At 72.3% G+C, this 111,268-nt stretch carries 118 protein-coding genes, 1 tRNA gene, 1 pseudogene and 1 riboswitch (2 of these 121 cut by a window edge); of the genes and pseudogenes, 54 read left to right on the top strand and 66 right to left on the bottom strand.

Going from position 1 to position 111,268, the window contains the following annotated elements:
• Positions 1–190, bottom strand: the 5' end (the start) of a protein-coding gene (locus BLV05_RS08760; RefSeq protein ID WP_152691010.1) for an LCP family protein. The gene continues 1,433 nt to the left of window position 1, outside the view; only the first 190 of its 1,623 coding nucleotides appear in the window; the start codon lies at positions 188–190; its stop codon lies beyond the left edge, outside the window.
• 151 nt (positions 191–341) lie between these two features.
• Positions 342–848, bottom strand: a complete 507-nt coding sequence (locus BLV05_RS08755; RefSeq protein WP_046771820.1) for a GNAT family N-acetyltransferase — start codon at positions 846–848, stop codon at positions 342–344.
• A 173-nt stretch (positions 849–1,021) separates the two neighbouring features.
• Here BLV05_RS08755 and BLV05_RS08750 point away from each other — a divergent pair, with 173 nt between their 5' ends.
• From BLV05_RS08750 to BLV05_RS08725, 6 genes are all read left to right on the top strand, one after another.
• Positions 1,022–2,668: a DNA repair helicase XPB gene (locus tag BLV05_RS08750; protein WP_046771821.1), complete on the top strand. Its 1,647-nt coding sequence runs from the start codon at positions 1,022–1,024 to the stop codon at positions 2,666–2,668.
• 56 nt (positions 2,669–2,724) lie between these two features.
• Positions 2,725–4,836 (top strand): HelD family protein, encoded by a 2,112-nt coding sequence (locus BLV05_RS08745; RefSeq protein WP_152691011.1) that lies wholly within the window; start codon positions 2,725–2,727, stop codon positions 4,834–4,836.
• A 234-nt stretch (positions 4,837–5,070) separates the two neighbouring features.
• A complete protein-coding gene (locus tag BLV05_RS08740; protein WP_197683589.1) occupies positions 5,071–7,365 on the top strand; it encodes an HAD-IB family hydrolase in 2,295 nt (764 codons plus the stop codon).
• Positions 7,362–8,147, top strand: coding sequence for an SDR family NAD(P)-dependent oxidoreductase (locus tag BLV05_RS08735; RefSeq protein WP_046771823.1), 786 nt, complete (start codon positions 7,362–7,364; stop codon positions 8,145–8,147). The genes BLV05_RS08740 and BLV05_RS08735 overlap by 4 nt, the downstream gene beginning before the upstream one ends.
• Positions 8,148–8,203: 56 nt before the next feature.
• Complete coding sequence (locus tag BLV05_RS08730; RefSeq protein WP_160312811.1) at positions 8,204–8,914, top strand: lysophospholipid acyltransferase family protein; 711 nt, start codon at positions 8,204–8,206, stop codon at positions 8,912–8,914.
• Entirely contained in the window at positions 8,911–10,599 is a 1,689-nt protein-coding gene (locus tag BLV05_RS08725) for an FAD-binding oxidoreductase (RefSeq protein ID WP_046771824.1), read from the top strand. Before BLV05_RS08730 ends, BLV05_RS08725 begins: the two co-directional genes overlap by 4 nt.
• Here BLV05_RS08725 and BLV05_RS08720 read toward each other — a convergent pair.
• Entirely contained in the window at positions 10,559–11,812 is a 1,254-nt protein-coding gene (locus tag BLV05_RS08720; protein ID WP_046771825.1) for an MFS transporter, read from the bottom strand. The genes BLV05_RS08725 and BLV05_RS08720 overlap by 41 nt on opposite strands.
• 91 nt (positions 11,813–11,903) lie before the next feature.
• On the opposite strand from BLV05_RS08720, the gene BLV05_RS08715 reads away from it, so the two are divergent.
• Positions 11,904–12,530: an HD domain-containing protein gene (locus tag BLV05_RS08715; protein ID WP_046771826.1), complete on the top strand. Its 627-nt coding sequence runs from the start codon at positions 11,904–11,906 to the stop codon at positions 12,528–12,530.
• Entirely contained in the window at positions 12,527–13,402 is an 876-nt protein-coding gene (locus BLV05_RS36925; RefSeq protein ID WP_197683588.1) for a hypothetical protein, read from the top strand. Before BLV05_RS08715 ends, BLV05_RS36925 begins: the two co-directional genes overlap by 4 nt.
• On the opposite strand, the gene BLV05_RS08705 is transcribed toward BLV05_RS36925, so the two are convergent.
• Together BLV05_RS08705 and BLV05_RS08700 are read right to left on the bottom strand one after the other, a co-directional pair.
• A complete protein-coding gene (locus BLV05_RS08705) occupies positions 13,396–13,653 on the bottom strand; it encodes a DUF4031 domain-containing protein (RefSeq protein ID WP_046771827.1) in 258 nt (85 codons plus the stop codon). The two genes, BLV05_RS36925 and BLV05_RS08705, sit on opposite strands and share 7 nt — an antisense overlap.
• Positions 13,654–13,726: 73 nt before the next feature.
• A complete protein-coding gene (locus tag BLV05_RS08700; protein WP_046771828.1) occupies positions 13,727–14,431 on the bottom strand; it encodes a copper homeostasis protein CutC in 705 nt (234 codons plus the stop codon).
• A gap of 19 nt (positions 14,432–14,450) precedes the next feature.
• On the opposite strand from BLV05_RS08700, the gene BLV05_RS08695 reads away from it, so the two are divergent.
• The gene (locus BLV05_RS08695) at positions 14,451–14,828 is read left to right on the top strand and encodes a hypothetical protein (RefSeq protein WP_046771829.1); all 378 of its coding nucleotides are present in this window, start codon (positions 14,451–14,453) and stop codon (positions 14,826–14,828) included.
• 4 nt (positions 14,829–14,832) lie between these two features.
• Here the strand turns inward: BLV05_RS08695 and BLV05_RS35675 are convergent, their stop codons facing one another.
• Entirely contained in the window at positions 14,833–14,973 is a 141-nt protein-coding gene (locus BLV05_RS35675) for a hypothetical protein (RefSeq protein WP_157524224.1), read from the bottom strand.
• Positions 14,974–15,139: 166 nt separating this feature from the next.
• Between BLV05_RS35675 and mftD the strand changes: the two genes are divergently transcribed.
• The gene (gene mftD / locus BLV05_RS08690) at positions 15,140–16,318 is read left to right on the top strand and encodes a pre-mycofactocin synthase MftD (protein ID WP_046771856.1); all 1,179 of its coding nucleotides are present in this window, start codon (positions 15,140–15,142) and stop codon (positions 16,316–16,318) included.
• Between the two features lie 82 nt (positions 16,319–16,400).
• On the opposite strand, the gene mftF (BLV05_RS35670) is transcribed toward mftD, so the two are convergent.
• From mftF (BLV05_RS35670) to mftA, 12 genes are all read right to left on the bottom strand, one after another.
• The gene (mftF, locus tag BLV05_RS35670; protein WP_046771830.1) at positions 16,401–17,858 is read right to left on the bottom strand and encodes a mycofactocin biosynthesis glycosyltransferase MftF; all 1,458 of its coding nucleotides are present in this window, start codon (positions 17,856–17,858) and stop codon (positions 16,401–16,403) included.
• Positions 17,855–18,529, bottom strand: a complete 675-nt coding sequence (mftE, locus tag BLV05_RS35665) for a mycofactocin biosynthesis peptidyl-dipeptidase MftE (RefSeq protein ID WP_046771831.1) — start codon at positions 18,527–18,529, stop codon at positions 17,855–17,857. Before mftE ends, mftF (BLV05_RS35670) begins: the two co-directional genes overlap by 4 nt.
• The gene (locus BLV05_RS35660; protein WP_197683587.1) at positions 18,526–19,485 is read right to left on the bottom strand and encodes a vWA domain-containing protein; all 960 of its coding nucleotides are present in this window, start codon (positions 19,483–19,485) and stop codon (positions 18,526–18,528) included. Before BLV05_RS35660 ends, mftE begins: the two co-directional genes overlap by 4 nt.
• A 24-nt stretch (positions 19,486–19,509) precedes the next feature.
• Positions 19,510–20,424 (bottom strand): AAA family ATPase, encoded by a 915-nt coding sequence (locus tag BLV05_RS08680; protein WP_046771832.1) that lies wholly within the window; start codon positions 20,422–20,424, stop codon positions 19,510–19,512.
• 8 nt (positions 20,425–20,432) lie between these two features.
• Entirely contained in the window at positions 20,433–21,275 is an 843-nt protein-coding gene (locus tag BLV05_RS08675) for a mycofactocin-coupled SDR family oxidoreductase (RefSeq protein WP_046771833.1), read from the bottom strand.
• 21 nt (positions 21,276–21,296) lie between these two features.
• Positions 21,297–22,133: a mycofactocin-coupled SDR family oxidoreductase gene (locus tag BLV05_RS08670; RefSeq protein ID WP_046771834.1), complete on the bottom strand. Its 837-nt coding sequence runs from the start codon at positions 22,131–22,133 to the stop codon at positions 21,297–21,299.
• Positions 22,134–22,143: 10 nt separating this feature from the next.
• On the bottom strand, positions 22,144–22,956 hold the full coding sequence (locus BLV05_RS08665; RefSeq protein ID WP_046771835.1) for a mycofactocin-coupled SDR family oxidoreductase: 813 nt from the start codon (positions 22,954–22,956) through the stop codon (positions 22,144–22,146).
• Between the two features lie 11 nt (positions 22,957–22,967).
• A complete protein-coding gene (locus BLV05_RS08660; protein WP_046771836.1) occupies positions 22,968–23,798 on the bottom strand; it encodes a mycofactocin-coupled SDR family oxidoreductase in 831 nt (276 codons plus the stop codon).
• Positions 23,799–23,869: 71 nt separating this feature from the next.
• A complete protein-coding gene (locus BLV05_RS08655; protein WP_046771837.1) occupies positions 23,870–24,682 on the bottom strand; it encodes a mycofactocin-coupled SDR family oxidoreductase in 813 nt (270 codons plus the stop codon).
• Between the two features lie 21 nt (positions 24,683–24,703).
• On the bottom strand, positions 24,704–25,948 hold the full coding sequence (mftC, locus tag BLV05_RS08650; protein ID WP_046771838.1) for a mycofactocin radical SAM maturase: 1,245 nt from the start codon (positions 25,946–25,948) through the stop codon (positions 24,704–24,706).
• Positions 25,945–26,220 carry a mycofactocin biosynthesis chaperone MftB gene (gene mftB / locus BLV05_RS08645; protein ID WP_046771858.1) on the bottom strand — a complete coding sequence of 92 codons (276 nt, stop codon included), beginning with the start codon at positions 26,218–26,220 and terminating at the stop codon, positions 25,945–25,947. The genes mftC and mftB overlap by 4 nt, the downstream gene beginning before the upstream one ends.
• An 8-nt stretch (positions 26,221–26,228) precedes the next feature.
• Positions 26,229–26,333, bottom strand: coding sequence for a mycofactocin precursor MftA (gene mftA, locus BLV05_RS08640; RefSeq protein ID WP_046771839.1), 105 nt, complete (start codon positions 26,331–26,333; stop codon positions 26,229–26,231).
• Positions 26,334–26,414: 81 nt separating this feature from the next.
• On the opposite strand from mftA, the gene mftR reads away from it, so the two are divergent.
• Positions 26,415–27,032, top strand: coding sequence for a mycofactocin system transcriptional regulator (gene mftR / locus BLV05_RS08635; protein ID WP_046771840.1), 618 nt, complete (start codon positions 26,415–26,417; stop codon positions 27,030–27,032).
• Positions 27,029–28,561: a mycofactocin biosynthesis glycosyltransferase MftF gene (mftF, locus tag BLV05_RS08630; protein WP_052762990.1), complete on the top strand. Its 1,533-nt coding sequence runs from the start codon at positions 27,029–27,031 to the stop codon at positions 28,559–28,561. Before mftR ends, mftF (BLV05_RS08630) begins: the two co-directional genes overlap by 4 nt.
• A 45-nt stretch (positions 28,562–28,606) precedes the next feature.
• Here mftF (BLV05_RS08630) and BLV05_RS08625 read toward each other — a convergent pair whose 3' ends face one another.
• Both BLV05_RS08625 and BLV05_RS08620 read right to left on the bottom strand, forming a co-directional pair.
• Complete coding sequence (locus BLV05_RS08625; RefSeq protein WP_046771841.1) at positions 28,607–29,752, bottom strand: epoxide hydrolase family protein; 1,146 nt, start codon at positions 29,750–29,752, stop codon at positions 28,607–28,609.
• A 12-nt stretch (positions 29,753–29,764) separates the two neighbouring features.
• Positions 29,765–30,895: an epoxide hydrolase family protein gene (locus BLV05_RS08620; RefSeq protein ID WP_046771842.1), complete on the bottom strand. Its 1,131-nt coding sequence runs from the start codon at positions 30,893–30,895 to the stop codon at positions 29,765–29,767.
• Between the two features lie 62 nt (positions 30,896–30,957).
• Here BLV05_RS08620 and BLV05_RS08615 point away from each other — a divergent pair, with 62 nt between their 5' ends.
• Positions 30,958–31,917, top strand: a complete 960-nt coding sequence (locus BLV05_RS08615; RefSeq protein WP_046771843.1) for a helix-turn-helix transcriptional regulator — start codon at positions 30,958–30,960, stop codon at positions 31,915–31,917.
• Positions 31,918–31,919: 2 nt separating this feature from the next.
• On the opposite strand, the gene BLV05_RS08610 is transcribed toward BLV05_RS08615, so the two are convergent.
• Together BLV05_RS08610 and groL are read right to left on the bottom strand one after the other, a co-directional pair.
• A complete protein-coding gene (locus BLV05_RS08610) occupies positions 31,920–32,348 on the bottom strand; it encodes a pyridoxamine 5'-phosphate oxidase family protein (protein ID WP_046771844.1) in 429 nt (142 codons plus the stop codon).
• An 88-nt stretch (positions 32,349–32,436) separates the two neighbouring features.
• A complete protein-coding gene (groL, locus tag BLV05_RS08605) occupies positions 32,437–34,065 on the bottom strand; it encodes a chaperonin GroEL (RefSeq protein ID WP_046771845.1) in 1,629 nt (542 codons plus the stop codon).
• Between the two features lie 207 nt (positions 34,066–34,272).
• Here groL and BLV05_RS08600 point away from each other — a divergent pair, with 207 nt between their 5' ends.
• Entirely contained in the window at positions 34,273–34,737 is a 465-nt protein-coding gene (locus BLV05_RS08600) for a hypothetical protein (protein ID WP_052762991.1), read from the top strand.
• Positions 34,734–35,621 carry a hypothetical protein gene (locus BLV05_RS08595; protein ID WP_046771846.1) on the top strand — a complete coding sequence of 296 codons (888 nt, stop codon included), beginning with the start codon at positions 34,734–34,736 and terminating at the stop codon, positions 35,619–35,621. Before BLV05_RS08600 ends, BLV05_RS08595 begins: the two co-directional genes overlap by 4 nt.
• 173 nt (positions 35,622–35,794) lie before the next feature.
• On the opposite strand, the gene BLV05_RS08590 is transcribed toward BLV05_RS08595, so the two are convergent.
• The 4 genes from BLV05_RS08590 to BLV05_RS08575 all read right to left on the bottom strand — a co-directional run bounded on the left by BLV05_RS08590 (position 35,795) and on the right by BLV05_RS08575 (position 42,161).
• Positions 35,795–37,024 (bottom strand): IS256 family transposase, encoded by a 1,230-nt coding sequence (locus BLV05_RS08590; RefSeq protein ID WP_083421479.1) that lies wholly within the window; start codon positions 37,022–37,024, stop codon positions 35,795–35,797.
• Between the two features lie 767 nt (positions 37,025–37,791).
• Positions 37,792–39,255 carry a phytoene desaturase family protein gene (locus tag BLV05_RS08585; protein WP_046771160.1) on the bottom strand — a complete coding sequence of 488 codons (1,464 nt, stop codon included), beginning with the start codon at positions 39,253–39,255 and terminating at the stop codon, positions 37,792–37,794.
• A 22-nt stretch (positions 39,256–39,277) separates the two neighbouring features.
• The gene (locus BLV05_RS08580) at positions 39,278–39,697 is read right to left on the bottom strand and encodes a lipase chaperone (RefSeq protein WP_083421294.1); all 420 of its coding nucleotides are present in this window, start codon (positions 39,695–39,697) and stop codon (positions 39,278–39,280) included.
• 115 nt (positions 39,698–39,812) lie between these two features.
• Positions 39,813–42,161 (bottom strand): Ig-like domain-containing protein, encoded by a 2,349-nt coding sequence (locus tag BLV05_RS08575; RefSeq protein WP_083421293.1) that lies wholly within the window; start codon positions 42,159–42,161, stop codon positions 39,813–39,815.
• 137 nt (positions 42,162–42,298) lie between these two features.
• Here BLV05_RS08575 and BLV05_RS08570 point away from each other — a divergent pair, with 137 nt between their 5' ends.
• Positions 42,299–43,024 carry a class E sortase gene (locus tag BLV05_RS08570; RefSeq protein WP_082155604.1) on the top strand — a complete coding sequence of 242 codons (726 nt, stop codon included), beginning with the start codon at positions 42,299–42,301 and terminating at the stop codon, positions 43,022–43,024.
• A 4-nt stretch (positions 43,025–43,028) separates the two neighbouring features.
• Positions 43,029–43,193 (top strand): hypothetical protein, encoded by a 165-nt coding sequence (locus BLV05_RS36490; protein WP_046771164.1) that lies wholly within the window; start codon positions 43,029–43,031, stop codon positions 43,191–43,193.
• 4 nt (positions 43,194–43,197) lie between these two features.
• Here BLV05_RS36490 and BLV05_RS08565 read toward each other — a convergent pair whose 3' ends face one another.
• The 7 genes from BLV05_RS08565 to BLV05_RS08535 all read right to left on the bottom strand — a co-directional run bounded on the left by BLV05_RS08565 (position 43,198) and on the right by BLV05_RS08535 (position 47,267).
• Positions 43,198–43,482 (bottom strand): ubiquitin-like small modifier protein 1, encoded by a 285-nt coding sequence (locus BLV05_RS08565; RefSeq protein WP_046771165.1) that lies wholly within the window; start codon positions 43,480–43,482, stop codon positions 43,198–43,200.
• 2 nt (positions 43,483–43,484) lie between these two features.
• Entirely contained in the window at positions 43,485–44,732 is a 1,248-nt protein-coding gene (gene thrC, locus BLV05_RS08560) for a threonine synthase (RefSeq protein WP_046771166.1), read from the bottom strand.
• 15 nt (positions 44,733–44,747) lie between these two features.
• A riboswitch (SAM riboswitch) is annotated at positions 44,748–44,863 on the bottom strand.
• An 88-nt stretch (positions 44,864–44,951) separates the two neighbouring features.
• Positions 44,952–45,332 (bottom strand): type II toxin-antitoxin system death-on-curing family toxin, encoded by a 381-nt coding sequence (locus tag BLV05_RS08555; RefSeq protein WP_046771167.1) that lies wholly within the window; start codon positions 45,330–45,332, stop codon positions 44,952–44,954.
• Entirely contained in the window at positions 45,329–45,532 is a 204-nt protein-coding gene (locus BLV05_RS08550; RefSeq protein ID WP_172860627.1) for a hypothetical protein, read from the bottom strand. Before BLV05_RS08550 ends, BLV05_RS08555 begins: the two co-directional genes overlap by 4 nt.
• A 28-nt stretch (positions 45,533–45,560) precedes the next feature.
• Positions 45,561–46,340 carry a trehalose-phosphatase gene (otsB, locus tag BLV05_RS08545; protein ID WP_046771168.1) on the bottom strand — a complete coding sequence of 260 codons (780 nt, stop codon included), beginning with the start codon at positions 46,338–46,340 and terminating at the stop codon, positions 45,561–45,563.
• Positions 46,337–46,891 carry a LytR C-terminal domain-containing protein gene (locus tag BLV05_RS08540; RefSeq protein ID WP_046771169.1) on the bottom strand — a complete coding sequence of 185 codons (555 nt, stop codon included), beginning with the start codon at positions 46,889–46,891 and terminating at the stop codon, positions 46,337–46,339. Before BLV05_RS08540 ends, otsB begins: the two co-directional genes overlap by 4 nt.
• A 121-nt stretch (positions 46,892–47,012) precedes the next feature.
• Complete coding sequence (locus tag BLV05_RS08535; protein WP_046771170.1) at positions 47,013–47,267, bottom strand: DUF3263 domain-containing protein; 255 nt, start codon at positions 47,265–47,267, stop codon at positions 47,013–47,015.
• 68 nt (positions 47,268–47,335) lie between these two features.
• Here BLV05_RS08535 and BLV05_RS08530 point away from each other — a divergent pair, with 68 nt between their 5' ends.
• Positions 47,336–48,736, top strand: a complete 1,401-nt coding sequence (locus BLV05_RS08530) for an alpha,alpha-trehalose-phosphate synthase (UDP-forming) (RefSeq protein WP_046771171.1) — start codon at positions 47,336–47,338, stop codon at positions 48,734–48,736.
• 17 nt (positions 48,737–48,753) lie between these two features.
• On the opposite strand, the gene BLV05_RS08525 is transcribed toward BLV05_RS08530, so the two are convergent.
• Positions 48,754–48,987 carry a hypothetical protein gene (locus tag BLV05_RS08525; protein WP_046771172.1) on the bottom strand — a complete coding sequence of 78 codons (234 nt, stop codon included), beginning with the start codon at positions 48,985–48,987 and terminating at the stop codon, positions 48,754–48,756.
• Positions 48,988–49,370: 383 nt separating this feature from the next.
• Between BLV05_RS08525 and BLV05_RS36920 the strand changes: the two genes are divergently transcribed.
• From BLV05_RS36920 to BLV05_RS08510, 3 genes are read left to right on the top strand one after another with little or no spacing between them, the layout of a single operon-like run.
• Complete coding sequence (locus BLV05_RS36920) at positions 49,371–50,228, top strand: hypothetical protein (protein WP_052762870.1); 858 nt, start codon at positions 49,371–49,373, stop codon at positions 50,226–50,228.
• Positions 50,225–50,611, top strand: a complete 387-nt coding sequence (locus BLV05_RS08515) for a YidH family protein (protein ID WP_046771173.1) — start codon at positions 50,225–50,227, stop codon at positions 50,609–50,611. Before BLV05_RS36920 ends, BLV05_RS08515 begins: the two co-directional genes overlap by 4 nt.
• 3 nt (positions 50,612–50,614) lie before the next feature.
• A complete protein-coding gene (locus tag BLV05_RS08510; RefSeq protein ID WP_046771174.1) occupies positions 50,615–50,935 on the top strand; it encodes a DUF202 domain-containing protein in 321 nt (106 codons plus the stop codon).
• Here BLV05_RS08510 and murQ read toward each other — a convergent pair.
• Both murQ and BLV05_RS08500 read right to left on the bottom strand, forming a co-directional pair.
• On the bottom strand, positions 50,920–51,846 hold the full coding sequence (gene murQ / locus BLV05_RS08505; RefSeq protein WP_046771175.1) for an N-acetylmuramic acid 6-phosphate etherase: 927 nt from the start codon (positions 51,844–51,846) through the stop codon (positions 50,920–50,922). The two genes, BLV05_RS08510 and murQ, sit on opposite strands and share 16 nt — an antisense overlap.
• Positions 51,843–52,565 carry a GntR family transcriptional regulator gene (locus BLV05_RS08500; RefSeq protein WP_046771176.1) on the bottom strand — a complete coding sequence of 241 codons (723 nt, stop codon included), beginning with the start codon at positions 52,563–52,565 and terminating at the stop codon, positions 51,843–51,845. The genes murQ and BLV05_RS08500 overlap by 4 nt, the downstream gene beginning before the upstream one ends.
• 82 nt (positions 52,566–52,647) lie before the next feature.
• Between BLV05_RS08500 and BLV05_RS08495 the strand changes: the two genes are divergently transcribed.
• The 4 genes from BLV05_RS08495 to BLV05_RS36915 are packed head-to-tail and all read left to right on the top strand — an operon-like array spanning position 52,648 to position 60,056.
• Positions 52,648–54,216 (top strand): family 10 glycosylhydrolase, encoded by a 1,569-nt coding sequence (locus BLV05_RS08495; protein ID WP_046771177.1) that lies wholly within the window; start codon positions 52,648–52,650, stop codon positions 54,214–54,216.
• A 9-nt stretch (positions 54,217–54,225) separates the two neighbouring features.
• A complete protein-coding gene (locus tag BLV05_RS08490) occupies positions 54,226–54,786 on the top strand; it encodes a class I SAM-dependent methyltransferase (protein ID WP_052762871.1) in 561 nt (186 codons plus the stop codon).
• Positions 54,787–54,819: 33 nt separating this feature from the next.
• Positions 54,820–57,258, top strand: coding sequence for a GH116 family glycosyl-hydrolase (locus BLV05_RS08485; RefSeq protein WP_052762872.1), 2,439 nt, complete (start codon positions 54,820–54,822; stop codon positions 57,256–57,258).
• A gap of 5 nt (positions 57,259–57,263) precedes the next feature.
• Complete coding sequence (locus BLV05_RS36915) at positions 57,264–60,056, top strand: AfsR/SARP family transcriptional regulator (protein WP_052762873.1); 2,793 nt, start codon at positions 57,264–57,266, stop codon at positions 60,054–60,056.
• Here BLV05_RS36915 and BLV05_RS08475 read toward each other — a convergent pair.
• Positions 60,019–63,099: an alpha-L-rhamnosidase gene (locus BLV05_RS08475; protein ID WP_197683586.1), complete on the bottom strand. Its 3,081-nt coding sequence runs from the start codon at positions 63,097–63,099 to the stop codon at positions 60,019–60,021. The genes BLV05_RS36915 and BLV05_RS08475 overlap by 38 nt on opposite strands.
• Before the next feature lie 129 nt (positions 63,100–63,228).
• A complete protein-coding gene (locus tag BLV05_RS08470) occupies positions 63,229–63,537 on the bottom strand; it encodes a twin-arginine translocase TatA/TatE family subunit (RefSeq protein WP_046771179.1) in 309 nt (102 codons plus the stop codon).
• A 119-nt stretch (positions 63,538–63,656) separates the two neighbouring features.
• Here BLV05_RS08470 and BLV05_RS08465 point away from each other — a divergent pair, with 119 nt between their 5' ends.
• From BLV05_RS08465 to BLV05_RS08455, 3 genes are all read left to right on the top strand, one after another.
• Positions 63,657–64,061: a hypothetical protein gene (locus BLV05_RS08465; protein ID WP_046771180.1), complete on the top strand. Its 405-nt coding sequence runs from the start codon at positions 63,657–63,659 to the stop codon at positions 64,059–64,061.
• Between the two features lie 204 nt (positions 64,062–64,265).
• Positions 64,266–66,710, top strand: coding sequence for a protein translocase subunit SecD (secD, locus tag BLV05_RS08460; protein ID WP_046771263.1), 2,445 nt, complete (start codon positions 64,266–64,268; stop codon positions 66,708–66,710).
• Between the two features lie 62 nt (positions 66,711–66,772).
• A tRNA-Thr gene (locus BLV05_RS08455) sits at positions 66,773–66,846 on the top strand.
• Positions 66,847–66,848: 2 nt separating this feature from the next.
• Here BLV05_RS08455 and BLV05_RS08450 read toward each other — a convergent pair.
• Complete coding sequence (locus BLV05_RS08450; protein ID WP_052762874.1) at positions 66,849–67,325, bottom strand: GNAT family N-acetyltransferase; 477 nt, start codon at positions 67,323–67,325, stop codon at positions 66,849–66,851.
• Positions 67,326–67,386: 61 nt separating this feature from the next.
• Here BLV05_RS08450 and BLV05_RS08445 point away from each other — a divergent pair, with 61 nt between their 5' ends.
• Together BLV05_RS08445 and BLV05_RS08440 are read left to right on the top strand one after the other, a co-directional pair.
• Positions 67,387–68,172, top strand: coding sequence for a class I SAM-dependent methyltransferase (locus BLV05_RS08445; protein WP_046771181.1), 786 nt, complete (start codon positions 67,387–67,389; stop codon positions 68,170–68,172).
• Positions 68,173–68,339: 167 nt separating this feature from the next.
• The gene (locus tag BLV05_RS08440) at positions 68,340–69,152 is read left to right on the top strand and encodes a type IV toxin-antitoxin system AbiEi family antitoxin domain-containing protein (protein WP_046771265.1); all 813 of its coding nucleotides are present in this window, start codon (positions 68,340–68,342) and stop codon (positions 69,150–69,152) included.
• A 79-nt stretch (positions 69,153–69,231) separates the two neighbouring features.
• On the opposite strand, the gene BLV05_RS08435 is transcribed toward BLV05_RS08440, so the two are convergent.
• The 3 genes from BLV05_RS08435 to BLV05_RS08425 form a co-directional block, all read right to left on the bottom strand.
• Positions 69,232–70,548, bottom strand: a complete 1,317-nt coding sequence (locus BLV05_RS08435) for an MFS transporter (protein ID WP_046771182.1) — start codon at positions 70,546–70,548, stop codon at positions 69,232–69,234.
• Between the two features lie 404 nt (positions 70,549–70,952).
• The gene (locus BLV05_RS08430; RefSeq protein ID WP_046771183.1) at positions 70,953–71,390 is read right to left on the bottom strand and encodes a CBS domain-containing protein; all 438 of its coding nucleotides are present in this window, start codon (positions 71,388–71,390) and stop codon (positions 70,953–70,955) included.
• Positions 71,391–71,486: 96 nt separating this feature from the next.
• Positions 71,487–72,515, bottom strand: coding sequence for a LacI family DNA-binding transcriptional regulator (locus tag BLV05_RS08425; RefSeq protein WP_052762876.1), 1,029 nt, complete (start codon positions 72,513–72,515; stop codon positions 71,487–71,489).
• Positions 72,516–72,845: 330 nt separating this feature from the next.
• Here BLV05_RS08425 and BLV05_RS08420 point away from each other — a divergent pair, with 330 nt between their 5' ends.
• From BLV05_RS08420 to BLV05_RS08405, 4 genes are all read left to right on the top strand, one after another.
• Positions 72,846–73,967 carry an ABC transporter ATP-binding protein gene (locus BLV05_RS08420; protein ID WP_046771185.1) on the top strand — a complete coding sequence of 374 codons (1,122 nt, stop codon included), beginning with the start codon at positions 72,846–72,848 and terminating at the stop codon, positions 73,965–73,967.
• A 55-nt stretch (positions 73,968–74,022) separates the two neighbouring features.
• Positions 74,023–75,291: a DUF4032 domain-containing protein gene (locus BLV05_RS08415; RefSeq protein ID WP_046771186.1), complete on the top strand. Its 1,269-nt coding sequence runs from the start codon at positions 74,023–74,025 to the stop codon at positions 75,289–75,291.
• Positions 75,292–75,433: 142 nt separating this feature from the next.
• A complete protein-coding gene (locus tag BLV05_RS08410; protein WP_052762877.1) occupies positions 75,434–76,741 on the top strand; it encodes an LPXTG cell wall anchor domain-containing protein in 1,308 nt (435 codons plus the stop codon).
• Between the two features lie 34 nt (positions 76,742–76,775).
• Entirely contained in the window at positions 76,776–77,708 is a 933-nt protein-coding gene (locus BLV05_RS08405; protein ID WP_052762878.1) for a GNAT family N-acetyltransferase, read from the top strand.
• On the opposite strand, the gene BLV05_RS08400 is transcribed toward BLV05_RS08405, so the two are convergent.
• Positions 77,696–78,079: a YciI family protein gene (locus BLV05_RS08400; protein ID WP_046771187.1), complete on the bottom strand. Its 384-nt coding sequence runs from the start codon at positions 78,077–78,079 to the stop codon at positions 77,696–77,698. The two genes, BLV05_RS08405 and BLV05_RS08400, sit on opposite strands and share 13 nt — an antisense overlap.
• A gap of 127 nt (positions 78,080–78,206) precedes the next feature.
• Here BLV05_RS08400 and BLV05_RS08395 point away from each other — a divergent pair, with 127 nt between their 5' ends.
• The 4 genes from BLV05_RS08395 to BLV05_RS08380 all read left to right on the top strand — a co-directional run bounded on the left by BLV05_RS08395 (position 78,207) and on the right by BLV05_RS08380 (position 80,641).
• Positions 78,207–79,796 (top strand): MFS transporter, encoded by a 1,590-nt coding sequence (locus tag BLV05_RS08395; protein ID WP_407717046.1) that lies wholly within the window; start codon positions 78,207–78,209, stop codon positions 79,794–79,796.
• Positions 79,797–79,883: 87 nt separating this feature from the next.
• Entirely contained in the window at positions 79,884–80,105 is a 222-nt protein-coding gene (locus tag BLV05_RS08390) for a hypothetical protein (RefSeq protein ID WP_046771188.1), read from the top strand.
• Between the two features lie 18 nt (positions 80,106–80,123).
• A complete protein-coding gene (locus BLV05_RS08385; protein WP_046771189.1) occupies positions 80,124–80,468 on the top strand; it encodes a hypothetical protein in 345 nt (114 codons plus the stop codon).
• Positions 80,465–80,641 carry a hypothetical protein gene (locus BLV05_RS08380; RefSeq protein WP_157524222.1) on the top strand — a complete coding sequence of 59 codons (177 nt, stop codon included), beginning with the start codon at positions 80,465–80,467 and terminating at the stop codon, positions 80,639–80,641. Before BLV05_RS08385 ends, BLV05_RS08380 begins: the two co-directional genes overlap by 4 nt.
• Positions 80,642–80,703: 62 nt before the next feature.
• On the opposite strand, the gene BLV05_RS08375 is transcribed toward BLV05_RS08380, so the two are convergent.
• The 5 genes from BLV05_RS08375 to cysS form a co-directional block, all read right to left on the bottom strand.
• Positions 80,704–81,996, bottom strand: coding sequence for a Fic family protein (locus tag BLV05_RS08375; RefSeq protein ID WP_046771191.1), 1,293 nt, complete (start codon positions 81,994–81,996; stop codon positions 80,704–80,706).
• Positions 81,997–82,079: 83 nt separating this feature from the next.
• Positions 82,080–82,865 carry a TrmH family RNA methyltransferase gene (locus BLV05_RS08370; protein WP_046771192.1) on the bottom strand — a complete coding sequence of 262 codons (786 nt, stop codon included), beginning with the start codon at positions 82,863–82,865 and terminating at the stop codon, positions 82,080–82,082.
• A 2-nt stretch (positions 82,866–82,867) separates the two neighbouring features.
• Entirely contained in the window at positions 82,868–84,016 is a 1,149-nt protein-coding gene (locus BLV05_RS08365; protein ID WP_082155607.1) for an acyl-CoA dehydrogenase family protein, read from the bottom strand.
• 73 nt (positions 84,017–84,089) lie between these two features.
• Entirely contained in the window at positions 84,090–85,070 is a 981-nt protein-coding gene (gene rlmB, locus BLV05_RS08360; RefSeq protein WP_046771193.1) for a 23S rRNA (guanosine(2251)-2'-O)-methyltransferase RlmB, read from the bottom strand.
• Entirely contained in the window at positions 85,070–86,518 is a 1,449-nt protein-coding gene (gene cysS, locus BLV05_RS08355) for a cysteine--tRNA ligase (protein WP_046771194.1), read from the bottom strand. The genes rlmB and cysS overlap by 1 nt, the downstream gene beginning before the upstream one ends.
• Positions 86,519–86,618: 100 nt before the next feature.
• Here cysS and BLV05_RS08350 point away from each other — a divergent pair, with 100 nt between their 5' ends.
• Positions 86,619–87,323, top strand: coding sequence for a phosphatase PAP2 family protein (locus BLV05_RS08350; protein WP_160312793.1), 705 nt, complete (start codon positions 86,619–86,621; stop codon positions 87,321–87,323).
• On the opposite strand, the gene BLV05_RS08345 is transcribed toward BLV05_RS08350, so the two are convergent.
• Both BLV05_RS08345 and BLV05_RS08340 read right to left on the bottom strand, forming a co-directional pair.
• The gene (locus BLV05_RS08345; RefSeq protein WP_046771195.1) at positions 87,283–88,254 is read right to left on the bottom strand and encodes an aldo/keto reductase; all 972 of its coding nucleotides are present in this window, start codon (positions 88,252–88,254) and stop codon (positions 87,283–87,285) included. The two genes, BLV05_RS08350 and BLV05_RS08345, sit on opposite strands and share 41 nt — an antisense overlap.
• On the bottom strand, positions 88,245–89,537 hold the full coding sequence (locus BLV05_RS08340) for an L-fuconate dehydratase (protein ID WP_046771196.1): 1,293 nt from the start codon (positions 89,535–89,537) through the stop codon (positions 88,245–88,247). The genes BLV05_RS08345 and BLV05_RS08340 overlap by 10 nt, the downstream gene beginning before the upstream one ends.
• Before the next feature lie 149 nt (positions 89,538–89,686).
• On the opposite strand from BLV05_RS08340, the gene BLV05_RS08335 reads away from it, so the two are divergent.
• Complete coding sequence (locus BLV05_RS08335) at positions 89,687–90,433, top strand: SDR family NAD(P)-dependent oxidoreductase (protein ID WP_046771197.1); 747 nt, start codon at positions 89,687–89,689, stop codon at positions 90,431–90,433.
• Positions 90,434–90,491: 58 nt separating this feature from the next.
• Here the strand turns inward: BLV05_RS08335 and ispF are convergent, their stop codons facing one another.
• The 3 genes from ispF to BLV05_RS08320 are packed head-to-tail and all read right to left on the bottom strand — an operon-like array spanning position 90,492 to position 92,163.
• On the bottom strand, positions 90,492–90,971 hold the full coding sequence (gene ispF, locus BLV05_RS08330) for a 2-C-methyl-D-erythritol 2,4-cyclodiphosphate synthase (protein WP_046771198.1): 480 nt from the start codon (positions 90,969–90,971) through the stop codon (positions 90,492–90,494).
• On the bottom strand, positions 90,968–91,648 hold the full coding sequence (ispD, locus tag BLV05_RS08325; protein WP_197683584.1) for a 2-C-methyl-D-erythritol 4-phosphate cytidylyltransferase: 681 nt from the start codon (positions 91,646–91,648) through the stop codon (positions 90,968–90,970). Before ispD ends, ispF begins: the two co-directional genes overlap by 4 nt.
• A gap of 32 nt (positions 91,649–91,680) precedes the next feature.
• On the bottom strand, positions 91,681–92,163 hold the full coding sequence (locus BLV05_RS08320; protein WP_046771200.1) for a CarD family transcriptional regulator: 483 nt from the start codon (positions 92,161–92,163) through the stop codon (positions 91,681–91,683).
• 294 nt (positions 92,164–92,457) lie between these two features.
• Here BLV05_RS08320 and BLV05_RS08315 point away from each other — a divergent pair, with 294 nt between their 5' ends.
• The 4 genes from BLV05_RS08315 to BLV05_RS08300 all read left to right on the top strand — a co-directional run bounded on the left by BLV05_RS08315 (position 92,458) and on the right by BLV05_RS08300 (position 94,246).
• Complete coding sequence (locus BLV05_RS08315; RefSeq protein WP_152690948.1) at positions 92,458–93,036, top strand: PT domain-containing protein; 579 nt, start codon at positions 92,458–92,460, stop codon at positions 93,034–93,036.
• 81 nt (positions 93,037–93,117) lie between these two features.
• The gene (locus BLV05_RS08310) at positions 93,118–93,441 is read left to right on the top strand and encodes an ArsR/SmtB family transcription factor (RefSeq protein WP_046771202.1); all 324 of its coding nucleotides are present in this window, start codon (positions 93,118–93,120) and stop codon (positions 93,439–93,441) included.
• The gene (locus BLV05_RS08305) at positions 93,438–93,890 is read left to right on the top strand and encodes an SRPBCC family protein (protein ID WP_046771203.1); all 453 of its coding nucleotides are present in this window, start codon (positions 93,438–93,440) and stop codon (positions 93,888–93,890) included. The genes BLV05_RS08310 and BLV05_RS08305 overlap by 4 nt, the downstream gene beginning before the upstream one ends.
• A complete protein-coding gene (locus BLV05_RS08300) occupies positions 93,887–94,246 on the top strand; it encodes a nuclear transport factor 2 family protein (RefSeq protein ID WP_046771204.1) in 360 nt (119 codons plus the stop codon). Before BLV05_RS08305 ends, BLV05_RS08300 begins: the two co-directional genes overlap by 4 nt.
• Here BLV05_RS08300 and BLV05_RS08295 read toward each other — a convergent pair.
• Positions 94,243–94,923 (bottom strand): response regulator transcription factor, encoded by a 681-nt coding sequence (locus tag BLV05_RS08295; RefSeq protein WP_046771205.1) that lies wholly within the window; start codon positions 94,921–94,923, stop codon positions 94,243–94,245. The two genes, BLV05_RS08300 and BLV05_RS08295, sit on opposite strands and share 4 nt — an antisense overlap.
• A complete protein-coding gene (locus BLV05_RS08290) occupies positions 94,920–96,101 on the bottom strand; it encodes a sensor histidine kinase (protein WP_082155608.1) in 1,182 nt (393 codons plus the stop codon). Before BLV05_RS08290 ends, BLV05_RS08295 begins: the two co-directional genes overlap by 4 nt.
• 175 nt (positions 96,102–96,276) lie before the next feature.
• Here BLV05_RS08290 and phoU point away from each other — a divergent pair, with 175 nt between their 5' ends.
• Positions 96,277–96,954, top strand: coding sequence for a phosphate signaling complex protein PhoU (phoU, locus tag BLV05_RS08285; RefSeq protein ID WP_231948779.1), 678 nt, complete (start codon positions 96,277–96,279; stop codon positions 96,952–96,954).
• Positions 96,955–96,967: 13 nt separating this feature from the next.
• On the opposite strand, the gene BLV05_RS08280 is transcribed toward phoU, so the two are convergent.
• From BLV05_RS08280 to mshA, 8 genes are all read right to left on the bottom strand, one after another.
• Entirely contained in the window at positions 96,968–97,669 is a 702-nt protein-coding gene (locus BLV05_RS08280; RefSeq protein WP_046771207.1) for a FadR/GntR family transcriptional regulator, read from the bottom strand.
• 42 nt (positions 97,670–97,711) lie between these two features.
• Complete coding sequence (locus tag BLV05_RS08275) at positions 97,712–99,904, bottom strand: alpha-L-fucosidase (protein ID WP_052762880.1); 2,193 nt, start codon at positions 99,902–99,904, stop codon at positions 97,712–97,714.
• 100 nt (positions 99,905–100,004) lie between these two features.
• Entirely contained in the window at positions 100,005–101,033 is a 1,029-nt protein-coding gene (locus BLV05_RS08270) for an ABC transporter permease (protein WP_197683583.1), read from the bottom strand.
• Complete coding sequence (locus tag BLV05_RS08265; protein WP_046771208.1) at positions 101,030–102,535, bottom strand: sugar ABC transporter ATP-binding protein; 1,506 nt, start codon at positions 102,533–102,535, stop codon at positions 101,030–101,032. The genes BLV05_RS08270 and BLV05_RS08265 overlap by 4 nt, the downstream gene beginning before the upstream one ends.
• Positions 102,532–103,593, bottom strand: a complete 1,062-nt coding sequence (locus tag BLV05_RS08260) for a sugar ABC transporter substrate-binding protein (protein WP_046771209.1) — start codon at positions 103,591–103,593, stop codon at positions 102,532–102,534. Before BLV05_RS08260 ends, BLV05_RS08265 begins: the two co-directional genes overlap by 4 nt.
• Positions 103,594–103,809: 216 nt before the next feature.
• Positions 103,810–104,556 carry a phosphoglyceromutase gene (locus BLV05_RS08255; protein ID WP_046771210.1) on the bottom strand — a complete coding sequence of 249 codons (747 nt, stop codon included), beginning with the start codon at positions 104,554–104,556 and terminating at the stop codon, positions 103,810–103,812.
• Between the two features lie 10 nt (positions 104,557–104,566).
• Entirely contained in the window at positions 104,567–105,061 is a 495-nt protein-coding gene (locus tag BLV05_RS08250; protein WP_046771211.1) for a type III secretion system chaperone family protein, read from the bottom strand.
• Entirely contained in the window at positions 105,058–106,326 is a 1,269-nt protein-coding gene (mshA, locus tag BLV05_RS08245) for a D-inositol-3-phosphate glycosyltransferase (protein ID WP_052762881.1), read from the bottom strand. Before mshA ends, BLV05_RS08250 begins: the two co-directional genes overlap by 4 nt.
• Positions 106,327–106,476: 150 nt before the next feature.
• On the opposite strand from mshA, the gene BLV05_RS35640 reads away from it, so the two are divergent.
• The 7 genes from BLV05_RS35640 to BLV05_RS38160 all read left to right on the top strand — a co-directional run bounded on the left by BLV05_RS35640 (position 106,477) and on the right by BLV05_RS38160 (position 109,828).
• Entirely contained in the window at positions 106,477–106,653 is a 177-nt protein-coding gene (locus tag BLV05_RS35640; protein WP_157524220.1) for a hypothetical protein, read from the top strand.
• A 65-nt stretch (positions 106,654–106,718) separates the two neighbouring features.
• Positions 106,719–107,657, top strand: coding sequence for a tyrosine-type recombinase/integrase (locus BLV05_RS08240; RefSeq protein ID WP_046771213.1), 939 nt, complete (start codon positions 106,719–106,721; stop codon positions 107,655–107,657).
• A gap of 63 nt (positions 107,658–107,720) precedes the next feature.
• The gene (locus tag BLV05_RS36485) at positions 107,721–107,873 is read left to right on the top strand and encodes a hypothetical protein (RefSeq protein ID WP_169790510.1); all 153 of its coding nucleotides are present in this window, start codon (positions 107,721–107,723) and stop codon (positions 107,871–107,873) included.
• Positions 107,860–109,158 carry a glycosyltransferase family 2 protein gene (locus BLV05_RS08235; RefSeq protein WP_046771214.1) on the top strand — a complete coding sequence of 433 codons (1,299 nt, stop codon included), beginning with the start codon at positions 107,860–107,862 and terminating at the stop codon, positions 109,156–109,158. Before BLV05_RS36485 ends, BLV05_RS08235 begins: the two co-directional genes overlap by 14 nt.
• Positions 109,155–109,526 (top strand): hypothetical protein, encoded by a 372-nt coding sequence (locus BLV05_RS08230; protein ID WP_046771215.1) that lies wholly within the window; start codon positions 109,155–109,157, stop codon positions 109,524–109,526. The genes BLV05_RS08235 and BLV05_RS08230 overlap by 4 nt, the downstream gene beginning before the upstream one ends.
• 39 nt (positions 109,527–109,565) lie before the next feature.
• Entirely contained in the window at positions 109,566–109,700 is a 135-nt protein-coding gene (locus tag BLV05_RS38165; RefSeq protein ID WP_267884902.1) for a hypothetical protein, read from the top strand.
• On the top strand, positions 109,697–109,828 hold the full coding sequence (locus BLV05_RS38160; protein WP_267884903.1) for a hypothetical protein: 132 nt from the start codon (positions 109,697–109,699) through the stop codon (positions 109,826–109,828). The genes BLV05_RS38165 and BLV05_RS38160 overlap by 4 nt, the downstream gene beginning before the upstream one ends.
• Before the next feature lie 54 nt (positions 109,829–109,882).
• On the opposite strand, the pseudogene BLV05_RS38535 reads toward BLV05_RS38160, so the two are convergent.
• Positions 109,883–110,050, bottom strand: a pseudogene (locus BLV05_RS38535) (helix-turn-helix domain-containing protein); the annotation flags it as partial.
• 96 nt (positions 110,051–110,146) lie between these two features.
• On the opposite strand from BLV05_RS38535, the gene BLV05_RS08220 reads away from it, so the two are divergent.
• Both BLV05_RS08220 and BLV05_RS08215 read left to right on the top strand, forming a co-directional pair.
• Positions 110,147–110,365 (top strand): DUF7848 domain-containing protein, encoded by a 219-nt coding sequence (locus BLV05_RS08220; protein ID WP_046771216.1) that lies wholly within the window; start codon positions 110,147–110,149, stop codon positions 110,363–110,365.
• Between the two features lie 75 nt (positions 110,366–110,440).
• A complete protein-coding gene (locus BLV05_RS08215; RefSeq protein ID WP_083421289.1) occupies positions 110,441–110,686 on the top strand; it encodes a hypothetical protein in 246 nt (81 codons plus the stop codon).
• A gap of 297 nt (positions 110,687–110,983) precedes the next feature.
• On the opposite strand, the gene BLV05_RS08210 is transcribed toward BLV05_RS08215, so the two are convergent.
• Complete coding sequence (locus tag BLV05_RS08210; RefSeq protein WP_046771218.1) at positions 110,984–111,166, bottom strand: hypothetical protein; 183 nt, start codon at positions 111,164–111,166, stop codon at positions 110,984–110,986.
• Positions 111,163–111,268, bottom strand: partial view of a hypothetical protein gene (locus tag BLV05_RS08205; RefSeq protein ID WP_052762882.1) — the 3' end only. 314 nt of this gene lie beyond the right edge of the window; the window shows 106 of its 420 coding nt (coding positions 315–420); its start codon lies beyond the right edge, outside the window; the stop codon is at positions 111,163–111,165. The genes BLV05_RS08210 and BLV05_RS08205 overlap by 4 nt, the downstream gene beginning before the upstream one ends.

Here is a 111,268-nt window from a genome sequence, read left to right as displayed (position 1 = left end):
CGCCCGCGGCCAGCAGGAGGAACAGCGTCAGGACAGTCCAGCCCAGCTTCTTGCGCCCGGCCGAGATCAGCCCGACACCGGGGACCAGTGCACCGACGCCGACCTGGCGCAGAAAACGGCGATACTCGGCCGGGCTGACGCTGTTGCGCCGCCCCCGAGCTCGTCGGCCGACCGTCTCGTCGCTGCTCATCGATGCCGCCGCCGCGCGCGTGCCCCTGCGCGGGCCTGCCTCCTTCACCGGATTCGGGACGTGCTGCCGATGGGTCGCCGGACATTGTGCCTCACGAGTCGAACTCCCGCCGAGGCACCCGCGGTTCCCGGCGCGTCCGGCATGTCTGGATTCACAGCTTCCGCTGCATGAGCACGCTGTCGCGGTCGTCACCCGGCGCGACCCGGATCGAGCCGGGGTTGCGGCCCACCTCGACGTAGCCGCAGGACTCGTAGAACCGGCCCAGCCCGAGCCCGTCGCGGTACGTGAGGTGCAGGAACTCCAGGCCGTCGGCGCGGGCGAGGTCGGCCACGCCGTCGAGCAGCGCCCGGCCGGCGCCGCGGCCCTGGAACCGCGGATGGACCTGCAGCCGCAGCACCGTCGCCCAGTGCCGGAACAGCGGCCGGGTGGAACCGATGACGAACGCGAACCCGGCCCGCTCGCCGTCGACCCGCAGCACGGCGAGGAATCCGGCGCCGCCGGCGAGCTCGGCGAGGTGGTCGTCCAGCGCCGGCCGCACCTCGTCCGCGTCGACCGGCGGCAGGAAGCCGACGGCGCCGCCCGCGTTCGACACGTCGACCCAGCAGGTCAGCAGCCACGACACCAGCTCGTCGTCGATCTCGGTGACGCGTTCCACCATTTCGCTCACCATCACACCCCTACGTCTCGCCCCGTGCATGCGCCGCTCGCACACGCGCAGACCCCGCGCCTCGGCCGTCCATAGCCGACCGACAACTCGTGGGAGCCTCCGGCCCCCAGTCGTCGTCGGTATGCACGGTTCTCGACAGGCCGACCGTACGGGACAATGGTGCGGTGAACGACGGACCCCTGATCGTCCAGAGTGACAAGACCCTGCTCCTCGAGGTCGACCACGACCTCGCCGACGACTGCCGCCGCACCATCGCGCCGTTCGCCGAGCTGGAGCGGGCACCCGAACACGTCCACACCTACCGTCTGACGCCGCTCGGCCTGTGGAACGCCCGGGCCGCCGGTCACGACGCCGAGCAGGTCGTCGACACCCTGCTCAAGTACTCCCGCTACCCCGTGCCCCACGCGCTGCTGGTCGACGTCGCCGAGACGATGGCCCGGTACGGCCGGCTCCGGCTCGAGAGCCACCCGGTGCACGGGCTGGTACTGGTCACCACCGACCGCGCCGTGCTCGAGGAGGTGCTGCGGTCCAAGCGTGTCGCCCCGCTGGTCGGCAACCGGCTCGACCCCGACACCGTCGTCGTCCACGCGTCCGAGCGCGGCAACCTCAAGCAGGCGCTGGTCAAGCTGGGCTGGCCGGCCGAGGACACCGCCGGCTACGTCGACGGCGAGGCGCACGCCATCGCGCTGGCCGAGGACGGCTGGACGCTGCGGCCGTACCAGCGCGACGCCGTCGACGGCTTCTGGCACGGCGGCTCCGGCGTGGTCGTGCTGCCCTGCGGCGCTGGCAAGACCCTGGTCGGCGCGGCCGCCATGGCGCGGGCCGGCGCCACCACGCTGATCCTGGTGACGAACACCGTCGCGGCCCGGCAGTGGAAGGACGAGCTGGTCAAGCGCACCAGCCTCACCGAGGACGAGATCGGCGAGTACTCCGGCGCGAAGAAGGAGGTCCGCCCGGTCACCATCGCGACGTACCAGGTGCTGACCACCCGGCGGAAGGGCGTCTACCCGCATCTCGAGCTGCTCGACGCCCGCGACTGGGGCCTCGTCGTCTACGACGAGGTGCACCTGCTACCGGCGCCGATCTTCCGCATGACGGCGAACCTGCAGGCGCGCCGCCGGCTCGGGCTGACGGCCACGCTGGTGCGCGAGGACGGCCGCGAGGACGACGTCTTCACGCTGATCGGCCCGAAGCGCTACGACGCGCCCTGGAAGGAGATCGAGAACCAGGGCTGGATCGCCCCCGCCGACTGCGTCGAGGTGCGCGTCACCCTGTCCGACGGCGAGCGGCTCGCCTACGCCACCGCCGAGCCCGACGAGCGCTACCGGCTGGCGTCGTGCACCAACGCCAAGACCCGCGTCGTCGAGGGCCTGGTGAAGCGGCATGCCGGCGAGCCGACGCTGGTCATCGGCCAGTACATCGAGCAGCTCGACGAGCTCGGCGAGCGCCTCGGCGCCCCCGTGGTCAAGGGCGAGACGACGGTGCGCGAGCGGCAGCGGCTGTTCGACGGCTTCCGCACCGGCGAGATCCGCACGCTGGTGGTCAGCAAGGTGGCGAACTTCTCCATCGACCTGCCCGAGGCGAGCGTCGCCATCCAGGTGTCCGGCACGTTCGGCTCGCGGCAGGAGGAGGCGCAGCGGCTCGGCCGCATCCTGCGGCCCAAGTCCGACGGCCGCACGGCCCGGTTCTACTCGGTGATCGTCCGCGACACCGTCGACCAGGACTACGCCCAGCACCGCCAGCGCTTCCTCGCCGAGCAGGGCTACGCCTACCAGATCGCCGACGCCGAGGACGTCCTCCGCGACAGCTGACGCCCGGCGCGACCGCATTCGAGTGGACACGCCCGGGCAGTCTGGGCTAAGCTCCCATGCCCTTCGCGACCGGACCGGACCACCGGGCCGTCGGAAAGCGCCATCTTCCGCCGAGCCCTGGGAGGCCACCCGTGTCCGTCGACCCCGTCCTGCAGACCGAGCGGGACCATCTGAGCCGCTCGCGCGCCGATCTCAACTCGATGCGCGAGCACACCCTGTCGCTGACGGCGCAGGGCGGCGACCACGTCTCGACGGAATACCTCAAGGCCGCGCTGTACCGGCGGGCGAAGGCGCTGGAGGACGACCCGTCGCTGCCGCTGTTCTTCGGCCGCATCGACCGCACCGACGACGACCACGCCGAGACCTTTCACATCGGGCGGCGCCACGTCATGGACGGCGACGGCGACCCCATGGTGGTCGACTGGCGGGCGGACGTGTCGCGGGCGTTCTACCGGGCCACCCGCGACGACCCGCATGGCGTCACGCTGCGCCGCCGCTACGGGTTCGCCGGCGGCGAGTTGACCTCGTACGAGGACGAGCACCTGCTCGACCCGGGCGAGACCGACATCACCAGCCGCATCCTCACCGAGGAGATCGAGCGGCCGCGCGTCGGGCCGATGCGCGACATCGTCGCCACCATCCAGCCTGAGCAGGACGAGGTGGTCCGCGCCTCGCTCGACCGGACGGTGTGCGTGCAGGGCGCGCCAGGCACCGGCAAGACCGCCGTCGGGCTGCACCGGGCGGCGTTCCTGCTGCACGCCTACCGCGACCGGCTGTCGCGCACCGGCGTGCTGGTCATCGGGCCGAACCAGGCGTTCCTGCACTACATCGCCCAGGTGCTGCCGACGCTCGGCGAGGTCGACGTCCGCCAGGTCACCGTCGCCGAGCTGGTCGAGACGGTCCCGATCAGGGGCACCGACGACCCGGAGACGGCGACGCTCAAGGGCGACGCCCGCCTGGCCGAGGTCGTCCGCAACGCGATCTGGTCGCACGTCCAGGAGCCCGCCGACACGCTCTACGTGCCCCGCGGCACCCGGCGCTGGCGGGTCCCGGTGCACGAGGTCGCCGACGCGATCCGGACGCTGCGCGAGCGCGGCGACGGCTACACGACGGCCCGATCGCTGCTCGGCCAGCGGCTGGCGCACCGGATCCTGCTGCGCATGGAGGCGGCCGGCGAGATCACCGACGACCGCGTCCAGAACGCCGTCGCCCGGTCCCGGCCGGTCAAGGCGCACGTCGACGAGCTGTGGCCGGCGCTGGACCCGGTCAAGCTGGTCATGCGGCTGCTCAGCGAGCCGGACCTGCTCGCCACCGCGGCGGCTGGCATCCTGGACGACGACGAGCAGCGCCGCCTGCTGTGGCGCAAGCCCGCCCGCGGCCCGAAGACCGCGCCGTGGTCGCACGCTGACGCCGTCCTGGTCGACGAGGCCGCCGCGGCGCTGGAGCGGGTCCCCGGCGTCGGGCACGTGGTGCTGGACGAGGCGCAGGACCTCTCCCCCATGGAGTTGCGCGCCGTCGGCCGCCGCGCCGGCACCGGCTCGCTCACCGTCCTCGGCGACATCGCCCAGGGCACCACGCCGTGGGCGACGCCGTCCTGGCCGGAGGCGCTGCGCCACCTCGCCCACGACGACGCCCACCTTGAGGTGCTGCGCAAGGGCTACCGCGTGCCCGCGGCCGTGGTGGAGTTCGCCGGGCGGCTGCTGCCGGTCATCGCACCGGGAATCGCGCCACCGGAGCCGGTCCGGTCCAACCCCGGCCGGCTCGACCTGGTCGACGCGGCCGGAGACCTGCGGGAAGCCGTCGCCGTCGCCGCTGTCGATGTCGCGTCCCGCGAGGGGTCACTCGGCGTCATCGTCGCCGACGCCGCCGTCCCGGACATGGAGGCCGCGCTCGACGCCGCCGGCCTCGACTACGGCCACCTCGCCGACGACGCCCGGATCACGCTGGTGCCGGCCACCCTGGCGAAGGGCCTCGAGTACGACCACGTGGTCGTCGTCGAGCCGGCCGCCATCGTCGCGGCCGAGCCGGCCGGGCTGCGCCGCCTCTACGTCGTGCTCACCCGCGCGGTGTCGTCGCTGACCGTCGTGCACCGCGAGCCGCTGCCCGGCGCGCTCGCCTCGCCGACCGCGAGGTCCAAGACAGCGGGGAGTCCCACAAGGGAAAGGTGACCAGCTCACCAGTAGCGATACGATGGCCATGCCCGCGAAGGGCTACATTCTGTGTATTGTCTGCACGGCGTATGGGGTCATCGGCACCCCCTGGACTTCGACAAGGGCCGCCGGCCGACGGCACGGGTAACTAAAAATGCAGCTCGACCGAGCGGCGGCACCTGCCTGGGGAGGGCGCATGGCATCTGACTTCGACCTGGCACGGGCCGGACGCGATGCCCTGGGATCCCGCCGGTGAGCGCCGCCACGGCCACCGGAGGAACCTCGACCTTGCACGGCGCACACGTTCTCCTCACCGGCGCGACCGGCTTCGTCGGCCAGGCCCTGCTCGAGAAGCTGCTGTCGACCTACCCCGACACCCGGATGAGCCTGATCGTCCGCCCGCGCGGGGCGCTCAGCGCGCAGGACCGCATCGACCGGCTGTTCCGCAAGCCGGTCTTCGGCACCTGGCGCGCGGCCGTCGGTGAAGAAGAGGCCGAGCGGCAGTACCGCGCGCGGGTCACCGTCCTCGAGGGCGACCTCGGCGCGCTGCCGCCGCTGCCCGACGGTGTCGACGTCGTCATCCACTCCGCCTCGACGGTGTCGTTCGACCTGCCCATCGACGAGGCGTTCGCCTCCAACGTCTCCGGCCCCGAGTCGCTGTACCGCGCGCTGCTGGCCGCCGGCTCCGACCCGCACGTCGTCCACATCTCCACCGGCTACGTCGCCGGGCTGCGCAAGGGCATCGCCGAAGAGCGCAGCCTCGAGCACGACGTCGACCGCACGGCCGAACTCGCCTACGCGCAGGCCGCCCGGCCCGACGTCGAGCGCATGTCGCGCAGCCCCCGGCTGCTGCGCCGGTTGCTCACCGAGGCGCAGGACGAGCACGGCCGAGCCGGCGCGCGGGTCGTCACCGACACCGCCGAGCAGGCCCGGCAGGAGTGGGTCCGCGTCGAGCTGGTCGAGGCCGGCCGCACCCGGGCGCAGAGCCTGGGCTGGCCCGACGTCTACACATTCACCAAGGCGCTGGGCGAGCGGGTCGCCGAGGACCTCTGGGCCGGCAACGGGCACCGGCTCACGGTCGTCCGGCCGACCATCATCGAGTCGTCGCTCAAGCACCCGTTCCCCGGCTGGATCGACGGCTTCAAGGTCGCCGACCCGCTGATAGCGGCGTACGGGCGCGGCCTGCTGCCCGAGTTCCCCGCGCTGGCCGACACCGTGCTCGACGTCATCCCCGTCGACTTCGTCGTCAACGCCGCTCTGGCCGCGGCCGCCGTGCCGCCACCGTCCGGCGAGGCGCAGTACTTCCAGGTCAGCTCCGGCATCACCAACCCGCTGCCGTTCGGCCGGCTGCTCCGGCTCGTGCACGAGTACTTCGAGGCCAACCCGCTCAAGGACGCCAAGGGCCACGTCGCCGTCCCGTCATGGTCGTTCCCGCACCGCGGCGTGGTCGAGCGGGCGCTGCGCCGCCGCGAGCGCGTCGTCGACCTCGCCGACAAGGCCGTCGACCGGCTGCCGCCGGGCCAGCGGTCGCGCAAGTGGATCTCCACCATCTACCGGGCCCGCCGCGACCTCGACACGCTGCGCAAGTTCACCTCGCTGTACCAGCCGTACACCGAGACCGAGGTCATCTTCGACGACGCCAAGCTGCGGGCGCTGCACGCGGCGCTGCCCGACGACCGCAAGGCCGAGCACGGCTTCGACGTCACCGAGATCGACTGGGCGCACTACCTGCAGAAGATCCACATCCCCGGCGTGCCCGGCCTGACCCGGGGCGCCAGCGGCGACGGCGCCGCCGCCGGTTCTGCGCCGCTGGAGCTGCCGCGGCGCACCGACGTCGTCGCCGTCTTCGACCTGCAGAAGACCGTCGCCGCGGCCACGCTGGTCGAGCACTACGTGTGGATCGAGCTGGCCGCCAAGCCACTGTCGCGGTGGCCGGTCGTGCTGAGCAACCTGGTCGCCCTGGGCCCGCGCTACCTGCAGGCCGAGCGGCGCGACCGCGGCGACTTCATCCGCACGTTCATGCGCCGCTACGAGGGCGTCAACGAGAACGAGCTGCGCAAGGTCATCGCCGACGAGGTGACGGTGTCGCTGCACCGCGGCCTGTTCGAGGACGCGCTCGAGCGCATCAAGGCGCACCGCGCGGCCGGGCACCGCACCGTCCTGCTCACCGGCGAGATCGACGTGTTCGTCGAGCCGCTGGCGCCGCTGTTCGACGTCATGGTCGCCGGCAAGATGGAGTCCGACGAGTCCGGCCGCTGGACGGGGCACCTGGCCACGCCGCCGCTGGTCGGCGAGGCACGGGCCACCTGGCTGCGCCGCTACGCCCGCTCCGAGGGTCTCGACCTCACCGGCTCGTACGCCTACGGCGACAGCTACACCGACCGCTCCTGGCTGGAGGTCGTCGGCCACCCGAACGCCGTCAACCCCGACGCCAGCCTCTACCGGTACGCGAAGTCCAAGCGCTGGCCGGTGCACAGCTGGACCACCACCGCCGAGGGCCGCCTGTCGCCGGTGCTACGCAGCGTGCGAGGAGCACGACGGGCATGACCGGGCCGCTGCTCACCGGCCGGGCGCTGGTCACCGGCGGGACGTCCGGCATCGGTCTCGCCTTCGCCAACGCGCTGGCCGCCCGCGGCTGCGACCTCGTGCTGGTGGCCCGCGACGAGGATCGGCTCAAGAGCACCGCCGACGACCTGCGCCGGCGACACGGCGTCGACGTCGAGCTGCTGACGGCCAACCTCGCCGACCGCGCCCAGGTGGACACCGTCGCCGCCCGGCTGACCGACCCGGACTCCCCCGTCGAGGTGTTCGTCAACAACGCCGGCAAGGGCGTCCACTCGCGCCTCGCCACCGACGACACCAGCGAGCACGAGCACGCCATCGACCTGATGATCACCGCGGTCGTCGTGCTCGGCGCGGCCGCCGCCTGCACCATGCGCGAGCGCGGGCACGGCGTCATCGTCAACGTGTCGTCGGTCGCCGGCTTCAACCCGCAGGGCGGCTACGCGGCGATCAAGTCGTTCGTCCGCATCTACTCCGAGAGTCTGTCGCTCGAGCTGGCCGGCACCGGGGTGCAGGTCACGGCGCTGCTGCCGGGCTGGGTGCGCACCGAGTTCCACGAGCGGGCCGGCATCCGGACCAGCTCGATCCCGTCGTCGCTGTGGCTCGACGCCGACCGCGTCGTGGCCGATTGTCTGGCCGATGTCGAGAAGAGGCGGGTCCGTTCGGTACCGTCAGCACGGTTCAAGGTCCTGGCCTGGCTGGCCGAGCACGCTCCACGGGCGGCGGTGCGCAAGGTCACGGCGCGACTGGTGAGCGGACGACGATGAGCGAACAGGCGAGTACGAAGAGGTACCACGCGGCCTGGCACAGATTCGCCAGGTTCGTGGCACAGCGCCTGCTCCTGCGTCCGGTGGTGCACCTGACGACGAAGGTGTCGGTGCGCGGCGCCGAGAACCTCGACGGGCTGGCCGTCCCGTTCATCGTCGTGGCCAACCACAGCAGCCACCTCGACGCGCCGCTGCTGGTCACCGAGCTGCCGCGGCGCTACACCCGCACCATGGCCGTCAACGCCGCCGCCGACTACTTCTACCGCTGGTGGTGGATGAAGGCGACCACGTCGGTCTTCTTCAACACCTACCCGGTGAGCCGCACCAACGCCGACATGGGCAAGGGCCGCGGCCTGGCCAACCGGCTGCTGAGCGAGAACGTCCCCGTCGTCGTGTTCCCCGAGGGCACCCGGCGCAACACCGAGGGCGGCGTCAAGCGGTTCAAGCCGGGTGCGGCGGCGCTGAGCATCGCGCAGGGCGTGCCGTGCGTGCCGGTGGCGATCATCGGCACCGACGCCGCCATGCCGGTCGGGCACTTCTGGCCGAAGCCGGGCCGGCCGCCGGTGACGCTGGTCATCGGCGCACCGATCAGCCCGCAGCCCGGGGAACGGACCCGCGAACTGACTGAACGGCTCGAGGCGAAGGTGGCCGCCATGGTGGCCACCGGCGACCCCGACGCCGAGGGGAAACCGCGGCGCGACGCCGCCCGGCCGGACCAGCCGGCTGAGCAGGCGAGCGATCACGCCCAGAAGGAGGAGGCGTCGTGACCGGTGTCAAGCACCAGAAGTGGTGGGGCTGGGGGGTCGAGGGCATCGCCTTCACCCACGACGACAAGCCGAGGATGGCGCCGTTCGTCATGGAGAAGATCGGCATCGACCTCAACCGGCCCGGCACGCCGCCGCCGGCGTTCGATGACCTCGAGGTGCCGGCCTCCCGGATGGGCGACGACCTCGGCGGGAAGCTGCGCGACGCACTGGGCGAGCAGTACGTCGACACCGGCGATCTCAACCGGGTCGTGCACACCTACGGCAAGGGGCTGGTCGACCTCGTGCGCGTCCGCGCCGGCGACCTCCCGCGCGTCCCCGACGTCGTGGTCTACCCGGGCGACGAGGACCAGGTGCGCCAGGTGGTCGACGCCGTGGTCGCGGCCGACGGCGTCGTCATCCCGTTCGGCGGCGGCTCGAACATCTCCGGCTCGCTGACCCCGCAGCCGGCCGAGCATCGCGTCGTCGTCTCGCTCGACCTCGGCCGGCTGAACCGGGTGCTCGAGGTCGACGAGGCCGCGGGGCTGGCCCGCATCCAGGCCGGCGGGCTCGGACCGGACCTCGAGGACCAGCTCAACGCCCGCGGCTGGACCATGGGCCACCAGCCCGACAGCTTCAAGCACTCGACACTGGGCGGCTGGATCGCGACGCGCAGCTCGGGCATGCAGTCGGACAAGTATGGGGATATCGCCGACATCACCCGCGGCCTGCGGGTCGTGCTGCCGGGCAAGGTGATCGCCCTCCGGCCGCTGCCGAGCACGTCGTCGGGACCGAGCGTCCGCGAGATGATCCTCGGCTCCGAGGGCCGCCTGGGTGTCATCACCGAGGCGTGGGTCAACGTGCACCGGGTCCCCGAGAACCGCGAGATCATCGCCTACCTCTACCCGACCTGGGCCGCGGCCATCGCCGCCATGCACGAGATCTCCGAGTCCGACGCGGCGCCGACGGTCACCCGCGTCTCCGACGCGAACGAGACCGCGTTCTCGCTGGCGATGCAGAAGCCGTCGAAGGGGCTGGCGGCGAAGGCCGGGCCGATCCTGTTCAACGTGCTGGAGCGGCGCGGCTGGGACCTGTCCGCGGCGTGCCTGTCCTACATCGGCTATGAGGGCGAGGCCTCTCACCTGAAGTACCAGAAGGGCCTCGTCGGCAAGATCGTCAAGAAGCACGGCGGCATCAAGCTGGGCAAGGGCCCGGGCGCGCTGTACGACCAGAAGAAGTTCGACACCCCGTACATCCGCGACTTCCTGCTCGACATCGGCGCGCTCGGCGACGTGTCCGAGACCGCGGCGCCGTGGTCGAAACTGATGAACCTGTACGCCAACACGATCCGGGCGGCCAACGACGCCTACGACGAGCTGGGCGTCAAGGGCTTCGCGATGTGCCACCTGTCGCACAGCTACCACTCCGGCGCGTGCCTGTACTTCACCTTCGCGTTCCCGCCCAGCACCGATGTGCCGGCCGAGCAGATCGAGCAGTACTGGGTGGTGAAGAAGGCGATCCAGCAGTCGTTCATCGACAACGAGGCCACCATCTCCCACCACCACGGCGTCGGCACCGACCACGCGTACTGGCTCGAGGACGACATCTCGCCGGCCGGCACCGACGTCATGGTCGGCCTGCTGAAGTCGGTCGACCCTGGCCGGAACCTCAACCCGGGGACGTTGCTGCCAGCTCACCGGGAGTGGTGACGCCGTCCGCTTCCTGCCGCCGCTGGGTGCGCAGGCGGACGACGGCCAGCACCACCGCGAGCGCCGCCGCGGTCACCGTCACGGCGAACGCGGGCCGGTGCCCGCCGAGGTCGGCCAGCCGGCCGGCGACGCCGGACCCGATGGCGTAGCCGATGCCGGTGGCGCCGGCCAGCAGCGTCATCGCCGCGCCCACCCGGGTGGCCGGCACCTGCCGCTCGGCGGCGGCGAACACGCTGATCATGTATGGCGCGACGGCCAGGCCGAGCACCAGCACGACCGGCACCAGCGCGGCCAGCGAGCCGGTCAGCAGCAGCGGCGACGACAGCACGACCAGCCCGATCGCGAACACCAGGATGCGCCGGTCGTAACCGAACCGGGCCGGCAGCGCCGCGGTCGCCAGGCCGGCCAGCACGCTGCCCGCACCGAGCAGCGAGTGCACCAGCCCGGCCATCCCGGGAGTGCCCTCGGCCGTGGCCAGCGCCGTCGTGCCGGTCTGGGTGGCGCCGAAGATCACCCCGATGAGCAGCTGTGCGAGGCACAGCGTCAGGAACGCGACGGTGACGAACGACCCGCCGTGCGCGGCCGCGGACGCACGCAGTGCGTGGGTCAGCCGGGCGGTCGAGTGCAGTGCGAACCATGAGCCGAACACCACCAGCAGCGCGGCGGCGGCCAGCAGCGCGCCGCTGGGGCTCAGCGCCACCGCGCCCAGGCCGACCAGCGCCGGGCCGAGCACGAACGAGGCCTCGTCGGCGGCGCCCTCGTAGGAGAACGCGGCGTCGACCAGCCGCGGCTGCGCGCTGCCGGTGCGGTGCGTGATGGGCCGCCAGCGCACCCGGGCCAGCGGGCCGACCTGCGGCATCGTGAACCCGGCGACGGCGGCCGCACCGATCAGCGCCGGAGTGCACGCATCGGCGTGGACGGCCGCGACCAGCGCGGCGAGCGCGACGCCCGCCGTCAATGACTGCGCCAGCACGACCGGCCGCTGCCCGACGCGGTCGGCGATGCTACCGGCGAGCGGGGCGCCGACGGCGTTCGCGACGGCCAGCGCGCCGGCGGCCAGGCCACCGGCGGCGTAGCGGCCGGTCGCGTCGGACACCAACAGCAGCGTGCCGAGCTGGCTCATGGCCAGCGGCAACCGGCCGAGGAAGGCGACGACGACGTAGCCGAGACCGGCGAGGGAGAGGAGGCGGCGGTACGAGGCGATGGGCGACACGGGAACTCCGGAATGCTCGGCCGGCGCGTCTCCCGCCACCAGACGCGCGCTGTTCCCTGTGCTGTTCACATTCTACAACGAGAATGTCCATATGAACGATCTCGAACGGCGCTGGGCCGCGCTCGCCGGCGACTCCCCCGCCGCGGCAGAGGCCGGCGCAGGCCTGCTGTCCCGCTGGCGCGAGCCGCACCGTCACTACCACGCGATCACGCACCTGGCCGCCGTGCTGGAGGCTCTGGATCAGCTGGACGACGCGGCCAGCGACCCCGACGCCGTCCGGTTCGCCGCCTGGTTCCACGACGCCGTCTACGACGGCCGGCCGGGCGAGGACGAGGCGGCCAGCGCGCGGCTGGCCCGCGAGGTGCTGACGACGCTCGACCGGCCGGCGGCGCAGGTCGACGAGGTCGAGCGGCTGGTGCTGCTGACCGCAGGCCACGACCCCGAGCCCGGCGACGGCAACGGCGCCGTGCTCTGCGACGCCGACCTCGCCGTCCTGGCCGGTTCGCCGTCGGACTACGCAGCCTACGCGTCCGCCGTCCGCGAGGACTACGCGCACGTGTCCGACGCCGACTTCGCCGCGGGGCGGGCCGCCGTGCTCACCGGCCTGCTGGACCGGCCAGCGCTGTTCCGCACCGAGGCCGGCCACCGTCGCTGGGAGGACCCGGCCCGGCACAACCTGGAGACGGAGCTCGTCCTGCTCCGTGCCTTCGCCCCGTGACGTCCGCAGTGGGCAAAGCCGGACAGCAGGAGCAGCTCGACCGCGTCGTACGCCGGTTCGCCGAGGTGGCGCCGGCGGGGTGGGTGCGGCTGGTCGGCAACTGGGAGGCGTACGCCGAGCCCGCCGGCGAGCTCACCCTCGACTACCTCACCCTCGCCGTCGTCGACGCCGGCGACCGGTGGCAGTACGGCCAGGTCGGCTACGACGAGCCGCTCTACGACCTGGTCGCCGAGCTCAACCGCCTGGCCGCCGCCGACGCACCCGGCCACGCCTGGACCGTCCTGGACCTCGAGGTCGACCAGGACCACACGTTCCGCGCCGAGCTCGGCTACGACCCGCCCAAGCGCGCCCGCGGCATCCACGACGAGGAGTCGATGGGCCGGTTCGAGACCTACCTCGACCGCTGGGTCGCCGAGCACGGATCCCGTCCACCGGGACGGCAGGGTCGCGACGTGACGCCGGAGCAGCAGAGCACTCTCGACGAGATCGTCACGGTCTACCGCGACGCCGCGCCGGACGGCTGGCTGCGCATCGTCTGCCGGTGGGAGTGCGAGCTCGCGCCCGACGGCCTGGCCGACAGCGCGCGGACGCATGTCGTCATCGTCGTCGAGGGCGGCGAGCTGGCGCAGGTGCAGTTCCCGTCGCCCGACGGGCTCACGTTCGTGCGCGGCGACTGGCACGAGGAATTGACCCGGGCGACGGCGGGCGGCGCGCTCAGCGTCGATCTCCTGATCGACCGCGACGACTATGTCCTCACGTTCACCGAGGAGCCGTCGAAGATGCTGCACGGCGACTGGGCCGACTCCGACCGGCGGGTGCACGAGTACCTCGACCGGCACCGCGACGAGCTGGCGGCGCTGGCGGGTCAGTGACGCTTGCGGCGGCGCAGGCCGGCGGCGAGCAGCCGGGCTACGAGGTCGCGGCTGCGCACCGGCACCGCCCCGGCGTCGATGGCGCGCTGGTAGTCCGCGGCCGCCAGGTCGTAGTGGTCGCCGTCGAAGCCGCGCGCGGGCAGCCCCAGCCGGGCGGCGAACGCGTGCAGCTCCTCGAACGACTCGTCCGAGGCAAGATGCGACCAGAGCCGTCCGTGACCGGCCCACGCCGGCGGATCCACAAGAATCACAGTGACACCTCGATGTTCGGGCCGGGCAACGGCATCTCCTTCCCTCCAGTCGCCTGCTGGCCCGGACCGGCCCTCACAGGGCCGCTGCCACCGCGTCGTCGATGAGGATGCGCCACGACCGCACCAGCCCGGCGTCGATGTAGGCCTTCCACGACCCGCCCGGACGGACCCGGCTGCCGACGTGGAACTGACGGACGCCGGCCCGGGCCAACCACGGCACGTGGTCCGGTTCGAGGCCGCCGCCGGCCATCATGACCTCCGCCGCCCGCGCCGAGCCGGTCGCCCGGGTGCACAGCTCGTCCAGGCCGGAGCCGACGCCGCGGGCGGAGCCTGCGGTCAGCACGGCGTCGAGGCCGGGCAGCCCGGGCACGACCTCCCACGCCTCGTTCAGGTCGAGGCAGTGGTCGATGGCGCGGTGGAACGTCCACGGTCGGCCGCCCAGCTCGTCGGCCAGAGCCAGCGTCGCCTCGACGTCGATCTCGGCGTTGAGGCCCAGGAAGCCCAGGACGAACCCGTCGGCGCCGGCGTTCGCGAGCTGGTAGGCGGCGATGCGCAGCCGGGCCAGCTCGGACCCGCTGGTCGAGAAGCCGTCGTTGGTCCGCAGCATGACCCGCAGCGGCAGGTCGCAGGCGCGTTTGAGGTCGCGGACGGTGTCCAGCGACGGCGTCAGGCCGTCGGCGTCCATGTCGGCGACGACTTCGAGGCGGTCGGCGCCGCCCTCGACCGCGCCGGGCACGTCGCCGGGACCCAGGGCGATGACCTCCAGCAGCGGACGCACGTGGATCAGTGTGCCAGCTATGGGGTGTCTGCACCCCGCATGGCACGATCGACATGTGGTCGACGACGTGATGCTCGTGGCGCGGGCGCTGGTCCTGCGCGACCTCGGCGCGCGCGGGCTCGACATCGCGGCCGCCGTCGACGTCCTGGACGCAGCGCTGACCGAACGCCGATGGTGGGTGGAGCAGTGGCCCGACGGCGCCGCGTTCGTGGCCGGGCAGCTGGCCCAGGACGTCCAGGATCGGCTGCTCGACGCCAAGGTCGGCCGATGGCCGTCGTGCGAGACGTGTGTCGACGAGGAGGCGCACGAACTGCGGATCGAGCCCGAACTCGGGCCCGATCCGCAGTGGGTGTGTGAGAAGACCGGCCGCCTGGCCGCGCCTCTCGGTGCGCTCTAGCCGGTCAGGCCGCCCGTACGTGGGCGGGTCGTTCGTCCTGGACGGCGACCCACCGCAGCTCCGTCCGCGAGCGGCCGGAGATGTCGGTCACCGTCACCCAGCGGCCCACGAGCGTGGGACGCTGGACCTGTGTCATCGTCGCCATGTGCGCTCCCTTCGGCCACTCTTGAGTCAGGTGTTGTTCACCTTTCGTTCACTTAGCGTACCAGAGTTGTTTGCTGGATCCGATCGCTCTTCATTTTGGCCCTCAGTGCCATTATTCTGGGAGCAGCGGCACACCGACGTGTCCACCAGCGAGCTCAGAGGTGACGATGTTCGGCAGGAACAAGTGGTTCGAGACCGTGGCCGAAGCCGAGCGGCGGGCCTGCCGGCAACTGCCGAAATCGGTGTACGGAGCGCTGGTGGCCGGCTCCGAGAAGGGGCTCACGCTCCAGGACAACCTCGCCGCGTTCACCGAGCTCGGGTTCGCCCCGCACGTCGCCGCCACGTCTGACAAGCGCGACCTGTCCACGCACGTCATGGACCAGTCCCTCGCGCTGCCGGTGATCCTGTCGCCGACCGGCGTCCAGGCCGTCCACCCCGACGGCGAGGTGGCCGTCGCCCGGGCCGGCGCCAACCGCGGCACCGCCATGGGGCTGAGCTCGTTCGCCAGCCGCTCCGTCGAGGACGTCGTCAAGGCCAACCCCAAGGCGTTCTTCCAGATCTACTGGCTGGGCAGCCGCGACGAGATCCTGCGCATCATCGACCGCGCCCGCCGCGCCGGCGCCGTCGGGCTGATCCTCACGCTGGACTGGTCGTTCAGCAACGGCCGCGACTGGGGCAGCCCGTCCATCCCGGAACGGCTGGACCTCAAGACCATGGCGCGGTTCGCGCCGCAGGTGCTGCCGCACCCCGGCTGGCTGCTGCGCTACCTGCGGGCCGGCAAGCTGCCCGACCTCACCACCCCCAACCTCGAGGGCGCCGACGGCGTCGCGCCGACGTTCTTCGGCGCCTACGGCCAGTGGATCCAGACCCCGCCCGCCACCTGGGACGACGTCGCCTGGCTGCGCTCGCAATGGGACGGCCCGTTCATGCTCAAGGGCGTCATGCGGGTCGACGACGCCAAGCGCGCGGTCGACGCCGGGGTGAGCGCCATCTCGGTCTCCAACCACGGCGGCAACAACCTCGACGGCACTCCGGCCGCCGTCCGCTCCTTGCGTTCCGTCGTCGACGCGGTCGGCTCGCAGATCGACGTCGTCCAGGACGGCGGCATCCGGCGCGGCAGCGACGTCGTCAAGTCGCTCGCACTCGGCGCCAAGGCGGTCATGATCGGCCGCGCCTACCTCTGGGGGCTGGCGGCGAACGGCCAGGCCGGCGTCGAGAACGTGCTCGACATCCTCTCCGGGGGCATCGACTCCGCCCTGCGCGGCCTCGGCAAGTCCTCGGTCGCCGACCTCACCCCCGACGACCTCGTCATCCCCCGCGACTTCCACCGCACCTTCGGCGCCTGACGTCCGCCCCGCCACGTTGATCTTGGAGTAGTTCGGCAATTGCGGGGCGGAATGTCCGATGGATCCCCGAAGAACTCCAAGATCAACGTGGTCGTGAGCGGCGGGGAAGGAGCGGGCGGAGCGTGCGGGCCCGGACGGCGCCGCGCCAGACGCCGGTGCCGTACGCGAGGTCGTCGGCGGTGCTGGCGAGGGTCCAGCGCAGCGGGTCCAGTGACGGGCGCAGCCGCAGCCAGTCGCGCAGCGCGGGTGCGGCGACCAGGGCGGCCAGTGTGACGAGCCGGCGGCGCCGGCCCCGGGTTAGAGCGACCGCGGCCGGGAGGGCCAACTGGGTGACGGCGCGGCCGGTGCTGGTGAGCGTCGCGGCGGTGGCCTCGGCGATCATCGGGGCGGCGGCCGACGGTGGGAGGCCGTCGCGGCGCAGGCGGACGGCGAGGCGGGCCGCCGCGACCGCGCCGGTCGCCGTCGCCAGCAGCGGCCGCCGGGCCAGCAGCAGCGCGGTCACCGCGGCCGGCCAGGGCGCGACGACCAAGGGGGCGAGGCGGTCCGGGTGGCGGCGGGCCAGCGGACCGGCGGACGTGCCGTAGTGGTGGCGGCGGCGCAGCCAGGCCGGCCAGGTCGCCGGCTCGGCGTGCGCGACCGTGACCGACGGGTCGTAGCGGACCCGCCCGCCCGACCCCACCAGCCGCCACACCGCGTCGACGTCCTCGCCGTAGCGCAACGCCTCGTCGAACCCGTCCAGCGCCGGCCGCCGGACCAGCAGCGCCGCCGTCGGCACGTACGACACCCGGCCGCCGGGCTGGACGAGCGCCTCGTCCGGCCCGAGGTCCAGCGGCGACCGGGCGGCCGCGAACGCGCCGAGTACTCGGCCCGCCTCCGGCGCCACCACCGGCACGATCCGCGGCGCGACGGCCACAACGGCGGGGTCGGCGAAGTGCCCGGCCAGCCGGTCGAGCCACCCCGGCGACGGCACGCAGTCGCTGTCCACGAACGCCACCAGCTCCGCCACACCGCCCCGTTGGGAGGCGGCGGCGAGGCCGGTGTTGCGGGCGGCGGCGGGTCCGCCGGACTCCGGGCGCCGGATCAACCTGGCGCCGTGGCGGGCGGCGATCTCGGCGATCGCCGCCGGGTCGGCCGAGCCGTCGTCGACCACGAGCACGCTGGCACCGGCCCGAGCGTGGGCACCGGCCGCCACGTCGGTTCCCAACGACACGTCGGCGCCGGTCAGGGCGGCGAGGCAGCGGTCGAGGGCAGCCGGCCGGTCGCGGACCGGGACGATCACCGTCACGCCCGCAGCGGCACCAGCGGCGACCGGAGGGCGCGGGTGCGCCACTCCGGCGTCGACCAGTCGACGGGCCAGCCACGCCGTGCGCTGGTCCGTCACGTACCCGTCCCGACGCAGCCGCGCGAACGCCGCCGCCCCGGCCGGCGACAATCGCAGCGCCCGCCGCGGCGAGCCGCCGAGCAGCACGCGGCCGCCGTCGAGGACGCGGGTGTGCCGGTCCAGCACCACCCCGAACCCGGCGGGCAACGCAGGGCTCACGGGCGGCTCACCCAGGCGGCCACCGCGGTGACCAGGTCGGCGACCAGCCCGTCGAAGATGGTCCGGCCGGCCTCCGCGGACGCGCCGGCCGGGTCGCCGAGCACGCCGTTGGGACTGACCGACCGCACCCCGCCGGACCGCAGCGCCGGCATCAGCGAGGCCAGCGGCTCCACCGCACCCGCCTCGGCCGACGACAGCGCCACCCGCCCGGCGGACAGGTGCAGCTGCAACGACGTCTCGACGAAACCGGCGTGCGCGTCGCCGTCCCAGCGCGGGAACCAGGCCAGCACGTCGCGCGACTCCGCCGTCAGCGTGGCCAGCGCCGAACGCACGGCCGCCAGGTTGCCGCCGTGCCCGGATACGACCAGCAGCCGCGGGAACGTCGCCGACGCCGAGCGGCCGAGCTCGACCAGCACCTGGGTCAGCGCCGGGGTGCCGATGGACACCGTGCCGGGGAAGTCCTGGTGCTCGCCGCTCGCGCCGTACGGCAACGGCGGCGCTACCACGACCTCGGGGCGCACCGACGCCAGAGCGGAACACAGCGCCCAAGCCACGTCGGCGTCCGTCGACAACGGCAGGTGCGGCCCGTGCTGCTCGGTCGACCCCAGCGGCAGCGCCAGGATCGCGTCGGCAGGGACCGACGGCCAGCGCAGGTCGCCCAGAAGCCTCACGCGAACATCTCCCCCAGTGCCGGTGCCACCTCACGATAGCCGCCGACCCGGAACAGCCGCCCGCGGCCGAGCCGGGCGAGGTCGCGGCCGAGGTCGGTGTCGTGTTCGCCGGACGTGTCCAGCAGGACGTCCAGCCGTGGCAGCCGGGCGGCGAACGGGCGCGGGTCGGGGCCGGCGTTGTGCACGCAGTCGGACAGCAGCACCACCCGCGCGTCGCGGGCCGGCGCCCGGGCCAGCTCGCGGGCGGCCACCTGCAGCGGGAACGCGACGTTGGTGAGGCCCTTGGCGGGGATCCGCAGCAGCGTGTCGAGCAGCCGCTGCGGCGCCACCCGCTCGCCCAGGTGGGCCAGCACGGCGGCGTCGGACCAGAACGCGATCGCGGCGACGTCGTCGGCCGACAGCTCGGCGGCCAGCGCACCCAAAGTGGCCGCCGCCGTCCGGACCCGCTCGCCGCGCATCGACCCGGACACGTCCACCAGCAGCGCCACCGACCGCCGGGCCTGCACGCGCTCGCGCACGATGATGTCGTCGTCCTCCGGGACAGGGTGCTCGACCAGCTGCTCGAGCGTCCGGTCCAGGTCGATGTCATCGGAGCCGCCGCGGTAGCGGACGCTGGCCAGCTCGCCGACGCCGCGCCGGGCGGTGACGTCGCGACGCGGCCGCGGCACCGCCAGCCGGGCGGCGATCTGCCGGGCCCGGCGCAGCACCTCCGGGTCCGGCTCGGCGTCGGCCGGGGGCGTCGCGAGCAGGGTCGCCGCCTCGTCCGTCATGCCGGGCGAGGCCGAGCCCGACGGCACCCGCCGCGGACCCGGCGGCCGGAGCCCGCCCGGCGCCACCAGGCTCCCGCCGCCGCCGGACGACGACACGTCATGCAGGACGGGGTCGGCGTCCAGGTGCTTGGGCCGCCGCCGCAACGGCCGCAGCTCCCGAACCGGCGACGTGGCCCGCCGCCGCACGGGCGACGACGCCTCGACCGTCCTTCAACCCGGCGCGGCCGCCGCCGGCTGGAGGATGAAGTGGTCCTCCCAGATCATCCGCAGCACCCGCTCGGGCGTCGTCTCGACGGTCTCGTCGAGGAAGATCCGCCCGGACAGCGCCACGACCATCGCGTCGAAGACGACGTCCGGGTAGCGCGGGTCCGACGCCGATCCGACCTCGGCGAACCCCAGCAGCGAGCCCGCCACCAGCGTCAGGTCGATCGCGCCACGCACACTGCTGCCCTGCCTGAGGTCCTCGTGCTCGCGGGTCGCCCGGGTGACGGCGACGGCGTCGGCCACCAGCCGCTCGTACAGCAGCGGGTCGACGTCGGGCAGCGGCGCCCGCAGCGCGACGATGCCCCGCTCGGCCTCGGCGTCCTGGTAGCCGATCGCCAGCCGGCAGAGCCGGTCGTGCACGCTGGTCGACAGCCGGGTGGTGCCGACGTTGTCGAACGGGTTCATCGACGCGATCACCCGGAACGTCGGCAGCGCCGCCACCCGGCCGACCCGAGGCACCGCGATCTCGCGCTCCGCCATCGCCGTGAGCAGCGTGTTCAGCGTGTCCTCCGGCGCCCGGTTGAACTCCTCGACGTACAGGAAGCCGCCGCCGCGCATCGCCTCCAGCAGCGGCCCGTCGACGAAGTTCTCCGGGCTGTAGTCCTCGCGCAGCACCCGTGCCGGGTTGTGGTGGCCGACCAGCTTCGCCGGCGTGAGGTCGGCGTTGCCCTCGACGAACACCAGCGGGATGCCCCACTCGGCGGTGATGGCCCGCAGCAGCGTGCTCTTGCTGGTGCCGGGCGGTCCCTCCAGGATGATGTCCCGCCCGGCGGCGACGGCGGCCAGCAGCACGGTCAGCTCGTGGTCGCGGCCCACCAGGTGCCGGCGGACGCGGTCGCGGACCTCCGTCAGCGCCGTCATGTGACCTCCTACTTGATCGTGTAGCCGGCGTCGACCTTCAGCTCGAGGCCGGTGACGTAGCGGGACTCGTCCGAGGCGAGGAACAGCACGGCGTTGCTGATGTCGACCGGTTCCACCCACGGCACGGGCAGCGCGTTGATGGTCCGGAAGATCGGCTCGGCGTCGTCGCGGGTCGGGTGCTGCGCGTCGGGCAGGAACAGCCGGTAGGTGGCCTCGTTCTGGATCATCCCGGTGTCGACGCTGGTCGGGTGGACGGTGTTGACCCGGATCGAGTGCGGCGCCAGCTCCAGCGCCAGCGTGCGCATCAGGCCGACGACCGCGTGCTTCGACGCCGTGTACGGCGCGACGTTCGGCGTGCCCTTCAGCCCGGCGGTCGAGCTGGTGATGACGATCGACCCGCCGGTGCCCTGCTCGATCAGGTGCGGGATCGCCGCCTTGCAGGTGTGCCAGACGCCGGTCTGGTTGATGTCGGTGACGTCGCGCCAGTCCTGCTCGGACACCAGGTGCGACTGGTCGCCGAAGATGAAGATGCCGGCGTTGGCGCTGACGATGTCGACGCGCCCGAGCTGGGCCACGCCGTCGTCCAGTGCCTCCTTGAGTGCCTCGTAGTCGCGCACGTCGGCCTTGGTCGCGACGATGCGCCGGTCCAGCGCCTCGACCTGCTCGACCGTCTCGGCGAGGTCGGCCTCCGTCGCGCCCTGGTAGAACCGGGTGACGCCGGGGACGTCCTCGCAGATGTCCACCGCGATGATGTCAGCGCCCTCCTGCGCCAGCCGCACCGCGTGGCTGCGGCCCTGCCCACGCGCGGCGCCGGTGATGAACGCGACCTTGCCCTCGACCCGTCCCGCCATCGGCTCAGCTCCTCTCTCGGTTCACTTCACGACCGCGCCGGCGTCGACCGGCAGCGCCACCCCGGTGATGTACCGCGCCTCGTCCGACGCCAGGAACAGCAGCGCGTTGCTGATGTCCACCGGCTTGACCCACGGGATCGGCAGCGCGTTCATCGCCTGCGACGCGGGCACGAAGTCGTCGCGGGTCGGGTTCGGAAGATCCGGCCGGAACAGCCGGTAGGTGCCCTCGTTCTGGATCATCGGCGTGTCGACCTGCGTCGGGTGGATGCTGTTGACCCGGATGAAGTGCGGCGCCAGCTCCACCGCCAGCGTGCGCATGAGGCCGACCACGCCGTGCTTGGCCGACACGTAGTGGGCGATGTTCTGGTACGCCTGCAGCCCGGCCGCGGAGCTGGTGATGACGATCGACCCGCCGTCGCCCTGCTCGATCAGGTGCGGGATCGCCACCTTCGTGGTGTGCCACACCCCGGTGAGGTTGATGTCGATCATGTCGCGCCAGAGCTCTTCGGACAGCTCGTGCGACGGGTGCGGCTGGGTGCCGATGCCGGCGTTCGCGCTGACGATGTCGACCCGGCCGAGCTGTGCGACGCCGTCGTCGACGGCCGCCTGAAGCGCGGCGAGGTCGCGGACGTCCGTCTTCGACGCGACGATGCGCCGGTCCAGGGCCTCGACCTCCTTCACCGTCTCGGCGAGGTCCTCCTCGGTGGCCGGCGGGTAGGGCAGGCCGGGCACCTCGTCGCAGAGGTCGACGGCGATGATGTCGGCGCCCTCCTGCGCCAGCCGCACCGCGTGGCTGCGGCCCTGACCGCGCGCCGCACCGGTGATGAACGCGACCTTGCCCTCGACCCGTCCGGCCATCGTCAGCCCCTCACTTCTTGTTCGTGTAGCCGGCGTCGACGGGCAGCGTCACCCCGGTGACGTAGCGGGCGTCGTCGGAGACCAGCCACAGGATCGCGTTGGAGATGTCCACGGCCTCGAGCATCGGCACCGGCAGCGCGTTCAGCATCGCGTTGGACAGGCTCGGGTCGTTCTGCAGGAACTCCTGCATGACGTCGTTGACGACCATCGGCGTGTTGACGCCGGTCGGGTGGACGGTGTTGACCCTGATGGAGTGCTCGGCCAGCACGTTGGCGTACGAGCGCATCAGCCCGACGACGCCGTGCTTCGAGGCGGTGTAGCCGAGCCCGCCGGGCTGGCTGCCGCCGATGCCGTTGAGCCCGGCGGTCGAGCTGGTGATGACGACGGCGCCGCCGCCGCGCTCGATCAGCGCCTGCTTGGCCACCTCGAGGGTGTTGTAGACGCCGGTGAGGTTGACGGCGACGACGTCGTCCCACTCGTTCGGCAGGACGTTCACGCCCATCGGCGCGATGCCGGCGTTGGCCAGCACGATGTCGACGCCACCGAGCTGCGCGACACCGTCGTCGAACGCGGCCTGCAGCCCGTCGCGGTCGCGGACGTCGGCCTGGGTGGCGACGATGCGCCGGTCCAGCGCCTCGACCTCCTTCACGGTCTCGGCCAGGTCCTCCGGCGTCGACATCGGGTACGCGACCGAGTCGATCTGCTTGCAGATGTCGACGGCGATGATGTCGGCGCCCTCCTGCGCCAGCCGGACCGCGTGACTGCGGCCCTGGCCGCGCGCCGCGCCGGTGATGAAGGCGACCTTGCCCTCGAGCTTGCCCATCGATGCTCTCCTCACTTCACGAAGAATCCACCGTCGACCGGCAGGGTGACGCCGGTGACGTACCGCGCCTCGTCCGAGGCCAGGAACAGGACTGCGTTGGAGATGTCCACGGCCTCGAGCCACGGGATGTCGAGGGCGTGCAGCGACCGGAACACGTCCAGCGTGTCGTCGCGGGTCGGCTGCTCCAGGTCGGGCCGGAACAGCTTGTAGATCGCGTCGTTCTGCACCATCGGGGTGTTCACCACGCCCGGGTGCACCGAGTTCACCCGGACCATGTCCGGCGCCAGCTCGTTGGCGAGCGTGCGCATCAGGCCGACCAGGCCGTGCTTGGCCGAGACGTACGCGGCGAGGTTCGCCATCCCCTTCAGCCCGGCGCCGGAGCTGGTGATGACGATCGACCCGCCGCCGGCGGCGCGCAGGTGCGGAACGGCGGCCTTGCAGGTGTGCCAGACGCCGGTCAGGTTGACGTCGATGGTGTTCTGCCAGCTCCGCTCGTCCATGTCGGCGGCCGGAGTGCCCTCCTCGCTGATGCCGGCGTTGGCGGCGACGATGTCCAGCCGGCCCAGCTGGGCGACGCCCTCGTCGAGCGCGGCCTGGACGGCGTCGTAGTCGCGCACGTCGGCCTGGGTGGCGACGATGCGCCGGTCCAGCGCCTCGACCTCCTTGACCGTCTCGGCCAGGTCCTCCGGCGTCGACATCGGGAACGGCACGGTGTCGATCTGCCCGCAGAGGTCGACCGCGATGATGTCCGCGCCCTCCTGTGCCAGCCGGACCGCGTGGCTGCGGCCCTGGCCCCGCGCCGCGCCCGTGATGAAGGCGACCTTTCCGTCGACACGCCCCATTGCGTGCCTCCTCTCCGTAGGGTGATCGGCGCCGCCTAGGCGTCCAGTCGGCATCCCGGTCACGACGTCGGTCAATACTGGGTGTTGCCGGCGTCGACGGTCATCGTCAGCGCCGTCACGTAGCGGGCCTCGTCGGAGGCGAGGAACAGCACGGCGTTGCTGATGTCGACCGGCTGGGTGATCTCGACCGGCAGGCTGTTGGTGAACATGCCGGCCAGCCGCGGGTGCTGCTCGAGCCACGCGCCGATCTGGGCCATGCCGTCGCCCGCGCCCATCGGGGTGTCGACGCCGGTGGGGTGGACGCTGTTGACCCTGATGTGGTGCTCGGCCAGCTCGTGGGCGAACGCCCGCATCAGCCCGACGACGCCGTGTTTGGCGGCGACGTACGGCGTCAGGAACGGCAGCCCCTTGAGGCCGGCCGCGGAGCTGGTCATGATGATCGACCCGCCGCCGGCGGCCACCAGGTGCGGCGCGGCCAGCTGGACGGAGTTCCAGACGCCGGTGAGGTTGATGTCGAGGGTGTCGCGGAAGACCTCCGGCGTCACCTCGTCCCACGGCGCGAGGATGCAGATGCCGGCGTTGGCCACGACGATGTCCAGCCGGCCGAGCTCGGCCACGCCCTCGTCGATGGCCGCCTTCATCGCATCGCGGTCGCGGACGTCGGCCTGCCGGGCGACGATGCGGCGGTCCAGCGCCTCGACGTCCTTGACCGTCTGCTCGAGGTCCTCCGGCGTCGCCGGCGGGTAGCCGATGCCGGGCACCGGGCCGCACAGGTCGATCGCGATGACGTCGGCGCCCTCCTGCGCCAGCCGGACCGCGTGGCTGCGGCCCTGACCGCGAGCCGCACCGGTGATGAACGCGACCTTGCCTTCGACACGCCCCATTGCGCGCCTCCTTCGTGGATGTCAGGTGTTGCTACGCACCCCGCTGAGATCCAGGCCCGCGAGCGGGCTCTCTTCGCACGCGCTGACCGGCGGACGTTCGGGGCGCCGGCGCGCGATGGTGACCGGGACCGGACCGTGCCCGCGGCGGGGGCTCGCGGGCGCGGTCCGGTGGGAGTGGTCGACGTCCGGCTTCGGGGGGCGGACGTCGCCACGGGCCAGCAGCGCGTCCGCGCCGTAACCCTGCACACACTCCGGGTCCGGCCCGTCCAGCGGCAGGCCGGTGAAGAACTTCGCCGCCATGCAGCCGCCGCGGCAGGAGTCGAAGTGCTGGCACTTCGTGCACGCGCCGCCGGTCTGCGGGCTGCGCAGCTCGGCGAACAGGTCCGACTCGCGCCAGACCCGGGTGAAACCGCCCTCGGCGCGGACGTTGCCGGCCAGGAACGACTCGTGGATGGCGAACGGGCACGCGTACACGTCCCCGACCGGGTCGATCAGGCAGACGACACGGCCGGCGCCGCACAGATTGAGGCCCGGCAGCGACTCGCCGTACGCGGACAGGTGGAAGAACGAGTCGCCGGTGAGCACGTTCTCGCCGTGGTCGAGCAGCCAGTCGTACAGCTCGCGCTGCTGCTGGGCGGTCGGGTGCAGCTCGTCCCAGACGTCGGCGCCGCGGCCGGACGGGCGCAGCCGGGTGAGCCGCAGCTGGGCGCCGTAGCGGTCGGCGATGGCCTTGAAGTCGTCCAGCTGGCCGGCGTTCTGCCGGGTCACGACCACGGAGATCTTGAACCCGGTGAAGCCGGCGGCGGCCAGGTGCTCCATCGCCCGGATCGCGGTGGCGTACGAGCCCGGCCCGCGGACGAGGTCGTTGACGTCGGCGGTCGCGCCGTCGAGGGAGATCTGCACGTCGACGTAGTCGCTGGCGGCCAGCCGGGCCGCGACCTCGGTGTCGATCTTGACGCCGTTGGTGGAGAACTTCACGCCGACGCGGTGCTCCGTCGCGTAGTCGACCAGTTCCCAGAAGTCCGGCCGCACGGTCGGCTCGCCGCCGCCGATGTTCACGTAGAACACCTGCATGCGCTCGAGCTCGTCGATGACCGCCTTGCACTCCTCGGTGCTCAGTTCGCGCGGGTCGCGCCGGCCGGAGCTGGACAGGCAGTGCACGCAGGACAGGTTGCAGGCGTAGGTGAGCTCCCAGGTGAGGCAGATGGGCGCGTCGAGTCCATGCTCGAAGAGTTCGACCAGCTTCGGCGTGGTTGCGGTGGTCATGGGGTCCTCTCGACGACCATCTGGGACTGCACCAGGACGTCGAGCGCCTTCTGGTACCGCGGCAGGTCGGCGCCGCCGACACCGGCCGCGGAACAGGCCGCCCGCGCCGTCGGTTCGGCCGCGAGCGACTGCACGACGGCCAGCAGCGTGCGGTCCTTGAGGAAGGAGAGCCGGCGGGTGCCGAAGTGGTACAGCAGCGCCCCGAACGGCTCGGGCCGCACCGCGACCTGCGGGTGCAGGTCGAAGGCCCGGTCCAGGTCGATGGCGGGCACGGCGGTGCTCAGTACACGCCGCACATGCCGTCGATGGAGACCTCTTCCACCAGAGAGTCGTCCTCGACGAGGTCGTCAGGCTCGGTCACCGCTGTCTGATCCGTCTGGCTCATGACATGCTCCTTCAGGTCGAGTTGGCGGTATGGTTCGGATACTAATGGCACCCAGTGCCGAATGGAAGGGGTGACCCGACTTTGCCCACCGACGACGGTTCCCCTGCAGGTGAGAGCGGTGCGCCTCGGCTGGGACGGCGTCCGTCCACCACTCAGGCGGAGCTCAGCCACGTCGCGCTGACGCTGTTCGCCGAGCGCGGCTTCGAGGACACCACCGTCGACGACATCGCGGCCGCGGCCGGCATCGGGCGGCGCACGTTCTTCCGCTACTTCGCCTCGAAGAACGACCTGCCGTGGGGCGACTTCGAGGCCCAGCTGGACCGCATGCGCGCGTACCTCGACGGCCTCCCCGACGACCTCCCGCTGATGGACGCCGTCTGCGCGTCGGTGATCGAGTTCAACCGCATCCCGCCCGAGGAGGTGCCGTGGCACCGGCAGCGCATGCGGCTGCTGCTGGGCGTCCCGGCGCTGCTCGCGCACTCGACGCTGAAGTTCCAGGCGTGGCGCGACGTCGTGGCCGAGTACGCCGCCCGGCGGCTCGAGGTGCCGGCGGACACCCTGGAACCGCAGGCGCTGGCGTGGACCATGCTCGGCATCGCGCTGTCGGCCTACGAGCAGTGGCTGGTGCACGAGGACGCCGACCTCACCGAGCTGCTCGAGTCGGCGCTGCGGATGCTGGGCGAGCGGTTCGCGACGTGACCCTGCCCGGCGGGTTCGGGGTCGCGCTGGACCCCGGTGCCTGGCTGGACGGCGGCGTGCTGTTCGGCGGGACGCCGTTCCGGGTGGTGACGCTGTCCGGGCGGCAGCGGGCGACGGTGGACGGGTGGCTGGCGGGCCGGCGGGTGAGCGGGCCGGACGACGGCGTGCTGGCCCGTGCGCTGGTCGCGGCCGGGCTGGCGCTGCCGGTGCCGCCGGCGGTTCGCGCGGATGCGGCCGGGTGGCCGCGGGTGAGCGTCGTGATCCCCGTGCGCGACCGGCCGCGGCAGCTGGCCCGGCTGCTGACGGCGCTGGCGTCGCTCAGGTCGCTCGGGTCGCTCGCCGAGGGCGAGCCGGTGCACGAGGTGATCGTCGTCGACGACGCGTCCGCCGACGCCGCCGCGCATGCCGCGGTGGCCGCGGCGGGCGGGGCACGGCTGGTCCGTCTGGACGAGCGGCAGCGGGCGCCGGGCGCGCGCAACGCCGGCGCGGCCGTGGCGACCGGCGACGTGCTGGCGTTCGTCGACTCCGACTGCGTCCCGGCGGCGGGCTGGCTGTCCGCGCTGCTGCCGCACTTCGCCGACCCCGAGGTGGCCGCCGTCGCGCCCCGCGTCGTGGCGCTGGAGGCCGGCCGGCGCGGCTGGCTGGACCGCTACGAGGAGCACCGCGCACCGTACGACCGCGGCGCCCTGCCCGGTCTCGTCACGCCGGGCGGGCGCATCCCGTTCGTGCCGACGGCGACGGTGCTGGTGCGGGCCGCGCACTTCCCCGGGTTCGACACCTCGCTGCGCGGTGGCGAGGACGTCGACCTCGTCTGGCGGCTGACGTCGGCCGGCCGGCAGGTGCGGTACGAGCCGGCCGCCCGGGTCGCGCATGAGCACCTGACCGCACCGCGGGCCTTCCTCGGCCGCCGCGCCTACTACGGGCGGACCGCCGCACCGCTGGCCCGGCGGCACCCGGGTGCGGCCCGGCCGCTGGCGATGTCGCCGTGGACGGCCGCTGCGTGGGCCGCGGTGGCGCTGCGGCGGCCGGTCGCCGCGGCCGCGATCACCGCGACGGCCTGCGCGCTGCTGGCGGCCGAACTGCGCGGCGTGGTGCCCGACCCGGTCCGGACGGCGGTCCGGCTGGCCGGCGGCGGCACGCTGCGGGCCGGCGAGGCCGCCGCGGACGCCGTCGTGCGGACGTGGTGGCCCGCGGCGCTGGCCGCCGGCGTCGCCGTCCCCCGGCTGCGCCCCGCCCTCGCCGCGGCCGCCGTCGTCCCGTCGGTCCTGGAGTGGCGGCGGCAGCGCCCGGACCTCGACCCCGTCCGCTGGCTGCTCACCCGGCGCCTCGACGACGCCGCGTACGGCTGGGGCATGTGGTCAGGCGCGCTGGCCACCGGCGAGCTCGACCCGCTCCGCCCCGATCTGGGCTGGCGGCTGCGGGTCGGGTCGGCGGACGACCTCGTGGCCGAGGTGCGGCGGACGGAGGGGTCGGGGGATGCTGCGCCGGCTCCGCTACGCGGCGGTGAAGCATGCCAAGGGCGCTCTTGACGCCGGCTCCACATCCCCCGACCCCTCCGCCACTCCTTGCCGCCGTCACCGCAGGGTCGCGAAGAACTCCTTGACGTCGGCGGCGAGCAGGGCGGGCGCCTCCAGCGCGGCGAAGTGGCCGCCGCGATCGAACTCGGTCCAGCGCACCACCGTGCCCATCGGGTCGACGAGGTGGCGGATGGAGCTGTCGGCGGCGAAGACGGCGACCGCACCGGGCGGCGGCGTGGGCGCCTCGGCGCTCCACTCCTGCTCACCCGCGCTGGCCATGAACTGCTTGTATGCCTGCATCCCCTCGTAGAGGACGTGCGCGGCGGTCGCGCCGGTGCCGGTGAACCAGTAGAGGCTGACGTTGGTGAGCAGCCGGTCGCGGCCGACGGCGTCCTCGGGCAGCTCGGCGGCCGGGTCGGTCCACTCGCGGAACTTCTCCGCGATCCAGGCCAGCAGCTCGACCGGCGAGTCGGCCAGTCCGTACGCCAGCGTCTGCGGCCGGGTGGCCTGCAGAGCGAGGTAGCCGATGCCGTCCTCGCGGAACGTGTTGAACCGCTCGGCCCGCACCTTCTCGGCGTCGGACAGCCCGTCCAGCTCGGCCGGCGGTCCGAACGGGTACGGCGACGGGCCGTTGACATGCGTGCCGATGACGCGGCCGGGGTGCAGCATCGCCAGCATGCCGACCACGCCGGCGCCGAGGTCGCCGCCCTGCGCCGCGAACCGCTCGTAGCCGAGCCGGCTCATCAGCTCGGCGACCGCGCCGGCCACCCGGAACAGGTTGCCCCAGCCGGGGCCGGACAGCGGCGAGAAGCCGAATCCGGGCAGCGACGGGATCACCAGATGGAACTCGTCGGTGAGCAGCGGGATCAGGTCGAGGAACTCGACGACCGAGCTGGGCCAGCCGTGCACCAGCAGCAGCGGCGTCGCGTCCGGGTTGGCCGACCGGACGTGCAGGAAGTGCAGGTCCTGGCCGTCGACGGTGGTGACGAACTGCGGGTGCGCGTTCAGCTCGGCTTCGGCGGCCCGCCAGTCGAACCCGTCGCGCCAGTACTCGGTCAGCTCCTTCAGGTACGGGAGCGGGACGCCGCGCTCCCAGCCGGCGCCGGCGACCTCGACCGGCCAGCGGGTGCGGGCCAGCCGGTCGCGCAGGCCGGCCAGGTCGGCGTCGGAGATGTCGATGCGGAACGGGCGAATGTCGGTCATGATCTCGTCTCCTCAGTTGTTCAGGCCGGCGAAGAACGCGCGGACGTCGTCGGCGAGCAGGTCGGGCGCCTCCAGCGCGGCGAAGTGGCCGCCACGGTCGAACTCGGTCCAGCGCACGATCGTGTCGGCGCGCTCGGCGAACCGGCGGATCGCGATGTCCGTGGTGAAGTTCGCGACGGCGGTCGGGACGGTGGACCGCTGGCGCGGCGCCCAGCCGGCCGCGTCGTGGAACCGCTCGTAGTAGGTGTGCGCGGTGGAGCTCGCGGTGTTCGTGAACCAGTAGAGGCTGACGTTGGTGAGCAGCCGGTCGCGGTCGACGGCGTCCTCGGGCAGCTCACCGGCCGGGTCGGTCCAGTCCTTGAACTTCTCCACGATCCAGGCCAGCTGCGCCGTGGGCGAGTCGGTCAGGCCGTACGACACCGTCTGCGGCCGGGTGCCCTGCAGCTGCAGGTAGCCGCCGAGCTCCTGCTGGAAGTTCTCGAACACGGCCATCCGCCGCTGCTCGGACTCGGTGAGGCCCTCGAAGTCGGCCGGGTCGCCGGACGGGAACGTCACGAACGCGTTGATGTGCACGCCGACGACGTGGTCCGGCGCGACACGGCCGACCTCCGGGCCGATGAACCCGCTGACGTCGCCGCCCTGGACGCCGTAGCGGTCGTAGCCGAGCCGGTCCATCAGCTCGGCCAGAACGGCCGCGGACCGGCCGTCGGTCCAGCCGGTCTCGGTGACCGGGCCGGAGAACCCGTAGCCCGGCAGCGACGGGATGACCAGGTGGAACTCGTCGGTGAGCAGCGGGACCAGCTCGAGGAACTCGAGGAACGAGCCGGGCCAGCCGTGCAGGAGCAGCAGCGGCAGCGCGTCCTCGTTGTCCGAGCGCAGGTGCAGGAAGTGCACGTTCGCGCCGTCGATCGCGGTGGTGAACTGCGGGTACGCGTTGAGCGCCCGCTCCTGCGCGCGCCAGTCGAACCCGTCGCGCCAGTACGCGGCCAGCTCCTGGAGATAGCCGGACGGGACGCCGCGCTCCCAGCCGGTGCCCGCGACCTCGACCGGCCAGCGGGTGGCGGCCAGCCGGTCGCGCAGGTCGGCGAGGTCGGCGTCGGAGATCTCGATGCGGAAGGGGCGGATCTCGGTGGAGTTCGTCATGACCCCACTGTCTCGGCAATCGCGGCCAGTTACGGGCCGCGATTGCTGTCAGAATCGACGACATGGTGGAAACCTCGGCCCGGCTGCTGAAGCTGCTGTCGTTGCTGCAACTGCGCCGCGAGTGGGCCAGCGCCGACCTCGCCGGCCGGCTCGGCGTCGCCGTCCGGACCGTCCGGCGCGACGTCGACCGGCTGCGCACGCTGGGCTATCCGGTCGACTCGACGCCCGGTGTGTCCGGCGGCTACCGGCTCGGCTCCGGCGCCGAGATGCCGCCGCTGCTGCTGGACGACGAGGAGGCGGTCGCCGTCGCGGTCGGGCTGCGGACGGCGGCCGGCGGCTCCGTCACCGGCATCGAGGAGACGTCGGTGCGGGCGCTGGCCAAGCTGGAGCAGGTGCTGCCGGCGCGGCTGCGGCACCGGGTGACCGCGCTGTCGTCGGCGACCGTGCCGGTGCCGGTCGGCGGGCCGACGGTGGACTCGGGCGTGCTGACGGCGATCGCGGCCACCGTGCGCGACCACGAACGGCTCCGCTTCGACTACGTCGGCCACGACGGCGGCTCGTCGCGCCGCGAGGTCGAGCCGCACCGCCTGGTCAACCGCGGCCGCCGCTGGTACCTCGTCGCCTGGGACGTGGACCGGTCGGACTGGCGGACGTTCCGGGTGGACCGGATGACGCCGAAGATCCCGACCGGGCCGCGGTTCGCCCCGCGCTCCGACCCCGGCGGCGACGTCGCCGACTTCGTCAACCGCGGGCTGGACCTCGCCCTGTGGCGGTACCGCGCCAGCCTGCGGCTGCACGCGCCGGCCGAGGCGGTGGCCGCCAAGCTGCCGGTGACCATCACCGTCGAGCCGGAGAGCGAGCACACCTGCGTCATCCACACCGGCGCCGACAGCTACGAGATGATCGCCGTCTACACGGCCATGCTCGACGTCGACTTCGACGTGCTGGACCCGCCCGAGTTCGCCGGCCACCTCCGCCGCATGGCCGCGCGCTACGTCCGCGCCGCCGAGAGCACGCGCTGAGGTCAGTACCGGTAGCGGCGGACGGTCTCGGGGTGGATGACCAGACGCACCTGGTCGTCGGCCAGGATCGCGGCGAGGTCGGCGGCGCGGACCGGGTCGTCGAGGTCCCAGTAGCGGGCGGCCAGGCGGGTGCACAGCTCGTGCGCTCCGTCGGGCTCCACCGTGGCGCGCCCCGCGACCGACACCCAGCGCTCACGCTCACCCACGGGAGCGGCGACGACGATCGAGGCGCGCGGGTCCTGGCGTACCTGCCGCACCTTGAGGGTGTCCGGGCCGGTGAACAGCTGGATCGTGCCCTCGGCGGTGGCCTCGAACCACACCGGACGGGGCTGCGGCGGCAGCGGTCCCCCGGCCATGGACAGGAACCCGTGCAGCGGACGTCGGAGGAACTCGAGGTCGTCGGTGGTCAGCGAACCGGCGTCGGTGCTCATCACAGCCCTTCGATGCGACGAGGGCGGCACCCCTGCTGGGGTACCGCCCTCGTACGGTGATGCTGGTCGTGCCAGGGAACGGCCGGACTCAGAAGTCCATGCCGCCCATGCCACCGCTGGGGTCGGCGGGAGCGGCCGGGGTCTTCTCCGGCTTGTCCGCGACGACGGCCTCGGTGGTGAGGAACAGACCGGCGATGGACGCGGCGTTCTGCAGCGCCGACCGGGTCACCTTGACCGGGTCGTTGATGCCCTCGGCCAGCATGTCCACGTACTCACCGGTCGCGGCGTTGAGGCCCTGACCAGCCGGCAGGCTGCGCACCTTCTCAGCCACGACCCCGCCCTCGAGACCGGCGTTGATCGCGATCTGCTTGAGCGGCGCCTCGACGGCCACCTTGACGATGTTGGCACCGGTGGCCTCGTCGCCCTCGAGCTCCAGCTTCTCGAACGCCGCCAGACCGGCCTGGATGAGCGCCACGCCGCCACCGGCGACGATGCCCTCCTCGACGGCCGCCTTGGCGTTGCGCACCGCGTCCTCGATGCGGTGCTTGCGCTCCTTCAGCTCGACCTCGGTCGCCGCACCGGCCTTGATGACCGCCACGCCGCCGGCCAGCTTGGCCAGCCGCTCCTGCAGCTTCTCGCGGTCGTAGTCGGAGTCGGAGTTCTCGATCTCCGCCCGGATCTGCGACACGCGACCGGCGATCTGCTCGGCGTCACCGGCGCCCTCGACGATCGTCGTCTCGTCCTTGGTGACGACGACCTTGCGGGCCTGCCCGAGCAGGTCCAGGGTCGCGGTCTCCAGCTTGAGGCCGACGGTCTCGCTGATGACCTGGCCACCGGTGAGGATGGCGATGTCCTGCAGCATGGCCTTGCGGCGGTCGCCGAAGCCCGGAGCCTTGACGGCGGTGGACTTGAAGGTGCCACGGATCTTGTTGACCACCAGGGTCGCGAGGGCCTCGCCCTCGAGGTCCTCGGCGATGATCAGCAGCGGCTTGCCGCCCTGCATGACCTTCTCGAGCAGCGGCAGCAGGTCCTTGACGCTCGAGATCTTCGACTCGACCAGCAGCACGTAGGCGTCCTCGAGGGTCGCCTCCTGACGCTCCGGGTCGGTGACGAAGTAGCCCGAGATGTAGCCCTTGTCGAAGCGCATACCCTCGGTGAGCTCGAGCTCAAGCCCGAAGGTGTTGCTCTCCTCGACGGTGATGACACCTTCCTTGCCGACCTTGTCCATCGCCTCGGCGATCAACTCACCGATCTGCGAGTCACCGGCCGAGATCGACGCAGTAGCAGCGATCTGCTCCTTCGTCTCGACCTCACGCGCGGTCGACAGCAGCTGCTCCGAGATGGCCTCGACGGCCCGCTCGATGCCCCGCTTCAACGCGATCGGGTTCGCACCCGCGGCGACGTTGCGCAGGCCCTCGCGGACCATCGCCTGGGCCAGCACGGTCGCCGTCGTGGTGCCGTCACCGGCCACGTCATCGGTCTTCTTCGCGACCTCCTTGACCAGCTCGGCCCCGATCTTCTCCCACGGGTCCTCGAGCTCGATCTCCTTGGCGATCGACACGCCGTCGTTGGTGATCGTGGGGGCGCCCCACTTCTTCTCCAGCACGACGTTGCGGCCCTTCGGGCCAAGAGTGACCCTGACGGCGTCGGCAAGAGCGTTCATGCCGCGCTCGAGGCCACGCCGCGCCTCTTCGTCAAAGGCAATGATCTTTGGCATGGGTTCCTGGTCCTCCCATAGCGGGTGGAAGTTTCCGGCTCGACGCCCGCGACGGACGGCCGCCGGCACCCGGCTCCTGTCACCGGGATTCCACGGCCTCGCCGATCCGAAGTACTGTCACTCTCACCTCGAGAGTGCCAACAACGTGTTTAGCACTCTACCCAGGAGAGTGCAAGCGCCGCGCTATACCCCGTATACTCGCGGGCTGTGAGTTCCGAACCGGCCGTCCGGCGCATCTCCCGGCGGGGCCTGGTCTGGCGGCTCGGCGTCACCGGCGGGGCCCTGGTGATCCTGACCATGGGCCAGCTCCAGGACACCAACGACTACTTCCCGCTCGGATCTCTGTCGCAGTACGCGACGCCGCGCGACCTCGACGGCACCGTCCGCTCCGTCTACGTGATGGCCGACACCGAGACCGGCGAGCGGGTCAGGGTCCCGCTCAACCCACAGGGCGTCGGGGTCGGACGGGCCGACATCGAGTCGCAGCTGGACCGCATCGTCGCGGACCCGTCGCTGCTGCAGGCGATCGCCGACTCCTGGTCCGACCTGCACCCCGACGCCGACCAGTACGTCACGCTCTATGTGATGCGCAGCATCTACCAGCTCGAGGACGGCATCCAGCAGGGCGAGCCCGACGTCGAGCAGCTGACCTCGTGGGAGGTGCGGCCATGAGCCGCGCGCTGGGCGCCGGGCGCGCCGTCGTCGGCTGGTGGACCCGGCCGGTCCCGCTGGCCCGGGTGGCCGTGCTGCGGGTCGCGATCTACCTGTTCGTGCTCTACGACATCTTCCGGCTCACCAACGACGTCATCCCGATGGCGCACGCGCCGGAGCTGTACAACCCGACCTGGGTCGGCCGGGTGCTGCCGCTGCCCGACCCGTCGCTGCCGCTGGCGTACACCCTGCAGATCGTCATCGTCGTGGGCTGCCTGGTGGCCGCGACGGGAGTGCTGCCGCGGCTGGCCGGCGGCGTGGTGGCCGTCGCGTACCTCCAGTGGATGGTGTTCAGCCAGGGCTACGGCTACGTGTCGCACGACCACCTGGCGCTGATCGTGGCGGTCGTCGTGCTGCCGACCATCGGCCGGGCCCGGTTCACCGAGCCCGACTCCAGCGAGTCGGCCGGCTGGGCGTTCCGCTGCATCCAGGTGTCGGTCATCGCGACGTACTTCGCCTCGGCCATCGTGAAGTGGGTGCGCAGCGGCTCGCCGGCCACGTGGGCCAACGGCGCGGTGTTCATCTGGGCGATCATCCGGCGCGGCTCGGACCTCGTCAGGTGGACCACCGACTACCCGTGGCTGCTGATCATCGCCCAGTGGGGCCTGATCACCATCGAGTTCCTGTCGCCCGTGGTGCTGTGGCTCAAGGGCAAGGCGCTGTACCTGGCGGTGGTCACCTTCTGCGGATTCCACCTGATGACCTACCTGGCGCTGGGCATCCACTTCCTGCCGACGGTCATCTGCTGGCTGGCGTTCCTGCCGCTGGAGCGGCTGGTGCCGGTGACGCAGCGGCTGCTCGCCCGCGTGCGCCAGCGTCCCCCGATGCCGACGAACGCCGCCTGAGCCACCGGCCGGCCGTCTTCCGTATGGCAAGTCGCGTTGGTCGGGGGTTGCCTAGCTGGGCGTCCCCCTGCTGCCCATTCTCTTAGCCGCGCACCCGCGCCTCAAGCGGACTGATGGGGCCTGTCAAGTTTTTCGTGTAAGACAGGGCAAACCTTTACCTTGATGTGACTTTTCTAGGTGAGTCTTCCGGGGAATTCCACGACCAGGAAGTTGAGTGCTTTCTTCCATCCATGGGTTCCGGTGCCTGATGCTCCTCCTCGTTTCCGGCTGATGTTACGGATCCCGAGAAAGAGCAGCTTCATGGCGGCGTCATCGTCGGGGAAGTGGCCGCGAGTCTTGGTGATCTTCCGCAGCTGGTAGTTGATTGATTCGATCAGGTTCGTCGTGTAGACGATTCGGCGTAGCTCGGCCGGGTAATCCAGGAACGGGATGAACTCGTTCCACGCATTCTTCCACACCTCGATCGCGCCGGGATACTGCTGCCCGAAATTCTGCTCGAATTCTTTCAACGCGATCTCGGCCGCCGCGACGCCGGGAGCGGTGTAGATGTGACGCATCGCCGTGGCGACCTTTTTCCGGTCGCCGTAGGAGATGAACCGCATCGTATTGCGGATCACGTGCACCACACAGGTTTGCACGGTGACCTTGTCGAACACGCTGCGCGCGGCGTCAGGCAGCCCGGTCAGCCCGTCGCAGCACAGGATGAGGACGTCGCGCAGGCCCCGGTTGCGCAGCTGCGTGAGCACGTGCGCCCAGAACTTCGCGCCCTCCTCCGCGGCGATCCAGATCCCCAGCACGTCCTTCAACCCGTCGACGTCGACGCCCACGACCAGGTGTGCGGACTTCAGCGTGACCGAGCCGCGGTCGCGGACCCGGATCCGGATGGCGTCGACGTAGACGATCGGGTAGACCTCGTCGACCGGCCGGTTCTGCCACAGTGTGATCTCGTCCACGACCACGTCGGTGATCTTGGAGATCAGCGCCGGCGACGTGTTGATGTCGTAGATCTCCTTCAGGTGCGCCTCGATCTCCCGGGTCGATAGCCCGCGCGCATACAACGACAGAATGATGTCCTCGATCGCGCCGACACGCCGGGAGTGTTTCGGCACGATCTGCGGGGCGAATGTCGAATTCCGGTCTCGTGGCACGGTCACGTTCACCGGGCCGGCCGTCGTCGCGACCGTCTTGGCCGAACGCCCATTCCGGGAGTTCCCCGATCCGCGCCCAGCCGGATCACCGGGCTCATAACCGAGATGATCGGTCATCTCGGTCTCCAACGCCCGCTCCAGAACTCTCGACGTCAACCGATTCAACAACCCATGAACACCATCAACCGGTGTCCCGGACGACTCGGCATCCGCCAACAGATTATCAATCGCCTCATCCGACAACACCGCCGCCAACCGACGAGCTGCCTCATCCGAGGAATCGACAACCTTCTCCTGCTCCGACACAAAGAATCCTCTCGCGGCCACGACGCAAACACGCCCGGACCAATCCTGGCCCACCCGGCCTTACACGAAAGATTCAACACGCCCACCGCCGAGACGACCGGTCGGGTGTGAGAGAGTTGCATCTACGAGATGCCCTTCTTGAGCTGGCGATACGTGCCTTAGACAAGTCGTATCCTCCCAGCTCAGAAGGGCATTCTCACGCTCCCACGCCCTACCACGACACTCCACCTGTCGGTGGATCGAGGCTAAGAACGGGCAGCTATCAGGGGGACGGGGAAGAACCGGGCACACCCCGGGACCATTTGCGCCGTTCGCCGGAATTCTCCTAGCCGGCCCCGACCCGGACGGTCGTCCTCGATGGCGAAAGTCGTCCTCGAGCCCCGCAGACCACGGCTCCCGACATCGAGGACGACCGCCCCCATCGACGACGGCGAGACCTCACCCGCCACCGACACACCTCACCCGCCGCAGGACCGCACCCGGCACCGATCCAGCCGCCATCCGGTCCTCACGCGAGTGAGGTACTCCCCACGCGAGTGAGGACCGTCGCCACACTTCCCCCGTCCCCCTGATAACTGCCGAGTTCTTGGACCGGGGACGCGCGGGTCAAGTCCAGAGCCCCCACCACAGACCACCGCAACCAGCAGCGGCGTCGGACTTGAGGCGCGCGTCCACGGCTAAGAAAATGGGCAGCAGGGGGACGGCCGACTGGGCACTCAGGGAGCGAGTGACGGTACCCGGCGGATCCCGAACCGCGTCCTGAGCGCCCGCTTGGCGGCGTTCAGGCCGCTCATGCCGTGCACCGCGGGGCCGGGCGGCGTCGATCCGGAGCAGAGATAGACGCCCGGTACCGGGGTGGCGTAGGGGTTCCAGGACAGCGTGGGCCGGGCGAAGATCTGCCACATGGTCATGGCGCCGCCGGCGATGTCGCCGTCGCGGTAGTTGGCGTTGTGGTCGGCCATCTTCGCCGCCGGGATGGTGTGCCGCTCGACGACGAGGTCGCCGAAGCCGGGCGCGAACCGCTCGATCTGTGCTTGGACGACCGCGCCGACGTCGACGGTGGAGCCGGCGGGCACGTGGGCGTACGTCCAGAACGGCCGCAGCCCGCCCACCTCGCGGGCGGGGTCGAACAGCGCGGGGTCGGAGGCCAGGATCATCGGCCGCTCGGCGTGCCGGCCGGCCTTGACCTCGGCCTCGGCCAGCGACATCTCCGCCAGGGTGCCGCCGACGTGGATGGTGCCGGCCCGGCGGACCTCGGGATGCGTCCACGGCACCGGGCCGGAGAGCACGAAGTCGACCTTGGCGGCGGCGTTGCCGGGCTTGAAGCGCTCGATGGCGCGGCGGTAGCGGGCCGGCAGCTCCTGGCCCAGGATGGCGGCGAGCGTCCACGGGTTGGTGTCGAACAGGTAGGCGCGCGCCTCCGGCAGCTGCGCCATGGACGTCACCTCGAACCCGCGGTGGACGGTGCCGCCGTGCGCCTCGAGGTCGGCCACCATGGCGTCGACGATGGCCTGGCTGCCGCCGACCGGCAGCGGCCAGCCCGGCGAGTGCGCCAGCGCACCCAGCGACAGCGCCGTGCCGGCCGCGGTGAGCGTGGGGATGGGCGTGATGGCGTGCGCGGCGACGCCCATCAGCAGGGCCGGCGCGACCTCGTCCTTCCAGCGCAGCTTGCCCAGGCCGGTGCCCTGCTCGAGCATCGACAGCGCGAACTGCGCCGACGTCAGCAGGTCGGGCGGCAGGCTGCGACGGTCGAAGAGCGCCAGTTCGGTGACCGCCGGCGAGTGCCGCACGAGTGGGCGCATGAGCCGCCGCCAGGCCCGGCCGTCGCGGCCCAGGCCCTCGACGGTGCGGTCGAGGTCGCGGTAGGCGATGCCGGCCTGGCCGCCGTCGAGCGGCTGCGCGTAGGAGACGTCGGGGTAGTTCAGCCGGACGCCGCGCGCGGCGAGGTCGAAGGCGCGGAAGAACGGCGACGCGGCCGCCATGGGGTGCACCGCCGAGCAGATGTCGTGGACGATGCCGGGCGCCAGGCCGAGGTCGAGGGTGCGGGCACCGCCGCCGACCGTGCGCTGCGCCTCGTAGACGCGGACCTGCAGACCGGCCCGGGCGAGCACCACCGCCGCCGCCAGCCCATTCGGGCCGGACCCGACGACGACGGCGTCACACTGCTCCGACGCCTGCACATCTCCGATCTTACGTCGGCGGTCACTCCGACGTGGCGGGTGGTGTCATCTGGTCGTCGTACATCAGGCGGCCGCTCGGCGTGACCTCGACGCTGGCGTCGCGCAGCAGCAGGTCGCGCAGTTGGTCGGGGGTCATGTCGTTGAGCTCGGCGACGTGGTCGAGGTGCTCGGCCAGCGCGTCGATGGCCTCCTGGCCGCTCATCGCGCGCGGCAGCACATCGCCCTGGCCGCCCGGCGCGACGGTGCCGGCGTCGGTGCCCGCGTCGGACGGGGCGGAGGCCGACGGCGCGTCGGACGGCACCGCGACGGAGTCGCCGGCGGGGTCGTCGTCGCCGGAGCCACGGGTCAGCCAGACCGCGAGCACCACGGCGAGCGCCACCACCACGACAGCGGCCGCGGCGGCCAGCACGGTCCGGCGTTGCTGCGAGGTGGTGTCAGGCACGTCGATTCCTCCTTCCTGAATCTGACGCACGGGACGCGGCCGCGGTTGCGTCGGCCCGGGAACGCGGACGGGGCCCGGGACACGTGGTCCCGGGCCCCGTCGCAGGGGTCGAACGTCAGCCGGTCACGCTGTGCCGGGTGCGCGCGTACAGCGCGCCGCCCAGGCCGAGCAGGAGCAGGCCGGCGGTCAGGACGTACAGGTTCGTCGACGCACCGGTGTCCGGCAGGTCGTCGTCGCCGTCCTCGGCGCCGCCCTCGCCACCGTCGTCGGTGCCGCCGTCGCCGCCGTCGTCAGAGCCGCCCTCGTCGCCACCGGCGACGTCGACGGTGAACGACACCGGGTCGGTCTGCGCCGAGGTGACGCCGTTGATCGACTGCACCGCGGTGACCGTGCACTCGCCGTTGGGCAGGTTCTGCTCGGGCGTGAACGTCCACGCGCCCTCGCCGTCGACCTCGGCCGTGCCGGACCAGGTCTCCTCGCCGCAGGTGATGCTCAGCTCGACGGACGCGCCGGGCAGGCCGTCACCCGAGAACGTCGGCGTCGCCGTGGTGGCGGTGTCGCCGTCGACCGGCCGCACGATGGTCGGCGGGTCGACCGGGACCACGACGGTGACAGACGCAGTCTCCGGCACCTGGATGGTGCCGACCGTCTGCTGCGCCGTGATCGTCGACTCGCCGTACGGCAGGTCGGCGGTGAGGACGATGCTCCACGTGCCCTCGTCGTCGGTGCTGCCCTCGCCGACGACCTCGTCGCCGAGCGTGAGCGTCACCGTCGAGCCGGGCTCGGCCGAGCCGGTGATCTCCACCGGCGACGGCTGCACCTCGTCGCCGTCCTCGGGCGAGATGATCGTGATCGGGTCGGCCTCGAACGCGGCCGCCGTGCCGGTCACGGTGTAGTTCCCCAGGCTGCCGTACTCGGTGTAGCCCGAGCCGTTGCTCGGCGTGTTCGCGGCCGGGTCGCCCTGGCCGACGCCGCTGACCCGCACGTAGTACATACCGGTCTCGACCTCGGCCTCGAGCTGCGCGTCGAGGCCGGTGGCCTGACGGTCGGTCGGCGAGCTGGCGATGTCGGTCGCCGTCTCGGGGCTGGCCTCGGCGACCAGCTCACCGGCCGCGTCGATCAGCTCCACCCGCAGGTCGAGGTTGCTGCCGACGGTCGCACCCTCGGCGGCGACGGTGATCGGGCCGCCGCCGGTGACGAGCGTGAACACGTCGCGCTCACCGGACTGGCCGATGATGCCGGCCGCCGTGAACTCGCCGGAGCCGTTGTCGAGCGCGGTGCCCTCGTCGAGCACGTCGCCGTGGTCGTCGGCGGCGTAGGCGGAGCGGCCGCTGTAGTAGAACTCCAGCGTCAGCTCGTCGCCGACCTCGGCGCACGGGTCGCCCTCGGGGCCGGCCGGCTTGAACGCCTGGTCGCCCGGCTGGGGGTTGTTCGGGTCGCTGGCGTCGGTGCAGAAGACGTCGACCCACAGCGTGTCGCCGTCGAACACCGCGAACGTCTGGAGCGTGGAGTCGGCGGTGATCTCGGCGAGGTCGTCCTGGCCGGAGTTCGTGGCGCCGGCGTAGTCGCCGGGCGACCACTGCGACAGCGGCGCGGACCACGGCGCGCCCATGATCGGGCCCCACAGCGAGGTGGGCTCGGCCAGCGTGTCGCCGTAGTACTCGTCCTCGCCGATGCCGTCGTGCGCGAGGTTCAGCGTGTGGCCGATCTCGTGCGAGACGATGTTGCCGACGTCGGGCGCGTTGCTGTCGCGCGCGATGGGGGCGAAGATCATGGCCGGCGACAGGAACTCGTTGCCGAACCCGCCCAGCCACGCCCGGCCACTGGCCTGGTCGGCCGGCTCGATGTCGGTGGTGTCGGTGACGACGGCCGTCATGCCGTACTCGCCGTCGTCGTCAGACGTCTTGTACAGCGCATCGGGACCCGGGTCCGTGGTGGTGACGTTGACGTCGAAGGGCGCGTAGTCCTCCGCCACTCGCGCCCACACCTGGTACACGTAGTCCGCGTCAGAGGCCGCCGCGTTCGCGGACAGCTCGAACACGTCCGTCTGATACGACCGGTTCCACTCGGTGTTCTGGACCGTCGCGCCGTCGAAGTCGAGATAGACGGTGAACGGCGCGCCCGGCTTCGAGCCGCCCGCGGGGTCACCCGGGACGTCGGCGGCCGGCGCCGCGTCGCTCGCGTGGCCGTCGGGTGCGTCGAACCGGTCGGTGTACGAGAGGGTTCCGCCGTCGCCCACGATGGCCTGGCCCGACTGCACCAGCTCGCGGACCACGTCGACCGCCAGGTCGGCACGGTCGGCCGCGACCTCGAGGGAGCGGGCCACCACCTCGTCGGACTGGAGATCGACGAGTTCGGTCAATTCATCAGTGGCGTTTGCCGGCACGGCACCGGCGAACGCGAGTGCGCCCGTCCCGGTCACCGCCACCGCGGCCAGCAGCCGCCGCGTCATTCTGCGATTCATGACTTCATATCTCCTGAAGATTCAATGATTCTCAGGGCACATGCTCGCGGTACGGTAGCAGACCCGATTTTCCGGTTCGACCCTTCTCGTCGAGATCAACTCACGGGGAGCCGGGGTCGCCGGTTAGGCTCTTGGGCATGCATCGCAAGGCGGCCCGGGGGCGTCGTAAAGCCTCCCGCCGGAAGACCCAGCAGCCAACGCCACAGCGCAACGTCGTCGCACTCGTCGCGGGTGGCGTCGGCGAACTCATGCTCACCGCGGGCGCCGTCGTGCTGTTGTTCGTGGTCTACACGCTGTGGGGCACCGGCATCCAGACCGCCAACGCACAGGACGATCTGCGCGACCAGCTCGGCATCGACGCCGGGCAGCTCGAGAAGGACCCCATCCCGCTCGACCAGCTCGAGGTCGGCGACGCGTACGGCGTCATCCGCATCCCCCGCTTCGGCGAGGACTGGGAGTGGATCGTCGTGCAGGGCACCGAGGACTCCGACCTCAAGAACGGGCCCGGGCACTACCTCGACAGCGTCGACCCGGGCCAGGTCGGGAACTTCTCCATCGCCGCGCACCGTTCCGGTCACGGTGAGCCGTTCGCCCAGTTCCCCGAGTTGCAGGTCGGCGACATCGTCGAGATCGAGACGAGCGCCGGAACGTTCCTCTACGAGCTCGACAGCGCACCGAACGGCGACGACGACGGCAACCGCATCGGCATCAGGGACAGCTGGGTGGTCGATCCCGTGCCGGGCGAGGGCGACGAGGTCGAGGCGACCGAGCGACGCATCACACTCACGACCTGCTGGCCACGCTGGGGCTCGTCACACCGCATGTACGCGACCGGCATCCTGATCGGCGGAGAGGAAGTCTAGACAGATGTACGCCTGGATCTGGCGGCACCTGCCGGGACCGTGGCCCGTTCGGCTACTGCTCTACTTGATCCTCATCGCCGCGCTCATCTATGCGCTGTTCATCTGGATCTTCCCGTGGGCGGAAGACGCCTTCAACATCAGCGAGGTGACGGTCGGGCTGAGCGGCTGACGGATCAGCCGCCGGCGACCGCCGGGATGACCGAGACCTTCGCGCCAGCGGGCGTGGGCGTCTCGAGGCCGGCGGTGAAGCGCACGTCGTCGTCGTTCACGTAGACGTTGACGAACCGGCGGATCTGGCCGGTGTCGTCGAGCACGCGCGCGCCGATGCCCGGGTAGGCGACGTCGAGCGCACCGAGCACGTCGGCCAGCGTGGCGCCGTCGGGCACCTCGACGCTGACGTCGGACTCGCCCTTCGTGTAGGTGCGCAGGATGGTCGGGACACGTACGGCGACGCTCATGTTCAGCCTCCGTTGACGAGGCTGTGGAACGCCTCTGTAGTGGGTGCGATGGTGCCGGCGGGGCCGACCACGGACGACACGGCGTCGAGCGTCTTGAGCCCGTCGCCGGTGTTGAAGATGACGGTCTCGGCGTCGGGGTCGAGCTTCCCCTCGCGCAGCAGCTTGGCCAGGACGGCGACGGTGACGCCGCCGGCGGTCTCGGCGAAGATGCCCTCGGTGCGGGCCAGCAGCCTGATGCCGTCGACCACTTCCTCGTCGCTGACGTCCTCGACCGCGCCGCCCGTGCGCCGCGCGACGTCGAGCACGTACGGTCCGTCGGCGGGGTTGCCGATGGCCAGCGACTTCGCGATGGTGTCGGGCCGCACCGGGCGGACGACGTCGTGGCCGGCCTTGAACGCGGCCGCGACCGGCGAGCAGCCCGTCGCCTGCGCGCCGAAGATGGCCGGCGCGTCGCCCTCGACCAGGCCCAGCTCGACCAGCTCGCGGAACGCCTTGTCGACCTTCACCAGCTGGGCGCCGCTGGCGACCGGGATGACCACCTGCCGCGGCAGCCGCCAGCCCAGCTGCTCGGCCGTCTCGTAGCCGAGCGTCTTCGAGCCCTCGGCGTAGTACGGCCGCACGTTGACGTTGACGAACGCCCAGTCGTCGTGCTCGCCGGCCAGCTCGGAGGCCAGCCGGTTGACGTCGTCGTAGTTCCCCTCGACGGCGACCAGCGTGGTGCCGTAGACGGCGCTCGTCACGATCTTCGGCAGCTCGAGGTTGCTCGGGATGAACACGTAGCTGGCGATGCCGGCCCGCGCCGCCGCCGCGGCAACCGCGTTGGCGAGGTTGCCCGTCGACGGGCAGGCCAGGACGGTGAAGCCCAGCTCGCGCGCCGCCGCCAGCGCGACCGCGACCACGCGGTCCTTGAACGAGTGCGTGGGGTTGGCGGCGTCGTTCTTGATCCAGAGGGCCTTGAGGCCGAGCTCCCGGGCCAGGTTGCCGGCGCGGACCAGCGGGGTGAACCCCGGGTCGGTGTTCGGGATGTCGGTGACGTTCTCGGGGACCGGGAGCAGGTCGCGGTAGCGCCAGATGGACCGTGGGCCGCTCTCGATGCGCTCTCGCGTGATGGTGCCGAAGTCGTAGGCCACCTCGAGCGGCCCGAAACACTCCAGGCACGCGTAGTAGGGGCCCAGCTCGACGGTGGTGCCGCACTCACGACATGACAGGTGCGTGGCGCGCCCCAAGGAGGTGGTGCTGGTGACGGTCATGCTGCAGCGGATCCCTTCTCATCTCTCCCGCTCGGGTGAGCGGGCCGGAATTGGCACCGTCATCGCGCGGGTCGGCGCGGACGGTTGCCGGAGCTTCGACGGGCCGGTCCCTCGGCTCCTCTGGATGAGGACAACTGGTGGTCACACTACGTGGGACGTTTGGATCCAGACAGGATCAGTCCGCGATACGAGACAAATCTGTATCGCATCGTGGATGGTCTAGGTGCGTGGTGTGACGTTCTCCGCGAGCCAGGCCGCCATCTCCGCCAATTCGATCTTCCCTTCGACCACCGCGATCACGAAGTCGTAGGCGTCGTCCTCAGTGGGCGCGAGCAACTGACCGTTGAGCGCGTAGAAGTCGTAGCAGAGCATCCAGCCCAGGCGCTTGTTGCCGTCGATCAAGGCATGGTTGCGCACGGCAGACTCGAGCAGCGCCGCGGCCTTGGTGTGCAGGTCCGGGTAGGCATCGGCCCCGAACAGCGAGGTTCGGGGCCGATGCACGGCCGCGTCCAGCAGGCCGAGATCACGCACCTCGGGCCTGCGTCCGAGCGTCAGTTCGGCGATCCTCAGTGCGTCCTCGAGGGTGAGGTATTCGGTCATTCTGCGAGGCGGGCCAGGAGGCCGGCGTGCCGCTCGATGCCCTCGCGAGTGATCTCGTCGATGCGACGCGACCGGTCGGCACGAGCGATGTGCTCCCGGATGGCCAGCCGGGCCTCCTCCTGCATGGATCGGTGCTCGCGCTCGGCCTGCAGCCGCAGCGCCTCGGTCTCTTCCTCGGTGAGTCGCAGAGTCATCGCCATGCCACCATGATACCGCGGTGATACCGCGTCAGTCGAGGGCGGCGAGCTCGCTGAGCAGCGCCTGCACGCCGGGCGGGCCGGGGACGACGATGTCGGCCGCGGCGCGCAGCTCGGCCGACGCCTCCTCGGCGTCCGAGCAGACGACCACCCCCACGACGTCGCCCGACGAGGACAGGTCGCGCACCGCCGCCACCGCGGGCAGGTCGCCGAGGTCGTCACCGGCATAGAGGACGGCGGTGGCGCCGGTTTCGGCGACCAGCGACCGGATCGCCACGCCCTTGTCCACGCCGACCGGCCGCAGCTCCAGGACGAACCGCCCGGGCGTCACCTGCAGCCCGGCCTCGGCCGCGACGGCGTCGGCGTGCGGGCGCAGCTCGGCCAGGGCGGCCGCGGGGTCGGGCGCGGACCGGGTGTGCAGCGCGACGGAGTGGTGCTTGTCCTCGACGGTGACGCCAGGGCGGGCGGCGGCCAGCTCGGCCACCCGCTGCCGGGCAACGGCGACGCCGTCGTCGCTGCCGGGGGTGGTCAGGGTCCCGGCCGACCAGCGCTGCAGCCCGTAATGCCCCAGCACGACCAGCCCGGGCACGTCGGCCAGTGACCCCAGCCGGACGGCGTCGGCGGCGGGCCGGCCGGTCACGACGGCGACGCGGGCGACCCGGGCGGCGACGGCCGACAGCACGTCCGCCGTGCCGGGCAGCGCGACCGCACGCGCCGGGTCGGGCACGATCGGCGAGAGGACGCCGTCGAAGTCGAGCGCGACGAGGGTGCGGTCCAGCCGCCCGGACAGCCGCCGCAGCTCGGGCGTCATTCCGAGTCGACCTCGTCGAGGTAGTCGTCGGCCAGCACGATGACCAGCCGGGTGTCGTTGAACGGCTCGACGGTCGGCATGACGCGCCCGATCTCCGGGAACTGCAACACCAGCGCGTCGGCCGCCTCCTCCATGCCCTCGGGCACATAGACCGTGGTCTCCGGGACGGTGCCGGTGAACTCGCTCATCGCGGCGACCTCCCAGCCGCCGTCCTGGAACCGCTCGCTGGCCTGCTCCTCGAGCCCGGCCTCGTCGGTCTGGTTGAGCACGCCGAGCGGCTCGACCACGTCGGGGTCGGCGGTCACTGGCTCGGCTGGCTCCGTCGGCTCCTCGGTGGGAGCGTCGGTGGGCGGCGCCTCGGTCTCGGGCGGGGCCTCGGTGGCCGGCGGATCGGTGGCCGGCGGCTCCGTGGAAGTGTCACCGGCCGCGACGTCGTCGGGGGTGCTGTCGTCGGTGTCGTCACCGAAGTACCAGAGCAGCGCCAGGACGACCGCCACCGTGCCGACGAGCGCGACGAGCGACGGCCACAGCCGCTGGAGTCGGTCACTCATCGTCACAGGGTCAGGAGCGTACGCCACGCCCCATGCCCGATGCGAGGCACCAGGCTGTGTCTCCAGCCCTGGTGTCCCCGATCAAGATCAGCCACACTGTCGTATGGACTGGCGCTACGGCTCATGCCTCCGCAGCGAGCGGGCGCCCCGATTGCGTACGCAGCCGCCGCGAGCGCTGCCGCCGCAACCGCCGTACCAGCAGGGGGTCGTGCGCCAGCGCTTCGGGCCGGTCGATCAGCGCGTTCAGCACCTGGTAGTAGCGCGTTGCGGAGATGCCCAGCTCGCTGCGCACGGCTTGTTCCTTCGCGCCTGGGTACTTCCACCAGCGGTGCTCGAAGTCGAGGATCGCGCGCTCGTGGTCGTCCATAGCAGCCATCGTAGGCAAGGGCTGTGACAGCAACGCAACACAACTCGGTTACCGTTGTCGGCACGAGGAGGCCCCATTTGTCCACGACTGGAACGAGTAGTTTCGTCGTAGTCGCCAATCGGCTGCCGGTCGACAGGGTGACGGCTGCCGATGGCACGACAACCTGGCGCAGGAGCCCCGGAGGCCTCGTCACCGCGATGGCACCAGTGATGCGGGCCTATGACGGTGCGTGGGTGGGCTGGACCGGCTCGCCCGACGACGCGCCGGAGCCGTTCTCGACCGACGACATGGACCTCGTGGCGGTGCCGTTGTCGGCGGAGGAGATCGCGCTCTACTACGAGGGGTTCTCCAACGCCACCCTGTGGCCGCTGTACCACGACGTCATCGTCCAGCCTGAGTACCACCGCGAGTGGTGGGACGCCTACCGCGCGGTCAACCAGCGCTTCGCCCGCGCCGCGGCCGAGGTGGCCGCCGAGAACGCCGTCGTGTTCATCCAGGACTACCAGCTGCAGCTGGTGCCGCAGCTGCTGCGCGAGCTGCGCCCGGACCTCAAGATCGGGTTCTTCCTGCACATCCCGTTCCCGCCGACCGAGCTGTTCGCGCAGCTGCCGTGGCGGCGGCAGATCCTCGAAGGGCTGCTCGGCGCCGACCTCGTCGGCTTCCAGCGGGCCGGCGCGGCCAGCAACTTCGAGGCGCTGGCCGAGACGTTCACGACGGCGTCGCTGCAGGGCGAGGCACTGGTGCTCGAGGACGGCCACGAGGTGCTGGCCCGGGCGTTCCCCATCTCGATCCAGGTCGAGGAGGTCGCGAAGTTGGCCGAGGACCCCGAGGTCCAGCAGCGCGCGGCCACCATCCGCGAAGAGGTCGGCGCGCCTGTGCACATCCTGCTCGGCGTCGACCGCCTCGACTACACCAAGGGCATCGGGCATCGGCTCAAGGCGTTCGGCGAGCTGCTCGCCGAGGGCGCCATCACGCCCGAGGAGGCGGTCCTGGTCCAGGTGGCCACGCCCAGCCGCGAGCGGGTCGAGGCCTACCAGACCCTGCGCGACGAGGTCGAGCTGCAGGTCGGGCGCATCAACGGCGACTACGGCCGCATCGGGCACCCCGCCGTGCACTACCTGCACTCGTCCTACGACCGCTCCGAGCTGGTCGCGCTGCTGCTGGCCGCCGACGTCATGGTCGTGACGCCGCTGCGCGACGGCATGAACCTGGTCGCCAAGGAGTACGTCAGCGCCCGCGCCGACCTGCGCGGCGCACTCATCCTGTCCGAGTTCGCCGGTGCCGCCGACGAGCTCGGCGACGGCGCCTTCCTGGTCAACCCGCACGACATCGACGGCCTCAAGCGCACCATGCTGGCCGCGATGCGCATCCACCCCGACGAGTCCGAACAGCGGATGAAGCTGCTGCGCGACCACGTGACCAGCCACGACATCTCGCGCTGGGCCACCGAGATCCTGACCGCGCTGCGCGCGACCTGACCCGGCCCCGCGTCACCTCAGCGGCGGTCGTCCTCGTGGTCGGGCGCTGCCTCGGTGTAGGCCAGCCAGGCCTGCGTGTCGGCGGAGTCGACCGGCTCAGGCTCCGCGGCGACCGCCGGCTCGGCCAGCGCGGCGAGCCGCTGCTCCGCCGCCTCGACGTTGCGCAGCTCCATCTGGGCGAGAGCCATGAGGTCGCGCAGGCCCTCGGCACCGAATCGATCGCGCACGTTCATCACGGCGGTGGTCACCATGGGATCGACGTCAGGGGTCTGGGGCTGCAGTCGAGGATCCATCGAGCTCACTCCTGGGAACGGTGACAGGGAGGGTCATGCGACACCGACGGGCTCCAGGTGACCGAAGGCCCCCCGAGTCCTCGGCCCTCGGTCCAGGGCTGAGGTCGCCTGGAGAGAGTTCGTGATCGTTGCATGACCCGACCTTTGAGTGTGATTGGGAGGTGGGTCGTACCGTAACCCGGACCTGCCCGTCGACGGGCGGCACCCCCTGGGACCGCGTGTCACCGGCGGGCCGCCGTGACAGGATCGCGGGCCATCGACGATGATGAGGGCTGCACAGGCCAGAGTGACACGGGGGTGACGTCCGGCCTGCCCGGAGTTCACAACGTTACGGTGGTCGATTGCTCCCACGACGGTTCGCCCTCGTCCGCCACGTCGACTACACCGGTGTGTCCGGAGTCGGGGTGGTGGCCTACGGCGTCGTCTTCGCCGACGGCCACGTCGCGCTGCGCTGGGCATCGACGCACCCGGCGACGAGCCTGTGGAGCTCGCTCGACGACCTCGTCGCCGTGCACGGCCACGGCGAGGCCACCAGCATCGAGTGGCTCGACCCCGCCACCGACCCGTTCGCCCAGCCGCTGGCGTCACGCGGGGCAGGACGGCGCGCGCGGCGGGTCCAGCCCACCCCCGTGATCCCCGAGCCCGTCGTCGAGCCCGATGTCACGCGCGAGACGCGGCCGATCCAGTTGGAGCCGGAGCCGGAGCCGGAGCCCGAGGCCGAGCCGACGGCGGCGCGTCCCGAACCCGAACATGCCCGGCCCAAACCGGCGCGGCCCGAGCCAGCGCGGCCCGAGCCGACGGCCGTCCGCCCGCAACCGGGCCGTCCCGACGCGCTCCGGACGGAGCTGCTGGGGCCGGACATGCCGCATCCCGAGCCGCTGCGGCCCCGTGCCCGGCCCGAGCCGGTCCTCCCGGCGGACCCGCCCGCGCAGCCCGATCAGCCCGTGCCGCCCGTACGACCGGCACAGCCGGCACAGCCCGAGCCGCCCGCCCAGCCGGGGCCGCCCGCCCAGCGCGAGCCGGCCACGCCGCCCGACGCCACCCCGCCGCCACCGCCGCCCGCCGAGTCCGTCAACGCCAACGGCGGCCGGCCCGGGCACCTCCGGTTACCGGCGCAGCGCGGGGCCGGCCGGCACCGGCGCAGCACGCCTCCGACACAATCGAGGGCGACCTACCAGATCGAGAGCGACGGATCATGACCGACGGCGCGGACCGCGACGACACCTCCCGCCGCTGGCCGCGCAGCGTCTACGAGGCCGGCAGCGAGCCCGACCCCCGATTCACCTTCGCCAACGAGCGGACGTTCCTGGCCTGGATCCGCACCGCCCTGGCGCTGCTGGCGGCCGGCATCGCGCTGGAGGCGCTGGAGATCCCGGACCACTCGGCGCTGCGGCTGGTGCTCGTCGTGGTGCTGTCGCTGCTCGGCGCCACCTGCAGTGTCATGGCGTTCTTCCGGTGGGCCGGGGCGGAGCGGGCGCTGCGCGAGTCGCGGCCGCTGCCGTCGCCCGCGCTGGCGCCGGTGCTGGCGTTCGGGCTGGCCGTCGCCGCCATCGTGATCGTCGTCGTGCTGGTCGCGGACTGACCGATGTCCGAGCGGACGTACGACCGCGGCGCGCAGAACGAGCGGACGGCGCTTGCCTGGACCCGCACGGCGCTCGCCCTGCTGGTCGGCGTCGTCCTCGCCACGCGGCTGGCGGCCGAGCCGCTCGGCCCTGCGGCAGTGGTCTTCGGCCTGGTGGTGGCGCCGGTCGCGCTCGCGATCCTGCTGCTGGCGCGGCGGCGCTACCGGCGCTCGCACGAGGCGCTGCACACCGACCGCGCCCTGCCCGACGGCAAGCTGCCCGGCCTCGTCGCGCTGGTGACGCTGCTGCTCGCGGTCCTGGAGATCGCCTACGCCGTCGCCTGACCCGGCGGCCGCGGCTCGATGGCGGCCCGGACGCGGCCACCGGCGGCCCCGAGCCGGCGGCGGGCCTCACCGGCGTCGACGCCGGCCAGCAGCATGACCGTCGCCGTCTTGGTCTCGTCGCCGGCGGCCCGCAGCGCCGCCTCGGCCGCCGCGGCGGACTCGCCGGTCGCCTCCTGGACGATCCGCTGGGCGCGGCGGCGCAGCTTGTCGTTCGTGGCCCGGACGTCGATCATCAGGTCGCCGTGGGTGTGGCCGAGCTGCACCATGACCAGCGTGGAGATGGTGTTGAGCACCAGCTTGGCCGCGGTCCCGGCCTTGAGCCGGGTCGAGCCGGCCACGACCTCCGGGCCGGTGAGCGCCTCGACGGCGACGTCGGAGGCGGCGGCGATCGGTGAGCCGGCGTTGTTGACAACGGCGACGGTGTACGCGCCGGCCGTGCGGGCGGCCGCCAGCGCGCCAAGTACGTACGGCGTCCGCCCGGACGCGCTCACCGCGACCACGACGTCGTCCGGCCCGAGCGCGAGCCGCTCGAGGTCGGACCGGCCGCCGTCGTGGTCGTCCTCGTCGTGCTCGGCGGCCGAGCGCACGGCGTCGAACCCGCCGGCCATGACGGCGACCACCTGGCGCTCGTCGACGCCGAAGGTGGGGCCGCACTCGGCGGCGTCGAGGACGGCGAGCCGGCCGGGCGTGCCGGCGCCCACCTCGATCAGCCGGCCGCCGCGGCGCAGGCGCGCCACCGTCGCATCGATCGCCTCGACCAGCCGGTCGCGGGTCGCGGCGACGGCGTCGACGGCCACGCGGTCCTGCTCGGCCATCAGCTCGACCTGCTCGCGGGTGGACCGCAGGTCGAGGCCGGCCGCGGCCGGCAACCGGCTCTCAGTCGCCAGCCGGTCCAACTCGGAGTTCGTCACTCGGCCGTCCTCGCCGGCCGGCGGGCCGGCTGTAGATCGACACGGAACTGGTAGCGATCGCCACGGTAGACGGAGCGGACGAACTCGACCACCCGGCCGCGGGCGTCGCGGGAGATGCGCTCGAACAGGAACGCCGGCGAGTGCAGCGGCACGCCGAGCAGCTCGGACTCCGTCTCGTCGGTGACCGTCGCCTCGATGGTCTGCACGCCGCCGGACAGCTCCAGCCCGTACACGTCGTGCAGCAGCTCGTAGAACGAGCCGTCCGCGAGCATCGCGCCGTCGAGCCCCGGCGCGATGCTGCGTGGCACGTGCAGCGTCTCGACCGCCATCGGCGCGGCGTCGGCCAGCCGCAGCCGGGTCACCCGCACGACGCTCTCGCCCGGCGAGATCTCCAGCCGGCGGCCCAGCGGCGCGCCGGCCAGCACGTCGTCGACGGCCAGCGTGCGACTGGACGGGACGGAGCCGCGCTGGCGCATGTCCTCGGAGAACGACGTCACCGCCAGCCCCTGCGCGATCTTCGGCCCGGCGACGAACGTGCCGGCGCCCTGCCGGCGGACCAGCCGCCCCTCGCGGACCAGCTCCTCGACGGCCCGCCGCAGTGTCATGCGCGACACCCCGAACCTCGGCGCCAGCGTCCGTTCCGCCGGCAGCGCGTCGCCCACAGTCAGCTCCGCGACCAGGTCCAGGATCTCGTCCCGGATCGAATGGTATTTCGCCACGCCCGCACCCCCTGTAGACGTATCGGGCAAAGTCTTCCAGACTTGGGGCCCATATTGGTCTAGTCCAACGAGGAGGACCAGCGTGAGCCGACGTCGCCGCACGCTTCCCGTCATCGTGGCACTCGTCCTGGCCGCCGCCGCGGCGCCTTCGGCCGCGGCCGAGCCCGATCCCGCACCGGAGCAGTGGCGCGGCTACTGGGTCGACGCCTTCAACGAGGGCATCTACACCCCCGCGCAGGTCGAGGAGCTGGTCGGCGACGCGCTGGAGGTCAACGCGAACGCGCTGATCGTCCAGGTGGCCCGCCGCTACGACTGCTTCTGCAACCGGGCTGACTACCCGCGCACCGACGCCGCCGTCGCGCCGGCCCCGTACGACCCGCTGGACGAGGTGATCGAGCAGGCGCACGCCGCCGGGCTCGAGGTGCACGCGTGGGTCAACTTCGGCACGCTGTGGAACTCCGCGACGCCGCCGCGCTCCCCCGACCACGCCTTCAACGCGCACGGCCCGAGCGCCACCGGCGCGGACCGCTGGCTCAACAAGCGCGTCGACGGCACCGAGCTGGTCGGCGCGAACAGCTTCATCGACCCCGCCAACCCGGCCGCCCGCGACTACGTCGTCGGCGCGATCCAGAGCATCGTGCGCGAGTATGACGTCGACGGCATCAACCTCGACTACATCCGCTACCCGGACCACAACTCGACCACCACGCACAGCGACTGGGGCTACAGCGAGACGTCGATCGCCCGGTTCCAGGCCGCCACCGGCCGCACGGACGTGCCGGTGCCGTCCGACGCGGAGTTCACCGAGTGGCGGCGCGAGCAGATCACCAGCATCGTCCGCCGCATCTACCTCGGGATCTTCGAGGTCGACCCGACGGTGCGGCTGACCAACGACGGCATCACCTACGGCTTCGGCCCGCAGAGCGTCGGCGGCTGGGAGAAGACGCGCACCTACGCCGAGGTCCTGCAGGACTGGCGGGGCTGGCTGGACGAGGGGATCATCGACACCGTCGTCGCGATGAACTACAAGCGCGAGTGGATGCCCGACCAGGCGCGGATGTTCGCCGAGTGGAACGAGGTCCTCGCGGACTGGCAGGGCGACCGGCAGACGGTGTCCGGGCCGGCGCTGTACCTCAACGAGATCGACGACAGCGTCCAGCAGGTCCACGACGTGCTCACGCCGACGGCCGCCGGCAACACCGTCGCCGGCTGGAGCGGCTACTCCTACGCGAACCCGTCACTCACCGCCGCCGCGGGGACGCCGGCCGTGAAGGTCGCCGAGCGGGCCGCGCTGGCCGCCGCGCTCACCACCGGCCCGGACGCGCCGTTCGCCGAGGACGCCGCCGTGCCGTCGATGCCGTGGAAGGAGGACCCGACGACGGGCAACGTGGCCGGCACGCTGCGGCTGCGTACCGGCGCCCCGCTCGACGGCGTCACCGTCACGCTGCGGCCGGCGGCCGGCCGCGGCGAGACCCGGACGCAGGTCAGCGACGGCTCCGGCTGGTTCGGCTTCGTCGACGTGCCGCCCGGCGTCTACCTCGCCCGCTACGACCTGCCCGACCGCGTCGTCGGCGCGCCGCTCAGCGTCGTCCGGGTGCGTGCGGGCGATCTCGCCGAAGCGCGCCCGCAGCCGTTCATCCCGCTGCCGTAGCCTCGGACGATGAGCGGCTTCGGCGCCGTCGGCGCGCGGCTGTACGCGTGGTTCAACCGCCACCCTGAGACGAACCGGGCGGTGGTCGACCTCGCTGAGCTGCGCGCCGGCGAGCCGGTCCTGGAGGTCGGCTGCGGGCCGGGCGTCGCGCTCGAGCTGGCCGCCCGGCAGGCCGGTGCCGAGTACGTCGCCGCCGTCGACCCGTCCGAGACGTTCGTCGCGATGGCCCGCAAGCGGGTGCCCGGCGCAGACGTCCGGCTGGCCGGCGCCGAGACCGTCCCGTTCGCCGACGGCTCGTTCGCGGCCATCTACACGCTCGCGTCCATGCACCACTGGGACGACCGCGACGCCGGCCTGGCCAGGCTCACCGCGAAGCTGGCACCCGGCGGCCGGCTGCTGCTGGCCGAGCGGCTGCTCGACCGGCCCGGCCACGGCATCACGCCGGGGCAGATCGGCGAGGTGGCCGCCCGGCTGACTGACTTCGGGCAGACCGGCGTGCGGACGGTCGAGCGGCGGGTCGGCCGCCGCACCCTGGCCGTCCTCGTCTCGGAGCGACCGCTCGCGGCTTGACATGGAATGCCGTTGCACGTTGTGGTCGGAGGCATGACGACGGAATGGCCGGTCCTGCGCCGGTACGACGCCGACCACTCGCTGCGCGTCGCGCTGCCACTCGGCGGCATCGGCACCGGGACGGTGTCGCTCGGCGGCCGCGGCGACCTGCGCGACTGGGAGATGCGCAACCAGCCGGCGAAGGGCTTCGCGCCGCGCGACAGCTTCTTCGCCGTGCGCGCGGGTGACACCGTCCGGGCGCTGGAGGGGCCGATCGACCCGGTCCTCTACGAGGGCTGGGAGGGCGCCGACGTCCCCAACCACAGCTTGCCCCGGTTCGCGCGGTCGGAGTTCCTGGCCGCCTACCCGCTCGGCCAGGTGCTGCTCGACGACCCGGACGTGCCGGTGACGGTGCGGCTGCAGGCGTTCAATCCGCTGGTCCCGGCCGACGTCGAGGCCAGCTCGCTGCCGATGGCCGTGCTGCGGTACGCCATCATGAACACCGGCGCCGAGCCGCTGGACGTCACCGTCGCCGGCAGCGTCCGCAACCCCGGCGCGGACCCCCGCAACGAGCCGCGGCTCGGCGGCGTCCTGCTCCGGTCCGGTGGCGGCGAGGACGACGAGCGCTGGGGCTCGCTGGCCCTCGCCGTCCTGGACGAGGACGACGTCACCGTGCGCACGGCGTGGGCCGGGTCCAGCTGGGGCGGCCCGCTGCTGGACTTCTGGGACGACCTCGCGGCCGACGGGCGGCTGGACGAGCGGCCGGACGGCGGCGAGCCGGTGGCGTCCGTCGCAGCCATGCGCACGCTCGCACCGGGTGAGACGCACGCCTTCACGTACCTGCTGACCTGGCACTTCCCCAACCGGCGGGACTGGCGCGGCGAGACCGTCATCGGCAACCACTACACGGGCGCGTACGGCGACGCCTGGGACGTCGTCACGGCGACGGCGCCGAAACTGGCGGAGCTCGAGGACCGCACCGTCGCCTTCGTCGCCGCGCTGACCGGCAGCGACCTCCCAGCGGCCGTCGTCGAGGCCGCGCTGAGCAACGTCAGCACGCTGCGCTCCCCGACCTGCTTCCGCACCCCGGACGGCCGGTTCTACGGCTGGGAGGGCTGCCACGACGACAGCGGCAGCTGCTACGGCAACTGCGCGCACGTGTGGAACTACGAGCACACCACGCCGTACCTGTTCGGCGAGCTGGCGCGGTCGATGCGCGAGCTGGAGTTCCGGCACGCCACCGGCGACGACGGACACATGAGCTTCCGGCTGGAGCTGCCGCTGGACCGGTCGCGCGAGCACGGCGTGGCCGCGGCCGACGGGCAGATGGGCTGCCTGGTGAAGCTGCACCGCGAGTGGCGGCTCAGCGGCGACGACGAGCTGCTGCGCGAGCTGTGGCCGGCCGCCCGGCGGGCACTGGAGTTCGCCTGGATCCCCGGCGGCTGGGACGCCGACCGCGACGGCGTCATGGAGGGATCCCAGCACAACACCATGGACGTCGAGTACTTCGGGCCGAACCCGCAGGTCGGCACGTGGTACCTCGCGGCGCTGCGAGCGGCGGAGGAGATGGCCCGGCACCTCGGCGACGACGAGTTCGCCGCCACCTGCGCCGGCCTGTTCGCCCGCGGCAGCGCCTGGATCGACGCGCACCTGTTCACCGGCGAGTACTACCGGCACGAGATCAGGCCGCCGGGCAGCGAGGACTCCATCGCGCCGGGACTGCGTCTGCCCGGCATCGGCGCCCGCGACCTCACCGAGCCCGAGCTGCAGATCGGCGACGGCTGCCTCACCGACCAGCTGATCGGGCAGCACGTCGCCCGGCTCACCGGCCTCGGCGACCTGCTCGACACCGGCCACGTGCGCACCACGCTGCGCAGCATCCTGCGGCACAACGACCGCACCGCGCCCGGCGCGCCGTTCAACCCCAAGCGCAGCTACGCGCTGGCCGGCGAGCCGGGCCTGCTGGTCGCGTCGTACCCGGACGGCAACCGCCCGGCCCGGCCGTTCCCGTACTTCGCCGAGGTGTGGTCCGGTCTGGAGTACACCGCGGCGATCGGGCTGCTGCAGGCCGGGCTCGTCGACGACGGCGTGCGCGTCGTCGAGGCGGTCCGGAGCCGCTTCGACGGCCGCCGCCGCAACCCGTTCGACGAGGCCGAGTGCGGCCACCACTACGTGCGCGCGATGGCCGCCTGGGGCACCATCCCGGCGCTGACCGGCTTCGGGTACGACGGTGTGAGCGGCGCGCTCCGCTTCGCCGCGGCCGACCTCGCCGGCGGCCCGGTCACCTGGTTCTGGGCCAGCGGCGACGCGTGGGGGACGGTGACCCAGACACCGTCCGGCGACGGGGTCCGCGTCGGCCTGGCGGTGCGTGGCGGCCGGCTGGCGCTGACGTCGATCGACATCGACGGCATCGGCAGCGCCGAGCTGGCCGGCCGCGTACTCTCGGCCGGTGAGACCGCGGATGCAACCGCAGGCGGTCATCGGATGTCATAACACTTGTGAACCCCCGCGTCGAGATCGATCTGCTCGGCCCGATGCGCCTGCGGGCGGACGGGCGGCTGGTGCACGTCACCACCGGCCGGCTGCGCGCGCTGATCGCCGTGCTGGCGCTGTCGGCCGGCCGCTCCGTCACCGTGGCGCAACTGATCGAGGCGCTGTGGACGGAGAACCTGCCGGCCAGCCCGCGGCGCAGTGTCCAGACCTACGTCACCCGGCTGCGCGCGCTGCTCGGCGCGGAGCTGATCACGACCAGTACCACCGGCTACGTGCTGCACACCGAGCCCGACGCCGTCGACGTCCTCCGCTTCCAGCGGCTGCTCGAACGCGCCGACGGCAACCTCGACCCGTTGCGGCAGCGGGCGTACCTCACCGAGGCGCTCGCACTGTGGCGCGGCCTGCCGTTCGAGGACGTCGAGTCGGCGTGGCTGGCCGGGACCGAGGGGCCGCGGCTGGCCGAGAGCCACCTCCAGGCACAGGAGCGGCGCATCGCCCTCGACCTCGAGCTGGGCCGCCCGGCCGACCTGATCCCGCAGCTGCGTGAGCTGACCGCCGCCCACCCGCTGCGCGAGCCGTCCTGGGCGCTGCTGCTGGAGGCGCTGGAGCGGTCCGGCCGGCGGGCCGAGGCGCTGGCGCAGTACGAGCGGGTTCGCACCCGGCTCTCCGCCGAGCTGGGCGTCGAGCCCGTCCCGCGGCTGCAGGCCGTGTACGCGCGGTTGCTGGCGCAGACGCCGGCCCGGCGGACGCCGCCCGCGGTGCGCCGGACCCCCCGTCAGCTCCCCGCCGACGTGCCCGGCTTCGTCGGCCGAGCCGACGCGCTGGCGCTGCTGGACCACGCGGCCGCCACGTCGCCCGTCGCGACCGTCTCAGGCACGGCCGGGGTCGGCAAGACCACGCTGGCCGTGCACTGGGCGCACAGCGTCGCCGACCGGTTCCCGGACGGCCAGCTGTACGTCAACCTGCGCGGCTTCGACCCCGACCGGCCGCCGGTCGACCCCACCGACGCGATCCACGGCTTCCTCGACGCCCTGCGGGTACCGCCCGAGTTGATCCCGGCCGACGCCGACGGCCAGGCCGCGCTCTACCGCAGCATGCTGGCCGGCCGCCGGATGCTGGTGCTGCTCGACAACGCCCGCGACGCCCGCCAGGCGCGGCCGCTGCTGCCCGGCTCGGCCGACTGCCTGACCGTCGTGACCAGCCGCGACCAGCTGCTCGGGCTTCGGACCACCGCCGGCGCCCGGTCCGTGACGCTCGACCTCCCGCCGGTCGCCGACGCCCGCGAGCTGGTGATCCGGCGCATCGGCGACCGCGCCACCGTCGAGCGGCGGATCGTCGACGAGCTGGTCGCGCTGTGCGCGCGGCTGCTGCTGGCGCTCGCCGTCGCCGCCGCCCGGGTGGCGGAGCAGCCGGACTCGCTGGAGTACCGGGTGGCGGAGCTGCGCGCGGCCAGCGGCGGCCTCGAGGCGTTCGCCGCCGACGACGCCACCATCGACCTGCGCTCGGTGTTCTCCTGGTCCTACGACGGGCTGAGCGGGCCGGCCGCCCGGCTGTTCCGGCTGGTCGGCTCCGCACCCGGGCCCGACATCGGCACCGCCGCGGCGGCGGCGCTCGCCGGCCTCGACGCCGACGCCGTCAGCCCGCTGCTGGCCGAGCTGACCCGCGCCCACCTGCTCAACGAGCAGCGGCCGGGCCGGTACGGCGCGCACGACCTGCTGCGCGCGTACGCCGCCGAGCTGGCCGGCACCGGGACGCGGGAGCGCGAGCCGGCGCTGCGCCGGCTGCTCGACCACTACCTCGCCACCGCGGTGGCGGCCAGCCGGCCGCTGCGCTCGGACCGCGAGACGTACGAGCCGGTACCGCCGCCGACGGCCGGCCCCGAGGTCGCGGAGCCGATCGCCGGCCCCGACGCCGCCCGGGCCTGGTTCGCCGCCGAGCGGCGCACCCTGCTGGCCGCCGTAGATGCCGCGGCCGACCGCGGGCACCCCGTCCACGCTTGGCAGCTGGCCTGGGCGCTCACCATCGACCTGGACTGGCGCGGGCGGTGGCGCGACATCGCCCGGGTGAACAGCTCCGCGCTGCTGGCCGTCCGCGTCCTCGACGACACCGAGCCGATCGCCCACCTGCACCGGCTGCTCGGCCGCGCCTACGGCTACCTCGACCGCCACGACGACGCCGACGCGCACCTGCAGCGCGCGCTGACGCTCTACGCCGCCCACGACGACCTGGTCGGGCAGGCCAGGACGCTGCGGTCGCTGGGCGTGGTGAAGGAGCGGACCGGGCGGCACGAGGAGTCGCTGGAGCACGACCTCGCGGCGCTGGAGCTGTTCCGGCGCATCGGGCAGCCGGCCGGGCTGGCGGGTGCGCTGAACGCCGTCGGCTGGGGACACGCGATGCTCGGCCGCTACGAGCGGACGCTGGAGTTCGCCGGGCAGGCGCTGGAGATCCTGCGCGGCCTGGACGACCGGCTCGCCGAGGCGGCCACGCTCGACACCCTCGGCTTCGCCCATCACGGGCTCGGCGCCTACGACCGCGCCGTCGACTGCTTCGAGCGCGCGCTGGACCTGCTGCGCGAGCTGGACGGGCTGTACTACGAGGTGGTCACGCTACGGAAGCTCGCCGACAGCCACGAGGCCGCCGGCGACGCCGACGCCGCCGCACGCGTACGTCAGGTGGCCATCGCCGCCCTGGACGAGCTGGGCGAGCGCGGCACTGAGCAGCTGCGGGCGGGGCTGGCCGCGCCGGTCAACACCGCGCACGTCAGCTCCGCGCCGACAGGCGGTGCCGCCCGGAGCTGACCTCGCGCGTGCTCCCGTCCGGCAGCACCACCTCGGCGACGGCGTTCACCGGGACCGTCAGGTCGACGGCCAGCCGTCCGCCGTGGCGGTGCTCCCAGGCCAGCTCGACCCGGCCGCGGACGGTGTCCAGCGCGATCCTGGCCCCCGGCAGCGTCGGCACCGCACCGGGCCGGACCCGGAACCGCGCCCAGCCCGGCGCCAGCGGCTCCAGCCCGGCGGCCCGCTCCACCAGCCACGGCACGACGAGGCTGAGGGTGGCGTCATTGTGCCCGCGTGACCCGGCCTCCCACGACTCCCAGAACGTGGTGGCGCCCAGCGATCGCAGGTAGCCGTACGACGGGTACGAGGTCCGGTTCAGCACGGCGTGCGCCAGGTCGGCGCGGCCGTGGTCGCCCAGCGCGAACGGCAGCGCGCCGGTGCCCAGCGCACCGGTGTCGAGGTGGCGGTCGCGGGCCTCGACGTCGGCGGCCAGGTTCGCTGCGACGGCGGGCACGTGCTCGGCCGGGACCAGCCCGAACGCCAGCGGCAGCGCGTTGCTGGCCTGCCGGTACCCGGCCTCGGTGCGCGACGTCGCGTAGACGCCGGCCGCTGCGTCGAGGAATCGGTCGGTGAGCACGCCGGTCAGCCGCTCGGCGTCGGCCCGCCACGCCGCCGCGCGGTCGCCGTCGCCCAGCAGCTCCGCCAGGGCGAGCCCGTCTCGCAGGCTCTGGATGGCGTACACGGTGCCGGCGATCTCACCTCTCTCGGGCGGCACCGGGTTCTGCGGCGCGCCGTGCAGCGGCGGGTACCAGTCGCCGAACTGGTCGTCCGCCGGCCCGTCGCCGACTGCCGCGACCAACCAGTCCAGGTAGCGGGCGACGCCGTCGAAGTGCCGCGCGGGCACTGTCGGGTCGCCGTAGGTCAGCCAGTAGCGCCGCACGAGGTACGGGTAGACACCGGTCGAGCTGGGCGTCAGGACGGCGCCACCCCACGGCGGGTTGAACGGCGCGATGACAGGGACGGCGCCGTCGGGCAGCTGGGCCGCGGCGATGTCGTCGAGCCAGCCCCCGAAGACGCCCGCCATGCCGAACTGGTAGAGCATGGCCGCGGTGGCCCGGTAGGTCGAGCTGGTCCAGGCCAGCTTCGTGTACATCGGCGCGTTGTCCGGGTAGCCGTGCAGCCCGTTGATCGCGGTCTGCCGGAACGCGTCGGCGATCCACTGCAGCTCCGGGTCGTCCAGCTCCAGTGTCATCGTGTCGTCGAGGTCGCTGTGCACGGCGACGGCGAGGACGTCGACCTCGGCGTCGCTGCTGACCTCGACGTAGCGGAAGCCCTTGTAGGTGAACGACGGCTGCCAGGTCTCGACGCCGCGACCGGCCGCGATGTACTCGTCGACGTTGAACCGGCCCACGATGGACGGGTTGCCGACGCCGCCGGGCGAGGGGGTCTCGATGCGGCCGCTCGGCCCGGCCTTCTCGCTGTACAGCGCGCGGACGGTGGCACCGGCGGCGAACCGCCCGGAGATGCGGACCCAGCCCGCCAGCACCCTGCCGAAGTCGTAGAGCAGCGTGCCGTCGTCGAGCCGGCGGACCTCGGCCGGCCGCACCTCGCCGGTCGCCCGGACGGCGTCGAGCGCATGCGCGACGAGCCGCCCGCCGGGCCCGTCGACGACCACCGCGGGCCGCCAGCCGGCGCCGTCGTACCCGGGCTCGGTCCAGTCGCCCAGCCGGGCGGCGATGCGCGCGTCGTAGGTCTCGCCGGTGAGGACGCCGTCGTAGGTGGTCGGTCCCTCGGTGACCTGCCAGTCCGGTCCGCTCGGCACCGTCACGCGGCGGCCGTCGGTCAGCACCACCTCCAGCTGCGCGAGCAGCCGCGGCTCGTCCACCCAGCGGGCCAGGTTGCTGCCGTCGCTGTCGGCCGCCCGGGTGGCGAAGAAGCCGCGGCCCAGGGCGATGCCGAGCGCGTTGCGGCCGCGGCGCAGCAGGGCGGTGACGTCGTGCGTGGTGTAGCGGGTGCGCAGGTCGTAGTCGGTGGGCGGCGCGGACAGTTCGGCGTCGCCGGCCCGGTCGCCGTTCACCCAGGCCTCGGCCAGCCCCAGGCCGCTCAGGTACAGCCGGGCCGACGCGACCCGTCCGGGCAGGTCGAACTCGGTGCGCAGCAGCGGGTCGGCGGGCGGGTCGGGCGGCAGGCCGTAGAGCCAGTGGTCGGGCGCTGCCGGGTCCTCGAGGCCGTCGGCGAACGCGGCGCCGTCGCCGTAGTCGTCCGGGCCGCCGCCGACCTGCCAGTCCAGCGTGCCGGTGGGCTCGGACAGCTCGACGTAGTAGCGACCGGGCGGCGCCTCCTCGGGAAGGTCGAGCCGGCCCTGCGCCTCACCGGTAACGGCATCGACGACTGTGTCCGCGACGTGCGCGCCGCCGGGGCCGTCGTGACGGAGCGAAAGGCGGCACCCGCCGCCGGTGCCCCCGTCGGGCTCGTCGGCCCCGTCGCCGCGGAGCAGGACCGCGACGGCCGCCAGAGGCGACGCTGTCGTGAAGGTCTGCCCCAGCGTGTGCCCCGGCTCGAGCGGCACCCAGCCGAACCCGCCCGGCCCCAGCGTGCTGGTCGGTTTCGCCAGCTCGATGCCGGTGCCGATCCAGTCGGCGGACCAGTCGTCGGCGCCGAACAGCCCCGTCTCGAACCACGCCGGAGCGCTCCACGGGCCGGGCCGGCCGCGCTCGTCCCAGACCCGGACCGCCCAGTGGTACCGGGTCCGCGCGGCCAGCCGCGGGCCCGCGTAGACGCGGGCGGACTGCTCCGCGGACTCGACCCGGCCGGAGTCCCACACGTCGGGATCGCCCAGCCGGGACCGCCGGCTGGCGACGACGACCCGGTAGGCCCGCTGCGCCCGGCCGGAGCCGGCGCCCTCGAGCCGCCAGCCGAACCGGGGCGCGGGCGCGTCGATGCCCAGCGGGTTCGTGGCGTGCTCGACCGTCGGGCGCACCGGACGCAGTGCCGCCCCGGAAGTCGCGGGTGTGGCCGCGGCCGCCGCACCGGGAACGGTGGCGAGCGCCGCGGAACCTGCCATGCCGCCGACGAACGCGCGGCGACTCAGCTGTGATCTGCTCTGGCCTGCCATAGCCCCGAGCCAATCGACTCGGGGCTTCAGATCGGCGTCAGGCTTGCGTCATCGCAGCTCAACGAGCTGCAAGGACGGTCACTGAGCCGGACGGGGCTCCGGCTCGGCCGGGGCGGCAGCCGGCGTCTCGGTTGTGGGCTGCGCCTGCGCGGCGGTGGCCTGCGTGGGTGCCTGTGCGGTCGGTGCCTGCGGCTCCTGAGCCGGCGCCGGGGTGACGATGACGGCGTTGGACGCGTCGTTGTCGGCCTGCGGCTTCGACATCTCGGTCTTGAAGATCTTCAACGACTGCCCGATGCCACGCGCCATCTCCGGCATCCGCTTCGCGCCGAACAGCAGGAAGATGACGATGAGCCCGATGATCAGCTCAGGCGTACCGATGCTAGGCATAAGCTCACTTCTTCCCTGACAGGTACAGGTCCTCACCATCGTACGCCTCCGGGGTAGCGGGTATGGTTGGCGCGGTTTGCAGATACGCCGCCGAGGGGCCGGATCAGGAGGTCGCCGCCATGCCGGGTCGCCGCTCCGGGCACCACGCGGGCAGCCGCGTGCTCCGGAAGGCCTGGGCGCTCCCCGCCATCCTGCTGTCCGGCGCGTTGATGCTCATCTCGTCCGGCCCGCCCGCGGCCGCGGCACCGTCGAGCCAGCAGCGCGGCGCATCCGTCCACACGGTCCCGAGCAGCGACCACGAGACCACCGTCGCCGGCGCCGACGACATCCTCGACCTCTCCGTCGCGGTCGCTCCGGCCACCGGCAAGCTCGGCTACGCGCCGCCCACGTCTGCGGGCACCGTCGTCGGGCCGCTCGACCTCTACCTGCTCGAGGCCGTCCCCGCGACGGCCGACCGGGTCCCGGCCGACGCCGCGTGGACCCCGACCGACCCGCAGCGCGGCCCGCCCGCGGCCCGGCAGTAGACGTCCCCTCAGAACTTCGCCCCGACGGCGCCGGCTCGTGCCCGCGCGGCCGGGCACGTCCCTTGGAGACCTCCTGTGGACCGCACGAACGCGCTGTACCTCGCCCTCGCAGTGACAGCGATCATCCTGTCCAGCTTCGCCCTCGTCCGCCGACGAGCCGCAAAACGCGGCAATGCACCCGACGGCGGGCGGTTCGCGCGCGGCGTGGCGGCCGTGCTGATCCTCGTCGCCTCCGGCTTCATCACGCTCACGTCCAGCCCCAACCTCGGCCTCGACCTCGAGGGCGGCGCGCAGATCGTCCTGGAGACGCAGGACACCGATACCGTCGAGGCCAACGCCGAGTCCACCGACCGCGCCCTCGAGGTGCTGCGCCGCCGCGTCGACGCCCTCGGCGTCTCGGAGCCGTCGCTCAGCCGATCCGGCGACCGCCGCATCATCGTCGAGCTGCCCGGGGTCTCCGACCCGCGCGAGGCCGCCGAGGCGCTCGGCCAGACCGCCCAGCTGACCGTGCACCCCGTCCTCGGCTACGACACGTCCGGCCTGCCGACGGAGACGCCCGCGCCCGGCACCGAGACCCCGCCCGCGACACCGCCGGCGACACCGCCTGCCACCGAGGGCTCCGTCGGCGGCGCCATCGAGCCCGAGACCTCCTCCGGCGACACCGGCACCGACGTCGTCGCCGGCACGACCCCCGCGCCCACCGAGACCCCCGCGCCGGGCACCGAGACGCCGGCGCCGGACACCGAGGGCCAGCTGGTGCTGCCGGACGAGTCCGGCCAGCCGCTGCTGCTCGCGCCCACCGCGATGACCGGTGAGGAGATCGACGGCGCCGACGCCATCTACGACGTGCAGCGCGGCGGCTGGCTCGTCACGCTCGACTTCTCCGGCGGCGGCGGCGACACCTGGGCGAACCTCACCAGCGAGGCCGCCTGCCAGCCCGACGGCGACCCCCGCCGTCGCATCGCGATCGTCCTCGACGAGACCGTCATCTCCTCGCCGAACGTCACCACCAGCGTGCAGTGCGGCGTCGGCATCCGCGGCGGCACCACGGAGATCACCGGCGACTTCACCGAGGACGAGGCGAAGGACCTCGCCGCGCTGGTCGAGGGCGGCGCGCTCCCCGTCGACGTCACCACCGTCGAGCAGCGGGTCGTCGGCCCGACGCTCGGTGACGCCGCCATCGAGGCCAGCGCGTGGGCGGCCATCATCGGCGTGGCCATCACGGCGATCTTCATCGGCATCGCCTACCGGCTCATCGGCCTGATGGCGATCCTGTCACTGCTCGGCTACGCCCTCATCTCCTACGCGGCCCTGAGCGCGCTGGGCGCCACCCTGACGTTGCCCGGCCTCGCCGGCTTCGTGCTGGCCATCGGTATGGCGGTCGACGCGAACGTCCTCATCTTCGAACGAGCCCGAGAAGAGTACGTCGACGGCAAGACGAAGAGCTTGCGCGGCGCCGTCCAGAACGGCTACAAGAACGCCCTGTCGGCCATCGCGGACTCCAACGTCACGACGCTGCTGGCCGCCGGGCTGCTGTTCTTCCTGGCCTCCGGCCCGGTCCGCGGCTTCGGTGTCACACTGACCATCGGTGTGCTCGCGTCGCTGCTGTCGGCGCTGGTGCTGAGCCGGGTCCTGTGCGAGTGGCTGGCCGACCGGCGCTGGCTGCAGGCGCACCCCGACGCCAGCGGCATCGCGCACCACGGCCGGGTCCGGCTGTGGCTGCGGGCGCGCAACCCGCAACTCATGGCGCGCGCCGGGCGCTGGCTGATCATCTCCGCCGTCGCCGTCGCCATCGGGGTCGCCGGCATCGTCGTCCGCGGTCTCGAGTTCGGCATCGAGTTCACCGGCGGCCGGCTCATCGAGGTGTCACCCACCGAGGTGATCGACGTCGACGACGCCAGGACCGCCGTGGCCGACGCCGGCTTCCCGACGGCCGTCGTCCAGGAATCCGGCGACGACGACATCACCGTCCGGGCCAGCGACATGTCCGACGACGAGGCAGCCGCCGTCATCGCCGCCCTCGACGATGCCGGCGGCGGCGCCGAGCTGGTCCGCGACGAGCTGATCGGCCCGAGCCTCGGCGACGAGCTGCAGCGCAACGCCCTCATCGCGCTGGGCGTGGCGCTGGCGGCGCAGCTGGCGTACCTGGCCATCCGATTCCGCTGGACGTTCGGCGCCAGCGCCGTCGTGGCGCTGTTCCAGAACGTCGCGATCACCGTCGGCATCTTCGCCTGGATCGGCAAACCGCTGGACGGCATGTTCCTCGCCGCACTGCTGACGATCATCGGTTACAGCGTCAACGACGCCGTCGTCGTGTTCGACCGCATCCGTGAGACGTGGACCCGCAAGGACGGCGAGAAGTTCGCCGACGTGTCCAACACGGCCATCCTCAACACCTTGCCACGGTCGGTGAACACCGGTGCGAGCACGCTGTTCATCCTCATCGCCCTGCTCGTCCTGGGCGGCGACTCGCTGTCGGACTTCGCGCTCGCGCTGGTCCTGGGCATCCTGATCGGTACGTACTCGTCGAACTTCACGGCGGTGCCGCTCACGATCCTGCTCGAGAGTAAGAAGCCGGCCCCGCCGCCGGCGCCCAAGAAGGCCGACAAGCGCAGCCGCGAAGACCCCAACTACGGCGCCGTCGTCTGACGGCCCGCGTCGGCCGACGCAGTGGAGGGGACGGTGCCCGCTCGGGTACCGTCTTCTCCTCTGCCCGAATAGCTCAGCTGGTCAGAGCAACCGCCTTGTAAGCGGTAGGTCGTCGGTTCGAATCCGACTTCGGGCTCCCTACAGCACCACCCTGCTCAGCAGCACGCCCATCGGCTGGTAGCCGAGGTAGCGGTAGAGCCGCAGAGCGCCCTCGTTCGCGTGGTGCGCGTCGAGCTGGAGGCGTGCGGCGCCGAGGCCGGCCGCGGCGGTCGCGGCCGCCTCGAGCAGGCGGCGGCCGATGCCCCGCCCGCGGTTCTCCGGCAGCACCGCGACGTCGAGGGTGGCGGTCGTGACGTCGGCAAGCATGCTGGCCGGGCCGGGCGGCGGCAGCAGAGCGACCGAGGCGAAGCCGGCCACGTCGCGGCCGAGGCGGGCGACGAGGATGCGCTCGGTGTCGGGCCGGGGCTCGCGGTAGCGACGCGCGACAGCATCGAGGGGCGGGACGCGGTAGCGAGCAGGGTCGAGGGCGGCGTGGTGGGCGGCGCTGGCGACATAGACACGGGCCAGCGCGTCGGCGTCATCGGGAAACCGGGCCTCGGCGATCACGGCGGTCACACCGTCGATCCTGCCGATTTCCCTTTCACTTCGCCCCGTTCCGCGTGACACGATCGGCGGCATGAGCCGGGAACTGCGCACGATCTTCGACGAGGACGCGGCGCTCTACGCGCGGGTCCGGCCGGGCTACCCGGACGCGATCTTCGCCGGCCTCGGCGAGCTGGCCGGGCTGGGTCCGGGCACCCGGGTGGTCGAGATCGGCCCGGGCACCGGCCAGGCGACGCTGCCGCTGACCGCCCGCGGCGCCCACGTCGTCGCCGTCGAGCTGGGGGCGAACCTGGCGGCGGTCCTGCGCGAGCGGACCGCCGGGCGGCCGGTCGAGGTGGTCGAGTCGTCGTTCGAGCAGTGGGGCGCGCCGCCCGCCTCCGCCGACCTCGTGACGTCGTTCACCGCCTGGCACTGGGTCGACGCCGCGGTGCGGGCGCAGCGGGTGGCCGGCGTGCTGCGGCCAGGCGGCGCGCTGGCCACGGTGACGACGGAGCATGTGCTCGGCGGGACGGCGGACTTCTTCGCCGACGTGCAGCGGTGCTACGAGCGCTGGGACCCGGCCACCCCGCCCGGCCTGCGCCTCCGGCCGGCCGACGAGATCGCGCCGTTCACCGACGAGATCGACGAGTCGCCGCTGTTCGGCCCGGCCATCCGCCGCCGCTACCGCGCCGACGTCACGTACGACGCGCGCGGCTACCTCGACCTGCTGTCGACGTACTCCGGGCACCGGGCGCTGCGCCCCGACCAGCGCAGCGGCCTGTTCGACTGCATCGGCGGGCTGATCAACAACCGCTACGGCGGCACCGTCACCAAGGCTTACCTCTACGAACTGCGCGTCGCCCGCACCCTCGAGCCGTGATCACGTTCAGCACGAAGTCTCGTGTCGCACACGCATGTAGTCGTGTTGACGTTCGGGTGATCCTGGTGATGCGAGGCCGTCCACAGGTCAGACTGATCGGTGTGGTCGTCCACATTTCGCGATGACGGCCTGGCGTGACCGTGGCCGCATCAGGAACCGTCTCGGGCATGGACGAAGCATTGCGAGCACTTGCCGCCCGGCAGCACGGGGTCGTCGTTCGTCCCCAGGCGCTGGCCGCCGGGTACGACGACAATGAGATCGCGCGCCGCCGTGCGACAGGTGCCTGGACCGCGATCTGTCGCGGCGCCTATGTCGAGACGACTCTGTGGAACACGCTCGACGACCGGCAACGCCACCTCGCGCTCTGCCAGGCGGTCATGCTGCAGCTCACGGTGCCGGCCGTCCTGAGCCATGTGTCCGCGGCCGTGTGGCGCGGGCTGCCGACCTGGGGCGCGGACCTGTCGACGGTGCACGTCTCGCGCCGTGACCGGCATGCGCCGCGGCTCGAGGCCGGCGTCCACCACCACGCCGGACGGCTCACCGACGAGGAGTTCGCGACGGTGCGCGCAGTCCTCGTCACGCAGCCGGCGCGCACGGTCGTCGATGTCGCCCGGACGGTGCCGTTCGAGGCGGCGGTGGTGACCGCTGACGGTGCGCTGGCACAGTCACTCGCAACCCAGTCCGAGCTGCGCGAGGCGCTCGATACGATGCGCGACTGGCGCGGTGCGCGAGGCGCCGGCCGAGTCGTGGAGTTCGCCGACGGGCGCTCGGAGAGCGTCGGAGAGTCGCGGCATCGCGTGCAACTCGACCGCGTCGGCTTGCCGCGGCCAGAGCTGCAGGTCGTCGTCGGCGGTGGCGACAGCCCGCGCGACCGGGTCGACTTCTACTTCGAGGAGTTCGCCACAGCGGCCGAGTTCGACGGCAAGGTGAAGTACTGCCGGCTGCTCAAGCCCGGCGAGTCGCCCGGCGACGTGGTCTGACCGCGGCCATCACCACGATCACCCGAGCGTCACCACGAATACAGGCGTAGTGCGACACGAGATTTCGTAGTGAACGTGATCATCTCGGGCGGCGGCGCCGGCGACGCGCGGCGATGACGTCGCGGATCGGCGGGACGACGACACCGGCGGCGGCCATGCGGCGGCGTGCTGCCCGGCGCGAGCGCAGGATGCCGACCAGCCCGATCGTCCACATCACGTACTGCACGCACATCGCCACCCGGAAGTCGTCCAGCTCGTACTGCGATGTCGACGAGCCGCCGGTGCGCGCGTCGAGGACCAGGCCGATGGCGAGGATCGTCAGCAGCGACGCCACGAACCCGCCGACGTTGACGATGCCGGTGGCGGTGCCCAGGCGGTTCGGCGGGTTGAACGTGCGGGCGAAGTCGAAGCCGATCATCGAGCCGGGGCCGCTCAGCGCCATCGACAGCACCAGCAGCACCAGCAGCCAGCCGGGCGCCCGCCCTGGCAGCAGCAGGACGGCGGTCCAGGCGGCCGCGTTGGCGAACACGATCCCGAGCACCAGCCACGACCGCCGCAGCGGGTGCCGCTGCACCATGACGCCGATGCCCGGCCCGGCGACCACGCCCGCGACGACGGTGAGCGTCAGCAGCGCGCCGGCCGCCCCCTCCGAGACGTCCTCGCCGGACACGAGGAACGGGAACCCCCACATCAGCGCGAACACCGTGCCGGAGAACTGGGTCGTGAAGTGCGTCCACAGCCCCAGCCGGGTGCCCGGGTGCCGCCACGCCTTGACGAGGTCGGCGCCGAGGTGGCGGCCGGAGCCGTCACCCAGCTGTTGGGCCCGTGCCGACGGCGAGTCGCGCAGCGCCACGACGGCCAGGACGCACACCAGCACACCGGTCGCGGCCGCCGAGCCGAACGCCGTGCGCCAGCCGTAGGCGTGCAGGACGGCGACGAACGGCACCGCCGACAGCACCTGCCCCGCCTGCCCGACCAGGCCGGTGAGCTGCGTCATCACCGGCACCCGGCCGGGTGGGAACCAGGCCGAGACGATGCGCAGCACGCTCACGAACGTCAGCGCGTCGCCCATGCCGACCAGCACGCGACCGGTCGCGGCCAGCGGCACCGACCCGGCGACCGCCAGGACGGCCTGCCCTGCCGCCATGAGCAGCGCGCCGGCGATGACCAGCCGCCGCCCGCCGACGCGGTCGAGCAGCAGGCCGATCGGGATCTGCAGGCCGGCGTAGACCACCAGCTGCAGCACGACGAACGAGGCGAGCACTCCGGCCGAGACGTCGAACCGGTCGGCCGCGTCGAGCCCCGCCACGCCGAACGTCGTGCGGTGCATGACCGCGACGATGTACGCGGATACACCGACGGCCCAGATGGTCCAGGCGCGGCGCGGTGTCGGCATCAGGGTTCCATTGTCCACTGCCGCCCGCCGCGATGATCGCGAAGGACCCGGCACCCCAGGAGGGAGCACCGGGCCCTCCGACTTCGGTCACGAGGGCATGTGACCATTCCGACTGCGGGTTTGATTTCAGGCGGTCCCCACAATCGGAAGTGGCGGCTCGAAAACCGCCACGTCCGAGAATGCGCGACTTTCACAACGCATGACAATCTCGCGGACAAGTTCCTGGGCAAAGGCTTCTAGACGTGTAAAAGCCTTTCAGAAATCGACTTGTCGTGCATGTCGACGCGCCCGGACCTGGGAACACGCTGACCGGTTTGCCGGAAAACGTCAGGAAAGATCGGCCGATCGGTGGATGCCCGAATGGGTCCAACGACGGCTCGGCCGGCGCACCGCCGGAATTGTCGTCAGGTGGCGGCGGTGCGAATGTAGGACGAGAGGGAGTCGCGCTCGACCTCGAGTTCGGTGATGCGGATCTTGACGACGTCGCCGATGCTGACGATGCCGTCGAGCCCGCTCTCGCCGACCACCGGCATGTGCCGGAACCGACCCAGCGTCATGGCGGCGGCCAGCTCGTCGATGTGCTGGTGCGGCGCGCACGTTTGGACCTCGGCCGTCATGATCGCCGAGACCGGCTCGGAGAGCACGGCGGCGCCACGGTCGGCCAGCGCACGGACGACGTCGCGCTCGGAGACGATGCCGTCGATCGTGCTGCCGTCGGGTGAGACCACGACGGCGCCGATGCGATTCTCGGCCAGGACGTTGAGCAAGGTGCGGACGTCGACGTCTGGGGGCACCGTCACGACGGCCTTGCCCTTGGTCCGGATGATGTCAGAGATGCGCATCGGGGGCCTCCTCGCCGGCGCGGAGTACTCCTGGTGCCTTTGAACCGTACGGCGTTCGCGACGATCCCGAAAGGCTTCTGAACAGTCAGGCGTGGTTTACCCCGGATTGTCCACCTCAGACGGGGCCGCGCCGGTCGATCCACGCACCACCAGCTCGGGTGTGAACAGCAGTTCCGACCGGTCTGCGGGCACGCCGGCGATCTGCTCCAGCAGTGCCTGGACGGCCGCGGCCGCCATCGCCGGGACGGCCTGCCGGACGGTGGTCAGCGGCGGGTCGGTGAACGGGATGAGCGGCGAGTCGTCGTACCCGATGACCGAGACGTCGCCGGGCACCGTCAGCCCGCGCTGCCGCACCGCCCGGACCGCGCCGAGCGCCATCAGGTCCGAGCCGCAGACGATGGCCGTGCAGCCGGCGTCGAGCAGCTGCTCCGCGCACGCCCGGCCGCCCTCGACGGTGAAGAACGACGTCGCCACCAGGCCGGCCGGGTCAGGCGCCCCCGGGACGGCGCGCAGCGCACGGGCGAACCCTTCGATCTTCCGGGCCGCCGGGACGAACCGGCGCGGCCCGATGGCCAGGCCGATGCGCCGGTGTCCGAGCGACGCCAGGTGCTGCACCGCCAACTCGGCCGCGGCGACGTCGTCGGTCGACACGAACGGCACGCCCAGGTCAGGCACGTACCCGTTGACCAGGACGATCGGCAGCCCCAGCTCGCGCAGCCGGTGGTAGCGCTCCGGGCTGGCCGTGCTGTCGGCGTGCAGCCCGGAGACGAAGAGGATGCCGGCGACGCCGCGGTCGACCAGCATCTCGACGTACTCGTCCTCGGACACGCCTCCGGGCGTCTGGGTGCACAGCAGCGGCGTGTACTCGCGCTGCGCCAGGATGGTCTCGATGACCTGCACGAACGCCGGGAAGACGGGGTTCTCCAGCTCGGGCACGATCAGCCCGATGAGCCCGGCGCTGGTGGAGCGCAGCCGGCTCGGCCGCTCGTAGCCCAGGACGTCGAGCGCCGCCAGCACCGCCTGCCGCGTCTGGGCCGCCACGCCCGGCTTGGCGTTGAGCACCCGGCTGACCGTCGCCTCGCTGACCCCGGCGTGGAGGGCGACGTCGCTGAGCCGCACCGTCATGGACGGACGGTACCGCGCGGGCCACCCCGGCCAGCGCCCGCCAGTGCCCATCGACGGGACGGGCAGACCGGCGAAGAGAGGGGGCCGGAGGCTTCCTCGACATCGTCGGTGCGAGACGTCGAGCCAGGGTGACCGTGCCTGGAGCCATGCCCGGGCCGAGAAAACTCATGTCACCGGCGTGACCTACGTCACGCGTGGGTGACGTGGCCCACGTCGACCTATAGTGTCTCGTAACACCCGCAACCTGCCAGTAACGCGGGGTCAACTGAATACCCGTCCACTTCACTACGGATCGTCCGGCACGTACCTGCCGGTGAAGGGAAGCAAACGATGGCTACGGTCACGTTCGACAAGGCAACCCGGATCTACCCGGGAACCGACAAGCCGGCGGTCGACGCTCTCGATCTCGCCATCGAGGACGGGGAGTTCCTCGTTCTCGTCGGTCCCTCCGGTTGCGGCAAGTCCACCAGCCTTCGCATGCTGGCCGGCCTCGAAGAGGTCGACGGCGGCGCCATCCGCATCGGCGACCGCGACGTCACCCACATGCCGCCCAAGGACCGCGACATCGCGATGGTGTTCCAGAACTACGCGCTGTACCCGCACATGTCCGTCGCCGACAACATGGGCTTCGCGCTGAAGATCGCCGGTGTGTCGAAGGACGAGATCCGCCGCCGGGTCGGCGACGCCGCCAAGCTGCTCGACCTCAGCGAGTACCTCGACCGCAAGCCGAAGGCGCTTTCCGGTGGCCAGCGGCAGCGTGTCGCCATGGGCCGGGCCATCGTCCGCGAGCCGCAGGTGTTCCTCATGGACGAGCCGCTGTCGAACCTCGACGCCAAGCTGCGCGTCTCGACCCGCACGCAGATCGCCTCGCTGCAGCGCCGGCTGGGCATCACGACGGTCTACGTCACGCACGACCAGGTCGAGGCCATGACCATGGGCGACCGCGTCGCCGTGCTCAACGCCGGCCTGCTCCAGCAGGTCGACAGCCCGCTGGGCCTGTACGACAAGCCGTCGAACGTGTTCGTCGCCGGGTTCATCGGCTCGCCGGCCATGAACATCGCGACGTTCGACGTCAAGGACGGCCGCGCCACGCTCGGCAACGCCGACGTCGCCGTCCCGGCGTCCATCTCCTCGAAGCTGGCGGCGGAAGGCTCCGACACCGTCGTCCTGGGCTTCCGGCCCGAGTCGCTCACCCCGGCGTCGGCCGAGGAGAAGGGCGGCATCCCAGTGCTCGTCGACGTCGTCGAGGAGCTCGGCTCGGACGCGTACGTGTACGGCCGCCCGGCCGGCCCGGCCGCCGAAGAGCAGGCCGACCGCCTGCGCAGCGACCAGATCATCGCGCGGGTCGAGCCGCGCAACGCGCCGCAGAAGGGCGAGAAGATCAACTTCACCGTCCGCCCGGGCAGCGAGCACTTCTTCTCGGTCAAGACCGGCGAGCGGCTCGAGCCCTGATCCACCGCTGAACGCCGCGGCGAGGGTCCGGGGCTCCGTGCGGGACAATGTCTCCATGGAGCTTCGGATCCTCGCCGCACCGCGCGAGCAGCAGGCGCTCCTCGACCTGCCCTGGGACATGCCCCTGGAGCAGTGGCCCGAGTGGTACCTCGTCGCGCTCCCCCGCGGCATCTCGCGGCACGTCGTCCGCTTCACCAGGCTCGGCCGCAACGTCTACGCGCTGAAAGAGATCGTCAAGCCGTTCGCCGACCGCGAGTACCAGATGCTGCGCGACCTCGCCCGGCTCGACGTCCCGGCGGTCCAGGCCGTCGGCGTCGTCAGTGGCCGCGAGGCGCCCGACGGCGAGTCGCTCGACTCCGTCCTCGTCACCCGGCACCTGCAGTTCTCGCTGCCGTACCGCGCGCTGTTCGCCCGCATGATGCGCCGCGACACCGTCGACCGCCTCATCGACGCGCTGGTCGTGCTGATCGCCCGGCTGCACCTCACCGGCTTCTACTGGGGCGACTGCTCGCTGTCCAACACGCTGTTCCGCCGCGACGCCGGCGCGTTCGCCGCGTACCTCGTCGACGCCGAGACCGGTGAGCTGCACAACGGCCTGAGCGACGGCCAGCGCGCGCACGACCTCGACACCGCCCGCACGAACATCGCCGGCGAGATGATGGACCTGATGGCGGCCGGCCAGCTCGACGAAAGCGTCGACCCCATCGCCGTCAGCGACCAGGTGGTCGAGCGGTACGAAGCGTTGTGGACCGAGCTGACCGAGTGGGAGGCCTTCGACGTCAACGAGCGCTGGCGCATCGCCCGCCGCGTCGACCGCCTCAACGAGCTCGGCTTCGACGTCGACGAGCTCGACATCGTCACCGACATCGGCGGGCGCACGATCCGGGTCCAGCCGAAGGTCGTCGACCCCGGGCACCACTCGCGCCGGCTGCTGCGGCTCACCGGCATCGACGCGCAGGAGAACCAGGCCCGCCGGCTGCTCAACGACCTCGACACCTACGCCGCCGTCACCGAGCAGCAGGGCGAGGACGAGGAGATCGTCGCCAACGCCTGGGTGCTCGACGGCTACGAGCCGGTGCTGCGGGCCATCCCGCGGGAATTGCGCGGCAAGCTGGAGGGGCCGGAGATCTACCACGAGGTGCTCGAGCACCGCTGGTACCTGTCCGAGAACCTCGGCCGCGACGTCGGGCTCGAGGAGGCCGCGCGCGACTACGTCGACACCGTGCTGCCGCACAAACCGGACGAGCTGGCCATCCTTGGCGGCACCAGCGCCGAGCCCGACACCACCCAGCCATTCCGCATCACCTGGAACGACCTCCAGTAATCCCACCTGTGCGACTACTCGCAACGCGGTTTGTTAGGGTGCTGCGCGCGGGCACATGAACATTGGGAACTGGATGAGGCACCACACCATACGTACGCGCAGTGTCTTCGCACTCGCGGCCGCGGCCTCCGGCGCTGCCCTCATGCTCGCTGCGGCGGGCTCGGCGAACGCCCAGGACGTACCGCTCACCACTGAGAACCCGCGACCCAACTCCGCACCGCTGACCGGCGGCGACGCGGCCTATGAATACGCACCGACGATCATCGCCGAGAACGGCGTCTACCGCATGTGGTACTGCGCGCAGGACCCGCAGGGCGCCGTGCCCGGCGACGACATCCTGTACGCCGAGTCGGCCAACCTGAACGGGCCGTTCACCGCTCCCGGCGGCGGCGACCCGCTGATCGTGTTCGAGGGCCGCGGCGACGGCAGCTTCGACGGGCAGCACACCTGCGACCCGTCCATCGTCAAGGTCGACGGCACCTACTACATGTACTACGGCGCGGCGGTGAACGACGGCGCCACCACCATCGGCGTCGCTCGCAGCGCCGACGGCTTCACCTGGGAGCGCATGGTCTCGGCGCCGATCATCGCGCCGGCCGGCCAGCAGGACACCGGCAACGACTACGGCGCCGGACAGCCCAGCGCGGTCTACCTCGACGGGCAGTTCTACCTGATCTTCACCGACACCACCGGTGCCGGTGCGCTGGCGAGCAACGGCGCCGGCCAGTTCGCGTGGCGCTCGTCCGACCCGACGTTCGCCACCGGCACCGAGGTGTTCACGGCCGAGGGCTGGCAGGCCAGCACGCCGGAGAACAACCGCCGCTTCTCGGTCGCCAACGCGTTCTCGGCCGACTGGCAGTACTCCGACGAGATCGAGTCGTTCATCATCGCCCACAACAACGACGCCGGCCGCACCACGCTGACGTTCCTGGGCACCGAGAACCTCGCGGAGCACCCGTACGCGCCGGTGAACATCGAGGGCGCGTGGGCCGAGGGCCCGGGCGTCGTGTCGCTGCCGGACAAGCACGCCGTCGACGACGGTCCCATGGAGTGCGGCCGGGTGCCGGTCGACGTCATCCACTCCAGCCGGGCCGACGGGGTGCCGCCGCAGGACCTCGTGCACAAGGGCATCGACCTGGTCGCGCCGATCGACTGCGAGGAGCCGTCTCCCACGCCGACGCCGACCGAGGACCCAACGGACGAGCCCACCGAGGACCCGACCGACGAGCCCACGGACGAGCCGACGGAGGAGCCTACGGACGAGCCGTCCGAGAGCCCGACGCCGACGCAGGAGCCGACCGAGGACCCGACGCCGTCGCCGTCGCCGACCTCTGACGACGACCTGCCCGACACCGGCGCCAGCAGCACTGGCCTGCTGGTGACGCTGGGCGTGGCCCTGATGGCCGGCGCGGCGCTGCTGTACCGCTACCGCCGCGGCACGATCGCGTAGCGGCACGATCGAACGACGAGGGGCGGGTGACCGGATGGTGACCCGCCCCTCGTCCGTTCCGCACCGGCGGCCGTACACCGACGCCGACCTGCCCATGCTGCAGCGGACCGTGGCCGGCTGGATCGCCGCCGCCGGCCGATGCGGCTATGACCACATCGGCGAGCTGCCGCACCGCATCTACGAGAACCTGCGCGGCCGCCGGCCGGTGGGCGAGCTGGTCCACGTCTGGGCCGACGACGCCGGCGCGACGGCCGGGCTGGCCGTCACGCTCCGGTTCGACGAGGCGTTCGACGTGTTCACCGCGCCCGAGTGGCGGGGCACCGGCGGTGAGCGGACGATGCTCGCCGACGCCGCCGCGGCGACCGCGGCCGCCATGGACCCGGCCGCGCCGTACGTGCTCACCGACGTGTTCGACTGCGACGCGGTCCGCATCCGGCTGCTCGAGGAGCTCGGGTTCGAGCGCTTCCGCGTCTGGGACGACGTGCAGGAGCGCGAGCTCGACGGCGCCGGCCCGCTCCCGCCGGTGGTGCTGCCTGACGGGTTCACCGTCAGGCCGGCCGGCCCGGACGACGCCGACGACCTGGCGGCCGCCCGCAACTCCGCGTTCGGCGACGACTGGACGGGCGACCAGTACCGGACGCAGGTCATGGACAAGCCCGGCTACGACCCGGCGCGCGAGCTCGTCGCCGAGTCGCCCGACGGCCGCGTCGCCGCGTTCACCGTCATCTGGTTCGACGAGCGCAACGGCGCCGGGCACTTCGAGCCCGTCGGCACGCACGCCGCATTCCGCAGGCTGGGCCTGGCCAAGGCCGTCATGGCGCACGGGCTGCGGCTCATGCGCGACCGCGGCCTGTCCACCGTCAGCGTCAACCACGACGCCGAGAACCTGGCCGCGGCCGCGCTGTACCGGTCGCTGGGCTTCACCGCCCGGCACCAGACCTTCGGCTACCGCCGTCAGATGCGGTAGGGCGCCTCGCCGCGGACGGTGTCGGTGACGGCCTCGTTGACCGGGCGGATCTCGACCGCGCCGCCGGCGCCGCACGGGATGCGGGCCGCGATGGCCGCCGCCTCGTCGAACGTCTCGCAGTCGACCAGGTAGTAGCCGGCCAGCAGCTCCTTGGCCTCGATGAACGGGCCGTCGGTGATGGCGGGCGCGCCGCCCGCGGACGACAACCGCACCGTCCGCACGGCCGACCCTTCGTCGAGCGCGGCCGAGCTGAGCACCGTTTTCGTCGCGTCGAGCTCCTTGAACAGCGTCATGTGCCCTTGCAGGCGGGCCTGCGCATCGAGGTCGGGTCCGGCGGCCGGGGTGTTGTAGATCAGCATCAGGTACTTCACGGGTTCACCCTCTCACGATTTCGATGTGACCCAGGTCACATCAGGTCGCCACGGATCGATGTCGAAATCCGTTCCGCGACCGCGACGTACCGGGTGACAGCGCGATCGAGAAGGACCTGAGAGAGGGATCACCGTGACGACCATCGACACATCGGCTCCCACCGAGCGAGCCGGCAAGCGCGAGTGGATCGGCCTGGCCGTGCTGGCCCTGCCCACCCTGCTGCTCGCACTCGACATGAGCGTGCTCCACCTGGCGGTGCCGCACCTGGCCGCCGACCTGCACCCGACCAGCAGCCAGCTGCTGTGGATCACCGACATCTACGGCTTCATGGTGGCCGGCTTCCTCATCACCATGGGCACCCTGGGCGACCGGATCGGCCGGCGGAAGCTGCTGATGATCGGCGCCGTCGCGTTCGCCGCGGCCTCCGCCCTGGCGGCCTGGTCCAGCAGCGCGGAGATGCTGATCGCGACCCGCACGGTGCTGGGCATCGCCGGCGCGACGCTGATGCCGTCGACACTGGGACTGATCAGCAACATGTTCAAGGACCCGAAGCAGCGCGGCGTCGCGATCTCGGTCTGGATGAGCTGCTTCATGGGCGGCATGGCGCTCGGCCCGGCCATCGGCGGGGTGCTGCTGGAGGCGTTCTGGTGGGGCGCGGTGTTCCTGCTCGGCGTGCCGGTGATGGTGCTGCTGCTGGCGACCGCCCCGATCCTGCTGCCCGAGCACCGCAACCCCGGCGCCGGCCGGCTCGACCTGGTCAGCGTGGGCCTGTCGCTCGGCGCGATCCTGCCGGTCATCTACGGCCTGAAGGAACTGGCGAAGGACGGCGTGAGCACGGTGGCGCTGGGCGCCGTGGCCGTCGGCCTGGCCGTGGGCGTCACGTTCGCCCGCCGGCAGCTGCGGCTGCCCGAGCCGCTGCTGGACCTGCGGCTGTTCCAGAACAAGCGGTTCACCTCGGCGCTGGGCATCTTCTCCGTCAGCGGCTTCGCGATGGGCGGCATCTTCCTCTTCGTCGCCCAGTACCTGCAGCTGGTCGCCGGCCTGTCGGCGCTGGAGGCCGGGCTCTGGATGGTCCCGCCGGCCGTCGCGATGATCGGTGGCACGATGTACGGCCCCGCGCTGAGCCAGAAGTTCGGCGTCGGCTGGGTGATCGGCGGCGGGATGGCGTTCTCGGCCGTCGGGCTGCTCCTGATGACGCAGGTCGGCGCCACCGGCGGCCTCGGACTGATGATCGTCGGCATCATCATCGCCAACGTGGGCATGGGCCCGGGCGCCTCCCTGACGACGAACATCGTCATCGGCTCCGCACCGCCTGAGAAGGCCGGCTCCGCGGCGGCGGTCTCCGAGACCAGCGCCGAGTTCGGCATCGCTCTGGGCATCGCGACGCTGGGCAGCCTGGGCACCGTGGTCTACCGCTCCGAGCTGACGGTCCCCGCCGGCACCCCGGCCGAGGCGGCCGCCGCCGCCCAGGACTCGATGGCCGGTGCCGCCGTGTCCGCCGCGCAGCTCCCCGGCGACGTGGCCGGCCCGCTGCTGGAGGCCGCTCGCGAGGCGTTCATGACCGGCCTCACCACGGTCGCCAGCATCAGCGCCGCCGCGCTGTTCGGCTTCGCGGTGGTCGGGGTGGCCCTGTTCCGCCGGTTCCAGCCGGCCGCCCCCGCGCCGGAGGCGACCACCGACGAGACCGAGGCCGAGCGGGAGCCCGTCGCGGTCTGATCCTTCCAGCGCTGTCCCGGAGAGCCGGGGCCGGTCGTGTCGACCGGCCTCGGCTCTTTCCGTTCACCGTCCTGTTACGGTGCGTTCATGACCGACCCTGCCGGCCGCCGCCGGATCGTCGCTCCCTCGCTCGACCGGGACGACATCCGGTACGCGATCGGCAAGGTCCTGTTGCTGGTCTGCGCGGCCGTCATGGCCCTGCACGTGGTCTCCGTCGCCGTGCGCAGCATCGCCCGTCCGGACGGGCGCGTCCTGGCCGACGTGCTGGCCCTGCTGAACGGGGCCCACGAGCGCTCGCTGGCGAGCTGATGGACCTCGGCGCTGCTGGTGACCTGTTGCCTGGCCGCCGTCGTCGCCGCCCGGCTGGCCGGGGCCGACCCCCGGACCAGCCCGGCCGCACGGGGCTGGCTGGTGCTGGCCGTCATCTTCGCGCTGCTCTCGCTCGACGAGATCGTCTCGTTGCACGAGCGCGGCGCCGACTGGGCCGCGGCCGTGTTCGAGACCGGCTCGCTGCTGGCGCGGCTCGGCTGGACGATTCCGGCGGCCGCGATCCTGCTGGCCTCGCTGGTCGTGCTGGTCCCCGCGTTCGGGCCATCCCGTCCCGGCCCAGGCGCGTCATCGCCGCCGGCCTCGCCACGTCGATCGCCGGCGCGCTCGGCATGGAGGTCGTGAACGTCCTGCTCACCGACGCCGGCGCCCGCTATCTCTGGCGGCACCTGGCGATGGCCGTCGAAGAGGCGGCCGAGATGGCCGGCGTGGTCATCGCGCTGCTCGGCGTGCTGACCGCCACCCCGGCGCGCTGGGCCGAGGGCCGGCTGACCCTCAGCTACGACGGCGGCCGCTGAGCCCGTTGCCGAGCGGGGGCACGTGGCGGTCTGATCCTTCCAGCGCTGTCCCGGAGAGCGCGTCAGGCGCCCGGAAGAGCCGGCGCCGGCCGGTTCGGCGCCGCCACCCGAGTGTCGAACCTCGTGCTGGCCAAGGTGCGCTCGGCGACCGCGATGAGATCAAGCACCTCGCGGGCGATGTAGGCGGTCGCACCTCGCTCGATGGCCTTCGTGTGCAGGATCCCGGCCTGTCGCAGCTCCTCCAGCGCCGCGGTCGCCGCTGGGAACGAGACGTCCAGGATCCTCGTGAGAGTCGTCGCGGTCACCACCGGTGCCTCCGACAGTTGCCCGAGCAGGCGCGCGACGGCCGAGTCGGCTCGCGGAGTCGCCCGCACACCAGCCGCCCTCCGATAAGCCGACAGCCGGGCCGCCCACGCGATCCCCAGCTCGTTGACCCGGTCTCGCAGCAACGAAGACTGCTCGACGGCGATGGCCGATGCCTCGACGAACATCTCCAGCCACTCGTTGACCGCGACGCTGGCGTCGGGCGTTCCGGCGGCCGCCTGGTGCCGATACGCGCCGAGACCGGCGATGTATCGGTCGCGCAAGGTAGCGAGGACCAGGCTGACCGGCAGCACAGCCCGCTGGGTCGCTCCACGACGCGCGAGAACGGTGTGGATCAGTGCCCGGCCGACGCGCCCGTTGCCGTCGACGAACGGGTGGATCGTCTCGAACTGTGCGTGCACCACAGCTGCTTGGATCAGCGGCGCGTGCGCGGCGCCGTTGAGATAGTCGACGAGGTCGGCCATCAGCTCCGGCACCCGCTCGGGTGCCGGCGGCACGAAGTCGGCTCGGATCGGATTCCAGTCCGACCCGCCGATCCAGTTCTGGACAGTGCGCAGGCCGTGGAGCTGCGGCTGGTCGGGCAGCAGCGAGGCGTGCAGATCCACGATGCCTTCGACGGTCAGCTGGTCAGCCTGAACCAGTTCGGTCGTGGACCGGCGAACGACGGTCATGTTGTCAGCGACTTGGCGCGCCTGCTCGCTCACGCCCCGCACCGCTTCGGACTGGCCCAACTCGGCCAGTGCCACCTGTTGCAGTGAGGATGCGATGCCCTCGATCCGAGAGCTGGCGATCGCCTCGGATCGGAGCAAGAACCGAGCGATGCCCGCCAGCCCGTCGGCATCGGAGCCGTTGAGCGTGCGGATGTCACGCTCGACTCGGGTGACCTCCCTGGAGAGATCGCCCCGCACAGCAAGGGCAAGACCGTCGATGGCATCGGGAACGTAACGCCGGTACGACCCCGCACGCTGCGCGGCCCTGGGCACACCGGACTGGAGCTGGGATTCCCAGTGCGCAGATTCCCAGGAAGCCATCGCCGTTATCCTTTCATCGGCCACCGATCTACTTAACTTTAAGTCTATAGACTTTAGTAGGCGCGGCGTCGATGAAAGGATAACTACGAACGTTGGCGGAGCGCTTCGTAGAGGACGACGGCGCCGGCGGCGGCCGCGTTGAGCGAGCTGGCGCCGCCGGTCATGGGGATGCGGGCGACGACATCGCAGCCGTCGCGCCAGGCGCGGCTCATGCCGGTGGTCTCGTTGCCAATCACGACGACGGCGGGGCCGGCCAGCGGCGCCTCCGCCAGGTCGACCGTGCCCGACTCGTCGGTGCCGACGACCGTCGCCCGGCCGGCGGCCCAGTCCAGGACCGGCGCGGGCCCGGGCAGCCGCAGCACCGGGATGGTGAAGACCGAGCCGGTGCTGGCCCGAACGGCCTGCGGGTCCCACGGGTCCGCCGCGTGCCCCGTCACCACCACCGCGTGTGCGCCGAGCGCGTCGGCCGACCGCACCAGCGACCCCACGTTGCCGGGGCTGACCGGCCGGTCGAACACCACGACCAGGGCGTCCGGCGCCACCGGCAGCCGGTCCACCGAGTCGTCCAGAGGGCGGCGGACGACGGCGAGCAGCTCGGGCGCGCCGTCGGAGCGCTCGCCGAGCTCGGCCAGCAGCTCCGGCGCCACCCGCACGACCGGCGCCACGCCCGACGCCAACAACTCTGCCGCCCACGACGAGGGCCGCGGCCGGCCGTCGAACAGCAGCGAGACGAACGGCACCCCGGCCGCGGCGGCCAGCGAGATCGGCCGCACGCCCTGGACCAGCAGCTCGCCGCTGGACTGGCGCTTGGCCCGGTTGGTCAGCAGCGCCTGCCACTGCTGGAACGTCGCGTTGCGCCGCTCGACCATCCTCACCCGGACGACCGGAGGATGCGCGAGATGACCAGCCGCTGGATCTGGTTCGTACCCTCGAAGATCTGCATGACCTTCGCCTCGCGGAAGTACCGCTCGACCGGGTGGTCGCGGGTGTAGCCGGCGCCGCCGAGCACCTGGACGGCGTCGGTCGTCACCTGCATCGCGTTGTCTGTCCCTACCAGCTTGGCCACGCTGGCCTGGTGCCGGAACGGCAGCGACGCGTCGCGGCGGCGGGCCGCGACGATGTAGAGGGCGCGGGCGCTCTCGACCGCGGCCGCCATGTCGGCGAGCAGGAAGCCGAGGCCCTGGTGGTCGATGATCGGCTGCCCGAACTGCTCGCGCTCGCGGGCGTACTCGACCGCCGCCGTCAGCGCCGCCTCGCCCAGGCCGGTCGCGATGGCGGCGACGCCCAGCCGGCCGGAGTTCAGCGCCTCCAGCGCCATGCCGAAGCCGTCGCCCTCGCGGCCGATGCGCCGCTCGAGCGGCACCCGGACGCCGTCGAGGTTGAGGATCGTGGTGGGCGACGCGGTCATCCCCATCTTCTTCTCCGGCGCGCCGCACGACAGCCCCGGCGCGTCGCCCGGCACCAGGAAGCACGAGATGCCGTGCGAGCCGTCGTCGGAGGTGCGGGCGAAGACCGTGTAGAAGTCGGCGATGCCGCCGTGGGTGATCCACGCCTTGGTGCCGGTGAGCACGTAGCCGTCGCCGTCGCGGACCGCCCGCGTGGTGATGGCCGCCGCGTCGGAGCCGGCCTGCGGCTCGGACAGGCAGTACGCGCCCAGCAGGTCGCCGCCGATGAGGTCGGGCAGCCAGCGCTTGCGCTGCTCGATCGTGCCGTGCGTGGCCAGCGGCCAGCAGGACAGCGAGTGGACGCTGACGGTGAGCGCCACGGTGGCCCAGCGCTCGGCCAGCTCCTCCAGGACCTGCAGGTACACCTCGTACGGCTGTGCGCCGCCGCCGTACGTCTCTTCGTACGGCAGGCCGAGCAGGCCGATGCGGCCGAGCATGCGGACGAGGTCGCGCGGGTACTCGCCCGCCTCCTCCGCAGCCGAGGCGCGAGGCCTCAGCTCGCGCTCGGCGATATCGCGAACCAGGCCGATCAGGTCTTCGGCCTCGGGCGTGGGCAGCATGCGCTCCACGGACACGTCCGGTTACCTCCGCGGGGTCGCGCCGTGACCGGGGATCGCCCGGACGACGGCGTCGGTGATCGGGCGTAGCCTACCGTGGCTCGGCGACGCTCCTGGCGCGGGTGACCTCGTAGAGCGCCACGCCGGCCGCGACGCCCGCGTTGAGCGACTCGACACTGCTGACGATGGGGATGCGCACGACCAGGTCGCAGGTTTCGGTGATGATGCGCGACATGCCCGAGCCCTCGGACCCGACCACCAGGCACAGCGGCTGGTCCAGGGCCACTGCGGCCGCGATGTCGGTGTCGCCGGCGCCGTCGAGCCCGACGACGAACAGCCCGGCCTCCTGGTAGGCGCGCAGCGCCCGGGCCAGGTTGGTCGCCTTCGCGACGGGCAGCCGGGCGGCCGCGCCGGCGGAGGTCTTCCAGGCCCCGGCCGTCATGCCGGCGCTGCGCCGCTCGGGGACGACGACGCCATGGGCGCCGAACGCGGCGGCCGAGCGGACGACGGCGCCCAGGTTGCGCGGGTCGGTGACGCCGTCGAGGGCGACGATCAGCGGCACCTCACCGGCGCCGAACGCGGCGGAGACGAGGTCGGCGGGGTCGGCGTACTCGTACGGCGGCAGCGTCATCGCCAGCCCCTGGTGCACAGCGCCGGCGGTGATGCGGTCCAGCTCGGACCGCGGCGACTCGAGCAGCGGCAGGCTGCGCTCGGCGGCGATCTTCAGCACCTCGCGGACGCGGTCGTCACTCTCGATGCGCTCGGCCACGTAGATGGCCTTGACCGGCACCTCGGCCCGCAGCGCCTCGACGACGGCGTTGCGGCCGGCGACGGTCTCGGCGGCGCCGGGCCGGCCGGTCGTGCCGGGCCGGCGAGGCGCGCCGGCCTTCTCGGCCGCTTTGCGGGCCGCGGCCGCCTTGCGCGACGCGGGGTGGGCGGGGCGCTCCTCGGCCTTCGGCGTCGGGCCCTTGCCCTTGAGCGCCTTGCGCCGCTGGCCGCCGGACCCGACGACCATCCCCTTCTTCGTTCCGGTCTTGCGCATGGCGCCGCGGCGCTGGGAATTGCCGGCCATCAGGCGGTGCCTCCGATGTCTCCGGGCTCGTCGGCGAGTTGCCAGCGAGTTCCGTCGGGGTTGTCCTCGACGACGATGCCCGCCGCCTTGAGCCTGTCGCGCAGGGCGTCGGCGGTGGCGAAATCGCGGTTCTCGCGGGCCCGCTGGCGCTGCTCGAGCACCGTGTGGACGAGAACGTCGACGGCCCCGCGCAGGCGGTCGCCGCCGCTGCCGATGGTGCCCAGGCCGAGCCAAGGCTCGGCCAGCGGGTCCATGCCCAGCACGCCGAGCATCGCCCGCACCGACGCGAGGTTGGACCGCAGCTCGACCCGCTCGCCGGACGTCAGCAGCGTGTTGCCCTCGCGGACGGTGTCGAACAGCACGGCCAGCGCCTGCGGCACCGAGAGGTCGTCGTCCATGGCCGCCCGGAACGCCGGCGGGACGTCGGCGGCGGGCTGGACGTCGGTGGTCACCTCGGCCGCGCGGACCACGTAGCCCTCGATGCGCCGGAACGCCGCGGCCGCCTCGGCCATGGCCTCCTCGGAGAAGTCGACGTGGCTGCGGTAGTGCGGCGCAACGAGGTAGTAGCGCAGCTCGATCGGCCGCAGCCGCTGCACGACGTCGGAGACCAGCAGCGAGTTGCCCAGCGACTTGCTCATCTTCTCGCCGGCCATGGTGACCCAGCCGTTGTGCATCCAGGTGCGGGCGAACGCGCGCCCGGCCGCGCGCGACTGGGCCAGTTCGTTCTCGTGGTGCGGGAAGCGCAGGTCGATGCCGCCGCCGTGGATGTCGAACTCGGCACCGAGGTACTTGCCGGCCATCGCCGAGCACTCCAGGTGCCAGCCCGGCCGGCCGGTGCCGAACGGTGTCGGCCACGACGCGGTCTCGGGCTCGCCGGGCTTGTGCCCCTTCCACAGCGCGAAGTCGCGGGGGTCGCGCTTGCCGCGCGGGTCGGCGTCGGCGGCCGGCTCCATCTCGTCGATCTTCTGGCCGGACAGCTCGCCGTAGGACGGCCACGAGCGCACGTCGAAGTAGACGTCGCCGGAGCCGTCCTCGGCCGCGTAGGCGTGCCCGCGCTCGATGAGCAGCTCCATGAGGCCGATCATCTCGGGGATGTGCCCGGTGGCCCGCGGCTGGTAGGTGGCCGGCAGGCAGCCGAGCACCTCATAGGCAGCGTCGAGCGCGCGCTCGTTCTCGTACGCCAAGGCCCACCACGGGCGGCCCGCCTCGGCGGACTTGGTGAGGATCTTGTCGTCGATGTCGGTGACGTTGGCGACGATGGTGACCTCGTAGCCGTTGTGCTCGAACCAGCGCCGCAGCACGTCGAAGACGACTTCCTTGCGGATGTGGCCGATGTGCGGTGGTCCCTGCACGGTCAGCCCACAGTGGTAGATCCCGACCTTGCCCGGCACCACCGGGACGAAGTCGTGGATCTCACTGCTGGCCGTGTCGTACAGGCGAAGACTCACCGGACAAGGGTAGCCACTCCGGAGCCTCCGCAGGGCCGCCCGGACGACCTCGCCGTTCCCACATCGCCGGTTCGATGGGGAACAATGAACAGTGACCATGGTGACCGACGACGCACAGACCCGAGTGTCCACCCGGCGTGAGTGGCCGTGGTGGGCTCCGTCGGTGTCCGCGGGTCTGGCCGCCGCCGCCCTGCTGGGGCTGATGACCTGGCAGGTCGTCGAGCGCGGCTGGTTCATCGCCTGGGACTGGGACTTCCACGTCTACGTCGACCCTCGCCAGCCCGACGGCCTCACCAAGAGCCTGCTCGACGCGCTGGCCAGCCTCGGCGGCCAGCGGCTCTACACGCTGCCGATCATCGCCGCGGTGGGTCTGTACGTGGCGTACCGGCAACGGCACGTCCGCGTGCTCGTCGCCATCGCGTCCGGGCTGGCGACGGTGCTGCTCATCGGGTACTGGATCAAGCTCGGGCTGGGCCGCACGCCGCCGGCGAGCGGGCAGGACGTCCTGTACGGCGTCGGCCAGGCGTTCCCGTCCGGGCACACGGCCAACGCGACGCTCACCTGGTTCCTGCTGGTCGTGGTGTTGTTCGGGGCGCACGGGCTGAAGCCCGACCCGGCCCGGTTCCGCCGCTACCTCTGGGTGGCCGGCGCGGGTGTGCTGGTCACCGGGTTCCTCATGACCGCCCTCGACTACCACTGGGTCAGCGACATCCCCGGCGGCATGGCGCTGGGCTTCCTGGCGCTGATGATCTCGGTGACGGTGCTCAAGGCGCCGCCGCTGCGCCTGCCTCGTCAGCGGGAATGAGCCCCCGCCCTTCGAGGGCGGCCCACAGCTCCGGTGCGACCGGGGCGCCCAGCCAGGCGGCGTTCTGCCGGACCTCGGCCGGGCTGCGCATGCCGACGACGGCCGAGCGGACCAGCGGGTGGCGCAGCGGGAACTGCAGCGCGGCCTGCGGCAGGACGGCGCCGTGCTCGGCGCAGACGGTGGCGAGGTCGCGGGCGCGGGCCAGCACGTCCGGCGGCGCCGCGGCGTACTCGTAGGTGCTGGCGGGGTCCGGCTCGGGCGCCGCGAGCAGGCCCGAGTTGTACACCCCGGCGGCCACGACGTCCGTACCAGCGGCGGCGCAGGCCGGGAACAGTTCGTCCAGCGCGGGCTGCTCGAGCAGCGTGTAGCGGCCGGCGACCATGACGACATCGAGGCCGCCACCGCGGACCAGCCTGGCCAGCGCGGCGGCGTCCTTCGACCCGGCTCCTACGGCCCGGACGGCGCCCTCGTCGCGCAGCTCGGCCAGCGCTGGCAGCGCCGTCGCCAGCGCCTGGTCCAGCCGGTCCTCCGGGTCGTGCAGGTAGAGGACGTCGACCCGGTCCAGGCCGAGCCGGGCCAGGCTGTCGTCCAGGCTGCGGCGGATGCCGTCGCGGCTGAGGTCCCAGACCCGGCGGTGGGTGGCGGGGACGGCGAAGCGGCCCTCGTCATCGTCCCCGCCGCCGTCGCCGGGGACCAGCAGCCGGCCCGCCTTGGTGGAGACGACGTACGCGTCGCGGTCGCGCCCGGCCAGCGCCGCGCCGAGCCGCCGCTCGGACACCCCGAGCCCGTAGTGCGGCGCGGTGTCGAAGTAGCGGACCCCGGCCTCCCAGGCGGCGTCGACGGTGGCGGCCGCGGTGTCCGGGTCGACGGCGGTGTAGAGCCCGGCGATCGGCGCCGCGCCGAACCCGAGGCGGCTCAGCGTCAGCGCCACACCTCACCGTCCGGGAAGCGGTGCGCGACCAGCGACGGGACCAGGATCTCGGTGCCGGCGCCGGGCCGCTCCGGCGCGCGGTAGCGGCCGTTCTCGACGCGGACCGGGTCGGCGAAGTGCTCGTGCAGGTGGTCGACGTACTCGATGACGCGGTTCTCGGTGCTGCCGCTGACCGCGACGTAGTCGACCATGGCGAGGTGCTGGACCGCCTCGCACAGCCCGACCCCGCCGGCGTGCGGGCAGACCGGGACGCCGAACTTGGCCGCGAGCAGCAGGATCGCCAGGTTCTCGTTGACACCGGCCACCCGGGTGGCGTCGATCTGCACGAACTGCGTCGCGCGCGCCTGCAGCAGCTGCTTGAACACGACCCGGTTGGCGACGTGCTCGCCGGTGGCGACGCGGACCGGCGCGATGCGCTCGGCGATGGCGGCGTGGCCGAGGACGTCGTCGGGGCTGGTCGGCTCCTCGACCCACCACGGGTCGAACGGCGCCAGCTCCTTCACCCAGCGCACCGCCTCGTCGACGTCCCAGCGCTGGTTGGCGTCGATGGCGATGCGCACGTCCGGTCCGCAGATCTCCCGCGCGATGCCGAGTCGGCGGACGTCGTCGTCGAGGTCGCCGCCGACCTTCAGCTTGATCTGGGTGAACCCGGCGTCGAGCGCCTCCCGGGTCAGCCGGGCCAGCTTGGCGTCGTCGTACCCGAGCCACCCCGGCGTCGTCGTGTAGGCCGGGTAGCCGCGGGCGACGAGGTCGGCGGCGCGCTCGGCCCGGCCCGGCTCGGCGGCCTGCAACAGGTGCAGCGCCTCGGCCGGGTCGAGCACGTCGGTGAGGTAGCGGAAGTCGACGAGATCGACCAGCTGCTCCGGCGAGAGGTCGGACAGCAGCCGCCACAGCGGGACGCCGGCCCGCTTCGCCGCGAGGTCCCAGAGCGCGTTCACCACGGCCCCGATGGCCATGTGCATGATGCCCTTCTCCGGGCCGAGCCAGCGCAGCGGCGAGTCGTGCACCAGCCGCCGCCAGGTGCTCCCCATGTCCGCCACCAGCGCGTCGACGTCGGCGCCGACCAGCAGCGGCCGGAGCGCGTCGATCGCCGCGACCTGCACGTCGGTGCCGCGGCCGATGGTGAACACGAACCCGTGACCGTCGGGACCGCTGTCGTCGGTGCGCACGATGACGTACGCCGCCGAATAGTCCGGGTCGGGGTTCATCGCGTCCGACCCGTCCAACATCCGCGACGTCGGAAAGCGCAGGTCGAACGTGTCGAGAGCGGTGATCTGGCTCATGGCGGCCCTTCCGGTCCAGTGGCACGGGACGCATAACATCCGATGTCTGTAGCACACAGTGTGCCATGAGCGCGGCTCCTGGTTGTGGTCTGACCAGGGTGACATAGGATGTCTCGCGCGATCGAGCAGCGACGAGACGGGAGCGGGCGATGGGTGAACTGGACGGCCTGACCGCGGTGGTCACCGGCGGAGCGGCGGGTATCGGGCTGGCCACGGCACGGCGGCTGGCCGCCTCCGGCGCCTCGGTCGGTGTGCTGGACCGCGCCGTCGACGACGCGCCCTCCGACCTCTTCGCCGTCCAGTGCGACGTCACCGACTCCGACGCCGTGGTGGCCGCGGTCGCCGCGGTGGCCGACCGGTTCGGCGGCCTGGACATCCTCGTCAACAACGCCGGCATCGGCGCCGCCGGCACCGTCGAGGACAACTCCGACGCCGAGTGGCACCACGTCTACGACGTCAACGTCGTCGGCATGGTCCGGGCCAGCCGCGCCGCGCTGCCGTTCCTGCGCCGCTCGCAGCACGCCGCCATCGTCAACGTCTGCTCCATCGCCGCGACGGCCGGGCTGCCGCAACGCGCCCTCTACTCCGCCACCAAGGGCGCCGTCCTCTCCCTCACCCAGGCGATGGCCGCCGACCACCTTCCCGAGGGCATCCGCGTCAACGCCGTCAACCCCGGCACCGCCGACACCCCTTGGGTCACCCGCCTGCTCGAGGCCGCGCCCGACCCCGCCGCCGAACGCGCCGCCCTCGAGGCCCGCCAGCCCACCGGCCGGCTCGTCCCGCCCGACGACATCGCGGCGGCGATCGCCTACCTCGCCGGCCCCGCCGCCGGCTCCGTCACCGGCACCACCATCTCCGTCGACGGCGGCATGCAAGCCCTGCGCCTGCGCAAGTAGCCGCCCGCCCCATGATCATGTTCCCTCGCGGCGCCTCAGCGACCGCGAGGGAAAATGATCATGGGAGTAGCAGGGCGGTGGCGACGGCGGCCAGGCCCTCGCCGCGGCCGGTGAGCCCGAGACCGTCGGTGGTGGTGCCGCTGACGCTGACCGGCGCGCCGACGGCCTCGGACAGGACCGCCTGAGCTTCGTCGCGGCGGCTGCCGATGCGCGGGCGGACGCCGATGACCTGCACCGAGGCGTTGCCGATGGTGAACGCGGCGGCCCGCACCAGTCGCGCGGTCTCGGCCAGCAGCGCGACGCCGGGGGCGCCGGCCCACTCCGGGCGGTCGGTGCCGAAGACCGCGCCGAGATCACCCAGGCCGGCCGCGGACAGCAGTGCGTCGCAGACGGCGTGTGCGGCGACGTCGCCGTCGGAGTGGCCGACCGGCCCAGCCGGTTCGTCCGGCCAGTGCAGCCCGGCCACCCAGCACGGGCGGCCGAGCTCCAGCCGGTGGACGTCGATGCCCAGCCCGACCCGCGGCGCCGGCGTGGTCATACGGCGGCCGCCCGCCGGGCCAGCACGGTCTCGGCGAGCAGCAGGTCCTGCGGCCGGGTGACCTTGAAGGCGTCGGCGTGGCCGGTGACGACGTGGACGGGCAGGCCGATGCGCTCGACCAGCGCGGCGTCGTCGGGTGCGTCGGTGTCGCCGCGTTCGACGGCGGCGGAGTGTGCCCGCTCCAGCACGTCGCGGTCGAAGCCCTGCGGCGTCTGGACGGCGCGCAGCGCGGCGCGCTCGGGGGTCGCCGTGACCAGGCCGGCGTCGTCGACCACCTTGAGGGTGTCGACGACCGGCAGGCCCGGGATGACGGCGTCGTGCCCGGCCAGCACGTCGGCGGCGACGGCGTCGAACAGCTCGGACGGCGCCAGGCAGCGCGCGGCGTCGTGCACCAGCACGACCTCGGTGTCGTCGGGCAGCACGGCCAGCCCGTTCGCGACCGAGTGCTGCCGGGTGGCGCCGCCGGGCACGACGGCGACCGCGCCGGCCAGGGCGGGATCACCCTCCAGGCCGTCCGGCGCCACCACGACGACGTGCGTCACCCGGGCGGCGCCGGAGGCGGCCCGCAAGGCATGCCAGACCAGGGGACGTCCGCCGAGGTCGACGAACGCCTTCGGGCGACTTTCGCCCAGCCGCTCACCACGACCGGCGGCGACCACGATGCACGCAACGCTCACGACGGGATCATGCCCCGTTCGACGCGCGCGTGTCAGCCCGCGAGGACCTCGTCGAGCAGTGTTTCGGCCTTGTCCTCGTTGGTGTTCTCGGCCAGAGCGAGCTCGGAGACGAGCACCTGGCGGGCCTTGGCCAGCATGCGCTTCTCGCCCGCGGACAGCCCGCGGTCGCGCTCGCGCCGCCAGAGATCGCGGACGACCTCGGCGACCTTGATGACATCACCGGACGCCAGCTTCTCGAGGTTTGCCTTGTACCGGCGTGACCAGTTGGTGGGCTCTTCGGTGTGCGGCAGCCGCAGCACCTCGAAGACGCGATCGAGCCCTTCCTGGTTGACGACGTCGCGTACGCCGACGAGGTCGACGTTGTCAGCTGGAACGCGAACGGTCAGGTCACCTTGCGTAACCTTCAGGACGAGGTACTGACGTTCCTCTCCTTTGATGACCCGGGACTCGATCGCCTCGATGAGCGCGGCCCCGTGATGGGGGTAGACAACCGTTTCGCCGACCTTGAAAGTCATGTGTTCCTGTCCCCTTTCCCCCACCGATGATAGCACGATTTTCATGACTCGGATAAGCGTTTGTGCTGGTCAGCGCCAGTGATGGGGGTTGACAAATCGCCATTCGGCGTGCTGCGGTCACTCGTCATACAGGGTCGGCGGCCCATCCGTAGTGTCCGTTTCACCCCTTTGCAAGGTCATCGATCTTGCCGTCCCACCTGGTGAGAGCGGGTGCCGGTGACCAGGCATCGAGATGGCGCCGGTACGCTGGTCCGCGGTCTGTCCAGTGTGAGCCCGCTTTCCGAGGAGCACGTGGTGAAGGTTGCTGTCCGGCGTCTGGTTCTCGCCGCCGCCCCCGTCCTGGTCATGGGCGTGGCCGGCTGCAGCATCCACGAGCAGACCCAGCGGTGGTACTCGGCAGACAACGGCGTCAACGCCGACGCCGGCGACATCGGCCTGCGCAACGTCCAGGTCGTCTCCGACGGCGGCGGCACGGCCACCGTCATCGCCACCCTGACCAACCGCGGCGGCAGCGACGACGAGCTGGTCGAGGTGATCATCGGCGACGTCACCGCCGACCTCGCCGACGGCCCGGTCCAGCTGCCCGTCAGCGGCGTCGCCGACCTCGGCCCCGACGCCGACCGCGTCGACGGCTTCGATGTCGAGGCCGACCCGGGGCACACGGTCACCGTCGAGTTCCGCTTCGACAGCGCGCCGCGCACCACCGTCCACGCGCTCGTGCGGCCCGCCGAGGGCGCCTACGCCGAGGCGCTGCCGGCCGAGCCCGTCCGCGAGACGGAGGAGCCGGGCGACGAGCCCACCGGCGACGCGACGGACCAGCCCACCGATGAGCCCACTGAGGCGCCGACCGGCACCGAGACGCCGTCGGAGTGACCGGCTTCAGCCGACTCTGAAGGGCACGCATCTGCAACGAGTTCCTTGCACAAGGGATTCGTTGCGCATAGTCTCGAGGCTGTGACGCTTGCCCTCGACGCCGCCTTCGCCGCGCTCGGCGACCCCACCCGCCGGGCGATCATCAGCCGGCTCGCCCGCGGCGAGGCGACCGTCGGCGAGCTGGCCGAGCCGTTCGACCTCACCCACCAGGCCGTCTCGCGGCACGTCGGCATCCTCCGGCGCTGCGGGCTGATCCAGCAACGGGTCGACGGCCAGCGGCGCCCGTGCCGCCTCGACGCGGAGCGGCTGCGAGAGCTGGCCGGCTGGATCGGCGAGCAGCAGCGCGAGTGGGAGTCGCGGCTCGACAGCCTCGAAGATCACCTTGCGAAGGTGCGCGAGCCGTGACGGCGCACGTCACCCTCGACGGCGATCAACTGATCGCCACGCGCCACGTCGACGCCGAGCCCGCGCTGGTGTGGGCGGCGTTCACCACGCCCGCGCACCTGGCCGCGTTCTGGGGCGGCGACCACGCCACCGTCGCGCCCGGCTCGGTGACGGTCGACCTCCGGGTCGGCGGGACGTTCGAGCTGGAGACCCGCGGCCCCGACGGCGCCGTGCGCCGGCTGCGGTTCCGCTACGAGGCCGTCGAGCCGCCGGCCCGGCTCGTCCTGACCGAGCCGCGCACCGGCCTCACGACCGAGATCCGCCTCGAGCCGGCCGGCAGCGGTACGACGGTCGTCGTGCACCAGCGGCGGCTGCCGCCGGAGCTGCGGACCGAACAGGCCCGCACCGGACTGGCCGCGATCCTCGACCGGCTCGCCACAGTCCTGACCGACACCGGGAGTGCCCCATGACCACCCGCCAGCAACTCGTCCACCGCTACATGGACGGCTTCCGCCACAGTGACCACGCCTCGATCCTCGGCTGCCTCACCGACGACGTCGTGTGGCACGTCCACGGCCACCGCACGACGCGCGGCAAGGCCGAGTTCGACGACGAGATCGAGAACCCGGCGTTCGAGGGCAGCCCCGAACTGAGCGTCGAGCGGACGGTCGAGGCCGGCGACGTCGTCGTCGTGACCGGCACGGGCGCCGGACGGCACCGCGAGCACGGGCCGTTCCGGTTCGTCTACAGCGACCTGTTCACGTTCCGCGACGGGCTGATCGCGCAGGTCGACTCGTACGTCGTGCCGCTGGGCGACGCACCCTAGGCCTCCAACTTGTAGCCGAGGCCGCGGACGGTCAGCAGGTAGGTCGGCGCCGCGGGGTCGGGCTCGATCTTGGCCCGCAGACGTTTCACGTGGACGTCCAGCGTCTTGGTGTCGCCCACGTAGTCGGCGCCCCAGATGCGGTCGATCAGCTGGGCGCGGGTCAGCACCCGGCCGGCGTTGCGCAGCAGCAGCTCGAGCAGCTCGAACTCCTTGAGCGGCAGCCGGACGGTGCTGCCGTTGACGGTGACCACGTGGCGGTCGACGTCCATGCGGACCGGGCCGGCGCCGAGCACTGCCTGGCTGGCCTCAGTGGGCTCGGTGCCGCGGCGCAGCACCGCCCGGATGCGGGCGACCAGCTCGCGCGACGAGAACGGCTTGGTGACGTAGTCGTCGGCGCCCAGTTCCAGGCCGACGACCTTGTCGACCTCGGAGTCCTTGGCGGTCAGCATGATGACCGGGACGTTGGAGCGCTGCCGCAGCTGGCGGCACACCTCGGTCCCGGACAGGCCCGGCAGCATGAGGTCGAGCAGTACGAGGTCCGCTCCGCCCCGGTCGAACTCGTCGAGAGCGTCGTCGCCGGTCACGGAGACGGCGACCTCGAAGCCCTCCTTCCGGAGCATGTACGACAGGGCGTCGCTGAACGAATCCTCATCCTCGACGACGAGCACGCGGGTCACGGCGTCTCCTTACCAACTGGCGTCTCGAACGCGGACGGTTGCCCGGTTCGCTGCGGGTGCAGCGGCAGTCGCAGGGTGAAGGTGGACCCTGCTCCCTGAACGCTCCACACGCCTACCTCGCCGCCATGGCTGGCGGCGATGTGCTTGACGATGGACAGTCCCAGGCCGGTACCACCGGTGGCCCGGGAACGGGCGGGATCGACGCGGTAGAACCGCTCGAAGATGCGGTCCAGCTCGCTCTCAACGATGCCGAACCCCTGGTCGGTGACGCTGACCTCGACGAGGTCGTCGCGACGGCGTACTCCGACGGCAACGCGGGTATTGGGGGGACTGTAGTTCACCGCGTTCTCGACGAGGTTGCCCAGTGCGATGACCAGTTGCTCGACGTTGCCCAGGACCTGCAGCCCCGGTGTGCCGCCGGCCGTGAGCCGGATCTTGTGCTTCTCGGCCTCGACCCGGCTGCGGTCGAGGGCGGCCTCGACGACGCTGTCGACGTCGACGGACTCGGGCGACGCGACGGGGTCGTCGTACTGCAGCCGGGAGAGGTCGATGATCTCCTGCACGAGCCGGGTGAGCCGGGCGCCCTCTCGCTGCATGCGCTCGGCGAAGCGCTGCACGGCCTCGGGGTCGTCCTTGGCGTCCTCGACCGCCTCGGCGAGCAGCAGCAGCGCGCCCACCGGGGTCTTCAGCTCGTGCGACACGTTGGCGACGAAGTCGCGGCGGACCTCGTCGACGCGGATCTCGTGGGTGCGGTCCTCGACCAGCGCCAGCAGCAGCTTGCTGTTGAGCGGCGCGACCCGGGCCGACACGTACAGCGTCTGGGTGGTGTCGCGCGAGCGCGGGATCTCCAGCTGGACCTCGCGGATCTGGCCGTCGCGGCGGACCCGCTCGGTCAGCTCGACCAGCTCGGGCACGGCGACACGGTCGTGCCGGACCAGACCGAACGCGTACGCGGACGGGCTGGCCTTGACGACGTCGAGGGCGCTGTCGAGGACGATGGCGCTGGAGCGCAGCACCGAGAGCACCTCGTCGACGCCTTCGGGGACGCGGGACGTGCGTGGCGGCTCAGGCGGGTGCTGCGCGCGCTCACTGGCCTTGAACGCCAGACCCGCCGCGAGGCCGACCGCTGCGCCGACACACGCGGCCAGCGCTCCGGCTGTCACGGCATCCACATCCACCGATGGTATGTGCCACAGCGGAGTTCATCTCCACTTCAAGACACTTCACGCCGCAGTTTCGGGCCCGTGTTCACCGAGACTTCGCGGCCCATTCACCTTCCGGCGCTGCCCGTCCATCAATTGCACCTACGCTGATCGGACGGGGAGCCACCTGCCTACCACCCAGGACGACAGGATGACGAAGCCAATGCGCGAGGCGTATCACGAGCAGCTCGACGAGGTCAACGGCCGGCTGATCGGGATGATCCGCAAGACCGGTGAGCTGATGGGGCTGGCCACCAAGGCGCTGCTCGAGGCCGACCTCGACGCCGCCGAGCAGGCCATGGCGTCGGACTCCAGCATCAACCGCGACCACCTCGAGATCGACGAGCAGGTGCTGGAGCTGATGGCCACCCAGGGCCCGGTCGCCTCCGAGCTGCGCATCGTCACGTCCGCCCTGCGCACCACGTCCGACGCCGAGCGCATGGGCGACCTCGCCGTCCACGTCGCCAAGGTCGCGCGTATGCGCTACCCCGACCACGCCGTGCCCGAGGAGCTGCGCGAGACGTTCGCCGCCATGGGCAAGGCCGCCACCGAGATGTCGGCCAAGGCCGTCGAGTGCCTGCGCACTCGCGACCTCGACGCCGCCGCGGAGCTGGCCCAGGACGACAACGAGATGGATCACCTGCACCGGTCGCTGTTCCATGTGCTGCTCGACGACGAGTGGGACCGCGGCGTCGAGGCGGCCGTCGATATCGCGCTGCTCGGCCGCTACTACGAGCGGTTCGCCGACCACGCCGTGCACATCGCCACGAACGTGCGTTACCTGGTGACCGGCGAGATCGAATGGGCCGACAGCACCGCCGGCCACTGACTCGCTCCTAGCGCTAGAGCTCGGCCGGGTCGCCCTCGGCCGGGGTGAGGGCCTCGCGCAGCCACTGCTCCACGCCGGCGACGTGCACCGTCGCCCACGACCGGGCGATGTCGGGCTGGCGCGCCCTGATCGCGTCGACGATGGACCGGTGCTCGGCCAGCGTCCGGGCCACCGCCGCCTCCTGGGTCAGGCCGCGCCAGACCCGGGCCCGGTGCGTGGGCCCGGACAGGCTCTCGACGAGCGAGCAGAGCACCGGGTTGCCGGAGCCCTCGGCGATCAGCCGGTGGAACTCCAGGTCGCTGGTGACCAGCTCCTCGACCCCCGTGTCCGGGCCCAGCGGCGCCATGATCTGTTCCAGCTTCGCGATGGCGTCGTCGCTCATCTGCACGGCCGCCATGGCCGCGGCGGCCGGCTCGATGATGCGGCGTACCTCGAGGAAGTGCAGGACCGTGTCGTCGCGGTGGAAGTCGACGACGAACGCCATCGCGTCGAGCAGCAGGTTGGGCGACAGGCTGGTGACGTAGGTCCCGTCGCCCTGCCGCACGTCGAGCACATGGATCAGTGACAACGCCCGCACCGCCTCGCGCAGGGAGCTGCGCGACAGCCCCAGCCGCTCGGCGAGGTCGGCCTCGCGCGGCAGCCGGTCGCCGGGGCTCAGCTCCCCGCTGACGATCATCTGCTTGATCTTCTCGATGGCGACGTCAGTCACAGCCATGCGGTCGTTCCCCCTTGCGAACCTGGTCGGACTATACGCGGCTCAGCTCGGCGGACGGCCGAACACCTGGACCTCCGCCAGCGACAACGGGTTGCTGCCGGAAGTGAGCTGGACGCGGACGTACCGGCCGGTCACGTCGACGGGAAGGCGGGTGGGCCGGCCGGCCGCCGCCTCCTGGTGGAACGCTTGGACGCCGGGCTGGGCCAGCGTCTCGGCGACGGAGTCGTGCGCGAACGGCTGCTCGGACACGAACACGTAGTAGTCGCTGAGCCGGTCCGAGCAGCAGTCGGTCCGGTTCCACAGCGCGATCTCGCCGAGCTGCCGGCTCGCGCCGAGGTCGACCTGCCACCACGCCTCACTCTCCGGCTCGGCGGTGTGCGTGACCGAGCTGTTCCACCAGCTGCCGTCGGTGTTGCCGTCGACCGCCCGCTCCGGCTGCCCGTCGGTGCCCTGGTACAGGCTCTTCTGCGCCACCGGCTTGCCCTGGGCGATCTCCTCGAACCCGGTGAGCACCGACCCGTCCAGCTCGTACGTCAGCCGGCCGGAGCGCACCTGCGCGCCGATGTCGTACCGGCCGGGCTCGGCGTCGGCGGCCGGGGCCACCTGCAGCTCGACGGTGCGCGACTCGCCGGCGGCCAGCCGCGGGACGACCGCCTGCCGCGGCGTCACCGTCCACCCGTCCGGCACGTCGAGCGTCACCCGCCCACCCACCGCGGTCTCGTCCGACGGGTTGGTCAGCGTCACGCCGGCCGAGACCGGCGCGCCGAGCTCGGTGGCGTCGGCGACGGTGAGATCGGTGCGCAGCAGCGTCGGCACGCCCCGCGTCTCGATCTTGAACGTGTACGCGTGCTCGCTGGCCGTCGCCGCGGCGCCCTCGTCCGGCATGGTGACGGTGACGCCGTCGCCGGTGCGCTCCCAGGCCAGCGCGTCGCCGTCGGAGCCCAGCAGCGTGATCGTGCTGTTGTCCACCAGCGGCAGGTCGCCGGAGAGCGTCAGGTCCGTGCCGGGCCACTCCAGCGCGGTGGCGTAGAGCGTGCCGTCGTTCATCGTGTACCGGACCGGGACGTTGCTGTTCTCGTCATCCGCGTGATTCCAGTACGTCGTGCCGTAGATCGCCTCGCCGTTGATCTCCAGCCAGTCGCCGAGCGCGCGGACCCGCTCGGCCTGCACCTCGGGGATCGTGCCGTCGGCCCGCGGCCCCATGTTCAGCAGCAGGTTGCCGTTCTTGCTGACGATGTCGGCGAAGCTGTCGATCAGCTCGTCCGGGCTGAGGTGGTCCTCGGGGCCTTCCTCGGCGTTGAACCCGAACGACCGGCCGATGCCACGCGTGGCCTCCCACTTGTCCGGGTTGATGTCGGGCTCGACGGCGTACTCCGGCGTCGTGAAGTCGTGCACGCCGTTGCCGCACCGGTTGTTGACGGTGACCTCTTTCGGCTCGTCGCGGTTCTTCGCCTGGTTGAAGTAGTAGGCCATGAACTCGTTGCTGTTGTTCGGCCCGCCGATGTCGCACCACATGATGTCCGGGTCGAACCGGTCGACCAGCTCCAGCATCTGCGGGTACTGGTGGTCCATGACGTAGTCGTCGACCGGCGTGTAGCCGGTGTAGGGCACCGGAGCGCCGGTGTACGGGTTGGTGGGGCCGTTGGCGTACCAGCCGCCGACCGGGTGGTACCACTCGGGCATCGAGTAGTAGAAGCCGGTCTTCAGCGGGTAGTCCTCGGCCGCCTCGAACAGTTCGGCGGCGAAGTCCTGGCCCGGCCCGAGCGCGACGGTGTCGCGGTCGGTCGTGTCGGTGTCCCACAGCGCGACACCGTCGTGGTGCTTGCTGACGAACACGAAGTACTTCGCGCCGCCATCGACGAACAGGTCCAGCCAGGCCCGCGGGTCGAACTCCTCGGCCTGCCAGTCCGCGATGAACTGGTCGTACGGCACGTCCTGCCCGTACACCTCGGCGTGACGGTCCTGCGTCGGGCTGCCGTCGCGGACCAGTTCGGGCCAGTACCACTCGGCGTAGGCGTGGCCGCCGGTCGGCGGCGCGTACGCCGGCACCGAGTACGGCCCCCAGTGGATGAAGAAGCCGAGCTTGGCGTCCTCGAACCACTCCGGCGCGTCGTGCTGGTTCAGCGACTCCGGCGTCGGCTCGTAGTCCGGGACGTCCTCGGCGCCGGCCGGCGCCGCGACGGCGGACGCGATGACGGCGAGAGTGGCGGCGGTGGTGACGATGGCTCTGCGCATGTGGCTCACCCCAGGGACAGATACATCGGATGTATCTGGAGTGTATCGGGCTGTTGTCGTTCGAATCAAGACATGGAGTGACAATTGGTCCGATGGCTGGTCAATCTTGGGCGCGGCCGGTCGTGAGCCGGGCCAGCACCAGCGCGGCGAGGATGATGCCGCCGTAGATGGCCTGGATCCACTGCGCCGACACGCCGCCGAGGGTGAGTATGTTCGTCACCAGGCCGAGCACCAGCACGCCGCAGAGCGCGCCGAACACCGTCCCCTTGCCGCCGGACAGCGCCACCCCTCCGATGACTGCCGCGGCGAACACGGTGAAGATCATCCCCTCGCCCTGCGCCGCCGCGACCGAGCCGAGCCGGCCGGTCATCAGGACGCCAGCCAGCGCCGCCAGGGTGCTGGCCGCGATCAGGGCGCCCCACACGACCCGGCCGACGCGGATGCCGCCGGCCCGCGCGGCGTCCTCGTTGCCGCCGACCGCGTACAGCGCACGGCCGGCCCGGAACGAGCCCAGGACGACCATGCCGAGGGCGAACGCGACCGCGCAGATCCACACCGACGCGGGCAGACCCAGCCAGCGGGTCGAGCCGAGGTAGGTGAACGACTCGGGGATGTCGAACAGGTTCTGCCCCTCGGTGATGCCGATCTGCAGCCCGCGCAGCACGATCAGCATGCCGAGCGTGACGATGAACGCGGACAGCCCGAACCGGACCACCAGCAGGCCGTTGAAGCAGCCGATCAGCACGCCGGCCAGCAGGCACAGCGGCACCGCCGTCCAGGCCGGCAGGTCGGTGCCCAGCCCGTTGCTGGCCACCGGGATGACCAGCGCGATCGCGATGGCCGGTGCCAGCCCGACGGTCGACTCCAGCGACAGGTCCAGCCGGCCGGTGATGAGGATGAGCACCTCGGCCAGCACCAGCAGCGACAGCTCGGTCTGCTGCTGCAGCACGTTGATGAGGTTGCCGCTGGTGAAGAAGACGGGGTCGACGAGCGCCCCGATGACGAGCAGCACGACGATGGCCGGCAGCAGCGCGAGGTCGCGCAGCCGGGCGAAGCGCAGCGACGGGCGGCGCGGCATCCGCCCGCCGGGGCCGCCGGGCCGCTCGGTGGCGACGGTGGTCTCGGTCACGGTGCGACCCCTTCCGTTGCGGCGACCATCTCGTGGTCGGTCCAGCCGCGCGGCAGCTCGGTGCTGACGCGGCCGCGGAACATCACGACGACCCGGTCGCAGACCCGCAGGTCCTCCAGCTCGTCGGAGACCAGCAGCACGGCGGTGCCGGCCCGCGCCGCCGCGTCGACGGTGGCCAGCAGCGACTCCTTCGCCCGGACGTCGACGCCGGCGGTCGGGTTGACCAGCACCAGCACCCGCGGGTCGGTGGCCAGCGCGCGGGCCATGACGACCTTCTGCGCGTTGCCGCCCGACAGCCCCGCGACCGGCTGCTCCGGCCCGTCGGTCTTGATGTCCAGGTCGCCGATCATCCGCTCGGCGAACTTGCGGCGCCGGCGGGCATCGATCCAGCCGAACCGGCCGAGGCGGTCGCCGATGGTGAGGCTGGCGTTCTCGGCCACCGACAGCAGCGGCACCAGCCCCTCGCGGTGGCGGTCCTGCGGGACGTAGCCCACGCCGGCCCGCAGCGCCGCCGGGACGCTGCCCGGCTTCGGCCGCCGGCCGGTGACCTCGACGGTGCCGGCCGACGGCGTGCGCAGGCCGGCGACCACCTCGGCCACCGGCGTCTTGCCGCTGCCGCCGATGCCGGTCAGGCCGATCACCTCGCCGGCCCGGACGGTGAGGTCGACGTCGCGGCAGTGCCCGTCGACGGTGAGACCGCGCACCACGAGGCTGTCGCCGGCGGTCTCGGGCAGCGGCGGGCGGGCCTCGCGCGCCGTCGACCCGGCCGCCGCCTGTCCCGTCATCGCGTCGACCAGCCCGCGGTGGGTGATGTCGGCGACCGGCGTGGTCAGCACGTGTTTCGCGTCGCGGTACACCGTCACCGTGTGGCAGAGGTCGAAGACCTCCTCCAGGTGGTGGGAGATCATCAGGAACGTCACGCCCTGGGCTTGCAGCGCGCGGATGCGATCGAACAGCCGCTCCACCGCCGGGCCGTCCAGCTGCGCCGTCGGCTCGTCGAGGATGACGAACCGGGCGCCGAACGACAGCGACCGCGCGATCTCGACCAGCTGCCGCGTCTCGACCGACAGGTCCCGCGCGTGCACCGCCGGGTCGACGTCGACGTCCCAGCGCTCCAGCACCTCGGCGGCGCGCCGGCGCAGCGCCGGCCAGCGGATCGGCCGGCCGCGCTCGCTCTGGCGGTCGAGGAACAGGTTCTCCGCGACGCTGAGGTCGAGGATGATCGTCGACTTCTGGTAGACGCAGGCGACCGCCTCGCGCCAGGCGTCGCGGTCGGACAGCGCCGGCGCGGGCCGCCCGCCGAGCCGCAGCTCGCCCTCGTCCGGCGCCTGCAGCCCGGTGAGCATCGAGACCAGCGTCGACTTGCCCGCGCCGTTGCGCCCGACGAGACCGTGGATCTCGCCGGGCGCCACGACGATGCCGGCGCCGTCCAGAGCGGTGGTCGCTCCGTACCGCTTGACCAGGCCGCGCGCCTCCGCGACCGCAGGGGTGTCCGTCGTCATTGGTTGATCTGGTTGCCCCAGAGCTCGGGGTCGTCGACGTTGTCGATGGTCACCAGCGGGGCCGGTAGCTGGTCCTCGAGGACGCCGGGCCGGACCTCGACGATGGTGCTGTCATGGTCGGTCGGGCCGGGCTCGAACGTCTCGCCCTCGAGCGCGGCCTGCGCGTAGAACAGCGCGTACTGCGCGTAGAGGTCGGCCGGTTGCGACACCGTCGCGTCGATGTGGCCCTCGCGGATCGCCTCGTACTCCTGCGGGATGCCGTCGTTGGACACGATGACGATGTGGTTCGGGTCGTCCGGCGGCAGCAGCTTGCCCTGGTCGCGCAGCACCTGCAGGGTCGGCGCCAGGAACACGCCACCGGCCTGCATGTAGATGCCGTTGATGTCGGGGTGCTGGGTGAGCCGGGTCTGCAGCGCCGCCGCGGCGGCCGCGCCCTCCCACTCCGTCGGCTCCTCGAACACCTCGATGTCGGGGAAGTTCGCGGCCATGCACTCGGCGAACGCCTCGGACCGGTCGCGGCCGTTCACCGACGACAGCGAGCCCTGGAACTCGACCACCTTGCCGGTGCCGCCGAGCTGCTCGCCGAGGAACTGGCAGGCCTGCTCGCCGTAGGCGCGGTTGTCGGCGCGGACCACCATGAACACGTCGCCCTCGTCGGGCCGAGTGTCGACGGTGACGACCGGGATGCCGTCGTTGTTCAGCTGCTCGATGGTCGACGCGATGGCGCCGGTGTCCTGTGGCGCCATGACGACCGCCTCGGCGCCCTGGCTGGTCACCGCCTGCACGTTCGCCACCAGCGCGGCAACGTCGTTCTGCGAGTTCGTCGGCTCCATCAGGTCGATGCCCAGCTCGTCGGCGAACTGCGGGACATAGCTGGCGTAGGAGTTCCAGAAGTCGGAGTCGGAGCGGGGCAGGTCGAGGGCGATCGGGCCGCCCCCGCCGCCGTCGTCGCCCGATCCGTCCGTGCTGGTCGAGCCGCCGTCGTCACTGCACGCGGCGAGCACCAGGCCCGCCGCCGCCAACGCGATCGCGACCCGGCCGGCCGTCGTGGTCCTCATCGTCGAGACCTCCTGCTGTCGAGCCTGGTGCGCTCCCAGTCACATCGGCGGAAAACATCCGATGTCTAGCCAGCGTTCTACCAGTCGTCGCGCACGCGTGTCCAGGGGTGGGCCAGCAATCAGCGCAGCGAACGGCAACTCGTCCTACGTCTGACGGCGAAGGGCGCCACCAGGACCTGCCTGGTGACGCCCTCGAGGAGGTGGGTGAGCGGCTGGTCAGCGACCCTGGTTCTTGACCGCCTCGATGGCCGCCGCGGCGGCGTCGGGGTCGAGGTACTCGCCGCCCGCGGTGACCGGGCGCAGCGACTCGTCCAGCTCGTAGTACAGCGGCACGCCGGTGGGGATGTTCAGCCCGGCGATGGCGTCGTCGGAGATGCCGTCGAGGTGCTTGACCAGCGCCCGCAGCGAGTTGCCGTGTGCGACGACGGCGACGGTCTGGCCGAGGCGCAGGTCGGGCACGATGGCGTCGTACCAGTACGGCAGGAACCGGCCGAGCACGTCCTTCAGGCACTCGGTGGCCGGCAGCAGCTCGGGCGGCAGGTCGGCGTAGCGGGGGTCGCCGGTCTGGGCGAACTCGTCGCCCGGGTCGATGGGCGGCGGCGGGGTGTCGTACGAGCGGCGCCAGAGCATGAACTGCTCTTCGCCGAACTCGGCCAGCGTCTGCTTCTTGTCCTTGCCCTGCAGCGCGCCGTAGTGGCGCTCGTTGAGCCGCCAGTGCCGGCGCACGGGGACCCAGTGCCGGTCGGCGACGTCGAGGGTGATGTTGGCGGTGCGGATGGCCCGGCGCAGCACGCTGGTGTGCAGGACGTCGGGCAGCACGCCGCGCGCCTTCAGCAACTCGCCGCCGCGCCGCGCCTCGGACTCGCCGTTCGCGGTGAGGTCGACGTCGACCCACCCGGTGAACAGGTTCTTCGCGTTCCACTCGCTCTCGCCGTGACGGAGCAGGACCAGGCGATACGTCATGGCGCACAGCCTACGGGGCCGGGCGCAGGTGTTCGAAGGCGGCCAGGTTGCGGGTGGACTCGCCGCGGGCGAGCCGCCACTCCCACTCGCGCCGGATGGACGAGGCGAAGCCGAGCTCCAGGATGGTGTTGAACGAGGAGTCGGCGGTGGCGAGCACGATGCCGAGCAGGCGGTCGATCTCGTCGGCGGTGACGGCGTGCAGCGGCAGCCGGCCGACCAGGTAGACGTCGCCGGCATGGTCGACGGCGAACGCGATGCCGGACAGCCGGGCGTTGCGCTCGAGCAGCCAGCGGTAGACGGCCTCGTGGTTCTCGTCGGGTTTGCGGGCGACGAACGCGTTGACGACCAGGCTGTGGTCGCGGACGGCGAGGCTGCACGACGTCTTCAGCTTGCGCTCGCCGGGCAGCTCGACGGCGAACTCGCCGGGCGCGGGCTCGTCCCACGGCTGCCCGGACTCGCCGAGGTAGGCGCGGACGACCGCGGCCGGACCCTCGTCGGTCGTCATGCCGTCATCACCTGCCGCCGTTCCATGGCTCGCGCGTAGACGTCGAGCATACGAGTCGCCGTGGCGTCCCAGCCGAACTCCGCCGCATGCGTCACCGCGCCGGTGCCGAGCCGTCGCAGCCGGTCCGGGTCGCCGATCAGCCCCGCGACGGCGTCGGCCCAGTCGGCCGGGTCGTGGCCGTCGACCAGCAGGCCGGACACGTCGTGGGCGACGGCGGTGCGCAGCCCGCCCACCGCGGCCGCCACGACCGGCGTCCCGCAGGCCTGCGACTCCAGCGCCACCAGCCCGAAGGACTCGCTGTAGGACGGGACGGCGGTGAGGTCGGCAGCGCGGTACCAGTCGGCCAGGGCGAGCTGCCCGACCGGCGGCTCGAACCGGACGACGTCCGACACGTCCAGCGTATGCGCGAGGCGCGTGAGGGCGTGCGGCTCGGCCAGACCCGACCCGGACGGCCCGCCGACCACGGCCACGACCAGCCGCTCGCGTAGCGCCGGGTCGCGGGCCAGCAGCAGCGACGCCGCCCGCACCAGCACGTCCGGCGCCTTGAGCGGCTGGATGCGCCCGGCGAACAGCAGCACGACGGCGTCGCGCGGCAGCCCCAGCCGGGCCCGGGCGGCGGCGGCCGGGCCGGGCGCGAACACGTCGAGGTCGACGCCCGGCGGGACCGTCGCGACCCTGGCGGGGTCGGCGCCGTACAGGCCGGCCAGCTGGGCGGCCTCGTCGTCAGTGCTGGCCACCAGCAGGTCGGCGGCCGCGACGACCTGCTCTTCGCCCAGCTCGCGCTCGCGCGGCTCGGGGCTCTCGCCGTCGGCCAGCGCGAGGTTCTTCACCTTGGACATCGTGTGCATCGAGTGCACCAGCGGGACGCCCCAGCGGCTGGTGGCCAGCCAGCCGACGTGGCCGGAGAGCCAGTAGTGCGAGTGGACGAGGTCGTACCAGCCGGGCGGACGCCTCGCCTCGGCGCGCAGCACGCCGGACGTGAACGCGCACAGCTGCGCCGGCACCTCGGCGACCGGCAGCAGCTCGTACGGGCCGGCGGCGACGTGGCGCACCAGGACGCCCGGCGCGGTCTCGACCACCGGCGGCTGGCCGGACGACGTCGCGCGGGTGAACACTTCGACCTCGACGCCGAGCCCGGCCAGCCGGCGCGCGAGCTCGACGACGTACACGTTCATGCCGCCGGCGTTGCCGCCGCCGGGCTGGTCGAGCGGGGAGGTGTGGACGCTCAGCATCATCACCCTGCGCGGTCCGCGCGTGCCCGACATCACAGTTCCCGTAACCGGCTGCGACGCCGGGCGATTCCCTGGCACAGTAGGCGCGCTCACGCGATAACGACCGATTAGCTGCATAAATGCGAATAGCCCGGGACGTCCCGCGACACCGATACCGAGTCGTTAGTCGCTTCAGCGGCCACGGTGATCGCCCTCGACGCGGCCGCGGCGCACTCCGGCCGGCCGCCCGGCACCCGTGAGCTGGCCCGCCTGCGCACCACGCTGACGCCGGTCCAGCGGCGCGCGTTCTACCGCGACATTCCGGCCCTGCCCGGTATCGAACCGATTTCAGGTTCGTCACGGAAAGTCACGAAACCGTGACTTTACGTAACATCGACCCGATGGTTGTCCCTAGCAACGATGCAGGGCATCCCCGGGGGGGCGATGTGTTCGCGCGGACCAAGGCCGCCGCATGGCGGTCAGCCATCGACGACTACACGCTGGTGCTCAGGGCGGCCAAGCGCAGCACTAACACGATCCTCGTGCGGCGCTCCCAACTACGCCGGTTCGCCGCGGACCACATCAGCACCCACCCGTGGCGGATCAGCGAGGACGACGTCGTCGCCTGGCTCGCCCTGTACGAGTGGACCGCCTCGACCACGTCGAGCCACCAGTCCGCACTGCGCGGCTTCTACCGCTGGGCGTACGCGAAGGGCCGCTGCAAGAGCGACCCCACCGCCGCGCTGGAACGCATCAGCGTCCCGCGCCGGCTGCCCGACCCGGTCAGCGAGGCGGTGCTCGCCGACGGCCTGGACGACGCCACCGACCGGGTCGAGCTGATCCTGCTGATGGCCGGCTACGGCGGCATGCGCCGCGGCGAGATCGCCCGCTCGGAGTGGACCTGGCTGAACTGGAAGCCCGTCACCGACGACGCCGGCCGCCCGGTCGTCGACGACGCCACCGGCAAGACGGTGATGTGGCCGGTGTTCATCCGGATCCACGGCAAGGGCGGCAAGTACCGCGACGTCCCGGTGCACCCGCGACTGGCCGACGCGCTGGTCGCCGAATGGGCGCGCCGGCAGGCCGGCCACGCCGGCACCGGCTGGCGCTACGGCACCAGCGACCCCGACGCGATCCGCAGGTGGCTGTTCCCCGGCCGCCGCGGCCGGCACCTCAACCCGTCCTCCATCGGCCACATCGCCAAGCAGGCCCTCGGCGGGCGCCGCGGGCACTCCATGCGGCACCGGTTCGCCACCGAGCTGCTCGCCCGCGGCCGCGACATCCGCGAGGTCCAGGAACTGCTCGGCCACGCCTCGCTCAACACCACCCAGGTCTACACCTACGTCGCACCCGAGCGGCTCACCGCCGCCGTCAACGTCCTGTAGACGCACACCACCACAGCGTCCCGCCCCACCCGGGGGCGGGCGAACCAGAAGAAAGGAAGATCCATGTACGAGGGGGCACTGCCCACCACGGGCGCCGGAGTCGCCGTCGCCGGCGGCGCGACCGGACTGTCGTGGGTGCTGGCGATCGGCGTCGCGCTGGTCGTCATCGGCATCACCGCGACGCGGCTCACGAGAAGGAGCCGTGGCCGGGCGTAAGGCCGGGGGCTGGGCGGTCGCCATCCTGGCGGCCGCCACGGTCCTCGCCTTCCACCAGCAGGCCTGGTTCGCAGCCCCGCGCTTGAACTTCGCCACCGTCTTCTACCTCACCGTCGCCGGCATGCTCATCTGGATGCTCGCCGCCAGCGCGCGGCGGCGCCGGTTCACCCACCTGCCCGTCGCGGCCGGCCGGGTCGTCGTCATCGTCCCCGCCTACAACGAGGACCCCGCCCTGCTCGAGGCGTGCGTGCGGTCGCTGCTACTGCAGACCGTGCCCGTGCACGAGATCATCGTCGTCGACGACGGCTCCGACACCCCCGTCGAACCGACGATCCACGACCCGCGCGTCACGTGGCTGCGGCAGCACAACGCCGGCAAGCGGCACGCCCAGATCGCCGGCCTCACCGGCCGCAAGCACGCCGACTACATCGTCACCGTCGACAGCGACTCCGTCGTCGCCCCCGACGGCATCGAGCAGCTGCTGCGCGCCATGTCCGACCCCCGCATCCACGCCGCCACCGGCGCCTGCATCGTGCGCAACCGCACCGACAACCTGCTCACCCGGCTGGTCGACCTCGAGCTCAACCTCGGCAACCTCATCGCCCGCCGCGCCCGCTCCCTCGTCGGCGCCGTCGCCCCCACCTCCGGCCCACTCGCGATCTACCGGGCCGCGGTCATCTTCGACCACGCCGCCGAGTACGTCACCGACGGCACCTACGGCGACGACCGCCGGCTCACCCACTACGCGCTGCAGCGCGGCCAGGTCGTCGCCGTCGACGAAGCCGTCGTCGAGTTCCAGATGCCCACCACCACCCGCGGCACCTTCAAGCAGCGGGTGCGCTGGTTCAAGGGCTACTTCCGGTACCTGCCGTGGGAGCTGCGGCACCTCACCGGGTGGGCGCTCGCGCTGCGCTGCTGGAACCTCACCCTGCTCACCCTCTACCCGCCCGTGCTGGCCGTCGTGCTCATCGCCGTGCCCGTCGCCGGCGGCCGCATCTACTGGGAGGCCTTCGCCTACTGGGCGATCCTCGTCTACGTCCAGGCCGCCCACTACGCCCTCGACCGGCCCGGCCTGCCGCTGCGGACCCGCATCGCCGCCTGGCTGCTGCTCACCCCGCTGCTCGTCCCCTACCAGGCGCTGCTCATCCGCCCCGCCATGTACTGGGCCATCACCCAGCTCCGCGACACCAGTTGGGCCACCCGCGGCACCACCCACCAGCCCACCCACCGACGTACCGGCCGCGGCCGGTACCGCGTCCGCACCGCACAGGAGGTACGAGCATGACCACCATCGCGCAGTCCACCGCCGGCGTCTCGCTCGGCGACCTGCAGACCGTCCTCACCTACCTCGCCGACCGGCCGCTGCTGCCCATGCCCGACGACGTGCGCGTCTACCGCTACAAGGACCCCTGGCTGTACGTGCACCTCACCTTCGACGTCAGCGGCCGGGCGGCGTTCGACGCCTGGGTCGCCGAGCTCGGCGAGGACGACCACGTGAAGGAGCGGGAGAGCGAGCACAGCCGCGGCGCCTCGGTCACCGGCGTCACGGTCAAGGCGCGCGGCCGCCGTGAGATCCGTCTGACCTTGTCCTGGTACCGACCTCACGACGACGACACCGCCGCGGCGAGCAACAGTCCGGGGGTGGAGGGATGATGCGCCGCGACCTGCAACAGCGAACAGAGGAGAGACCCCATGGACGATGGCAGCGTGCTCGTCGCGATCGTGGTCGGCCTGGCGATCCAGTACCTCCTGATCAAGCTGGCCGTCACCGACGCCATCCTCACCGCCGACCGCAAGCGCCGGCAGCTCGACGGGCCGAAGCCGTGACCCGCAGGCAGATCGGCATCACCATCCTGGTGATCATCGCCGTGCTGTTCGTCGGCGGCATGATCACCACCGGCTGGGACGAGCTGCGGAACTACACCGACGACGACGAATCGATCTTCGAGGACTAGCGGCCCCGGCCGGCGGTAGCGGACGCCGGCCCGGTCCAGCACCTCGAGCAGCTCCACGTCGAGCGCCCGGCACAGATCCACCAGCTCGACGACGTCGACGCGGCGCTCACCGGTCTCGATCTTCGACACGACCGTCTGCACCACGCCGAGCCGCTCACCCACCATGCGCTGCGACAGCCCCCGCTCCAGGCGGACCTCGCGCAGCGTCGCGATCAACCGCACATACGCGGGCCGCCCGTGATCCACCACAAGGAGAAGCGGACTATGCCGACATCGGGTAACCCAACTTCGGTTGAGCGGCGTATCCTCGGGGCCACCATGCCGACCGACCAGCCCGCGGCGCCGCCGGCCCCGGCGCCCCGCTATCGGGCCCGCTGCCCCGCCTGCCGGTGGACCGGCCGCGCGTTCGCCACCTACGGGACCGCTGAGGACGCCGCCCGGGACCACGCCCGGGACAAGCACCACACCACGTTCGTCCTCGACCAGTACGACATGCGCGTCGTCGGGTCCACCATCCACCCGTTCGAGGCCTACTGACCAGCGAACCCCGCCCGGCGCGCCAACGCCGAACGGGGTTCTTGATCCACATCCAGACGAGACCTGGAGGGACCCGTGCCCAAGGTAACCGACTGGCGCGTGCCCGAGCGCGCCCACCGCCTCACCGCCGCCGCCGAAGACCACCTCGACAAGTTCGTCGACCGGCTCCCCGGCAGCTGGCACCGCGGCGTCGCCGACGCCGGCCAGCAGGCCGTCGACTACATCGCCCTGCTCGGTGAGGAGATCGCCACGTGGGGCGCCGACGTCGCCGCCGACCTCGACGAGTACAACCAGCGCCGGCCACCGAACGGCCGGACCTAGAACTCGGCGTCAACCTCACCGCCGGCCGCCGGGGAAGCATGGTCGGCCGGAGCACGGATGGATGGCCGGAGAGCGGGACCTCAAGCCCGCCACGACCCGGCCAGCGCCGAGCGGAACCCCCGCCCCCAGCAGTGGTGGCGGGGGCTCCGTCACAGGTGGAATACACCGAGCTGGTCACCGTCCGTGGCCTGACGATCAACGTGGGGCGCGGTGGCAAGGGTGGCGGGGGCGTCGTACCGGCGGACGGCACAGTAGAACGCCGTCCACCTCCAGCTGGAGGTGGACGGCGTTCCCCTGCTACAACGACTGCCGGTTCGACGGCGCTACGTACACGATGCCGAGCCCGCCCATGAAGCCGAGCGCAACGGCCACCCACTCGGCCGGCGTCACGGCGCCGTCGGTGAGCGCAGTACCCAGCGCCGTCAGGCCGCCGACGACGCCGCCGGCGACCGCCTTGGCGTACGGGGCGATGCTGCTCATGGTTCCTCCTCTCCGGTGCGTTCCTCCACGGCCTTCAGCCGCGCGTCGAGCGCGTCGAGCCGCTCGACGGCGTCTGCCAGGCCGGCACTGGTCCTGGTCACC

Source organism: Jiangella alkaliphila, assembly GCF_900105925.1.
GTDB classification, from domain to species: domain Bacteria; phylum Actinomycetota; class Actinomycetes; order Jiangellales; family Jiangellaceae; genus Jiangella; species Jiangella alkaliphila.
This window is presented reverse-complemented; position numbering and strand designations above follow the sequence as displayed.

Bases quoted from the DNA above. Each gene is read 5' to 3' on its own strand.
- BLV05_RS08755 (WP_046771820.1), bottom strand. From the start codon at position 848: ATGGTGGAACGCGTCACCGAGATCGACGACGAGCTGGTGTCGTGGCTG.
- BLV05_RS08745 (WP_152691011.1), top strand. From the start codon at position 2,725: ATGCCCTTCGCGACCGGACCGGACCACCGGGCCGTCGGAAAGCGCCAT.
- BLV05_RS08735 (WP_046771823.1), top strand. From the start codon at position 7,362: ATGACCGGGCCGCTGCTCACCGGCCGGGCGCTGGTCACCGGCGGGACG.
- BLV05_RS08715 (WP_046771826.1), top strand. From the start codon at position 11,904: ATGAACGATCTCGAACGGCGCTGGGCCGCGCTCGCCGGCGACTCCCCC.
- BLV05_RS08695 (WP_046771829.1), top strand. From the start codon at position 14,451: ATGGGGTGTCTGCACCCCGCATGGCACGATCGACATGTGGTCGACGAC.
- BLV05_RS35675 (WP_157524224.1), bottom strand. From the start codon at position 14,973: ATGGCGACGATGACACAGGTCCAGCGTCCCACGCTCGTGGGCCGCTGG.
- mftD (WP_046771856.1), top strand. From the start codon at position 15,140: ATGTTCGGCAGGAACAAGTGGTTCGAGACCGTGGCCGAAGCCGAGCGG.
- BLV05_RS08680 (WP_046771832.1), bottom strand. From the start codon at position 20,424: ATGACGGCGCTGACGGAGGTCCGCGACCGCGTCCGCCGGCACCTGGTG.
- BLV05_RS08675 (WP_046771833.1), bottom strand. From the start codon at position 21,275: ATGGCGGGACGGGTCGAGGGCAAGGTCGCGTTCATCACCGGCGCCGCG.
- BLV05_RS08670 (WP_046771834.1), bottom strand. From the start codon at position 22,133: ATGGCCGGACGGGTCGAGGGCAAGGTCGCGTTCATCACCGGTGCGGCG.
- BLV05_RS08665 (WP_046771835.1), bottom strand. From the start codon at position 22,956: ATGGGCAAGCTCGAGGGCAAGGTCGCCTTCATCACCGGCGCGGCGCGC.
- BLV05_RS08660 (WP_046771836.1), bottom strand. From the start codon at position 23,798: ATGGGGCGTGTCGACGGAAAGGTCGCCTTCATCACGGGCGCGGCGCGG.
- BLV05_RS08655 (WP_046771837.1), bottom strand. From the start codon at position 24,682: ATGGGGCGTGTCGAAGGCAAGGTCGCGTTCATCACCGGTGCGGCTCGC.
- mftC (WP_046771838.1), bottom strand. From the start codon at position 25,948: ATGACCACCGCAACCACGCCGAAGCTGGTCGAACTCTTCGAGCATGGA.
- mftA (WP_046771839.1), bottom strand. From the start codon at position 26,333: ATGAGCCAGACGGATCAGACAGCGGTGACCGAGCCTGACGACCTCGTC.
- BLV05_RS08625 (WP_046771841.1), bottom strand. From the start codon at position 29,752: ATGACCGACATTCGCCCGTTCCGCATCGACATCTCCGACGCCGACCTG.
- BLV05_RS08620 (WP_046771842.1), bottom strand. From the start codon at position 30,895: ATGACGAACTCCACCGAGATCCGCCCCTTCCGCATCGAGATCTCCGAC.
- BLV05_RS08615 (WP_046771843.1), top strand. From the start codon at position 30,958: ATGGTGGAAACCTCGGCCCGGCTGCTGAAGCTGCTGTCGTTGCTGCAA.
- BLV05_RS08610 (WP_046771844.1), bottom strand. From the start codon at position 32,348: ATGAGCACCGACGCCGGTTCGCTGACCACCGACGACCTCGAGTTCCTC.
- groL (WP_046771845.1), bottom strand. From the start codon at position 34,065: ATGCCAAAGATCATTGCCTTTGACGAAGAGGCGCGGCGTGGCCTCGAG.
- BLV05_RS08595 (WP_046771846.1), top strand. From the start codon at position 34,734: ATGAGCCGCGCGCTGGGCGCCGGGCGCGCCGTCGTCGGCTGGTGGACC.
- BLV05_RS08575 (WP_083421293.1), bottom strand. From the start codon at position 42,161: ATGAATCGCAGAATGACGCGGCGGCTGCTGGCCGCGGTGGCGGTGACC.
- BLV05_RS08570 (WP_082155604.1), top strand. From the start codon at position 42,299: ATGCATCGCAAGGCGGCCCGGGGGCGTCGTAAAGCCTCCCGCCGGAAG.
- BLV05_RS36490 (WP_046771164.1), top strand. From the start codon at position 43,029: ATGTACGCCTGGATCTGGCGGCACCTGCCGGGACCGTGGCCCGTTCGG.
- BLV05_RS08565 (WP_046771165.1), bottom strand. From the start codon at position 43,482: ATGAGCGTCGCCGTACGTGTCCCGACCATCCTGCGCACCTACACGAAG.
- thrC (WP_046771166.1), bottom strand. From the start codon at position 44,732: ATGACCGTCACCAGCACCACCTCCTTGGGGCGCGCCACGCACCTGTCA.
- BLV05_RS08555 (WP_046771167.1), bottom strand. From the start codon at position 45,332: ATGACCGAATACCTCACCCTCGAGGACGCACTGAGGATCGCCGAACTG.
- BLV05_RS08550 (WP_172860627.1), bottom strand. From the start codon at position 45,532: ATGGCGATGACTCTGCGACTCACCGAGGAAGAGACCGAGGCGCTGCGG.
- otsB (WP_046771168.1), bottom strand. From the start codon at position 46,340: ATGACGCCCGAGCTGCGGCGGCTGTCCGGGCGGCTGGACCGCACCCTC.
- BLV05_RS08540 (WP_046771169.1), bottom strand. From the start codon at position 46,891: ATGAGTGACCGACTCCAGCGGCTGTGGCCGTCGCTCGTCGCGCTCGTC.
- BLV05_RS08535 (WP_046771170.1), bottom strand. From the start codon at position 47,267: ATGGCTGCTATGGACGACCACGAGCGCGCGATCCTCGACTTCGAGCAC.
- BLV05_RS08525 (WP_046771172.1), bottom strand. From the start codon at position 48,987: ATGGTGACCACCGCCGTGATGAACGTGCGCGATCGATTCGGTGCCGAG.
- BLV05_RS08515 (WP_046771173.1), top strand. From the start codon at position 50,225: ATGACCGACGGCGCGGACCGCGACGACACCTCCCGCCGCTGGCCGCGC.
- BLV05_RS08510 (WP_046771174.1), top strand. From the start codon at position 50,615: ATGTCCGAGCGGACGTACGACCGCGGCGCGCAGAACGAGCGGACGGCG.
- BLV05_RS08490 (WP_052762871.1), top strand. From the start codon at position 54,226: ATGAGCGGCTTCGGCGCCGTCGGCGCGCGGCTGTACGCGTGGTTCAAC.
- BLV05_RS08485 (WP_052762872.1), top strand. From the start codon at position 54,820: ATGACGACGGAATGGCCGGTCCTGCGCCGGTACGACGCCGACCACTCG.
- BLV05_RS08475 (WP_197683586.1), bottom strand. From the start codon at position 63,099: ATGGCAGGTTCCGCGGCGCTCGCCACCGTTCCCGGTGCGGCGGCCGCG.
- BLV05_RS08470 (WP_046771179.1), bottom strand. From the start codon at position 63,537: ATGCCTAGCATCGGTACGCCTGAGCTGATCATCGGGCTCATCGTCATC.
- BLV05_RS08465 (WP_046771180.1), top strand. From the start codon at position 63,657: ATGCCGGGTCGCCGCTCCGGGCACCACGCGGGCAGCCGCGTGCTCCGG.
- BLV05_RS08445 (WP_046771181.1), top strand. From the start codon at position 67,387: ATGAGCCGGGAACTGCGCACGATCTTCGACGAGGACGCGGCGCTCTAC.
- BLV05_RS08440 (WP_046771265.1), top strand. From the start codon at position 68,340: ATGGACGAAGCATTGCGAGCACTTGCCGCCCGGCAGCACGGGGTCGTC.
- BLV05_RS08435 (WP_046771182.1), bottom strand. From the start codon at position 70,548: ATGCCGACACCGCGCCGCGCCTGGACCATCTGGGCCGTCGGTGTATCC.
- BLV05_RS08430 (WP_046771183.1), bottom strand. From the start codon at position 71,390: ATGCGCATCTCTGACATCATCCGGACCAAGGGCAAGGCCGTCGTGACG.
- BLV05_RS08425 (WP_052762876.1), bottom strand. From the start codon at position 72,515: ATGACGGTGCGGCTCAGCGACGTCGCCCTCCACGCCGGGGTCAGCGAG.
- BLV05_RS08420 (WP_046771185.1), top strand. From the start codon at position 72,846: ATGGCTACGGTCACGTTCGACAAGGCAACCCGGATCTACCCGGGAACC.
- BLV05_RS08415 (WP_046771186.1), top strand. From the start codon at position 74,023: ATGGAGCTTCGGATCCTCGCCGCACCGCGCGAGCAGCAGGCGCTCCTC.
- BLV05_RS08410 (WP_052762877.1), top strand. From the start codon at position 75,434: ATGCTCGCTGCGGCGGGCTCGGCGAACGCCCAGGACGTACCGCTCACC.
- BLV05_RS08405 (WP_052762878.1), top strand. From the start codon at position 76,776: ATGGTGACCCGCCCCTCGTCCGTTCCGCACCGGCGGCCGTACACCGAC.
- BLV05_RS08390 (WP_046771188.1), top strand. From the start codon at position 79,884: ATGACCGACCCTGCCGGCCGCCGCCGGATCGTCGCTCCCTCGCTCGAC.
- BLV05_RS08375 (WP_046771191.1), bottom strand. From the start codon at position 81,996: ATGGCTTCCTGGGAATCTGCGCACTGGGAATCCCAGCTCCAGTCCGGT.
- BLV05_RS08370 (WP_046771192.1), bottom strand. From the start codon at position 82,865: ATGGTCGAGCGGCGCAACGCGACGTTCCAGCAGTGGCAGGCGCTGCTG.
- rlmB (WP_046771193.1), bottom strand. From the start codon at position 85,070: ATGGCCGGCAATTCCCAGCGCCGCGGCGCCATGCGCAAGACCGGAACG.
- BLV05_RS08340 (WP_046771196.1), bottom strand. From the start codon at position 89,537: ATGAGCCAGATCACCGCTCTCGACACGTTCGACCTGCGCTTTCCGACG.
- BLV05_RS08335 (WP_046771197.1), top strand. From the start codon at position 89,687: ATGGGTGAACTGGACGGCCTGACCGCGGTGGTCACCGGCGGAGCGGCG.
- ispF (WP_046771198.1), bottom strand. From the start codon at position 90,971: ATGACCACGCCGGCGCCGCGGGTCGGGCTGGGCATCGACGTCCACCGG.
- BLV05_RS08320 (WP_046771200.1), bottom strand. From the start codon at position 92,163: ATGACTTTCAAGGTCGGCGAAACGGTTGTCTACCCCCATCACGGGGCC.
- BLV05_RS08300 (WP_046771204.1), top strand. From the start codon at position 93,887: ATGACCACCCGCCAGCAACTCGTCCACCGCTACATGGACGGCTTCCGC.
- phoU (WP_231948779.1), top strand. From the start codon at position 96,277: ATGACGAAGCCAATGCGCGAGGCGTATCACGAGCAGCTCGACGAGGTC.
- BLV05_RS08280 (WP_046771207.1), bottom strand. From the start codon at position 97,669: ATGGCTGTGACTGACGTCGCCATCGAGAAGATCAAGCAGATGATCGTC.
- BLV05_RS08275 (WP_052762880.1), bottom strand. From the start codon at position 99,904: ATGCGCAGAGCCATCGTCACCACCGCCGCCACTCTCGCCGTCATCGCG.
- BLV05_RS08265 (WP_046771208.1), bottom strand. From the start codon at position 102,535: ATGACGACGGACACCCCTGCGGTCGCGGAGGCGCGCGGCCTGGTCAAG.
- BLV05_RS08260 (WP_046771209.1), bottom strand. From the start codon at position 103,593: ATGAGGACCACGACGGCCGGCCGGGTCGCGATCGCGTTGGCGGCGGCG.
- BLV05_RS08255 (WP_046771210.1), bottom strand. From the start codon at position 104,556: ATGACGTATCGCCTGGTCCTGCTCCGTCACGGCGAGAGCGAGTGGAAC.
- BLV05_RS08250 (WP_046771211.1), bottom strand. From the start codon at position 105,061: ATGACGACCGACGAGGGTCCGGCCGCGGTCGTCCGCGCCTACCTCGGC.
- mshA (WP_052762881.1), bottom strand. From the start codon at position 106,326: ATGTCGGGCACGCGCGGACCGCGCAGGGTGATGATGCTGAGCGTCCAC.
- BLV05_RS36485 (WP_169790510.1), top strand. From the start codon at position 107,721: ATGTACGAGGGGGCACTGCCCACCACGGGCGCCGGAGTCGCCGTCGCC.
- BLV05_RS08230 (WP_046771215.1), top strand. From the start codon at position 109,155: ATGACCACCATCGCGCAGTCCACCGCCGGCGTCTCGCTCGGCGACCTG.
- BLV05_RS38165 (WP_267884902.1), top strand. From the start codon at position 109,566: ATGGACGATGGCAGCGTGCTCGTCGCGATCGTGGTCGGCCTGGCGATC.
- BLV05_RS08220 (WP_046771216.1), top strand. From the start codon at position 110,147: ATGCCGACCGACCAGCCCGCGGCGCCGCCGGCCCCGGCGCCCCGCTAT.
- BLV05_RS08210 (WP_046771218.1), bottom strand. From the start codon at position 111,166: ATGAGCAGCATCGCCCCGTACGCCAAGGCGGTCGCCGGCGGCGTCGTC.